77 protein-coding genes, 1 pseudogene and 2 riboswitches are annotated in these 87,293 nt (G+C 68.2%); of the genes and pseudogenes, 55 read left to right on the forward strand and 23 right to left on the reverse strand.

Features of this window, described 5'->3' with window-relative positions:
• Positions 1-66 precede the first annotated feature (66 nt).
• The 4 genes from VG502_RS00925 to VG502_RS00940 form a co-directional block, all read right to left on the reverse strand.
• Positions 67-291 carry a hypothetical protein gene (locus VG502_RS00925; protein WP_325547827.1) on the reverse strand — a complete coding sequence of 75 codons (225 nt, stop codon included), beginning with the start codon at positions 289-291 and terminating at the stop codon, positions 67-69.
• Positions 288-605, reverse strand: a complete 318-nt coding sequence (locus VG502_RS00930) for a hypothetical protein (protein ID WP_325547829.1) — start codon at positions 603-605, stop codon at positions 288-290. The genes VG502_RS00925 and VG502_RS00930 overlap by 4 nt, the downstream gene beginning before the upstream one ends.
• Positions 606-681: 76 nt before the next feature.
• Positions 682-891 (reverse strand): hypothetical protein, encoded by a 210-nt coding sequence (locus VG502_RS00935; RefSeq protein ID WP_325547831.1) that lies wholly within the window; start codon positions 889-891, stop codon positions 682-684.
• Entirely contained in the window at positions 888-1,190 is a 303-nt protein-coding gene (locus tag VG502_RS00940; RefSeq protein ID WP_325547833.1) for a hypothetical protein, read from the reverse strand. The genes VG502_RS00935 and VG502_RS00940 overlap by 4 nt, the downstream gene beginning before the upstream one ends.
• A 342-nt stretch (positions 1,191-1,532) precedes the next feature.
• Here VG502_RS00940 and VG502_RS00945 point away from each other — a divergent pair, with 342 nt between their 5' ends.
• The 5 genes from VG502_RS00945 to VG502_RS00965 all read left to right on the forward strand — a co-directional run bounded on the left by VG502_RS00945 (position 1,533) and on the right by VG502_RS00965 (position 4,130).
• Positions 1,533-2,006 (forward strand): hypothetical protein, encoded by a 474-nt coding sequence (locus tag VG502_RS00945; RefSeq protein WP_325547835.1) that lies wholly within the window; start codon positions 1,533-1,535, stop codon positions 2,004-2,006.
• A 46-nt stretch (positions 2,007-2,052) separates the two neighbouring features.
• Positions 2,053-2,946 (forward strand): LAPAL motif-containing putative phage structural protein, encoded by an 894-nt coding sequence (locus VG502_RS00950; protein WP_325547836.1) that lies wholly within the window; start codon positions 2,053-2,055, stop codon positions 2,944-2,946.
• A gap of 33 nt (positions 2,947-2,979) precedes the next feature.
• Positions 2,980-3,396, forward strand: coding sequence for an ImmA/IrrE family metallo-endopeptidase (locus VG502_RS00955; RefSeq protein WP_325547838.1), 417 nt, complete (start codon positions 2,980-2,982; stop codon positions 3,394-3,396).
• A gap of 126 nt (positions 3,397-3,522) precedes the next feature.
• A complete protein-coding gene (locus tag VG502_RS00960) occupies positions 3,523-3,888 on the forward strand; it encodes a hypothetical protein (protein ID WP_325547840.1) in 366 nt (121 codons plus the stop codon).
• On the forward strand, positions 3,885-4,130 hold the full coding sequence (locus tag VG502_RS00965) for a DUF3263 domain-containing protein (RefSeq protein WP_325547842.1): 246 nt from the start codon (positions 3,885-3,887) through the stop codon (positions 4,128-4,130). Before VG502_RS00960 ends, VG502_RS00965 begins: the two co-directional genes overlap by 4 nt.
• Here VG502_RS00965 and VG502_RS00970 read toward each other — a convergent pair.
• Positions 4,114-5,538 carry a recombinase family protein gene (locus VG502_RS00970; protein WP_325547844.1) on the reverse strand — a complete coding sequence of 475 codons (1,425 nt, stop codon included), beginning with the start codon at positions 5,536-5,538 and terminating at the stop codon, positions 4,114-4,116. The two genes, VG502_RS00965 and VG502_RS00970, sit on opposite strands and share 17 nt — an antisense overlap.
• A gap of 41 nt (positions 5,539-5,579) precedes the next feature.
• On the opposite strand from VG502_RS00970, the pseudogene VG502_RS00975 reads away from it, so the two are divergent.
• Positions 5,580-6,287: pseudogene (locus tag VG502_RS00975) on the forward strand (ComEC/Rec2 family competence protein); the annotation flags it as partial.
• Positions 6,288-6,341: 54 nt separating this feature from the next.
• The gene (locus VG502_RS00980; protein WP_325547961.1) at positions 6,342-7,181 is read left to right on the forward strand and encodes a ComEC/Rec2 family competence protein; all 840 of its coding nucleotides are present in this window, start codon (positions 6,342-6,344) and stop codon (positions 7,179-7,181) included.
• A gap of 47 nt (positions 7,182-7,228) precedes the next feature.
• Here VG502_RS00980 and VG502_RS00985 read toward each other — a convergent pair whose 3' ends face one another.
• Positions 7,229-8,149: a LysR family transcriptional regulator gene (locus tag VG502_RS00985; protein ID WP_325547846.1), complete on the reverse strand. Its 921-nt coding sequence runs from the start codon at positions 8,147-8,149 to the stop codon at positions 7,229-7,231.
• A 140-nt stretch (positions 8,150-8,289) separates the two neighbouring features.
• Here VG502_RS00985 and VG502_RS00990 point away from each other — a divergent pair, with 140 nt between their 5' ends.
• Positions 8,290-9,099 (forward strand): Sir2 family NAD-dependent protein deacetylase, encoded by an 810-nt coding sequence (locus tag VG502_RS00990; RefSeq protein WP_325547963.1) that lies wholly within the window; start codon positions 8,290-8,292, stop codon positions 9,097-9,099.
• Here VG502_RS00990 and lexA read toward each other — a convergent pair whose 3' ends face one another.
• Complete coding sequence (gene lexA, locus VG502_RS00995) at positions 9,100-9,816, reverse strand: transcriptional repressor LexA (protein WP_325547848.1); 717 nt, start codon at positions 9,814-9,816, stop codon at positions 9,100-9,102. It lies immediately after the preceding gene.
• A 284-nt stretch (positions 9,817-10,100) separates the two neighbouring features.
• On the opposite strand from lexA, the gene VG502_RS01000 reads away from it, so the two are divergent.
• From VG502_RS01000 to serA, 5 genes are all read left to right on the forward strand, one after another.
• Complete coding sequence (locus VG502_RS01000; protein WP_325547850.1) at positions 10,101-10,502, forward strand: LysM peptidoglycan-binding domain-containing protein; 402 nt, start codon at positions 10,101-10,103, stop codon at positions 10,500-10,502.
• Between the two features lie 260 nt (positions 10,503-10,762).
• Positions 10,763-11,251, forward strand: coding sequence for a transcriptional regulator NrdR (gene nrdR / locus VG502_RS01005; RefSeq protein WP_325547852.1), 489 nt, complete (start codon positions 10,763-10,765; stop codon positions 11,249-11,251).
• A gap of 83 nt (positions 11,252-11,334) precedes the next feature.
• A complete protein-coding gene (locus VG502_RS01010) occupies positions 11,335-14,238 on the forward strand; it encodes a vitamin B12-dependent ribonucleotide reductase (protein ID WP_325547854.1) in 2,904 nt (967 codons plus the stop codon).
• A 225-nt stretch (positions 14,239-14,463) separates the two neighbouring features.
• Positions 14,464-15,933, forward strand: coding sequence for an FGGY-family carbohydrate kinase (locus VG502_RS01015; RefSeq protein WP_325547855.1), 1,470 nt, complete (start codon positions 14,464-14,466; stop codon positions 15,931-15,933).
• Positions 15,934-16,008: 75 nt separating this feature from the next.
• On the forward strand, positions 16,009-17,205 hold the full coding sequence (gene serA, locus VG502_RS01020) for a phosphoglycerate dehydrogenase (RefSeq protein WP_325547857.1): 1,197 nt from the start codon (positions 16,009-16,011) through the stop codon (positions 17,203-17,205).
• Here serA and VG502_RS01025 read toward each other — a convergent pair.
• On the reverse strand, positions 17,185-18,354 hold the full coding sequence (locus VG502_RS01025) for a MalY/PatB family protein (protein ID WP_325547859.1): 1,170 nt from the start codon (positions 18,352-18,354) through the stop codon (positions 17,185-17,187). The genes serA and VG502_RS01025 overlap by 21 nt on opposite strands.
• Positions 18,355-18,386: 32 nt before the next feature.
• A complete protein-coding gene (locus VG502_RS01030; RefSeq protein ID WP_325547861.1) occupies positions 18,387-19,019 on the reverse strand; it encodes a DUF6891 domain-containing protein in 633 nt (210 codons plus the stop codon).
• A 132-nt stretch (positions 19,020-19,151) separates the two neighbouring features.
• Here VG502_RS01030 and VG502_RS01035 point away from each other — a divergent pair, with 132 nt between their 5' ends.
• The 6 genes from VG502_RS01035 to VG502_RS01060 all read left to right on the forward strand — a co-directional run bounded on the left by VG502_RS01035 (position 19,152) and on the right by VG502_RS01060 (position 28,267).
• Positions 19,152-22,250 (forward strand): McrB family protein, encoded by a 3,099-nt coding sequence (locus VG502_RS01035; RefSeq protein WP_325547863.1) that lies wholly within the window; start codon positions 19,152-19,154, stop codon positions 22,248-22,250.
• Positions 22,247-23,449 (forward strand): McrC family protein, encoded by a 1,203-nt coding sequence (locus VG502_RS01040; protein WP_325547865.1) that lies wholly within the window; start codon positions 22,247-22,249, stop codon positions 23,447-23,449. Before VG502_RS01035 ends, VG502_RS01040 begins: the two co-directional genes overlap by 4 nt.
• A gap of 48 nt (positions 23,450-23,497) precedes the next feature.
• Entirely contained in the window at positions 23,498-24,034 is a 537-nt protein-coding gene (locus VG502_RS01045) for a hypothetical protein (protein ID WP_325547867.1), read from the forward strand.
• A 133-nt stretch (positions 24,035-24,167) separates the two neighbouring features.
• Positions 24,168-24,926 (forward strand): DUF4352 domain-containing protein, encoded by a 759-nt coding sequence (locus VG502_RS01050; RefSeq protein WP_325547868.1) that lies wholly within the window; start codon positions 24,168-24,170, stop codon positions 24,924-24,926.
• 86 nt (positions 24,927-25,012) lie between these two features.
• On the forward strand, positions 25,013-26,251 hold the full coding sequence (locus VG502_RS01055; RefSeq protein WP_325547869.1) for a DUF445 domain-containing protein: 1,239 nt from the start codon (positions 25,013-25,015) through the stop codon (positions 26,249-26,251).
• Between the two features lie 186 nt (positions 26,252-26,437).
• Positions 26,438-28,267 carry a class I SAM-dependent methyltransferase gene (locus tag VG502_RS01060; protein WP_325547871.1) on the forward strand — a complete coding sequence of 610 codons (1,830 nt, stop codon included), beginning with the start codon at positions 26,438-26,440 and terminating at the stop codon, positions 28,265-28,267.
• A 205-nt stretch (positions 28,268-28,472) separates the two neighbouring features.
• On the opposite strand, the gene VG502_RS01065 is transcribed toward VG502_RS01060, so the two are convergent.
• From VG502_RS01065 to VG502_RS01080, 4 genes are all read right to left on the reverse strand, one after another.
• A complete protein-coding gene (locus VG502_RS01065; RefSeq protein WP_325547873.1) occupies positions 28,473-30,080 on the reverse strand; it encodes an HNH endonuclease signature motif containing protein in 1,608 nt (535 codons plus the stop codon).
• A 90-nt stretch (positions 30,081-30,170) separates the two neighbouring features.
• Positions 30,171-30,941 (reverse strand): hypothetical protein, encoded by a 771-nt coding sequence (locus VG502_RS01070; protein ID WP_325547874.1) that lies wholly within the window; start codon positions 30,939-30,941, stop codon positions 30,171-30,173.
• Complete coding sequence (locus tag VG502_RS01075) at positions 30,938-31,102, reverse strand: ribbon-helix-helix domain-containing protein (RefSeq protein ID WP_325547876.1); 165 nt, start codon at positions 31,100-31,102, stop codon at positions 30,938-30,940. Before VG502_RS01075 ends, VG502_RS01070 begins: the two co-directional genes overlap by 4 nt.
• Before the next feature lie 56 nt (positions 31,103-31,158).
• Positions 31,159-31,692 (reverse strand): GNAT family N-acetyltransferase, encoded by a 534-nt coding sequence (locus VG502_RS01080; protein WP_325547878.1) that lies wholly within the window; start codon positions 31,690-31,692, stop codon positions 31,159-31,161.
• 164 nt (positions 31,693-31,856) lie between these two features.
• Positions 31,857-31,974: riboswitch (SAM riboswitch) on the forward strand.
• Positions 31,975-32,060: 86 nt separating this feature from the next.
• Between VG502_RS01080 and VG502_RS01085 the strand changes: the two genes are divergently transcribed.
• The 4 genes from VG502_RS01085 to VG502_RS01100 all read left to right on the forward strand — a co-directional run bounded on the left by VG502_RS01085 (position 32,061) and on the right by VG502_RS01100 (position 39,502).
• Positions 32,061-33,383, forward strand: coding sequence for a bifunctional o-acetylhomoserine/o-acetylserine sulfhydrylase (locus tag VG502_RS01085; RefSeq protein ID WP_325547879.1), 1,323 nt, complete (start codon positions 32,061-32,063; stop codon positions 33,381-33,383).
• Positions 33,384-33,630: 247 nt separating this feature from the next.
• Positions 33,631-34,488 (forward strand): serine protein kinase RIO, encoded by an 858-nt coding sequence (locus tag VG502_RS01090; RefSeq protein WP_325547881.1) that lies wholly within the window; start codon positions 33,631-33,633, stop codon positions 34,486-34,488.
• Between the two features lie 71 nt (positions 34,489-34,559).
• Positions 34,560-38,462, forward strand: a complete 3,903-nt coding sequence (gene hrpA / locus VG502_RS01095) for an ATP-dependent RNA helicase HrpA (protein WP_325547883.1) — start codon at positions 34,560-34,562, stop codon at positions 38,460-38,462.
• A gap of 86 nt (positions 38,463-38,548) precedes the next feature.
• Entirely contained in the window at positions 38,549-39,502 is a 954-nt protein-coding gene (locus VG502_RS01100) for a PAC2 family protein (RefSeq protein WP_325547885.1), read from the forward strand.
• On the opposite strand, the gene VG502_RS01105 is transcribed toward VG502_RS01100, so the two are convergent.
• The 4 genes from VG502_RS01105 to VG502_RS01120 all read right to left on the reverse strand — a co-directional run bounded on the left by VG502_RS01105 (position 39,499) and on the right by VG502_RS01120 (position 44,411).
• Positions 39,499-41,154 (reverse strand): DNA polymerase, encoded by a 1,656-nt coding sequence (locus VG502_RS01105; RefSeq protein WP_325547887.1) that lies wholly within the window; start codon positions 41,152-41,154, stop codon positions 39,499-39,501. The genes VG502_RS01100 and VG502_RS01105 overlap by 4 nt on opposite strands.
• Before the next feature lie 131 nt (positions 41,155-41,285).
• On the reverse strand, positions 41,286-42,995 hold the full coding sequence (locus VG502_RS01110) for a hypothetical protein (protein ID WP_325547889.1): 1,710 nt from the start codon (positions 42,993-42,995) through the stop codon (positions 41,286-41,288).
• A 55-nt stretch (positions 42,996-43,050) separates the two neighbouring features.
• Entirely contained in the window at positions 43,051-43,524 is a 474-nt protein-coding gene (locus tag VG502_RS01115; RefSeq protein ID WP_325547890.1) for a SufE family protein, read from the reverse strand.
• Positions 43,521-44,411, reverse strand: a complete 891-nt coding sequence (locus VG502_RS01120) for a sulfurtransferase (RefSeq protein ID WP_325547892.1) — start codon at positions 44,409-44,411, stop codon at positions 43,521-43,523. The genes VG502_RS01115 and VG502_RS01120 overlap by 4 nt, the downstream gene beginning before the upstream one ends.
• A gap of 74 nt (positions 44,412-44,485) precedes the next feature.
• On the opposite strand from VG502_RS01120, the gene VG502_RS01125 reads away from it, so the two are divergent.
• The 6 genes from VG502_RS01125 to VG502_RS01150 all read left to right on the forward strand — a co-directional run bounded on the left by VG502_RS01125 (position 44,486) and on the right by VG502_RS01150 (position 50,379).
• Positions 44,486-45,181, forward strand: coding sequence for an EcsC family protein (locus tag VG502_RS01125; RefSeq protein ID WP_325547893.1), 696 nt, complete (start codon positions 44,486-44,488; stop codon positions 45,179-45,181).
• Positions 45,182-45,192: 11 nt separating this feature from the next.
• Positions 45,193-45,552, forward strand: a complete 360-nt coding sequence (locus VG502_RS01130) for a YkvA family protein (RefSeq protein WP_325547895.1) — start codon at positions 45,193-45,195, stop codon at positions 45,550-45,552.
• A gap of 89 nt (positions 45,553-45,641) precedes the next feature.
• The gene (locus VG502_RS01135; RefSeq protein ID WP_325547897.1) at positions 45,642-46,685 is read left to right on the forward strand and encodes a DUF4192 domain-containing protein; all 1,044 of its coding nucleotides are present in this window, start codon (positions 45,642-45,644) and stop codon (positions 46,683-46,685) included.
• A gap of 78 nt (positions 46,686-46,763) precedes the next feature.
• A riboswitch (SAM riboswitch) is annotated at positions 46,764-46,923 on the forward strand.
• A gap of 36 nt (positions 46,924-46,959) precedes the next feature.
• Positions 46,960-48,126, forward strand: a complete 1,167-nt coding sequence (metX, locus tag VG502_RS01140; protein WP_325547899.1) for a homoserine O-acetyltransferase MetX — start codon at positions 46,960-46,962, stop codon at positions 48,124-48,126.
• A gap of 99 nt (positions 48,127-48,225) precedes the next feature.
• A complete protein-coding gene (locus tag VG502_RS01145; protein WP_325547901.1) occupies positions 48,226-48,606 on the forward strand; it encodes a universal stress protein in 381 nt (126 codons plus the stop codon).
• A 264-nt stretch (positions 48,607-48,870) separates the two neighbouring features.
• Complete coding sequence (locus VG502_RS01150) at positions 48,871-50,379, forward strand: RNA polymerase sigma factor (RefSeq protein WP_325547903.1); 1,509 nt, start codon at positions 48,871-48,873, stop codon at positions 50,377-50,379.
• 168 nt (positions 50,380-50,547) lie between these two features.
• Here the strand turns inward: VG502_RS01150 and VG502_RS01155 are convergent, their stop codons facing one another.
• From VG502_RS01155 to VG502_RS01165, 3 genes are read right to left on the reverse strand one after another with little or no spacing between them, the layout of a single operon-like run.
• A complete protein-coding gene (locus VG502_RS01155; protein WP_325547904.1) occupies positions 50,548-52,851 on the reverse strand; it encodes a transglutaminase TgpA family protein in 2,304 nt (767 codons plus the stop codon).
• Positions 52,848-54,116, reverse strand: coding sequence for a DUF58 domain-containing protein (locus VG502_RS01160; RefSeq protein WP_325547906.1), 1,269 nt, complete (start codon positions 54,114-54,116; stop codon positions 52,848-52,850). The genes VG502_RS01155 and VG502_RS01160 overlap by 4 nt, the downstream gene beginning before the upstream one ends.
• The gene (locus tag VG502_RS01165) at positions 54,116-55,129 is read right to left on the reverse strand and encodes an AAA family ATPase (RefSeq protein ID WP_325547908.1); all 1,014 of its coding nucleotides are present in this window, start codon (positions 55,127-55,129) and stop codon (positions 54,116-54,118) included. The genes VG502_RS01160 and VG502_RS01165 overlap by 1 nt, the downstream gene beginning before the upstream one ends.
• Positions 55,130-55,511: 382 nt before the next feature.
• Between VG502_RS01165 and mraZ the strand changes: the two genes are divergently transcribed.
• The 10 genes from mraZ (at position 55,512) to murC (ending at position 67,843) form a co-directional block, all read left to right on the forward strand.
• Positions 55,512-55,946, forward strand: a complete 435-nt coding sequence (mraZ, locus tag VG502_RS01170) for a division/cell wall cluster transcriptional repressor MraZ (protein ID WP_325547909.1) — start codon at positions 55,512-55,514, stop codon at positions 55,944-55,946.
• 165 nt (positions 55,947-56,111) lie between these two features.
• Positions 56,112-57,140: a 16S rRNA (cytosine(1402)-N(4))-methyltransferase RsmH gene (gene rsmH / locus VG502_RS01175; RefSeq protein WP_325547911.1), complete on the forward strand. Its 1,029-nt coding sequence runs from the start codon at positions 56,112-56,114 to the stop codon at positions 57,138-57,140.
• Positions 57,137-57,850, forward strand: coding sequence for a cell division protein FtsL (gene ftsL, locus VG502_RS01180; RefSeq protein WP_325547912.1), 714 nt, complete (start codon positions 57,137-57,139; stop codon positions 57,848-57,850). Before rsmH ends, ftsL begins: the two co-directional genes overlap by 4 nt.
• 291 nt (positions 57,851-58,141) lie before the next feature.
• A complete protein-coding gene (locus VG502_RS01185) occupies positions 58,142-59,932 on the forward strand; it encodes a peptidoglycan D,D-transpeptidase FtsI family protein (protein ID WP_325547914.1) in 1,791 nt (596 codons plus the stop codon).
• 8 nt (positions 59,933-59,940) lie between these two features.
• On the forward strand, positions 59,941-61,350 hold the full coding sequence (locus VG502_RS01190; RefSeq protein ID WP_325547916.1) for a UDP-N-acetylmuramoyl-tripeptide--D-alanyl-D-alanine ligase: 1,410 nt from the start codon (positions 59,941-59,943) through the stop codon (positions 61,348-61,350).
• 21 nt (positions 61,351-61,371) lie between these two features.
• The gene (mraY, locus tag VG502_RS01195; protein WP_325547918.1) at positions 61,372-62,451 is read left to right on the forward strand and encodes a phospho-N-acetylmuramoyl-pentapeptide-transferase; all 1,080 of its coding nucleotides are present in this window, start codon (positions 61,372-61,374) and stop codon (positions 62,449-62,451) included.
• A complete protein-coding gene (gene murD / locus VG502_RS01200) occupies positions 62,444-63,925 on the forward strand; it encodes a UDP-N-acetylmuramoyl-L-alanine--D-glutamate ligase (RefSeq protein WP_325547920.1) in 1,482 nt (493 codons plus the stop codon). The genes mraY and murD overlap by 8 nt, the downstream gene beginning before the upstream one ends.
• On the forward strand, positions 63,922-65,163 hold the full coding sequence (gene ftsW, locus VG502_RS01205; RefSeq protein ID WP_325547922.1) for a putative lipid II flippase FtsW: 1,242 nt from the start codon (positions 63,922-63,924) through the stop codon (positions 65,161-65,163). The genes murD and ftsW overlap by 4 nt, the downstream gene beginning before the upstream one ends.
• Positions 65,164-65,185: 22 nt before the next feature.
• A complete protein-coding gene (gene murG / locus VG502_RS01210; protein ID WP_325547924.1) occupies positions 65,186-66,298 on the forward strand; it encodes an undecaprenyldiphospho-muramoylpentapeptide beta-N-acetylglucosaminyltransferase in 1,113 nt (370 codons plus the stop codon).
• An 81-nt stretch (positions 66,299-66,379) separates the two neighbouring features.
• Positions 66,380-67,843, forward strand: a complete 1,464-nt coding sequence (gene murC / locus VG502_RS01215) for a UDP-N-acetylmuramate--L-alanine ligase (protein WP_325547926.1) — start codon at positions 66,380-66,382, stop codon at positions 67,841-67,843.
• A gap of 43 nt (positions 67,844-67,886) precedes the next feature.
• Here the strand turns inward: murC and VG502_RS01220 are convergent, their stop codons facing one another.
• A complete protein-coding gene (locus VG502_RS01220; RefSeq protein WP_325547928.1) occupies positions 67,887-68,462 on the reverse strand; it encodes a helix-turn-helix transcriptional regulator in 576 nt (191 codons plus the stop codon).
• Between the two features lie 169 nt (positions 68,463-68,631).
• Here VG502_RS01220 and VG502_RS01225 point away from each other — a divergent pair, with 169 nt between their 5' ends.
• The 3 genes from VG502_RS01225 (at position 68,632) to VG502_RS01235 (ending at position 70,961) form a co-directional block, all read left to right on the forward strand.
• Entirely contained in the window at positions 68,632-69,189 is a 558-nt protein-coding gene (locus VG502_RS01225; RefSeq protein ID WP_325547930.1) for a LuxR C-terminal-related transcriptional regulator, read from the forward strand.
• 321 nt (positions 69,190-69,510) lie between these two features.
• Entirely contained in the window at positions 69,511-70,122 is a 612-nt protein-coding gene (locus VG502_RS01230; protein WP_325547932.1) for a hypothetical protein, read from the forward strand.
• A gap of 167 nt (positions 70,123-70,289) precedes the next feature.
• On the forward strand, positions 70,290-70,961 hold the full coding sequence (locus VG502_RS01235; RefSeq protein WP_325547934.1) for a hypothetical protein: 672 nt from the start codon (positions 70,290-70,292) through the stop codon (positions 70,959-70,961).
• 96 nt (positions 70,962-71,057) lie between these two features.
• Here VG502_RS01235 and VG502_RS01240 read toward each other — a convergent pair whose 3' ends face one another.
• The gene (locus tag VG502_RS01240) at positions 71,058-72,029 is read right to left on the reverse strand and encodes a TlpA family protein disulfide reductase (protein WP_325547935.1); all 972 of its coding nucleotides are present in this window, start codon (positions 72,027-72,029) and stop codon (positions 71,058-71,060) included.
• Positions 72,030-72,356: 327 nt separating this feature from the next.
• On the opposite strand from VG502_RS01240, the gene ftsZ reads away from it, so the two are divergent.
• The 6 genes from ftsZ (at position 72,357) to VG502_RS01270 (ending at position 77,430) form a co-directional block, all read left to right on the forward strand.
• Positions 72,357-73,718 carry a cell division protein FtsZ gene (gene ftsZ / locus VG502_RS01245; RefSeq protein ID WP_325547937.1) on the forward strand — a complete coding sequence of 454 codons (1,362 nt, stop codon included), beginning with the start codon at positions 72,357-72,359 and terminating at the stop codon, positions 73,716-73,718.
• A gap of 80 nt (positions 73,719-73,798) precedes the next feature.
• On the forward strand, positions 73,799-74,539 hold the full coding sequence (gene pgeF / locus VG502_RS01250; protein ID WP_325547939.1) for a peptidoglycan editing factor PgeF: 741 nt from the start codon (positions 73,799-73,801) through the stop codon (positions 74,537-74,539).
• Positions 74,532-75,242 carry a YggS family pyridoxal phosphate-dependent enzyme gene (locus tag VG502_RS01255; RefSeq protein WP_325547941.1) on the forward strand — a complete coding sequence of 237 codons (711 nt, stop codon included), beginning with the start codon at positions 74,532-74,534 and terminating at the stop codon, positions 75,240-75,242. Before pgeF ends, VG502_RS01255 begins: the two co-directional genes overlap by 8 nt.
• 64 nt (positions 75,243-75,306) lie before the next feature.
• A complete protein-coding gene (locus VG502_RS01260; protein WP_325547943.1) occupies positions 75,307-75,810 on the forward strand; it encodes a cell division protein SepF in 504 nt (167 codons plus the stop codon).
• A gap of 71 nt (positions 75,811-75,881) precedes the next feature.
• Entirely contained in the window at positions 75,882-76,160 is a 279-nt protein-coding gene (locus VG502_RS01265) for a YggT family protein (RefSeq protein WP_325547945.1), read from the forward strand.
• Positions 76,161-76,251: 91 nt separating this feature from the next.
• The gene (locus VG502_RS01270) at positions 76,252-77,430 is read left to right on the forward strand and encodes a DivIVA domain-containing protein (protein ID WP_325547947.1); all 1,179 of its coding nucleotides are present in this window, start codon (positions 76,252-76,254) and stop codon (positions 77,428-77,430) included.
• Positions 77,431-77,690: 260 nt separating this feature from the next.
• Here the strand turns inward: VG502_RS01270 and VG502_RS01275 are convergent, their stop codons facing one another.
• Positions 77,691-78,329 (reverse strand): hypothetical protein, encoded by a 639-nt coding sequence (locus tag VG502_RS01275; protein ID WP_325547949.1) that lies wholly within the window; start codon positions 78,327-78,329, stop codon positions 77,691-77,693.
• On the opposite strand from VG502_RS01275, the gene VG502_RS01280 reads away from it, so the two are divergent.
• From VG502_RS01280 to VG502_RS01310, 7 genes are all read left to right on the forward strand, one after another.
• Positions 78,313-78,756 carry a TraR/DksA family transcriptional regulator gene (locus VG502_RS01280; RefSeq protein WP_325547951.1) on the forward strand — a complete coding sequence of 148 codons (444 nt, stop codon included), beginning with the start codon at positions 78,313-78,315 and terminating at the stop codon, positions 78,754-78,756. The genes VG502_RS01275 and VG502_RS01280 overlap by 17 nt on opposite strands.
• Positions 78,720-79,328: a signal peptidase II gene (gene lspA, locus VG502_RS01285; RefSeq protein ID WP_325547952.1), complete on the forward strand. Its 609-nt coding sequence runs from the start codon at positions 78,720-78,722 to the stop codon at positions 79,326-79,328. The genes VG502_RS01280 and lspA overlap by 37 nt, the downstream gene beginning before the upstream one ends.
• Positions 79,321-80,253 carry an RluA family pseudouridine synthase gene (locus VG502_RS01290; RefSeq protein WP_325547953.1) on the forward strand — a complete coding sequence of 311 codons (933 nt, stop codon included), beginning with the start codon at positions 79,321-79,323 and terminating at the stop codon, positions 80,251-80,253. The genes lspA and VG502_RS01290 overlap by 8 nt, the downstream gene beginning before the upstream one ends.
• A 268-nt stretch (positions 80,254-80,521) precedes the next feature.
• The gene (dnaE, locus tag VG502_RS01295) at positions 80,522-84,088 is read left to right on the forward strand and encodes a DNA polymerase III subunit alpha (protein ID WP_325547955.1); all 3,567 of its coding nucleotides are present in this window, start codon (positions 80,522-80,524) and stop codon (positions 84,086-84,088) included.
• 47 nt (positions 84,089-84,135) lie between these two features.
• Positions 84,136-85,437 (forward strand): ABC transporter substrate-binding protein, encoded by a 1,302-nt coding sequence (locus VG502_RS01300; RefSeq protein ID WP_325547956.1) that lies wholly within the window; start codon positions 84,136-84,138, stop codon positions 85,435-85,437.
• Positions 85,430-86,389 (forward strand): carbohydrate ABC transporter permease, encoded by a 960-nt coding sequence (locus tag VG502_RS01305; protein WP_325547957.1) that lies wholly within the window; start codon positions 85,430-85,432, stop codon positions 86,387-86,389. Before VG502_RS01300 ends, VG502_RS01305 begins: the two co-directional genes overlap by 8 nt.
• Positions 86,386-87,219, forward strand: coding sequence for a carbohydrate ABC transporter permease (locus VG502_RS01310; RefSeq protein ID WP_325547959.1), 834 nt, complete (start codon positions 86,386-86,388; stop codon positions 87,217-87,219). Before VG502_RS01305 ends, VG502_RS01310 begins: the two co-directional genes overlap by 4 nt.
• Positions 87,220-87,293: the final 74 nt, after the last annotated feature.

Below are 87,293 nucleotides of genomic sequence, written 5' to 3' on the forward strand. Positions count from 1 at the left end.
AGGCCGGTGCCGTCGAGCATCCGGGTGATCGTCATGTCGACGGCCTTCTGCAGGTCGATGCTCATGTCAGTTCTCCTGCTCGACACGGAACGATGCGGTGCAGTCGGCGATGCCGGTGTCGGGGTCGACGTTGACGTCGTCCGCGTAGAGGACGCCGTCGACGACGGAGACCTTCAGGCCGGCTGCTTCGAGGACGGCGGCGATGCACCGCATGGGTTCGGTGAGGGCGGGGCTGTCGGTGGCGGCAGCGAGTGCCTGCCACGCTTCGGTGATCTCGGCGGGGTGAGTCATGACTGCACCGCCTCGTCCTGCGTGGCGGGCGTGACGAGCACCAGCTCGACGCGGACCCCGACGTTGCCGGTGATGGTGGTGTAGGTGTCACCGCTGTCGGAGTTGATGCGCTTGCGGACGACCTTCGCGTCGGGGTCGAGGTCGTGCAGGGCGAGGATGGTGTCGAGCATGTCCGTCATGCGGCCCTGGATCTTGACCTCGTTCTCGTAGACGCTGACGGCGTAGGCGCCGTCGAGGAGCTCGGGGTGGGTCGCGAGGAATGCGACACCTCGCGTGGTCGGCGCGGCGGTTGTGTTCTGGGTGGTGGTCTCCATGAGACGATTCCTTTGTTCGTGGCGCTCGGTCTGTCTTTGGTGGATGGCCGGGCGCCCGGCTTATGTCTGGGGTGGTTCAGGCGGGGTGCCGCTTGGACCGGTAGGCCCGCATTGCCGCGGTGGCCTCGACGAGCGCGGGCCGGATGACCTCGCGCAGGACCTGTTCAGGGATCGGGCCGCGCTCTGCGACGAGCTCCCGTGCCTTCGCGGCGCCGGCTTCCCGGATCCGTTGCCGTTCCGCGTCCTCGCGTGCCTGCTTGCGCTGCGCGCGCTGCTCCGGAGTCATGCCACTCGCCCAGTTTCGCGCTGGACGGTAGACAACTTGTCGATGAAGAGAGAGCCCTGCGGGGCGTCGAGCAGCCTCTCGATCGTCTTGCCGACGGCCGGCGGGCAGGTGTCCCGCTTGCCGGAGCGAAGATGCCCGAGCGACTGGTAGCTGAATGTGGCGTTCTTGTCCTTCTTCTGCAGCTCGCGTTCAACGGCTGCAGCGAGGGGGCGGACCGCCCATCCGCGGTGCTTCATGTAGGTGGCGAGCGCCTGGTGGCTGATGCACTTCACGTCGAGTCTCACCTCCGTAGTGATCATGTTGTTTCCCTCCCGTTGATGGTAGACGTCTTGTCGTTCGTCTGTCTAGACGGTAGACGAGTTAGACGCCTTTGTCTACACATCGATGAGAATTTTTCGGGGGAGATTCGGCGGAACCGCAAGTTACACGCGTGGAAGTTGTAGACGGCTTGTCTACGATGCGACTAGACAACTCCCCGCTGTGTCACGGAAGGATCTGTAGACGTGAGGCGAGAACCGAGGGAACCGTGGGCGTCTGCCATGGTCGAGCGAGGGTTCGTGTATGGCGGTCGTCCGTCGTTCTCGCGGCTCGCCGCTGAGGCGCAGACGGTTACGGGCACGACGTCGCCGACGACGCAGACCGTGATCGACATCGTCCTTGGCGGCACGGAGACGCCGTCGGATGCGATCGTCAGCGCGCTGGCGAAGGCCCTGCGGTTGCCGGTGAAGCTGGTGGCCAGTTGGGTTGGGCAGTCGCGGGAGCTCGAGGAGCCCTACGACCCGCCGGAGGGTTCGGATCGCCTCACGCGCAAGCAGCGCGAAGCGCTGGATCAACTCATCCGAGTGATGATCGACAGTGAGGAGAACGACCGTGGCAACACCGCCCCCATAGCTGACGCAATTGAGCAACCTGGAACACGCACTAATGCCCGTAGCGCCGCGCCGGATGGCAACGATGCACCAACGGTCGAGGGTGCGCCGTTGCGTAAGGACGACTACGCGAAGGCGGCGCAGTCGAACACGCCGCGCACTCGGGCGAACCGTGCGCGCCGGCGCGAGGAGAAGAACCGGATCCCGGGGGAGGACCAGGGCGAAGGGCCGGAGGTCGGAGCGTAATGAACGCGCTGACACCGTTCGGTGCCAGACTTGAAGGGTGCCGCGCATGACCACCACAGAATTCGTCGTGAAATATGACGGTCCTGCGCTGGAGTATCACGAGATTGATGTCGAGGTATTCGCTCCCGCGATGATGTCGCTCGCCCGGTCGCTCGGGCGAACTCAGCAAGTGCTCACGCCAGGAGCTGACCCAGTGAAGCTGCGCGTCAAGGCGACCAATCAGGGTTCGTTCGCAGTGACGCTGCTAGCCGAAGTGCCAACCCTGGCGGAGCGGCTCGTCGACCTGGTCACCAGCAAAGGCGCTGAGGCTGCTCTGAATGCAGCCGGACTGTATGCGATCGTGACTGGCGCGTGGAAGGTCTTGAAGCGGCTTGGCGGGCGGTCGATAACCGACGAGCGAGCAGTCGGCGAGCAGGTTACGTGGACACTCTCCGACGGTGAAGAGATCACGATCGATGCGGTGACTGCGCGCGTCCTGAATGACCTGCAATTTCGCCAGGCGACAGAGCAGTTCACCGCGCCGCTTGAAGCGCCCGGAATCAGCGAGGTCTCTGTCACGAGCAGCAGCGAAGGATCGAACTCCGTTGTGATCACGGCGGACGAGACTCGGGCCTTCCAGACGCCACCGTCAACCACCATTGACGCCCCATCAGAGATCGTTAACGAGTTCATGCTGCAGCCGTTGGGCGTCGAGTTCGATTGGCGGCAGTGGCGGGTCACTGATGGGGGATCGAAGTTCTCGGTCACGATGGCGGACGAGGATTTTCGTCACCGTGTAGACGAGGATGGCTTGCGGATCGGGGCCAATGATCTCTTCAAGGTGCGGATGCGGATCGTTCAAGAGCCCAAGGCTGATGGCACTCTGCGGATCAAGCGGACTGTGGAGAAGGTGCTGCAGCAATATCCCGGCGGCACGCAAGGGCGGATGGATCTGCCGTAACGGGGTGTCAGACCCGCCGCTTAGCCTCACGGCGTGATTCACCCGTGGAGGATTCTTCGAGGTCGCGAGCACCTGACGCTCAGGTTCGTCGACATGGGTCTCGAGCAGAACGCGACGATCGACACGGCTGGTGTCGTCCAGATCGCGAACGACCTTGACTACGCCGAACGCAGGTGCGCGCTGATGCACGAGCTCGTGCATGACGAGCGCGGCGTACCGCACAAGCATGACCCCGCCGAGGAGCTCGCCGTGGAGCGGGAAGCAGCGCGCCGGCTGATCTCGGTGGATGACCTGATCGACGTCGCACGGTGGGCGCTGTCCACGGAGGAAGCTGCCTACGAGCTCGGCGTCACCGAAGACATGCTGCTGTGCCGGTTGTCGTCGATGACGCACCCGGTCGAGCGGGCGAAATGGCGGGCGTTCGTCGAAGAGATGGCGACAGACCGGTGACCAGGTCGTGCAATTACGCCGCGCCCGGGGAGGCCGCGGATGTATGACTTGGGGACGTCGGCCCGTCACGGTCGGCAACGGAGGAAGGGACCAGGGGCTATGAACAAGCGTTGGGGAGCGGCTGCGATGGCTGTCGCAGCATTGGCGCTGAGCGGGTGCGCGTCCAGCGGAGGCGGCGTCGGCGGAGATGACGGCGGCTACTACTCGATCGACCCGTCCGACATCATCAGTGGATACACCTACAGACTCACGGGATCGGCCGATTCGGTCGACATCACGATGAGCACCGCCGGAGGTACGTCGCAGGAGTCCGACGTGTCGTTGCCGTTCGAAAAGGACATCGACGACACCGACTTCCTCTACATCTCAGCGCAGATCACAGATGAGTCCGGCGGCGACGTCACGTGCGAGATCGTCGCGTCAAACGGTGACGTGGTGGCGACCAATACTGCATCCGGATTTCCGTCGATCGTGACGTGCGACAACACATGAGTGGCGGTGACCGGCCGGCGGACCTGCTGGCATTCGAAGCGGAATGGTTGAACCGGCCGCACGACGGCCGCTACGAGCGAGACGTTCGTGAACGTTTCGGCACGTCCGTAACCCGGCATCTGCAGCGCGTCAACGCCATCATCAACACTGCGGGTGCGAACGAAGCCGATCCGGTGATGTGCCGGATCCTCCGCGAGCGGCGCGACGCCAAGATGCGGCAGCGTCCTACCAGAGGGGCTTGATCCGGACCGAGTCCGGGTCGAATGTGCGTTTCCCGCGGCCGACAGGGTCGACGCGGATGTCGAGCAGGGTGCCGACCACAAGTCGTTTCTTCGTCAATGTCATGCCCTCGACTGCCGCCTCGGGGTCAGTCAGGTCGACGTCGTCGAGGACAGACGGCAACAACAGTGCGCGGACGCGGCGGTTTGCTGCCTGGATCTGTGGGGTCAGCTTCGCCTCGATACGCGCGAGTGCGGCGGGGGAGAGGGCGCCAGGCCCACCGTCGGCGGCTTGGTCGACGAACCCGTCGAGCCGTTTCTGTAGCGCTTCCGCGTCGGCGCGCGCCTGAGTGAGCTCAGCACTGTCGGCCCGGTCGTGGGCGGTCAGGTCGGTGGCGTGCGTGCCCAGCAGACCGACCAGCGTGCCGAGGACATGCCCGTCGATCTTTGTCACGAGCCGGGCCACCTTGAAGCAGCCCGCAGTCATGCACTGGTAGGTGGGCCGGCCACGGTTCGACAACACATACAAGGGGTGGGTGCACACACCGCAGCGGGCTATCCCGGACAAGAGGTGCTTGGCCTTCTTGCTCTCGTGGTGGGCGAACCGTGCCGGGTCGGCGAGGATCGCGACTGCCCGGTCGTGGGTGTCGGGGTCGACGAGCGGCTCCCAAGCGGCGTCGCCGATCACTGCGCCTTGGTGGACGCGGCGGCCGGCATGCGCGGGGTTCGTCGCGATCCGCTTCACCGTCGACGGCAACCACCCCGGCTCCCGGTCGGTGCGCGCCGGCCGCGGGGGAGTGACACCCCGTGCGGTCAGGTCTGCAGCGATGGTCCGCAGGCTGTCGCCTCGGATGACCCGCTGGTAGATCTCCCGCACTACCGGCGCCGTGGTCTCGTCGGGGACCTGGCGCAGCAGAGCACCCGTGGCGGGGTCGTACTCGCGGCGGTACCCGTACGGGGTTTTCCCGTGGGGTGTGCCCGCGACCGCCCGGGCTCGGACGGCGCGACGGACCCGCTCGGAGGTGCGGGCGGCTTCGTCTTCGGCCATGAGGGCATCGAGGCCGGTGCGGAACCGGTCACTGCGGGCGTCCAGGTCGTAGAGGGTGCCGGAGTATCCCCACTTCACGGAGTGCTTCGCGCACAGGTCGCGCAGGTCTGCGTAGTCGGCGAGGTCGCGGGTCGCACGGGACGATTCCCAGGTGAGGAGTGCGTCGTATTTGCCGGAGGTGATCTCGGTCGAGACTTCGTCCCAGCGGGAGCGTGCACCGGTGGATCGGGCGTACCGTGAGGCGGACCCTGTTTCGTCGATGACGTCGACGATGACCCAGTTCTCGCGTTCGGCCCAGGCCCGGAGCTCGGTGAGCTGCTCTGTGACAGAACGGGATTCGCCTCGTTGGTCGCGGGAGACGCGGGCGTAGATCAGGCAGCGCATGATCCGGAAACTACAACCATGGACCGACAGCGGTCTCCGGTTCCAACGTAACCATGGTGCTGCTCGCCACGATGTGGGTCGCGGGCTGGTTGCGCATCCGCGGCAGATGGCGACTGCTGGTCGCTGGGGTGGCCCTCGGCATGTTCGTGCTGCTGTGCCGTCCGGAGCCATCGGTGATCCGTGCCGCCGTCATGGGCGTCGTGGGTCTCGTGGGCCTATCCGTGTCACGCCGGGCGGCCGGACCACCCGTGCTCGCGGCTGCGGTGCTGCTGCTGCTCGTGATCGATCCGTGGCTGGCCGCGTCCTACGGCTTCGCCTTGTCGACCTTGGCCACGGCGGGGCTGCTCTTCTTCGCCCGACCGTGGGCGGACCGGATCGCGCGGTTCCTGCCGCCACGGCTGTCGCCGGTCGCGGAGGCGGTTGCCATACCCATGGCGGCGCAGGCGATGTGTGCCCCGGTGATCGTGCTGCTGCAGGGCTCGGTCAGCCTCATCGGCATACCGGCCAACGTGCTGGCTGCGCCGCTGGTGGCTCCGGCGACGATGTGCGGCGTCCTCACCGTCCTGCTCGCACCCGTCAGCGTCGAGCTGGCGCGTCTGCCGGCATGGCTGGCCGCGCTGCCGACCCAGGGCATTGCGTGGATCGCGCACACCTGTGCACGCGTGCCGCTCGGCACGCTCCCATGGCCCGACGGAACGTTCGGTGCGGTGCTGCTCGCGGCGCTGACCGTACTGCTGTTGTTCGCCGGCGTATGGCTGCTGCGGACCCTCTGGGTGCGTCCCTACCTGGCCGGTGCGGGCGCAGTGCTCGCTGCTGCCGCCTGGGCACCGACGCCGATCAGTGGGTGGCCACCGCCCGGCTGGGTCTACGTCGCATGCGACGTCGGGCAGGGGGACGGCGGCGTGCTCGAGACGGCCCCGGGACACGCGTTGGTCGTCGACACCGGCCCGGAGCCCGGCGCGATGGACAGCTGTCTCGACCGATTGCAGGTCCGGGTCGTCGATGCCGTGGTGCTGACCCACTTCCACGCGGATCACGTCGGTGGGCTCGCGGCGGTGTTCGACGGACGACAGGTGCGTGCCCTCTACGTCACGCCGGTCGAATCGACCGGTGCTTCCGGCGCCCGGGACGAACCCAGTGAGGAGCCCTTGGTGCGGTCACTCGCCGCCCGACACCATCTCGCGCTGCAGACCCTCGCGAGCGGCGACGAGTTGAATATCGGGGCGGTCCACGCACTGGTCCTCGGACCGACCCGGCTCATCCGGGCCGGTTCGGTCCAGAACAACGCGAGCATCGTGCTGGACGTGCGCTCGCACGGCCTGCGCCTGCTGATGACCGGTGACATCGAGAAGGAAGCTGCGGCATCGGTGGTCGCCCAGTTGCGACAGTTGCCGGACGCGCCACCTGTCGACGTGCTCAAGGTGCCGCACCACGGCTCGGCGAACCAGGATCCGCAACTGGAGCACACGGTGCGTGCGCCGATCGCAGTGATCAGCGTCGGCGCACACAACGACTACGGACATCCGGCTCCGCGGACGCTCGACCTGCTGGCGCAGAGTGATTCCACCGTGTTGCGCACGGACCGCGGCGGCGACATTGTGATCATCGCGAAGAACGGTGCGCCGCTGGTCGCCAGGCCGTGAGGCGGCCTATGCCGCGTCGCTCCTCAGGAGCAGATGCTCGTCGCTCCTCAGGAGCAGATGTTCTTGGTGCGAGCAGCCTCGCACAGCGCGTCGAGGGTCGCCGAAACGGCCGGAACGCGTTGCAGGTCAGGAGTGGTGACGGCATACACCGAGCGCCGGGAGGCAGGGTCCATCGGCACGGTGACGACGCCGGGGTTGCCGGCCGAGCGCCGGATCAGATCCGGGATCAACGCGACGCCCAGGCCCTCCGACACCAAGCCGAGAACCGCGACGTAGTCCTCCGTCTCGAAGGCCACGTCGGGGTTAAAACCGGATCGCTCTGCGAGCGACAAGAGGTGACCTCGGCAACGCGGACACCCGGCGATCCAGGGCTCGCTCGCCAGATCGGCGAGCTTGACCTTCTTGGACTTCGCCTTCGGATGATCCAGCGGAAGCGCGAGCCGGACCTCGTCGTCGAGCAGCTTGCGGGTCACGAACGACTCGATGTCCTCCTCACCCCGCGCGAGGTCGGTGCCTTCATAGGCGAACGCAACGGCCACGTCGCATTCACCCGAGCGCAGGGCGGCGAGCGACTCCGGTGGCTCGGCTTCGGTGAAGCTCACGTGGACGTCGGGGAAGCGCTTCTTGACCAGCGCGAGCGCACGCGGCACCAGTGTGGATGACGACGACGGGAAGGCCATCAGTCGGACCCGACCGGCCCGCAGGCCCGCGATCGCGGCCACTTCGGACTCGGCGGCGTCGAGTGCGGCGAGCACCGGGTTGGCATGGCGGGCCAGGACCTGGCCGGCCTCGGTGAGGCGGACGCTGCGGCCGAGGCGCTCGACCAGGACGGTCCCGGTGCGGTCCTCCAGGCGCCGCACCATCTGCGAGATCGCCGGTTGCGAGTAACCCAGCGACGTGGCCGCAGCGGTGAAACTGCCGTGGTCGCTGATCGCCTTGATAACCCTGAGCCCAGCTGCGTCGATCATGGTATAGAGAATAACATTTCGTTATTATTTGTGGCCAATTCTCCGGTATTGCTAATCAATGTGTCGGTGCAGCCATCGTCCCGCGGATGTGAGACCTTGGCACTGTGGTGACAACGGATCCGGCTGCGCTGACCGAGTTGGTGAGTCGTGGGGGAGTCTTGGCCCTGACCGGGGCCGGCCTCTCCACCGAATCGGGGATCCCCGACTATAGGGGTGCCGACGGGCACCGGCGTTTCGCGCCGATGACTGCCCAGCAGCTGCTTGCGGATTCCGCTGCGCGCCAACGGTATTGGGCGCGCTCGTTTGTCGGCTGGCCGCGCTTCGCCGCGGCCGAACCCAACTCCGGGCACATCGCCGTCGCGGCGTTGCAACAAGCGGGTCTGATCGGGCCGATCATCACCCAGAATGTCGACGGCCTGCACCAGGCGGCCGGCGCCTACCGAGTCGCCGAGTTGCACGGCAGCCTGACGCACGTCGTGTGCATGCACTGCGGGGAGCGGTATGAGCGCTCGATGGTCGACGAATGGCTCCGGCTCGCCAACCCCGACTTCGACCGTTCGGCCGACGGGCCATTGCGGCCGGACGGCGATGTCGCCATCGCCGAGTCCCTGATCGACGGATTCCGGCTGGTGCACTGCATCATCTGCGGTTCGGACCTGTTGAAACCGGACGTGGTGATGTTCGGGGAGTCCGTGCCCAAACCCCTGGTCGAGCGCTGTTTCGCTCAGGTGCACGCAGCTCGAGCGATCCTGGTGCTCGGCTCATCGCTCGCGGTGATGTCGGGTTACCGATTCATCCGCCGCGCGGTGCGGGAGGGGATCCCGGTCGCGGTCGTGACCCACGGCTGGACCCGAGCGACCGACGAGGAGGTGTCGGTGCGCATCGACGCACCGCTCGGGCTGACACTGCGGTCCCTGGCGAAGGACCTCACCGAGCGCCGCGCCTCCTGATCACACGCGGCGCAGAACCGCCGTGACCTTGCCGAGGATCGTCGCGTCGTCACCGTCGATGGGATCGTAGGCGTCGTTGTGCGGCATCAACCAGACCTTCCCGCGGGCGCGCTTGAACGTCTTCACGGTCGCCTCGTTGTCGAGCATGGCCGCAACGATGTCGCCGTTCGTCGCGGTCGGCTGCTGGCGCACGACCACCCAGTCGCCGTCGCAGATCGCCGCATCGACCATCGAATCGCCGACCACCTTGAGGAGGAAGAGGTCGCCCTCGCCGACGATCTGCTTCGGCAGCGGGAAGATGTCCTCGACGACCTGCTCGGCCAGGATCGGGCCGCCGGCCGCGATCCGTCCGACAACCGGAATGTATGACGCCTCGGGCCGTGCGTCGCCCAAGCCGGTCTCGTCCACGCCCGACTCCTGCGCACCGCGCACGCTCGAGCCACCCCGGTAGCCGCGGGTGTCGGTGGCGTCCGGATCGATGACCTCCATCGCCCGTGGCCGGTTGGGGTCACGGCGCAGGTAACCCTTGCGCTCGAGCATCGTCAGTTGGTGCGCGACGGAGCTCGGACTGGTCAGCCCGACGGCATCGCCGATCTCGCGCAGGCTAGGCGGATATCCGCGCCTGTCAACGGAATTGCGGATCACCTGCAGCACCTTGCGCTGCCGCGTCGTCAGGCTCTCACCGGCGCGGTCGGGAAGTTCGTGCACCTGTGCCATCGCTGTCATCTCCTCCTCGGCGAACAGTTCGCGGGAAGCGGTCGGCGAGCGGCCTGCGTGGCCTGTGATCCGAACGGTTGTCGGTGGTCGGTGCTTGCCTTGGCTTCGTGAAAACAGCGTATGGGTTTCGGACACAGTTTCCAAACATCTGTACGACGCGTGTCTCGACGCGATCGAACGTTCGTGCTATACATCCGACAGGTGTGCGATCGCACGCGTGTTCGGATGGCGCCGGCCGTCCCGGCGGGCTGCACCAGTTCGCACCGGAGTTTCAGGAGGAAGAGATGAGTGCAGTTGCGCGATGGGATGCGCCGGCCGACCTGCGTCAGGGTCGCCGGCACCTGCGAGCGGTCCCGACGGGTCCGTCCGCATCCGGTGGCGGCCCGCGGGTAGGGGTTCGAGTCGAGCCCGGTGGGCTGCGATTGACGGCGCGCGGGCGCCGGTTGGCGGGCATAGTTGCGGCGCTCGCCTTGTTGATCGGTGGGGGAGCGGCGGCGCGTGCGTGGGCCTCCACACCGCCCTCGGCGGGCCATTCGGTCACTGTCCGCAGCGGCGAGACCTTGTCCGGCGTGGCGCACCGCGCCTACCCCACGATGCCGATCTCGAATGCTGTCACGAAGGTGGCGCTGGCCAATGATCTCAACGGCCTGCAGGTGGTTGCGGGGCAGCAGTTGAGGCTGCCCTGACCGGGCTGCGACACGCGGTGTTCGAGGCGGCTGACCAGCGGTTTTCCGGGTGACACCGACTGCTCTTGCGATTGTGGTGGGATCGGCCTAACATCCCTATATCTAGTAGTTACACGGATGGGATTCATCCACATCTAGTCCACATGTAGAGCCCGGTAGTCCCCAGCTCATCCACCACTTACCCACAACTTCGTCCACAGGCGACGTCGTTCCGGGGGCGGTGGCGACGGGGGCCCGGATCGAGCGGAGAGGAGTCGTTCGTGCATTGTCCGTTCTGCCGTCACGACGACAGTCGCGTGGTCGACAGCCGCACGAGTGAGGACGGCACCTGCATCAAGCGACGCAGGCAGTGCCCCAGCTGTGGCAAGCGATTCTCCACGATGGAGACCGCGAGCCTCACGGTCGTGAAGCGTTCCGGGGCCAGCGAACCCTTCAGCCGGCAGAAGGTCCTGTTGGGGGTGCGCAAGGCGTGCCAGGGCCGGCCGGTCAGTGAGGACGACCTGGCACTGCTCGCCCAGGAGGTGGAGGAGTCGATCCGGGCTCAGGGCGCGGCGGAGATCGACGCGCACGACGTCGGCCTGGCGATCCTCGGTCCGCTGCGCAGCCTCGACGAGGTCGCCTATCTCCGGTTCGCCTCCGTCTACCAGGCCTTCGACGACCTCGAGGATTTCGAGTCGGCCATCGCCCTGTTGCGCGCCGAGCGGCCCGCTACGGGTGTTGAGCCGGATCCTCAACGTGCCGACGACTGAGTCATCCCACCCGCATCACCTGCACCGTCACAGAACACATCTCGCAGCACAGTTGACCACCTGAGGTGGAAAGGAAGTTGGACATGACCGACACTGCAGACGCCGGCTCCAAGACGAAGCGCGGCACCCGCGCAGGCAAGGGGTTGACCGTCGAGCGAATCTTCACCACCCCCGGCGTGCACCCCTATGACGAGGTCACCTGGGAACGTCGCGACGTCGTCCAGCAGAACTGGAAGACCGGTGAGACGATCTTCGAGCAGCGCGGGGTCGAGTTCCCCGACAGCTGGTCGCTCAACGCTTCCACGATCGTCACCACCAAGTACTTCCGCGGTGCTGTCGGCACCCCCGAACGCGAGAGCAGCCTCAAGCAGCTCATCGACCGCGTCGTCCTCACCTACGTGCGCGCCGGCAAGGAGAACGGCTACTTCGCCGGTGACCAGGACGCCGAGATCTTCGAGCACGAGCTGACCTGGTCCCTGCTGCACCAGGTCTTCAGCTTCAACTCGCCGGTGTGGTTCAACGTGGGCACCAAGTCGCCGCAACAGGTTTCGGCCTGCTTCATCCTCTCGGTCGACGACTCGATGGACTCGATCCTCAACTGGTACAAGGAAGAGGGCTTCATCTTCAAGGGCGGCTCCGGTGCCGGCCTGAACCTCTCGCGCATCCGCTCCTCCAAGGAGCTCCTGTCCTCCGGCGGCACCGCCTCCGGCCCGGTGTCATTCATGCGCGGCGCCGACGCGTCCGCGGGCACGATCAAGTCGGGCGGCGCGACCCGGCGGGCGGCCAAGATGGTCGTTCTGGACGTCGACCACCCCGACATCGTGGAGTTCGTCGAGACCAAGGCGCGCGAGGAGGACAAGATCCGTGCGCTGCGCGACGCCGGATTCGACATGGACCTCGGCGGCAAGGACATCACCTCGGTCCAGTACCAGAACGCCAACAACTCGGTCCGGGTCACCGACGAGTTCATGCGTGCGGTCGAGGACGGCACGTCCTTCGGGCTGCGTGCCCGTCACTCCGGTGAGGTCATCGAGGAGGTCGACGCGCGCACCCTCTTCGACAAGATCAACAAGGCCGCCTGGGAGTGCGCCGACCCGGGCCTGCAGTACGACGACACGATCAACGACTGGCACACCAACCCCGAGAGTGGTCGGATCACCGCGTCCAACCCGTGCTCGGAGTACATGTCCCTGGACAACAGCTCCTGCAACCTGGCGAGTCTCAACCTGCTGAAGTTCCTGCGCGAGGACGACACGTTCGACGCCGCGACCTTCCAGAAGGTCGCGGAGCTGGTCATCACCGCGATGGACATCTCGATCTGCTTCGCGGACTTCCCGACCGAGTCGATCGGCCAGACGACGCGTGACTACCGCCAGCTGGGCATCGGCTACGCCAACCTCGGCGCGTTGCTCATGGCGACCGGTCACGGCTACGACTCCGAGGGCGGCCGTTCGCTGGCCGCGGCGATCACCTCGCTGCTCACCGGAGCCTCCTACAAGCGCTCCGCCGAGCTTGCCGGCATCGTCGGCCCCTACAACGGCTATGCCCGCAACGCCGAGGCCCACCAGCGCGTGATGCGCAAGCACCAGGCCGCCAACGACGCCGTTCGCACGCTCGACGCGATGGACTCCGAGGTGCACCGTTACGCGACGAAGGCATGGGCCGATGTCGTCGAGATCGGCACCGAGAACGGCTACCGCAACGCGCAGGCCTCGGTGCTCGCACCGACCGGCACCATCGGCTTCATGATGGACTGCGACACGACGGGCATCGAGCCGGACTTCTCGCTGGTCAAGTTCAAGAAGCTGGTCGGCGGCGGCTCCATGCAGATCGTCAACCAGACGATCCCGCGGGCGCTGAAGAAGCTCGGCTACCAGAACGAGCAGATCGAGGCGATCGTCGAGCACATCGCCGAGCACGGCCACGTCATCGACGCACCGGGCCTGAAGCCGGAGCACTACGAGGTCTTCGACTGCGCCATGGGTGAGCGCGCGATCGCGCCGATGGGACACGTCCGGATGATGGCGGCGACCCAGCCGTTCCTGTCCGGAGCCATCTCCAAGACCGTCAACCTCCCCGAGGACGCGACGATCGAGGACATCGCCGAAGTGCACCTCGAGGGCTGGAAGCTCGGTCTGAAGGCGCTGGCGGTCTACCGCGACAACTGCAAGGTCGGCCAGCCACTGTCCGACGGCCGCAAGAAGGCTGCACCAGTGGAGGAGACCGAACCGGAGAAGGTCGTCGAGTACCGCCCGGTCCGCCGTCGGCTGCCCAAGCGTCGCAAGAGCGAGACCACGTCGTTCGCGGTCGCCGGTGCAGAGGGCTACCTGACTGCGGGCACCTACGAGGACGGCAAGCTCGGTGAGCTCTTCCTCAAGCTGGGCAAGCAGGGTTCGACGCTCGCCGGCATGATGGACGCCTTCTCGATCGCGATCTCGGTCGGCCTGCAGTACGGCGTGCCGCTCGAGACGTATGTCGAGAAGTTCACCAACCTGCGCTTCGACCCGGCGGGCATGACCGACGACCCGGACGTCCGGATGGCGCAGTCGATCATGGACTACGTCTTCCGCCGGTTGGCGCTGGATCACCTCGACTTCGAGACCCGGTCGTTCATGGGGATCCACACCGCCGAGGAACGTGCCCGTCAGCTCGAAACTGGTTCCTACGCACCGGAACCCACCGACGACGACGTCTCCGACGAGCTGGAGTCCTACTCCCAGTCCGTCGGCGCGACGACGCGCCGGGAGGACGAGGCGGCCGAAGCAGCGTCGTCCGACGACACCGCGGTCGCGGACATCCGGTCCGGCTCGGGTGCTGCCGACACGAGGGCGGTGTCCGGTGAGATCCACTCGTCGGCCGAGCTGATGGAGCGCTTCCAGGGCAAGGCCGCCGATGCGCCGATGTGCATGACCTGCGGGACCAAGATGCGTCCGGCCGGCTCCTGCTACGTCTGCGAGGGTTGCGGCTCGACCAGCGGTTGCAGCTGACCGGAAGATCCATTCGAGTCGACGAACCCGCCCCGACGGCATCACGCCGTCCGGGGCGGGTTCGCTCGTCGTGGCGGGACGTTCAGGTGCGGGTGGCTGCCACACGCCGACCGGTGATCGCGGCACACTGCTGGGCATGCTGACCATCACCGCTGAAGTTGCGAGGTACCGGCCGCACGATCCCCGGCTGTCCGTCCCGGCACAGCCGGCCGAGCAGGAGGCGAAATGACGCAGGTCTTCCTCGGTGTGGACATCGGCACCTCGAGCACGAAGGGCGTTCTCGTCGACCGATCCGGAGAGGTTCTCGCGCAGGCGACCCGCGAGCACGGCGTCGACCGTCCCGCAGTGGGGCACGTCGAGATGGACGGTCGCGTCTGGTGGGACGAATTCCGTTCGCTGGCACGGGAATTGGTGGGCCACACACGCGACGAGGTGGCCGCCGTCGGCGTGAGCGGGATGGGTCCCTGTGTGCTGCTGACCGACGAGCAGGACGAGCCGGTGCGCTCGGCCATCCTGTACGGCGTCGACACCCGAGCCCAGGTCCAGCAGGATGCGTGCGACCGCAGGTACGGCTCGGCGGAGATTCTGCGCCGGTGCGGGTCGGCGATGTCGAGTCAGGCAGCCGGCAGCAAGATCACCTGGGTCGCCGAGAACGAACCGGACGCCTATGCGCGCGCCCGGCGACTCTTCATGGCGTCCTCCTGGTTGGCGCGCAAGCTCACCGGCGAATACGTCCTCGATCATCACTCGGCGAGCCAGTCCACGCCGATGTATGACGTGCAGGCGCAGGACTGGCTGCAGCCGTGGGCCGGTGAGGTCGCGCCGGGCATCGAGCTTCCGCCGTTGCGGTGGGCCGACGAGACCGCGGGCCAGGTGACGCCCGCCGCAGCCGCCGAAACCGGGCTACCGCAAGGGATCCCGGTCACAACGGGCACGATCGACGCGTGGTCGGAAGCGATCAGCGTGGGCGCTCACAACACGGGTGACCTGATGCTGATGTACGGCACCACGATGTTCCTGATCAACACCGTCGCAACGCCGGTGCGGGTGCCCGCCCTGTGGGGTCCGGTCGGTGCCCTGCGCGGCACCTTCAGCCTGGCCGGGGGTATGGCGACCTCCGGCGCGATCACCGGCTGGCTGCGCGATCTCTACGGCGGCGTCGATTACGGGCAACTGACCCGCGAAGCGGCGGGCGTTCCCGCCGGATCCGACGGCCTGCTGATGCTGCCCTACTTCGCCGGCGAGCGCACACCGATCATGGACCCGCGCGCACGAGGTGTCATCGCCGGACTCACGCTGTCGCACGGCAGGGCGCACATCTACCGGGCCGCATTGGAAGCGATCGCTTTCGGCGTCCGGCACAACATCGAGACGATGCTCGAAGCGGGTGGGTCGGTCGAGCGAGTGGTCGCGGTCGGTGGCGGCGTGACCGGTGCGCTGTGGCCGCAGATCGTCACCGATGTCACCGGGGTCGAGCAGGTCATTCCGCACCGCACCCTCGGGGCGTCATACGGCGCGGCATACCTGGCGGCGAGGCAGGTCACCGACGTCGACATCGACGACTGGAACCCACCGCGCACGGTCTGCCGGCCGCACGCCGGCAACCGGAAGCTGTACGACGAGCGCTACCGCCTCTATCGACGGCTCTACGAGAGCACGCGTGACATCGCTCACGCACTCGCCGGACAACCCTGACGAACACGTGCTTCCGGCGCCCGCATTCCGGACGCGCTGTGAGTCCGGTCAGGTCACGATGGGAGACTGCGCCCTGTGAAGGCGCTGCTCCTGGAAAGCATCCACCCGTTTGCCGAGTCGATCCTGCGCGAAGCGGGATTCGAGGTCGAGACCCGCACCGGGGCCCTCGACGAGCCCGAGCTGGTCGAGGCCCTGCAGGGCGTCGACCTGGTCGGCATCCGCTCCAAGACCGAGATCACCCCGGCCGTGCTCGAGAAGTCGGCCGGGCTGACCGCGATCGGTGCATTCTGCATCGGCACCAACCAGATCGCGCTGGACGAGGCGGCTGCCCGCGGCATCGCGACGTTCAACGCGCCGTTCTCCAACACGCGCAGCGTGGTCGAGCTGGCGATCGCCGAGATCATCGCGATGGCGCGACGGCTCACCGAGAAGGACAGTTCGCTGCACGACGGAGTGTGGGACAAGAACTCCAAGGGCTCCCACGAGATCCGCGGCCGCAAGCTCGGCATCGTCGGCTACGGCAACATCGGCTCCCAGCTGTCGGTGGTCGCCGAGATGCTCGGTCTGCAGGTCTTCTTCTACGACACCGACGACAAGCTCGCGATGGGCAACGCGCACCGGTGCGACAGCCTGGAGGAGTTGCTGGAGACCGCCGAGGTCATCACGCTGCACGTCGACGGCCGGTCGGGCAACGCCGGGTTCTTCGGCGCCGAGCAGTTCGCCAAGATGCGTGAGCGCGCGTTGTTCCTGAACCTCTCCCGTGGCTTCGTCGTCGACTACGAGGCGCTGCGCGAGAACCTCCTGTCGGGCCACATCGCCGGCGCGGCCGTCGACGTCTTCCCGACCGAGCCGAAGAAGCGCGGGGATGCGTTCCACTCCCCGCTGCAGGGCATCCCCAACGTCATCCTCACCCCGCACATCGGCGGGTCCACCGAGGAGGCGCAGGAGGACATCGGTCGCTTCGTCGCCAGCAAGTTGCGCGACTACGTCCAGCGGGGCACCACGACGCTCAGCGTCAACCTCCCCTCCCTCACGCTGGAAGAACGCCCGGGCGGCCGGCGCATCACCCACCTGCACCGCAACACCCCCGGCGTGCTCGCCAAGGTCAACAGCATCCTGGCCGAGCACGGCGTCAACATCGAGGGCCAGCTGCTCAACACGCGCGGCGAGAACGGCTACGTCGTCACCGACGTCCCGCAGCTGCCGGACGCGGCCGTCGCAGACCTGCAGGCGATGCCGGAGACGATCCAGCTACGCGTCATCGGCGGTTAACGACACCAGCCGGTCGGCGACCTCACCCACCACCGCGTGCGAGGTCGCCAGCGTCAGACGCAGGAATCCCGCTGTGCCACAAGCGGTTCCGTTGGTGCCGATAACTCCGGTGCGTTCGGCGACCCTGCCGGGATCGACTCCGGCGTCCCGCAGGTCCAGCCAGTGGATGTATGTCGCAGCGGGTGGCGTGTAACCGATCGTGGGGGCGTGCGCCATACGCGCTGCGAACAGGTCACGGCCGCGTTGCAGGTGGTCGACCAAGGCGTCCAGGTGCGCCACCCCGTCCACCCCGTATGCCGCTGTCGCCGCGACCGCTCCGAGCGGTGAGGTGCCGTGTCGCACCACGAAGGGTGACGCCGACCAGCGTCGCCGGTGCGCGGCCGAGGTCATGATCAGTTGCGCGCACGCCAGGCCGGGCAGGTTCCAGCCCTTGGACGCCGACACGGCGGTGACGGTGTGCGCCGCAGTGCGCTCGTCGAGGGACGCGTAGGGGATGTGCTGGCCGCCCGAATAGACCAGGGGAGAGTGGATCTCGTCGGCGAAGACGGTGGCGCCGGTGCGCTCGACGACATCGGCGATGGCGAGGAGTTCCTCGCGTGTCGCGACCTGTCCGGTCGGGTTGTGCGGGTTGATGAGCACCAGCAGCCCGCCGCCCTCCAGCGCTGTGGCCAGACGCCGTGGGTCGATCACGAAGCGGCCGTCGACCAGGTCCATCGGCAGCTTCCGCAACTCGTGACCGACGGCTCCGGGCAGTTCCAGGAACGGCATGTAGGCGGGGGTCGGCAGCACCACCGGAGTCCCGGGCTCGACCAGATGGCCGAGCGTGAACGTGAACGCGCCCAGGACGTCCGGGAGCAACTCGATGTGCGCCGGGTCCACGTCCCATCCGAATCGCTTGTGCTGGAACGTCGCACACGCGGCTGCTGTGTCCCGTGCAAGGGGTGTGGGCAGGTAGCCGGTGAGACCGCGCCCGATCGCGTCAGCGAGGGCCCGCTGGATCGACGGCGCGAGCGGCAGATCCGACTCCGCGATGAACGCCCCCAGTTGGCGCCCGCTGGTGACCGACCACTTGACCGACCCGCGAGACCGAAGCTGCTCGACGTCGACCTGCGCCATGACTCGTTCGATGTTGACCGGCTCGACACCCATGCGTTCGAGACTAATGCCAGCCGCCGAAGCGGCTACTCGGGCAGGTCGACGTAGGGCACGGCATAGCTGCCGATGACCTGGATGCGCTGCTCCTCGGTGCCGTTCCAGTCGACCTGCAGGTCATGACGAGCGAACGCCTCGGTGATGCGCTCGCCGATCCGGACGGCTCCCTCCCCGGTTTCGTCGAAGACGCCGAACGCGACGAACAGCTCTCCGTCGAAGATCATCCGCTCCACGTCGGCAGCGGTGCAGAAGCAGTATCCGTCGATCGAATGCCCTTCCTGGGCAAGGATGTTCGCGGCATTCGAGACCGCGGTCAGCGACTGCATCACGTCGCGGCCCTCGCCGAATCCGAAGACGATGCCCTCTGCGGTCAGCTCCTCGAACGCCGTGATCAGACCGAGTGCGGTCTGACTCGGGAAGGGAACCTGCGTGTTGTGGTCCTGGATGAGCCAGTCGACGACCTCGGGCACCGATTCCTGGGTGATGTCGGCGTCGCGCAGCGGACCGTCGCCGATCATCTCCCAGCGCAGCCGGTTCTCCAGTTCCTCCCGGCTGTCGGTGCCGATGCAGATGCGCAACACGAGACGGCCGATCGCGGTGTCTGGATCGGGGACGAAGGCACCGGTGAAGTTGACGTCGGAGCGGAGGGCTTGGGAATGCACGGACTCCATGGTGCCAAACTCGTGTGGTTCACCGGCGGGTTCCCCATTGCCCGCCGCCCGAGACCGGGCATCCCGTAATCTGGACGTTCGGTCCCTCCTCCCACCACCCACGATTCCGGAGCTTCAACCACCGTGGCCCTTGCCGATATCACCCGAGACGATGTGCTCGCAGCACTGCAGGAATGGCAATCCCAAGGACGAGAGTCCTTCCTCTCGGCATACGGGTTCGAACCCGATCTCGAGCATGTCGTGCACTTCGACGGCGTCGTCTATGACGCACCGGCCATCGCGGCCGCCGCACACGGTTTCGCGCGCGCGGACTTCGGTCCGCTGACGCCCGTGTCGTTGCCCACACCCGACGAGATCGGCGCACACCTCGCGGGCCTCGGCTTCGAGGTCAAGCGGGCCCAGCGCTCGAGCAGCGTCAGTCCCGGCCGGCAGAGGGACCTGCGGCGTTGGAAGGCGACCTACGAGCTGATCAAGGTCGCGGCCAACAACGACCCTGCGGCGCAAGCGCTGTGGCACCAAGTGGATTCGCTGCGCGAGGAGCGGGTGGCGGAAGCCCGCGAGCTGATCCGGACGCTGGCCGTCGGGCGCGACCTGCATGCGTTCGTCGAGGGATTCGCGGTCTGGTCGCGCCGTCCCGGCCCGTTCGCCCAGCACGCCTCGAGCCTGCCCACCTGGCTGGGCCAGTTGCGCGGCACCGCAGGCGGTTACGAGCGCGACCTGGCCGACCTGCTGGTCGAGACGACCCAGACGCCGCGCGACGACGAAGAGGCTGCGACGCGCATCCGCGCGCTGGAGGAATACACCGAGAACAAGCTCGACGCCTCTCGCGTGCCGACCGTGCTGTCGATCTTCTGGGCGACGGATGCGCCCACCGACTGGCCGACGCTGTGGCCGGGCGGCTCCGAGCCGTTCCAGACGCTGGGCTGGATGGGCCGGCACCTGAGCCACTCGGAGCGGTACCTGGCCTTCGCCGACCTGTGCCGCAGTTTCGAGCCCGACGACCCGAGCCTGGCCGAGCGCCTGGTCGGCTACCTCGGCAGCAAGCAGTGCTTCGTCGGGCTGGGCACCTCGCTGCCGGACATCTGCGAGGAGGCGGCCGACCTGATCGCGGGCTTCAAGCCGGGTCTCGGCTACGCGTCCGCCGACGCGGATGCTCGCGCCGCCGGCCTGGCACTGCAGTTGCGTGGCGTCGCCACGCTCACCGTGCGGTCCCTGCACAAACCGCTGCGGCAGGCCACCGGCCTGCGCCTGCAGGAGACCAACCTGCAGACCCGGACCGGCCAGTCCAAGGACGCGCCATACCGCGTCGACGCACACGCGACGTGGACGCTACCCGGCGGCACCGGTGCGCCGGGTTTCCGGCTCTGGCTCACCCGGTCCGGCGTCGCGGTCGGGCTGCACTCCGGCTGGGACGGCCCGGGATCGGGCGCGCGCCACGAGGAGATCGGCGGCGTCGTCCAGGAGCACCTACCCGAAGGCATGCGCTTCTTCCACCTGCGCACCACGAGCAGCCCCGACCGGGTCGAGCCGGTGGAGCGCGAATACCCCGGTGGTGAGGTGTATGTCGGCCGCTGGTGGCCGCATCCGGAGTCGCTCGGCCGGGCTGACTTCGCCGACGAGATCGTCGACACGGTCCGGCGGCTCGCCCCGCTCGTGGAGGTCATGTCCGGGAAGGAGCCGACTCCGACCGGGCCCGTCGACCTGGACCTGCTCGCCCAACTCGAACGGTTCGTGGCCGAGCGCCCCTATCCGGGCGATCGCGACAACTGGCACCAGGAGCAGCGCCGTGCCCTCGCGCAGGCGCTGGAGCCGGCCGGGCTCGACGCCTTCGACATGGCCGCGTTCCGCCGGTTGCTCAGCGGCCGTGCCTACGGTCACCCCGGCACCCACTCGGTGCTGCAGGCGAGCCTGGCGACCATGGACGCTGCCGGGCTGGACGCATTCGCCCGGGCGATCAAGGAGTTGCTGTGGGGCGACGGCGACGATGTCGCCCGCATCGAGCACATCCTGGGCGACGGTATGCCGGCCCCCGGCCTGGGCGAAGCAGTCGTGATGAAGCTGATGGCCGTCGCACATCCGGCCCGGTACCTGCCGATCCACGCGCTCGGCGGAGCGGACGGGAAGATCGCGGTGGCGCGTGCCGTCGGTGTCCAACTGCCGAAGATCGACTCCCCGAATCGCGCCCGCCTGCATGTCGTGATCAACGACCGCTTGCGTGCCCGTCTCGAACCTCTGCTGCCCGGAGACCCTTGGGGCCAGGTGCAATTCGCGCTCTGGATGCTGCACAAGAGCGAGTCCGTCGCCGACCCGGAGCGCGACCTGATCGCCGAGGCCGCCGCCGAACTACTGGTCGACGAGGACTTCCTGCGGGAGATCCATGGGCTGCTGGAGGACAAGAAGCAGCTGATCTTCTACGGCCCGCCCGGCACCGGCAAGACCTACCTCGCGCAGCGGCTGGCTGCCGCGCTGCAACCGGACTCGACCAAGCGGCAGGTCGTGCAGTTCCACCCGTCGACGTCGTACGAGGACTTCTTCGAGGGCTTCCGGCCACGCCTGGACGCCGAGGGCCAGATGGTCTACGAGCTGCGCAAGGGGCCGCTGGCCATGTTGGCCGAGGCCGCCGAGGCCGACCCGACCACGCCGCACATCATGCTCATCGACGAGATCAACCGCGCGAACCTGCCGCGGGTGTTCGGCGAACTGCTGTACCTGCTCGAATACCGCTCGCAGTCGGTCATGACGTCATACCGGCCGGACGAGGGTTTCGAGTTGCCGCCGAACCTCTATTTCATCGGCACCATGAACACCGCCGACCGGTCCATCGCCCTGGTTGACGCAGCACTGCGGCGCCGGTTCCACTTCGTGCCGTTCATGCCGCACGAAGGTCCGATGGAGGGGCTGCTGCGGCGCTGGCTGCAGGCGCACAACGGGCCGGTCTGGGTTGCCGGGATCGTCGACCGGGTCAACGACGAGTTGCGTCGCGCGTTGCGCGGCCCACACCTGCAGATCGGGCACAGCCATTTCATGGCCGACGGGCTGAGTGACGCTGCGCTGCAACGGATCTGGACCTACAGCATCTATCCGTTCATCGAGGACCAGTTCTATGGTCGCGAGGATGTGCTGAAGACGTTCACCTGGCAGAGCGTGCTGGAGCGCCACGGCCCGGGAGCACGTGCCGCTGCCGGTGAGGAGCCGCCGCCCGCCGCGACTCTCGCCACATGAGCGACGTCATACTCCGCGAGCACGGCGAAAGCGCACCGATGCGGCTCGCGCCCGCAGCGCGGACGGCGCTCCTGGAGGCCGCCAGCGACAAGATCACGGTCGTCGCAACCGCCGACCCGGAGCGGGTGATCCTGCGCACCGGCTCATGGGTGGGCGCGCTTGCCGTACCCGGTTGCACCATCCGTGTCGAGCCGCGTGCGCCGATGGAGAACCTCTTCACCATGTTCTCCGCGGGCCTGCCGTCGGACGCGTGGGGGAGCGACGCGGTCGGCTGGGCCGGTGACACCGAACTCGTCGACGGTGTGGCGGCCTTCCTGCTGCGCGCGATCGACACGGCGACCCGCCGCGGCCTGCTGCACGGTTACGTGACGCTCGAGGAGGACACCAGCACGATTCGCGGGCGGCTGCTGGTCGATCAGCTCGCGACCCGTCCGTGGGCCACCGCGTCACCGCCGTGCCGGTATGACGAATTCACCCCGGACATCGCCGAGAACCGCCTGTTGCTGTGCGCCGTGCGTCAGGTGCTGACCTGGCCGGACCTGCCGCCGCTCGTACGCCGCGACGGACTGCGACTGATCCAGCGGTTCGAGGGCGTGGAGGTCACCAGTCCCGATCAGCACCACGGCGACCTGCCGATCACCCGACTGAACGAGCACTACGCACCCGCCCTCGATCTCGCGCGAAAAGCGTTGGACGGCATCACGATTCGGCATCTGGAGGGTTCGCAGACCGCGCACGCGTTCATGGTCGACATGGACGACCTCTTCCGCCGGTGGATCACCGTCGAGATGAGCAACCGGCTCTGGCCGGACATCTCCCTGGAGGAACGCCCGCAGTACGCGCTCGACGTCCAGGACCAGTGGCATTTCACGCCCGACCTGCTGTTGCGCCGTGACCAGCGGCCGGTGCTGGTCGGCAACGTCGCCTACCATCTGGAAGCCGATCGCCGTGATGGCTCGGACTTCTACCCGCTGCTGGCCTACGCCTCCGCGCTCGGTCTCGAAGCAGGACTGCTGATCTATGCGCACGCCGATCAGGCACCTGCCCCCGAGGTCGTCGTGCGCAGCATCGGCACCCGCCTGTTGTGCGTGCCGTTGCGACTCAACGTGCCCGCCGCACGCCTGGCCGGGTCGCTGGACACGCTCGCGGAACTCGTGCGGGTGGTGTCCTATCCGCGCCGGGCGGCCTTCGCCCGCTGAGCGACCGCGGGGCGGAGCACGGGCCCGTGTGGCAGGCATACTGGGGCCGTGATCGCCAAACTCTTCCTGGTGGTGCTCGTCATCATCATCGGCTCGTTCGTCTGGTACTTCGTCAAGGGCAAGGTCTCCAACACCCATCAGCAGGTGCGCGATCGCGCGATCGAGGGAAACTTCGGCCGGGCGCTCGCGGCCGGCCCGGCGACCAAGCACCTGTCGATGATGGGCCGCACCCTCACCCTCGGTGCTGACCCGACTCGGGCGGGCGAACTCATCGCCCATGTCGCCTCCTCCGACGACCGGGTCACCGACGTGCATTCCGAAGCGGGCGCGATCGTCATACAGATCGACGGCTCCTTCCCGCGGGCCCGCGCGCACCTGATGGCGGACCGCACCGTCATCGGCGTCGAGGCGATGACCTGGGAGATGGGCTTCCCGCAGGGAGCGGCGGTGTGGGATCGCATCGCGACCGCGATCTCCCAGGCGGCGACCCACCAGGGGATCCCGGTGGGCGAGGGCAACCGGGAGTTCGTCAAGGACGAAAGTGCCTCCGGCAGGCCGGAGATCTGGACGGTTCGAACGGCCTGACCGACGGCCTGACCGTCGGCACCGGGGGCCGCCCGGTGTCGCGTAACCTGTTGCATCTGTGTGTGTCGGCGCGGGCCGGGAGCATCATCGAGAGAGGTTCAAGGGGACCATGACGGGGACTATGACGGGGACTATGACCACCACCGCATTCCGCAGGATTGCGCTCGGCGCGACTCCGGCCATGCTGATCGCCGGTGCACTCGCCGGCTGCGGCAACGAGGGGGCACCGTCGGTGCAGGCGCCGGCCACGTCGGCGAATTCCGCGGCCGCGGCCGCAACCGACTCCGGCGTGCCGACAGCGCCGTCGACCGATCAGAGCACCGACGACACGGTGCCCACCGACACCGGCGTGCCCACGGTGTCCGCCGCGCCGTCTGGGTCGTCCTCCACCGGCGACCCGGCGAAGGTGTGCAACGACAACGACACCTTCCTCACGCCCGGTGCGGTCGCGCCGAGCACCAAGAAGGCCAAGTGGGGCAAGCCGCTGGACCTGACCCAGAAGTATGGCGGCACCGTGACGATCACACCGCAGCTGCCCACGGTGAAGAAGCCGTCGGGCGACGACGTCTTCGGCCCGGAGAAGGGTCAGGTCAGCCTGCTGATCAAGGTGACCGTGAAGTACAAGTCCGGTGACAAGAGCAGCATCGCCGGCATCTACTTCACGTTGCGCGACACACAGAAGAACGTCTGCAACTATGCGTCCCTGAGTGAGGCCGTTCCGAAGCAGGAGCAGTTCGACGACGGTGACGTGAGCAAGACGACCAGGACCTACAGCGGGACGCTGGTCTACGAGGTGCCCGCGAATCAGGACTACAAGAAGTACACGTTGCTCTACCGGGCGGACGACTTCGACAACAAGACCACGGACGCGCCGGTCGCGTGGACGAACTGAACGATCACCTGCGTCCGCCCGTTGGCAGTGCATGAGCGGCGGTACGACGTGATCCACGTGAGCTACACCGCATGCTGAGCGCGGGTATGACGCTGAGCGCCGCGGACCTCGAACGCCGCAGCCGGCTGCGCAAGATGCGACTGGTCGCGACGTCGTTGCTGGTCGTGGCGGCGATCATCTTCGTCGTCACGCACGGACACCACGGCGCGTGGGGGTATCTGAACGCCGCCGCGGAGGCCGCGATGGTGGGTGCGGTTGCCGACTGGTTCGCGGTGACGGCGCTCTTCCGCCATCCGCTCGGGCTGAAGGTTCCGCACACGGCGATCATTCCGGAGCGCAAGGACAGCATCGGGCACAGCCTCGAGGATTTCGTCACCGACAACTTCCTCACCGCCGAGAACGTCCAGCAGCGCCTGGCGACGGCTCAGGTACCGATGCGGGTCGGCCGCTGGCTCGCCGAACCCGCGAACGCCCGCCGGGTTGTCACCGAGTCGGCGCCCTCCCTCGCGAAGGGCATCGACTCGATCAGTGACGCCGAGGTGGGGGACTTCCTCGGTCGGGTGTTGTTGCCCCGGCTCGCGCGCGAGCCCGTGTCGCCGATCCTGGGCACGCTGCTCGAAGGCGTGGTCAAGGACGGCTCGCATCGACAGGTGGTCGACCTGGTCGTGCGGGAGCTGCACGACTGGGTCCGCGACAACGAGGCCACGGTGACGTCGCTGATCGGCAGCCGCGCGCCGTGGTGGTCGCCGCGCTGGCTGGACGACACGGTCGCCGCTCGGCTGCACGTCGAGCTGGTCCGGTGGCTGGCCGACATACGGGACACCCCGGACCACCAGGTGCGGCAGGCGGTCGACGACCTGCTCGCCAAACTCGCCGACAACCTGCAGAACGACCCGACCACGATGGAGCGCACCGAGCAGCTGAAGGTGCGTGTGCTGTCCCATCCGTCGGTCGGCGACTCGCTCGTCGGCATGTGGCAGTCGGTCAAGCGCGTGGTGGTCGAGTCACTGGAGGACCCCGAGAGCGATCTGCGCGAGCGGCTGGTGCGCGCGCTCACTGACCTCGGCGGACGGATCGTGACCGACGACAACCTGCGTGCCTCGCTCGATCGCCGGCTCGGTGAGATCTCCGGGCACGTCGTGACGACATACGGGCATGAGATCTCGACCGTCATCTCGCAGACCATCGAGCGGTGGGACGGCGATGAGGCGTCCAAGCGGATCGAGCTGCATGTGGGCCGGGACCTGCAGTTCATCCGGATCAACGGCACCGTCGTCGGTGGGCTGGTCGGACTGCTGATCTACACGCTCGCGCAGCTGCTCTGACCGGGTCGACGGAACCCGGATAATCCGACACGCCACGTTGGGCATGTTCACCTGTGGTTTACCGGTATGTTGGCTGGACTTTGCCGTAAAGATTCGCAAAGCGCGCATCGGCCTGCCCACCCGAGGATCGCTCCCGTAGGACGTGGGCCGAGGCGACGACGCTTTGCCAGGAGAGGTGGCTACCGGATGGCTTCGTTGCGACGACGCGTGATCGACAAGATTCCCGAGGATTCTCGCAAGAGGTTGGTGGGGGCGCGGCAGGTCGTGCGCGAGCTCCGCGGACAGGTGACGCGCCCGGCCAAGGGCGCTCCCGTCGTCGGGATGGTCGAGCGCATCGCGGAGACGCAGATCTCGGGGTGGGTGATGGTGCCGGTCAGGACCCCTCCGCTGCCGGTGACCTTGCACCTCGGCTCGGTCCAACTCTCCACCACCTATCCGACCGCGGCGGGTGCGCTGTCCGCGATGGTGGTGACCAAGGAGGACCAGGGGCCGCCGACCGCGCAGGACGCCGCCACGCACAAGCGCGTCGTGGGTGGCGGGGTGACCGCTGGACGTTCCGATGGTGGTCGCAACGTGCGCAGCGGTTACGAGGCGCGAGCATTCACCTTCCAGGTCCGCGAGATCTGGCAGTACCTGAGCTCGGGCGACCACGTCACCGTGAAGTTCGACGGCCAGCCGGTGCCGATCGCCGGGCACGGGCTCTTCCTGCGTGCATCCAAGAACGGCAAGTCGAACCTGAAGACGCTGCAGCAGCGGCTGGATCAGGGCTACATCCTGACGCAGACCGGACGGGTGATGTTGTCCAAGCGGCTTGACGAGGAATGGCAGCGGCGGGTCGCCGGCATCTACTCGAAGGTGCGGGACGTCGTCGACGCCGAATTCGGCCACGACGTGTTCGTCGTCTACGGGACGCTGCTCGGATCGGTCCGCGAGGGCGGCTACATCGGTCACGACGCGGACTTCGATTCCGCGTTCATCTCCAAGTTCACCACCGGGCCGGAAGCTGCCGACGAACTGGTGCGGATCGCGCTGGCGCTGCTGGAGGCCGGCCTGGAGGTCGACATGCGGCAGCGGGTGCTGCACGTGCACGACCCGGAGGACCGCAACTACCGCATCGACCTGTTCCACCTCTACTTCGACCCCGAGGGCCGACTGCGGTTCCCCTGGGGTGTCGCCGGATCGCGCACGTACACCACCGCGGACTACCAGGGGACCGAGCTCGTGGACTTCCCGGGCGGGAAGGTCCTGCGGCCGAAGAATCCCGAGCCGCTGGTGGCGCACATCTACGGCGACGACTGGCGGCTGCCCAAGCCGGGCTTCCACTGGTCGCACGCGCGCACCGACGTTGCCGACGACGGCGTGCTCACCATCCCGCAGCGGGACCGCGTCTACTGGTCCAACTTCTATGCGCACCACACCAACACCGAGGGCTCGACCTTCTTCGACGAGGTCAGCAAGCTCGAGGGACTGCCCGAGGCGGTCATCGACATCGGCTGCGGCGACGGTCGTGACTCCTGCGCCTTCGCGCAGATCGGTCGGAACGTCGTCGGCATCGACCAGTCGGGTGTGGCCGTCGAGGGCGCGTCCGCGCGGGCAAAGCAGCTGGGTGTGGGCGATCACGCCCGGTTCGAGGTGTGCGACGTGTCGGACTCCGAAGCGCTGGGCAAGGCGCTCCAGCAGTTCCGGGCCGAGCACGAGGGTGCCGCGCTCTTCTACCTCCGGTTCTTCCTCCACTCGATCAAGGCGGATGTGCAGGAGAACCTCCTGTCGCACATCCAGTCCGTCGCTCGTGAGGGTGACCTCTTCGCCGCCGAGTTCCGCACCGATGAGGACGAGAAGCGCAAGAAGACCTTCGGCAACCACTACCGGCGTTTCCAGAACGCCGCGGAGTTCCGGGAGTCGCTGGAGGGTCGCTTCGGCTTCGACGTGCTCACCGATCAGGAGTCGGACGGCCTGTCCCCGTATGGCGACGAGGACCCGATCCTCTATCGCGTGATCGGTCGCTTCCGAGGCTGACGATCATCCCAGCTGCTCCGTCCAACGCCGAGCAACGCCTGCCGACGGCGCCGGTCACAGTCGTACTGTGGCCGGCGCCGTCGTGTCGCCGCTGGGGGACCGGACCCCGGCGGGTGCAGTGGCATCGGGCGGCCGTATGGCGCCTCCGGTCGCCGCGCAGTGGCGTGATCGGGGTTAATAACTGTCTGGGGCCAGCTGTCGGGCGTCAGCTGTCGACCGGCGGCTTCGGGCCGAAGCGCACGAGGGAAAGGTGAAGCGTCTCGTTCACCGGCCCGGCGTATGGCGCGAACGGCGGCTGCTTCGATCCCGAATCTCGTGAGGGCGCAGGCCTTTTCGCGCCGTGCCGGCCGTCGGTCGGTGATAGGTCGTCGCCCGGTGGGCCGGGTGCGTCATACGGCAGGAACTCCGGACGCACTCTGGTCCCGTCGCGTGCGGTGAACACGACTCCGGCCGGCTTGGACGGGTCGCCGACCATCACGAACGCGCCCCGGTGGTGCTCGTCGTGGTGGAAGGGGCAGAGCATGATCATCCGGTCCGCGTCGGTGCGTCCGCCGTTGATCCAGTGGTCGAGGTGATGGCACTCGAGGTGGTGCATCGCCAGGCATCCGGGGAACCGGCAGCCGCGGTCACGGTCCTCGAGCAACCGCCGGGTGCGGGCGGGCACGATGCGTTGTGCGCGGCCGACATTGATCGGTTTGCCCTCGGTCTCCCAGATCGGCTGGATGACGCCGTCGCACAGGACGCGGTCGCGCAGTGACTGCGGGAGTGAGCAACCCTTGTTGAGCCAGCCGTGTCCGAGGGTGTCCAGGTGCAGGTAGATGCGATAACGGCTGGCACGGGAGTGACCCAACGGTGCGCCGTCGTCGAGGGAGCGCTGCGCCATGAGGCTCATGGCCTCACCGAACGACGCGCCGCGGTGCGATTTCGAAGCGTCACCGCGGTTGTCACCGCAGTCGGCGGCGCCGGGTCGGGACGGTCGGGCCTGGGAAGCCGCGCCGGATCGCCCGCCGCCGTTGGCACTCGGCTCCTCGGGTGGCTCCGTGCGGAGGCGGAAGAGCGTGTCCTTGGCCTCGAGCAGAGCTTGCTCGACGAGCGCACCGAGGTCGGCCGGCGCGTCATACACCAGCCGGAAGCGGCCGTTGACGTAGCGCATGTCGAGCCTGGGCGGGGCGGCCGCTGGGTCGAACTCGCCGGGAGCGCGGTCTTGGGCCGCATCCGACGCGGCATCCACCTGCTGCTCGTTGTCAGAGTCGTCGCCGGGTAGGACGACGCTGTCGTCGTCGTCTCCACCGGCGCCCGTCTCGTCGGGGTTCTCCGTGGCGGAGTTGTCACCGTCTGAGCCATCCGCGGCATCGGCGCGAAAGTTGTAGCGGCACAACGCCCTCCGCAGCTGCGTCACGGTCGTGTATGACGCGAACTCGGCCACGTCGGCGTCATACGCGCTCGGCGTGTATTTGGCGACGACCGCAGCCTGCCCGAGTGTGAGCTTGCCGTCGTCGATCAGAGCCTGCATGGTCGGCAGGTCGGCCGACCGCTCGGCGATCCGCACGATGTCGTGCGCAGACGACCAGGTCAGCCCGGCGTATGCCGTCAGCCAGTGCTCCGGCGACTTGAACCCGGCGCCGCACCACAGCTCCTCGGCCAGCACCCGACGCATCAGCGTCACGAGCCGGGCGTGCCCGTCATTGAGCTGGGCGCTGATTTTGGCCAGCTCGTGGCGCGCCGCGGACATGGCCAGATCGGAGGCAGACGACTCCCAACGAGGGCTGTCGGTGACAGCCGCCGCAGACTCGTCGTGCCTCATTTCGATCATGTGTTCAGTGAAGCACTCGGCACCGACAACCTCTCCCGGTCGAGGCGCCGGCCGTTCGTGCCGCCTCCGGTGAGGCGTTTCAGCCGGCCGTCATACCGACGCCGCGTGCACCTGCAGCTGTTGGCCATCGGCATCCGTGATCGTGATGAAGTCGCCGAACTCGGACTCGTTCAAAGTCGCCGCGGCGCCGGCCGACTGCGCACGCTGCACGATCTCGGGCAACGGAGTCGCAGTCTCAAACGTGAGCTGTATGGCGAAAGGCCCTGGCACGACGGGGAGTTCGTCGGTGTAGATGTGGTGCAGACCGACGGCACCGCCCGGGTCGGGGAGCGCCATCTGGGTGAAATCCGGACTGGCTTCGCCCACCACGGAGAAGCCGAGAGCCTCCAGCAGGCGCCGGTCGGCGGTCTGGTCGTCCACGAACCGGATCGGCGTGACCCGCAGGTCGCCGGCGTCCGGTCCGGGCGCGACGCCGGTGGCGCTGTAGCCGTAGAGGTCGTCCGACCGGCCGTTGATGATCAGCTCGTCCTCGCCCGAGGTGATGGTGATCGCGCGGCCGTAGGCCTCGTCATAGACGATCGACTCGTCGGGGTGATCGGCGTTGCCGAAGCCACTCGCGGTCAGTTGCTGGGCGAGTTGGTCGAGGGTATCGGTCTCGAACGACAGGCTGGTCTGGCCCTCGCGTGCGCCGCCGGCGGAGTCGGCAGCACTGTGCAGCGCCACGGTCCCGGTGCGGCCGGCGAGCACGACCCAACCGCCCTTGTCGCCGGTGATGCTGACCGACAGGCCGAGTGCGACGAGCAGTCGCGACATCTCCTCGACGTTGTCGGTGAAGCGGATCGGTTGCACAGTCAGGCTCATCGGGTCGCTCCTTCGCCGAGGTAGCCGCGCAGCGCCTGCTCGACGAGCGCGGAGAGGCTGAGGCCGTCGTCGATCGCGCGGTGCTTGACCTCGCGGATCAGGTCGGCCGGCAGGTAGACGTTGAACTGTGCCTTCGCCGACGGTTTATCATTTGCTGGCATGCTAGCAATATAGAAAGCAGGTATGACGGCCGTCAACCCCGTGCGGGGGCCGGTGTCTAGCGCCGCAGGTCGAGCACCTGGAAAACCTTGTCGAACCGGCGATCGGCATCGGGGGCGACGAAGTCAGGTAGCCGGCCGTATTCGGTGAACCCTTCGGACAGATAGAGCTGCTCGGCCCGGTGGTTGTCGCCGCGGAAGTCGATCGTCAGTTGTTCGCAGCCCGCGGCCCGTGCGGTGCCGATCAGCCGGCGAAGCAGCGATCGTCCGATGCCATGGCCGTCGAATTCTGTTGCCACTGCGAGGCGTTCGAGGTCGGCATTGTTGCGCAGGGTGGGGCGCGCGTAACGCCGCCAGTACCCGAAGCCCACGATGCGCAGAGCGGGGTCCCGAGCGACCAACACCGAGGCGTTCTCCGGCCCGGCCACCACGAGCGACGTCAACAGCTCGTGCACTTCCTGCTCGACCGGCGGGTCGGTCCAGCCGATCGCGGCGTCGCCGCGGACCAATGTGTCGAGTATGGCGGTGAGTGCGACCACATCCGCGGCGTCGACGCGGGTGAGGTCCTCGATCGTGCTGGCTGCGTCGGTCATGGCTTCATTGTGTCGGGGCATTGTGTCGTGCGCTGTGTCGTCGCCGCTGTGTCGTGGGCTCTGTGTCGTGGGCGTGCCGCGATCCGCCATGCATAACGTCGTGAGGCGTCCAAAGTTAGAGACGGTTATGTATCAGGGCGCGGGCGGCGCTAAAATCGCGACCAGGTCATGAGTGTCAGCGCCAAGCCCCGGCTCGCTGACCGGCAACCCTCCTCTCGCGGTGGGGTGCCCCGGGTGAGGACCTGGCCACCGGTGCAGATCGCCGCGTGGCAAGCGCGGGCATCACGAACGTGGGTCCGCCGCCGAATGCGGCGCGCGTGCCGTGTTCGGCGATTCGCAAGTCATCGCCAAGAGCACGGAAGGTCATCATGAGCGACGCAACACCCAACTGGTCCTTCGAGACGCGGCAGATCCACGCCGGGCAGACCGCCGACCCGGCGACGGGTGCGCTCGCGCTGCCCATCTACCAGACCACGTCATACCAGTTCAACGACACCGACCACGCGGCAAACCTCTTCGGGCTCAAGGAATTCGGGAACATCTACACCCGACTGATGAACCCGACCACCGACGTCGCCGAGAAGCGCATCGCCGACCTCGAGGGCGGCGTGGGCGCGCTGCTGGTCTCCTCGGGGCAGGCCGCTGAGACGCTGACGTTCCTCAACATCGTCCAGGCCGGTGACCACATCGTCGCCAGCCCGAGCCTGTATGGCGGCACGTTCAACCTGCTCAAGCACACGCTGCCCAAGCTCGGCATCGAGACGACCTTCGTGGAGAACACCTCCGACCCGGAGAGCTGGAAGGCCGCCCTGCGCCCGAACACCAAGCTGGTCTTCGGTGAGACGGTCTCCAACCCGAAGTCCGAGGTCCTGGACATCGAGGCCATCGCCAAGGTCGCGCACGACCATGGTGTGCCGCTGGTCGTGGACAACACGATCGCGACGCCGTTCCTGCTGCGCCCGATCGAGCACGGTGCGGACATCGTCATCCACTCGGCGACGAAATACCTTGGCGGACACGGAAACTCGATCGCCGGCGTCATCGTCGACAGCGGCAACTTCGACTTCGCCAAGGACCCGGAGAAGTTCCCCTCCTTCAACACCCCGGACGAGTCCTACCACGGTCTGGTCTACGCGCGGGACCTCGGCGTCGGCAGTGCACTGGGTGCCAACCTGGCCTTCATCCTCAAGGCCCGCGTGCAGTTGCTGCGCGACCTCGGCTCCGCGGTGTCGCCGTTCAACGCGTTCCTCATCGAGCAGGGCATCGAGACGCTGAGCCTGCGCGTCGAGCGGCACGTCCAGAACGCCCGCAAGGTCGCCGAGTGGCTGCAGGAGCAGGACCAGGTCGAGTCGGTCCGCTGGGCCTCGCTGCCGGGCAACGAGTACTACGAGCTGGCGCAGAAATACACGCCGCTCGGCGCCGGCGCCGTGCTGGCCTTCGAGATCGCCGGTGGTGTCGAGGCGGGCAAGAAGTTCGTCGAGGCGCTGACGCTGCACTCGCACGTCGCCAACATCGGTGACGTCCGGTCGCTGGCCATCCACCCGGCGTCGACCACGCACTCGCAGGGCCCCGACGAGGACCGCCTGGCCGCGGGTGTGACCCCGGGCCTGGTGCGACTGTCCGTCGGCATCGAGCACGTCGACGACATCATCGCCGACCTCGAGCAGGGCTTCCGCGCGGCGAAGGGCTGATACCCAGCCTGATTGACCGGCATACCACCGCATTGAGCGGCATACGAATTCGGCCTGAATTCGTATGCCGCTCAATCAGTTTGTCCGCCGGTCGATGAAAAAATCGGTTGACGGCATCCCGCGCTGCCGGTGAGGGTTGTCGCACACGCATGGCGGCATACGTCGCCCCGAGGGAAGGAGTCAGTGATGGCAGAAGGACAGGGCACTGTGCCCGCTTTCAGACTCTTCCTCGATCGGAGCACCACGTATGACGCAACACCCGGAGGCAGCCGCCTCCTCCCTTGATTCCCGTTTCACCTTCGACTACCAGCAGATCGGTGCGCTGGGCGACGACCAGCGCTGGTCGACCTGGGGGAGTTGCCAGCCGCTGAGCCGCGGCCCGCAGCCCTGGCCGGACTGGATCATCACCGACGACGCCGCCGTCGACACCGAGCTCGGGATCCTCAAGACCGGCAAGGAAGCCGACGTTTTCCTGCTGGAACGCTCGGCACCGCTGGACGACCGCGCCGTCGTCCTGGCCGCGAAGCGCTACCGGGACTCGGCGCACCGCACGTTCCACCGCAACACCGACTACACCGACGGTCGCAAGCTGGCCAAGAAGGGTGGGCGCGAGGCCCGCGCGATGGCCAAGAGCACGTCCTTCGGCAAGTCGGTCGCGGCCGGCATGTGGGCGTGGGCCGAGTGGGAGTCACTCGTGCGTTTCCACCGCGCCGGGCTACCGGTGCCGTACCCCGTGCAGATCGACGGCACGGAGATCCTGATGGAGCTGGTGCTCGGCGACGACGGCTCGCCCGCGCCGCGACTCGCCGCCACCCGACCGGATCGAAACCTGTTGGCATCATTGTGGTCCCAGCTGACGGACGCCATCGGCGGGCTCGCCTCGCTCGGCTGCGTCCATGGCGACCTGTCGGCATACAACCTGCTGGTGTCGGGGGAGCGGCTGGTGCTGATCGACCTGCCGCAGACGGTCGACCTCTTCGGCAACCCGCACGGAATGGAGATGCTGCAGCGCGACTGCACCAACGTCGCCACCTGGTTCCGGGCGCGTGGCCTGCAGGTCGACGGTGAGGAGCTCTTCGGCGAGGTGGTGGCGCGCGCCGTCTAGGCCGGGCGGGCCGCTGGGTGAAATGCGTGCGACGTATGCCGCGCGGGTTTGCGACAATGAACCCGATCACCATGACCTCACCTGACTCCTCCGCGCCCACCAACCGCCGGTCCCGTGGCCGTGGCGGGCGCGGCAGGCGACCCGACGCTCGTCGCGGGAACCGCCCGCCGCGCGAGACACCGGAGCAGCAGGAGGCGCGTCGCGAGCACCGGCGCACCCTCGTGCCGGCCATCACCTACCCGGAGCAGCTGCCGGTCAGCGCGGCCAAGGACGAGATCGCGGCCGCCATACGCGATCATCAGGTGGTCGTCATCGCCGGCGAGACGGGTTCGGGCAAGACCACCCAGCTGCCGAAGATCTGCCTGGAGCTGGGGCGCGGCCTCGACGGGCTGATCGGGCACACCCAGCCGCGGCGCATCGCGGCCCGTTCGGTGGCCGAGCGCGTCGCCGAGGAACTGGACGTCACGCTCGGCGAAACCGTCGGCTACCAAATGCGATTCGCCGATCACACGAGCAACGACTCGCTGATCAAGGTGATGACCGACGGTGTCCTGCTGTCGGAGCTGCAGCGCGACCGAGACCTGCGCCGCTACGACACGCTGATCATCGACGAGGCGCACGAGCGGTCGCTCAACATCGACTTCATCCTCGGCTACCTGCGCCAGTTGCTGCCGCGGCGACCCGACCTCAAGGTCATCATCACCTCGGCCACCATCGACCCGCAGCGCTTCGCCGATCACTTCACGCTCGACGGACACCCGCCGGTGCCTGTCATCGAGGTGTCCGGCCGCACCTACCCGGTGGAGATGCGCTACCGCCCGCTGGTCCGCCTCGAGGGCGAGCAAGAGGTCGATGTCGATCAAGTGACCGGCATCACCGACGCCGTCACCGAGCTCTGGACCGAGGCGCGGGGCGACGGGGGACCGCAGGATGTGTTGGTGTTCTGCTCCGGGGAGCGGGAGATCCGTGACGCAGCCGACGCGCTGACGGCCCTCGACCTGCCAGCCACCGAGGTGCTGCCGCTCTTCGCGCGACTGTCGGCTGCCGAGCAGCACCGCGTCTTCAAGCGATCCGGCAAACGCCGAATCGTGTTGGCCACCAACGTCGCCGAGACCTCATTGACCGTCCCCGGCATCCGGTATGTCGTCGACACCGGCACCGCCCGCATCTCCCGCTACAGCCAGCGCACCAAGGTGCAGCGGCTGCCGATCGAGCCGATCTCCAAGGCGTCCGCACGGCAGCGGTCCGGTCGCTGTGGTCGCGTCGCCGACGGCGTCTGCATCCGGCTGTATGCCGAGGACGACTTCGTCGCGCGGCCGGACTTCACCGAGCCGGAGATCCTGCGCACCAACCTGGCCTCGGTCATCCTGCAGATGACCTCGCTCGGCCTCGGCGACGTCGCGCGTTTCCCGTTCCTCGAGCCGCCGGATTCCCGCCAGGTCACCGACGGTGTGCGGTTGCTGGAGGAGCTCGGCGCGATCGAGGTGCGGGGGACCGGGCAGCGTCGCCGGCTCACGCCATACGGGCGGACGATCGCGGCGCTGCCGATCGACCCTCGGCTGGCGCGGATGCTGATCGCCGCCGCCGAGAACGGCTCGCTGCGTGAGGTGCTGGTCATCGTCGCCGCCCTGTCGATCCAGGATCCGCGTGAGCGTCCGGCCGATGCACAGGCGCAGGCGGACCAGTCGCATGCACGGTTCAAGCACGAGACCAGCGACTTCCTCAGCCTGCTCAACCTGTGGCGTTATCTGAAGGAACAGCGGAATTCGTTGTCCAGCAGCGCATTCCGGCGCATGTGCAAGCGCGAATACCTGCACTACCTGCGCATCCGCGAGTGGCAGGACCTGCACTCGCAGCTCAAGCGGATCGCGAAGCAGCACGACCTCACGCCGAGCGACAACCCGGCGGGGGAGGACGCCATACATCAGGCGTTGCTGGCGGGTCTGCTCTCGCAGATCGGGCTGCGGGACCCCGACAAGCGCGACTACCAGGGGTCCCGCGGTGCGCGCTTCTCGATCCAGCCCGGCTCGACGCTCTTCCGGCGGCAGCCCGACTACGTCATGTCCGCCGAACTGGTCGAGACCACCCGGCTGTGGGCGCGCACCAATGCACGGATCGACCCGGCCTGGGCCGAGCGGCTCGCCATACACCTGGTGAAACGGCAGTACGCAGAACCACATTGGTCCCGCAAACGGGGCAGCGTCATGGCCGCCGAGCGCGTCACCCTGTATGGCGTCACCCTCGTCGCCGGCCGGCAGGTGTCCTACGCCAAGGTCGACCCGCAGCTGTGTCGCGAGCTGTTCATCCGCAACGCGCTCGTGGAGGGCGACTGGGAGACCCGCCACCAGTTCTTCAAGGACAACCGGGCGCTCGTCGCACGCATCGCCGACCTCGAAGCACGCGCCCGGCGCCGAGACCTGCTGGTCGGCGACGAGGAGCTCTTCGACTTCTACGACGCGCGCATCCCCGAATCCGTCGTGTCGGCAACGCATTTCGACACCTGGTGGAAGACCGAGCACCGCACGAACCCGCAGTTGCTCACCCTCACCGAGGAGGTCCTGCTGCGGGACGACGCCGACGCCGTCGACGCGACCGACTATCCGAAGACCTGGCGGCAGGGCGACCTGAAGCTGCGGCTGACCTACCAGTTCGAGCCCGGCTCCGACGCGGACGGCGTGACCGTGCACCTGCCCCTGGAGCAGCTCAACCAGGTCGTCGACGACGGCTTCGACTGGCTGGTGCCGGGCGTGCGCGAGGAGCTGGTGACCGCGCTGATCCGCGCGCTGCCCAAGGCGATTCGCCGGAACTTCGTGCCCGCGCCTGACCACGCCCGCAAGGTTCTCCCGTCGCTGGACCCGGACGCCGGCCCTATCACCGACGAGCTCGGCGCTGCGCTGCGCGCACAGACCGGCATCGCCATACCACCGCAGGACTGGGACTGGTCCCGGGTGCCCGACCACCTGCGGATCACCTTCCGGGTCGAGGACTCGCGCGGACGGCGGCTCGACGAGGGCAAGGACCTCGCCGCCTTGCAGGAGAAGCTGGCCGGCAAGGTGCGCGGTGCCGTCTCGAAGGCGGCCGCAGACATCGAGCGGACCGGCCTGACCACCTGGGATCTCGGCGAGCTCCCGGCGACCTACGAGCAGCGGACCGGCCGGCGCACGATCCAGGGCTTCCCGTCCCTGGTCGACCACGGTGGGAGCGTCGCCCTCGAAGTGCTGCCCACCGCGTCCGAGCAGGCGCACGCCACGCACGCCGGCATCCGCCGCCTGGTGCTGCTCAACGTCGACGTGCCGTGGAAGCGCATCGAGAGCCTGTTCACCACCCGCCAGCGGCTGGCGCTCGGCAACAACCCGCACGGCAGTACCCGCGCGCTGATGGACGACGTGCTCGCCGCCGCCGTCGACGACATCATCGCCCGCGACCTGCCCGACGGCCGGGTTCGCGACAAGGACCAGTTCGACGAGGCACTTCGCGTCGTACGCCAGCAGATCGCCCCGCGCGTGGTGTCCGTCGTCGAGGCGCTCGCGCCCGCGCTCGACCACGCCCGTGAGGTGCGGCTCGCGCTCGACGCGATGACCCAGCCGTCGGTCACGGAGTTGCGCGCCGAGCTGGAACAGCAGCTGACCGCGCTCATCCACCCCGGGTTCGTCGCCGACACCGGCGCCGCACGGCTGCGTGACCTCGACCGTTACCTGCGTGGCATGCTCGAGCGGATCGCCAAGGCGCCGTCCGACCTGGCGCGTGACCGTCAGCGCGCCGAGGAGGTCGCCGTGGTCGAGGACGAGCGCCGGAAACTGCTCGCGACGCTGCCGCGGGCCCGCCATACCGACCCTGATGTCGTCGACCTGCGCTGGCAGCTGGAGGAGCTGCGGGTCAGCCTGTTCGCGCAACGCCTCGGCACCGCCAGACCGGTCTCACCCAAGCGCATCTACCTGGCCATGGACGCCGTCGAGGATGCCGCGGCGAAGTGACCCTGACGTGACCTCCACAGCACGGGGAATCCTGCGGCACCACCTGGCGTTGCCTTTTGGGAAGCCATCAACTCCAGGAGTATGTCGTGCAAGACCCGCGTGAGCTCTACCAGCTCGAGACCGACACCCACGCCAGCGCGCTGGGTGCGCACACCATGGTGGTGTCGCTCGGCGGATTGATCGACGCCGGCAACACCCAGCAACTGCTGACCGCCCACCTGCTCGGCACGCTCGAGCACACCGTGGTCGCGTCGTTCGACATCGACCAGTTGCTCGACTACCGCGGCCGGCGCCCGGTGATGACGTTCGACCGTGACCGGTTCACCGAATACGCCGACCCGTCGCTGCTGCTCTACCGGATGATCGACGCCGAGGGCACGCCCTTCTACCTGCTGGCCGGTCCCGAGCCGGACTACCAGTGGGAGCGGATGATCGAGGCGATCCGGCAGTTGATCCGCCGTCTCGGCGTACAGCTGGTGGTCAGCGCCCAGGGCATCCCGATGGGGGTGCCGCACACCCGCCCGGTCGGTATGACGCGCTTCGCGAGCAAGTCCTCCCTCATCCCGGACAACGAAGCGCTCTTCGGCTCCGTCCAGGTGCCCGGTTCGCTGGACAGCCTGATGCATCTGCGTCTCGGCGAATCCGGTGTGGACACGGTCGGTTTCGCCATACACGTTCCGCACTACCTGGCGCAGATGGACTTCGGCGACGCCGCCGTCGAGGCCCTCAACGCGATCACCGGGCTCACCGGCCTGGACATCCCGGTGCACGAGTTAGCCGCGCTCGCCGGGCTGCACCGGGCGGAGATCGGCAAGCAGGTCGACGAGAACGAAGAGGTCGGCGACGTGGTGCATGGCCTGGAGGAGCAGTACGACGCCTTCACCGAGGGCCTGAAGCGCCAGAACCTGCTGGCCACCGAGATGGCCGAGCTGCCCAGCGCCGACGAGATCGGTGCCGAGCTGGAGAAGTTCCTGCGCGAGGAGGAGCCGGCCGACGAGGACCACAAGAAGGGCCCCGACGGCCCCGACTTCCTGCGTTAATCCTTCGCCTCCGACCAGCGGTGTATGACGCGGGTGTCGGCGACGAACCGGACGGGCGCACCGCCGGACCAGCGCCGCGCAGCGGCCTGCAACGCGTCATCGACGGCCCGAGCGGCCTCCTGCGCATGGACACTCGGCGCGTGCACCAGCAGTTCGTCGTGCAGGCACAGCACGATCCGGCCGCCCAGCGGACGCAATGCGTCCCGCACGGTCAGCGCCCACGCCTTGAAGAACTCCGCGGCTGCGCCCTGCACGACGGCGTTGCGGGTGAAGCGCCCGACAGCTCTCCGCCCGGTCTGATCACCGGCCTCCCGGCCGCGCACGAAGCGGCCGCCGTAGGTCAGCACCGGGTCGCCGCGCTCACCCTGGTCGGCGGCCTCGCGGAGGTATTGCAGGGCCCGCGGATAGGTCCGCTCCATCCGGCGGAGTGCATCGGCGGCGGGGCCCGATGTCTGGCCGTACATCGCCGCGAGCACCGCGATCTTGGCTGCCGGTCGGTCGAGGTTCAGTTGGGCTGCCACCGTCGCGTAGAGGTCGTCCTCGGCGGTCGCCGCAGCGAAGTCGGGATCGGCGGAAACGACTGCCAGCACACGGGGTTCGACCTGGCCGAGGTCGGCGCGGACGAGCACGTGGTCCGGCGCGGCCGCGATGCCGGGACGCAGGGGAGTGGGCAGGCTGTGCAACCCCGCGCCGGCGGTCATCCGGCCGGCACCGCCGTCGCAGGCCGTCCAGGTGCCGCGCAACCGGTCGTCCGGGCCGACGAAGCGGTCGAGCCACGTCCAGCCGTAGGTCGTGGCGATGCGTTCGGCCTTGCGCCAGTCGAGCAGCGCGTCCACGACCGGATGGACGTCACGATAGGGCTCCAGATGCCATGCACGTGTGTCATCGACGCGAACACCCAGTGATTGCAACAACTCCCGCACGTGTGAGGGGTTGCGCAGGTCGGTCGTACCACGACCGGGAACGTGCCGCAACACCAACTCGTCGCGCTCCGCCCGGATCCGCGCGGCGTGCGCCTCGTCGCGAGGTCGCGGTCCGGCTACCGCCTCGATCAGCCGCTCCAGCACCGCCCGATCGACGGGCAGGCCCTGCTCACCCAGCTCCACACACAGCAGCGCCGCGCCCGATTCACTGGCAGCGGTGCTGACCGCGTGTGACCGCCGGCCCAGCAGGTGCTGTTGACGGGCCGCAACGGTGAGCGCCAGCCGGGCAAGGTCGGTGAGGTGCTCCGAACGCCAATCCGCCTGCGAACACGATGGATTGAGATAGCCGTCGGGTCGCACCGCGGCGTCGTCGTCACCCACGACGTCGAAGAGGTCGCCCATCACGGGCGCGGGCCGGCCATCGGGATCGAGCCCGGCTGCCACGGCCCAGATCTCCTGGTCATCGGTGTCGAACCCGCCGACGAGGAGCCGGTGTGCCTCGGTCAGGTCCCAGCAGCGCCGCAGCGCGACGCCGGCCCGCACCAGGGGAGTCGCGGCCTCGGCGGCGGACCACCAGACCCACCGCGGCGGGTCCGGCATACGGGCTGCTTCACGGTCGCGCACGAACCGGACGAGATCGTCCACCGTGCCGTTGACGTGCAGGGTGTCCGAGGAGGCGCAGGCCGCCCGGTCGCCCTGCACCGCAACGGCATACAGGGAACCCTGCACGGTGCGTCTCCTGTCCGGCGCCCAACACGCCCCTCGGTTCGAACACGATCTTGGCCGCAGGCACTGACAGCGACCTACGAAACCCCGCACCGAAGGGCGGTGCGGGGTTCGTGGAGAGCGGTTCGAAGCGGCTAGCGCTGCTCGCCGTTCTGGCCGTCGGAGCCGTCGCCGGCGTTCTTCTCCGCATCGTGCTGCGGCTGCTGCAGCACCCATGGGTTGCGGTCACCCTGCTGCTGCTCGCCATCCACCGCGGGAACGGCCGTGGTCGCCTGGTCGTGGAGGTCGCCGCCATCGGTGCCGTCGGTTCCGCCCGCTCGCGGAGCCGACTCCTGCCCGGACTGGCCGTACGGCCGGCCGCCGGTGGACAGCGGCAGCCCCGAGATCGCCTGGGTGGGCTCCTCGGAGCGGTCATCGCTGCCGTAGCTCGGCCGGTCGTCCTGCGCCGGACGGCTGCCTTGCTGCGGTGTGCCCTGTGTGCCCTGTGTGCCTTGGTACCCGGGCTGCTCGTAGGCGGGCGTCGATGCCTGGCCGTAGGACAGGCGGTTGACCTCGTCGCTCGACACCGTCTCGGTGGCGGCCTCGGAGTTGTCCTGGCCGGCGCCGTACGACGGCTGCTGCTGGGACGACTGGCCCTGCTGGGCACCCGACTGCTGGGCACCCGACTGCTGCTCGGAGCCGCTGCCGCGCTTCACGTCGTCGGACGAAACCGCTTGCGTGGGAGCGCTGTTGAAGTCCTGCTGCCCCTGCTGGTCACCGTACGGCGAGGCCGGCCGGTCCTGCGGTTGCCCGCCCTGACCGTAAGCGGGCTGCTGCCCCTGCTGCGGCTGCTGGCCGTAACCCGGCTGGCTGTGCTGGCCGTAACCCGGCTGTCCGTACGGCGACTGCTGCTGGCCCGGCTGCTGACCGTATGGCGACTGACCGGACTGCTGGCCCGGCTGCGCCTGCTGGCCGTAGGGGGAGTGCTGACCCGGCTGCGACTGCTGACCATAACCCGGCTGGCCGCCCGGGTACTGGCCCTGCTGGCCGTACGGCGTCTGACCGGCGCCCTGCTGACCCTGTGCGTGCTGACCCTGTGCCGGCTGACCGTAGGGCGACTGGCCCTGCTGCCCCTGGCCGTAACCCGGCTGGCCCGGCTGCTGGTAACCCTGCTGGCCATAACCCTGCTGCTGATAACCCTGCTGCGGCGTCGCCGGCTGGCCGTGCGACGGGGTGTTCGAGTGGTTCTGGCCCTGCGGCTGGCCGTAAACGCCCTGCGGCTGCCCCGGCTGCCCCTGCGGCTGCCCGTAACCCTGGTAGCCGCCCTGCTGGCCGTAACCCTGCTGCTGTCCGTAACCGCCCTGACCGAACCCCTGCGGGCCGGAGGCGTCGGAGCCGGCAGCGCCCTTCTTCCGGCCGAGCAGGAAGAGCACGATCAGGCCGATGATGCCGAGCGCCAGCAGAATGCCGCCGAGCACGATCCCGAGGGTGTGGAAGCCACCGCCGATCTTGTCGGCGCGCTCACCGGCATACAGCTTGCCGGAATTCCCCGAGCAGGTGACCGTGCCCTTGTCCTGCGAGCTGCGCGCGATCTCGTAGTACTTGGTGCCGTCGGCGCTGACCGAGAAGTCCTTGGTCGGCCGGCCCAGCGTGTCCGAGCCCACCTTGCAGGTGGTCGCCTGACGGTCCGCGGACTCGGGGCTGTAGACCGAGAAGCCGCCGCTCATGGACAGATTGCTGCCGCTGGTGAACTGCGTGAGCTTCACGGTGGATCCGCTCAGCAGCCCGATGATCAGGAGCACGAGGCCGATGACCGCGACGATCGCGGGCACGGCAAGGAGCTTCTTATTCCCCAAGGAGTTCATATGGCGCAACCTAACGCATGTCGATTTCATGTCCTGGGTGCGCGCACCGACGGAATCAGTCCGACAGCAGCACCCGCGTCTGCCGTTTGATCCTAGAGAGCATTGCGACCATTCCGCGCATTCGCAACGGGGAAACCGCTTCGGCGAGTCCGAACTTGAACGGCACGTCGTCCGGAACGTCCAGCACCGCCTGTGCGGGCTGACCGTCCAGGCCGGTGTGCAGGATCCCCGCGAAGCCCCTCGTGGTCGGAGCTTCACGGGGTGCATCGAAGAACAGATGTATGACGCCGTCGGTCAACTCCACCGCCAGGAACAGCGGCGACTGGCACTCGTGCACCTGCTCCAGCTTGTCGGGCTGATCGGCATACCGGGCAGGCAGCTCGGGCAGGTCCTCACTCAGCTCGAGCAGCAGCTGCAAACGGTCCTTCGGGCCGACGGCCTCGAAATCGTCGATCAGCTCGGCGAGCGGCGCGGGCAGGGCCGCGTCGGTCGTCTCGTCAGTCGTCTCGTCGGTCGTTTCCTCGGTCATCGGGCCGGCTCACCCTGCTCCACGGGCACGCGCACAGCGTTGCCCCACTCGGTCCACGACCCGTCGTAGTTGCGGACGTTGCCGAAGCCGAGCAGGTGCGTCAGCACGAACCAGGTGTGCGACGAGCGCTCGCCGATCCGGCAGTAGACGACGACGTCCTCGCCGGCGTCGAGCTCCTGCTGGTTGAGGTAGAGGTCCTCGAGGTCCTTGCGGCTCTTGAACCGGCCGTCCTCGCGCGCCGCCTTGCCCCACGGCACCGAGCGTGCGCCGGGGATGTGGCCACCACGCATCGCGCCCTCCTGCGGGTAATCGGGCATATGCAGCAGCTCGCCGGTGAACTCGCCGGGGGAGCGCACGTCGACCAGTGCCTTGCCCAGGTGGGCGAGGACGTCGTCCTTGTAGGCGCGCACCGGTGCGTCGTTGCGTTCGACCACCGGGTAGTCGGCCGGTTGCGCGGTCGGCACCTCGCGGGTCATCTCGCGGTCCTCGGCGAGCCACGCGGAGCGGCCGCCGTCCAGCAGCCGGACGTCCTCGTGCCCGAAGAGCGTCATGACCCACAGCGCGTATGCCGCCCACCAGTTGGACTTGTCGCCGTAGATCACCACGGTGGTGTCGCGGCCGATGCCGCGCTCCGACATGACCTTCGCGAAGCCGGCGCCGTCGACGAAGTCGCGCGTCACGGCGTCGTTGAGATCGGTGTGCCAGTCGAGCTTGAAGCTGCCCGGGATGTGACCGGTGTCGTAGAGGAGCACATCCTCATCGGACTCCAGCACCACCAGATCGGGATGGTCGCCGGCGAGCTGGTCGGCCAGCCATCCGGTGGTGACCAGGCGCTCGGGATGCGCGTAGTCGGCGAGTTCGGGGCTTTGATCAGTGGGGTACGCCATAACGCCACGTTACGCGCTCGGGTATGGCGCGCCGACAGTGCGTATGGCGTGCAGGCGGCTGGCAGGATGGGCGCATGTTCGACAGGAAGAAGAAGAGCGCGAAGCCGGTCCCACTCGACAAGGGACCGCTCGGCAGCACCGCGCTGACCCTCTCGCAGCGCCTCATGTCGGTCGGCATCGACGGCAAGGCGGGTTTCGACAGCGCTCGTGAGGTCGCACAGGCGGCGCTGCACGACTATCCCGCCGACCCCGAGCGCGCGATCGACCACATCATCAGCCAGCACCGCAGGCTGGCAGCGAGCGCCGGCTTCGTCACCAGCTTGGGCGGATTCGCCACGATGGCGGTCGCGTTGCCGGTCAACCTGGTGGGCTTCTACCTGCTCAACACGCGGATGGTCGCGGCCATCGCACACGTGCGTGGTTACGACCTGACCGACCAGGGCACGCGCACCGCCATACTCCTGACGCTCGTGGGTGGCGACGCCGACGACCTGCTCAAGAAGGCCGGCGTCGTCAGCACCGGCCGGTTGGCCAACCTGGCGGCGAGCCAGTTGCCGCCGCCCGCCGTCATGGTCGTCAACAAGGCGGTCGGCTTCCGGCTGGTCAGCCAGCTCGGCGACAAGCTGCTCACCAAACTCGGCAAGGGCATCCCGGTCGCCGGCGGTGTGATCGGCGCGGGGCTCGACGCGTTCCTGCTCAGCCGGATCGCCAAGGGCGCCAAGAAGGAGTTCCCGCCGACGGACCGCGCACTGCGCGCAGGGCGACGCTGACCATGCCACGGGTGCCGAGCCTGCGCTGGTCGGCGATGCGGCGCGTCTCGCAGGCGTTGCAGGACGTGAGCGAACCCGGTGGCCCGGCCGTCGCGGTGCGGATCGCCTGCCTGCCCCGGATGACCAAGGCCGTCGCGCGCGGCGAATACACCGCGGTCAGCGCCGGGCACCTCGGCCTGCTCGCCGCGGCCGCCGCGTATGTCGTCTCGCCGGTCGACCTGCTTCCGGAAGCGCTGGTCGGCGTCATCGGACTGGCCGACGACGCTGTGGTGCTGGCCTGGCTGGCCAAGACGCTGGCCCATGACACCGATCAGTTCCTGGAGTGGGAGAAGCGCCGCGGGAGCACGATCAGGGGCGAACGACTGTCCTGATCCACATCCTTCGCGTCCGGTCGGTGCTGTCCACAGCCGGCGTTCGAAGGGGTATGCCGAGCAGGGTCCCGCCCCACACGCTGCGATGCATGACATCCCAGGTGAGCGGCATCGGCGAGATCATCGCCCTCCTGCCCTACGAGCTCGGTTTCGTGCCCGCCGACTCGCTGGCGCTGGTGGGCATCCACGACGGACAGCTGGCGGTCACCGCCCGCCTGAACCGCCCCGATCCGCTCGAGGTGGTCGAGGCGGCGCGGCAGATGGCCGCCGGTGTCGCACGCTCGCACCCCGATGAGCTGATCGTGCTGTGTTACGGCGGCTATCTGCCGGGGGACGGCGATTTCGTCGACGTGTTGCGCTGGGAGCTGGACACCTTCGGTGTCGAGGTCTCGCACGTCGCGAGCGTCCACGGCACGCAGTGGCGCGCGGACCAGTGCACGTGCGGTTGCTGTCCGCGCGAGCTCGTCGCGCTGCCGGCCGCGTCCAGTGTCGCCCCGGTCGCCGAGCACGTGCTGCGTGGCGTGGTGCCCGCACCCAGCCGTGACGAGCTGCGGCATCGCTTCGACCTGCGCCATCCGCTGGTCGCCCACGCCGTGGGGAGGGCATTGTCCGGCAGGTCGGGGCGGTGTGCCGCCGGAGGACCCGATCGCGCGGGCGCGGACGCGCTGCGGCGCATCCTGTGCGAGACGGAGCCGGAGGTGCACCGCCTGCCCGTGGAGGTGTTGGCCGCCGCCACCTCGGCGGTCGCGCGGGTCGGCGTGCGTGACTACGTGCTGGCCTGGCTGATGCCGGACTTCCTCTCGCAGGAGCAGGTGCTGCCCGACGGTCTCGGCAAGCATGCCGATTTCGGGCCGCCGCCGTTGCACGCCCGGGACGAGGCCACGTTCAGCGACCCGGCCGCGGATGTGGCGGCACGTCTGGGGGAGTGGGTGGCCTGCATCCCGCGGGAGCACAGCGTGCCCGTGCTGATGCTGGTCGCCGGCATCCAGTGGACGACCGGCAGTGGCGTGCTCGCCACGTTCGCAGTCGAGCGTGCGCTCGACATCGACCCGGACTGCCGGTTGGCCCAGTTGTTCGCCGCTGCACTGCACGGCGGGCTGCGCCCGCACCGTGGGGAGCAGCGTTCGGCATGACCGGCCCAGCACCTGATCGGTGCTCCGCAGAGTGGACCACGACTTTTTGCGGACGGCCGATTTTGCTACCGTCATACCTGTCATGAGTCCCAGCGTTCGCTGGAAGTGGCCATCCCCAGGGACGGTCAACTCCACGGCGGACACAGCCCCGGCTGGCTGGGCGGCAACCCTCCACCGCGGTGGGGTGCCCCGGGTGAGGACAGGGTCGACCGCGCACGCCGGTCGGCAAGCGCGGGGCCGGCGAGCCCCAAAGGGCACGCAAGGAGTGGGCCGGATGACCGCCATACACACCGCGAGAGCGACGACGCAGTGGTGCGCGCCCCCACAGGACGCCAACCCCGACGCGCGCGCCATCCGGCTGACCGACGTGGCGCTCGAGAACGGCGATCACCTGCCCGAGGTCATCGTCAGCTTCCAGACGTGGGGCCGGCTGTCCCCGAACGCCGACAACGCCGTACTCGTCGAACACGCCCTCACCGGCGACTCGCACGTCGACGGAGAGGCGGGCCCCGGCCAGCCCACCGCCGGTTGGTGGCCCGATCTGATCGGTCCGGGCTGCCCGCTGGACACCGACGAGCTGTATGTCGTGGCGATCAACGTCCTCGGCGGTTGCCGCGGCACGACCGGGCCCGGCTCGCCCGCACCGGACGGTGCGCCCTGGGGCTCCCGCTTCCCGCGTACGACGATTCGCGACCAGGTCGCGGTCGAGGCGGCCGTCGCGGACGCGCTGGGCATCGACGCATGGTTCCTCGTGCTCGGTGGCTCGATGGGCGGCATGCGGGCCATCGAGTGGGCCACCGGTTTCCCGGACCGCACGCACGCCGCACTGGTCATCGCCAGCGCCGCCCAGGCCACCGGCGACCAGATCGCCTGGGGCCAGGCGCAGACGCTCGCGATCACCTCCGACCCCGCGTATGCCGGGGGCGACTACTACGACACGGGCGTCATACCGGCCGCCGGGCTGGGCATCGCCCGCCGGATCGCACACGCGACCTACCGCAGCGCCGACGAGTTCAACACCCGGTTCGGCATCCGTCCGCAGGATGACGAGAACCCGCTCGCGGACGGGCGATTCGCGGTGGAGAGCTACCTCGACCATCAGGCCGGCAAACTCGTGGCGCGGTTCGACGCAGGGTCCTACGTGCACCTCACCGCAGCGATGGCGACGCACGACGTGACGCGCGGGCGGGGCAGCCTGACCGATGTCCTCGGCAGCTACCCCGGCCTGTTGCGCGTCGCCGCGGTCGACTCCGACCGGCTCTTCCCGGTCGCACTGTCCGAGCAGATCGTGGCCGCGCACGGCCATGGCAGGGTGCGGCTCATGCGTTCCCGGCACGGCCACGACGGCTTCCTGATCGAGACGGACCAGATCGCCGCCATCGTCTCCGAGACGGTCGCGGACGCCCGCCGGCACCGACTGGCGGTGCCGGTCGCCGGGTGACGTGATCCGGGTCACGTCGCCGACCGCCCGCCCGCGGCGCCGGTCCGGTAGCGTCGGGAGTAGCTCCGAGGTGTTCCTGACAGAAGAGGTGAGCGCGCAGTGGCTGTCGTGGTGGGATACGTGCCGACCAAGGAAGGCGCTGCCGCATTGCGGCGAGCAGCCGCCGAAGCCGCCGTACGGCAGACGCCGCTGATCGTGCTCGACTCGGCACACAGCGACGGGCAGGACCAGACCCCGGACGCCCGCGCCCAGTTGGAGGAACTCGCCGACCAGGACGTCAGCTATGAGGTACGCACCCTGGGACCCAGTGAGGACGCCACCGACGAGCTGCTGCGCATCGCCGAGGACGAGTCGGCGGACCTGCTGGTGATCGGGCTGCGCCGGCGCTCACCGGTCGGCAAGCTGATTCTGGGCGCCAATGCCCAGCGCATTCTGCTCGACGCAGCGTGTCCCGTGCTCGCGGTGAAACCTGCCGAGTGACCCATTCTCGTCCGATTCTCTTGTGCGCCAACGACTTTCATGGCCGGGAGAGACGTGGTCGGCCTGCCGATCGGGGGCCGATGGAATGTTCTGCGCCCCGAATCGTTTTATAATGGTGTGGAAGCGCTCGTGACCGGGCCGGACCAGCCCGGGAAAACGGTCGCTTCGAAACCCCAACCTCGGTCAGCCGTCATCCCCGGACGGCAACGTAGTGGTGTCCATGCACCACTGGCCGACAGTTTCGGAAGGTAGTTGGTGGACCCCGTGTCGAAGACCCCCGGAGCGCCGGCATTGCCGGCGGAGTTCGCGCATCCGGCTCTGCAGCAGTTGATGGCAGCCGGCCAGGCGAGCGGCTCGATCGACAGCTCGCAGCTCAAGGCTGCGCTGGAAGCCAGTGAGATCGCGCCCAACCGGATGAAGACCGTGTTGCGGGCGCTGGACGAGCACGGCATCGCCGTGACCCTCGACTCCGAGCACGCCGTCCGTGCGGTGGCGACCACCACGACCCGCCGCGGCACCAGCCAGAAGGCGGCGGCGAAGAAGACCGCGGCCAAGAAGGCCGACGAGGGCGACGCCCCGTCGGCCAAGAAGGCGGCGGCGAAGAAGACCACTGCCCAGAAGGCCGACGACGAGGTCGTCGAGGACGAGACGTCGCCCGTCAAGAAGACCGCGGCCAAGAAGACGGCGACCAAGAAGGCCGCCGGGCGTCGCAAGGCCGGTGAGGTCATCCTCGAACCCACCGCGGAGGACGCGAAGGACGTCGAGGAGCCCAAGCAGGAGGAGAAGACGAGCGCGTCCGGCGCGTTCGTCATCCGGCAGGACGACGAGGACGACGCACCCGCGCAGCAGGTCGTCACCGCCGGCGCGACGGCCGACCCGGTCAAGGACTACCTCAAGCAGATCGGCAAGGTCGCCCTCCTCAACGCCGAACAGGAGGTCGAGCTCGCCAAGCGCATCGAGGCCGGCCTGTTCGCCGAGGAGCAGCTCAACTCCGGCGGCAAGATCGACATGAAGCTCAAGCGCGAGCTGTGGTGGATCGCCCAGGACGGCAAGAAGGCCAAGAACCACCTGCTCGAGGCCAACCTGCGGCTGGTCGTGTCACTGGCCAAGCGCTACACCGGTCGCGGCATGCTCTTCCTCGACCTCATCCAGGAGGGCAACCTCGGTCTGATCCGTGCGGTCGAGAAGTTCGACTACACCAAGGGTTACAAGTTCTCGACCTACGCCACCTGGTGGATCCGCCAGGCCATCACCCGCGCGATGGCCGACCAGGCGCGCACCATCCGCATCCCGGTGCACATGGTCGAGGTCATCAACAAGCTGGCCCGCGTCCAGCGCCAGATGCTGCAGGACCTGGGCCGCGAGCCCACCCCGGAGGAGCTCGCCAAGGAGCTCGACATGACCCCGGAGAAGGTCGTCGAGGTCCAGAAGTACGGTCGCGAGCCGATCTCCCTGCACACCCCGCTCGGCGAGGACGGCGACAGCGAGTTCGGTGACCTCATCGAGGACTCCGAGGCCGTCGTGCCCGCTGACGCCGTCAGCTTCACGCTGCTGCAGGAGCAGTTGCACTCGGTCCTCGACACGCTCTCGGAGCGCGAGGCGGGCGTCGTCTCGATGCGCTTCGGCCTGACCGACGGCCAGCCGAAGACCCTCGACGAGATCGGCAAGGTCTACGGCGTGACCCGCGAGCGGATCCGCCAGATCGAGTCCAAGACGATGAGCAAGCTGCGGCACCCGTCGCGCTCGCAGGTCCTGCGCGACTACCTCGACTGAGTTCGTTGCTGAGCCTTTGGCTCCGACTCCTCGCGGCATACAGGAAGGTCCCCGGCGAACGAGTTCGCCGGGGACCTTCTTGTATGCCGGTCGTCGTCTCCGCTCGCCGTCCGCGGGTCGTTCGCGTGCGTGATCTGGGCTGTTACGTCAGTTGTCTTCGTTCGACTCCTACCGGCGCCGACGTCGTATGCCGAGCACCCGTGCCGGCCACTCGATGACACGCCCGACACCTCGGCGCAGGACCGCACGTCCGGACGCCGGCAGGATCGTCGAGCCGAGCCGCTGCGTCCAGGACTGCTGGCGGCGCACGCCATCGAGGACCTCCCGCGCCTGCGGGTCGATCGAGGTCGCTGCCGTGCCGGGAGCGGCATACCGTTCCTGCTCGAGCGTCTGCATCGCACTGTGCAACGCCTCCAGGCCGGACGGGGGCAACGCCGCCCGCGAGCGGTAGTAGCGCTCGGTCGCGCGCGGCGACGACTCCGCCTCCGGCGGCGGTATGCCGAGATCGCCGAGCCGCGTCTGCAGCACCTGCCACTGCGCTTCGACCGGCCGGTGCTCGCGCAACCGGGCACTGATCGACTCACGGTGCCGGCGGGCGAGCAACGGCACCACGAGCGCACCGAGCAGACCGACGACCAGCACCAGCAGCACCACGAGAAGGTCCCCACCCCAGTCGGTATGACGCCCGCCGGTGGACGACTGCGGTGCTGTCGAGGCGGTCCGGGACGGTGTCGCGGACGGCGCCGCCGAGGACGACGTCGGTGCGCTCGTCGCCTGCGACGGTGCGTGACCGGCGGCACCGCCATTCGTGATCTGGGTCGTGTATGTCGGAGGGGCGCCCGTGTGACTGCCGGGCGTCGGCTCGAAGCGGGTCCAGCCCATACCGCGCAGGTAGAGCTCCGGCCAGGCGTGTGCGTTGGACTGGACCACCGTGTAGGTGTCGTTGGCCGACGGGGTACCCGGCAGGAAGCCCAGCGCCATCCGCGCCGGGATGCCATCGGCACGCGCGAGCATGATCATCGCGGTCGCGAACTGCGTGCAATAGCCCTTCTTGGTCACCAGGAAGTTCGACAACGGATCCAGCTTCTTGCCGTCCACCGTCTGGGTCGGCGCCAGCTTCAGCGAATAGGTGAATTCGCCCGACCGCAGGTAGTCCTGGATGCGCACCGCCTGGTCGAACGTGTCCTTGCCGCCGAGACTCGTGGCCAGGGCGCGCACCCGTGCGGCCGACTTCGGGTCGAGCCGCAACGTGTCGCTGAACTTCTGCGGGTCCGCCCTGCCCACCTTGTAGGCATCACGCTGCGGGATCAGGTAGTCCAGCTCGTAGGACTTGACGGCCCTGGTGACGTAGGGCTGTTGCGTGGTGGGCGAGTAACCCCATTGCGTCGGGCCGAAGTCGCCGGACTCCAGCGGGAACGGCACCGGCACACTCGGCGCGGACATCGTGTTGTCGCTCACCTGCATGTGCTCGACATACGACGTGTCGCTCTTGGTCGCGCCCTCCGGTGGTGGCAATGGCTTGCCGTTGGGGCTGATCACCAGCCCGGTCGCCTTGGGGAAGTCGTGCCATTCGCCATCGCTGTAGGTGCCGCCGGCGGTCACCCGCAACGGCGGCGGAGCCAGGTCGGTGGTCTTGAAGGTGAGGACCGGCGAGCCGTCGGTCCTGCGCAGGTCCCTGGCCAGGTTGACGGTCGTGCTGAACGCCACGACGCCCTCGCCGCCGCCGTTGCCGCCGCGGCCGAGGCCGTTGGCGAAGTAATGCGGCCCGGAGCTGGGCAACACGGCCGGCACGATCAGCGCCAGGAGGATCGTCACGATGCCGAGCGTCCTGGCCGCGGAGGCCAATCCGGCCAGTCCGAGCTGATCCTCGTGCAGCGTCGGCGTCAAGGCCCGCGCGCGCACCGAGGACCAGCCGCGGACGAGTAGGCCGCTGCCGTGCGCGAGCATCGTCAGCCACGCGGCGGCCAGCATGATGAAGAAGATCGGGTTGAGCGCCGAGCCCGTGTTGGACGTCGAGAGCATGTAGATGACCATCATCGGCACACCGGCCAGCGCCGGCTGGCGGCTGGTAACCGCGAGGAAATCGATGCCGATGGCGAGCCCGGGAACGATCAGCTCCAGCATCATCTGCAGGCCCGGTGTCACCGGTGCCGGCACCGACGAGTGCCGCACCGTGTCGTCGGCCTCCCGCACCAGGTCCTGTATGGCGGACGCGAACGTCGTGTCCAGATGGTCGTGGACGTTCAGCAGCGCCACGACCGCGAGCAGGGCCACCACCTGCACGAGGAGTATGGCGCCCGCGGGCGCCCGGGTCGTGCGCATCCCGGCACCGACCAGCCCGACGAACGCACACAACACCACCAGCAACGACAGCCACGAACCGCCCTGCAACAGCGTGGTCAGCGGCCAGAGCGCGACGACCGCGCCCAGCAGTGCGAGCCCGGTTTCGCTGAGTCGTGCCCTCGCGATCACAGCGAGCCCACCTGCACGAGTGCCTTGTTGGTGACCGTCGTCCAGCCTTCCAGGATCGACAGTTTCGGGTCGACGATCACGACGCGCCACCCGGCAGCGGCCAACTGGTCGCGAACGCGCAGCGCGTCCTCGCTCGGCCCGTCGGCGTGGTTGTTCTCGAAGGCGGCGCTGTCGAGGACGAAGCCCAACGCGGCGGCGCCGGGCTGGCGCAATCCGGCCAGTTCGGTGCCGGTGTCGTCCACGCCCGCAGCCACGACGGCAGCGATGAGCCGGCCGGCAGTGGTGCGTTCCTGGCCCGCCGACAGCACCCGCGTGAAGTCCTGATCGGTGCCGAGGGCGGCCGACGCGAGGTCCTCGACCATCTCCGGTGTGGTCCGCTCGATGAGGTCGACATTGGTGGCGTGCAGTGACTCCCGCGTCACCAGTTGCGTGCGGTAGCCCAGCTCGTCCAGCCGCACCAGCACCGAGGCGACGGCACTGACCGCCCACTCGAAGGAGCTCGCAGCGCCCGCGCCGCCGTGCGCCGACTCACGTGAATCCAGCAGCACCAGGGCCGACCGGCGGGCCGGCCGGTCCTCCTGCCGGACCATCAGCTCGCCACGGTGCGCGGTCGCCGGCCAGTGGACCTTCCGCAGGTCGTCGCCGTCGTGATAGTTCCGGATGCTGACGTCCTCCTCGCCGTGCAACGCCACCATCTGCGGGGTCTCGCCGTCATTGCCGACGCCGGATCCCGGTGGATGCGCCGCACCGAGCGGGACGATCCGGGGGAGGACGAGCAACTCGTCGGTGCGTTCCACCGACCGCGTCACGAACGTCAGCCCGAAGGGGTCGCGCTGGGTCAGCGTGACGGGGCCGAGCGTGTAGCGGCCACGCAGGTGACTGCGCACGACATACGTCACTTCGCGCGTCGCGCCCGGCTCGAGCCTGGCGACCACGAAGCGCGGCCGGTCGCCGAGGACGTAATCGATGCGTTCCTCGGCGAGATAGAGCCGGCTGGAGCGGCGGTCGATGTTGGTGAAGGTCACCCGCACCTCCGCACGCTCATCGGGTATGGCGGTCGGTGGTGTCACCTCGCGATGAACCTCGATGCGTGGCGCGGGCCGGCGGGCGAAGAGGAGCGCGAGCACGGCGAGCACGACCAGCAGCACGCCGACGCGCACGATGTCCTCGAAACCGAGGACGAGCCCGGCGACGCCGAGCACGATGCCGGCCGTGACGAATCCCCGGCCCAGGCCGGTGAAGGTGTGCCGTCGCGACCGGGACATCAGCGGGCGCCGGAGGGAACCGCCACGCGTCGCACGATCTCGGTCAGCACACCGCCGACCCCGCGATGCAGATGCTGGTTGTCGCTGGTCAGGATCACGCGGTGCGCCAGCACCGGTCCGACGAGTCGCTGCACGTCCTCGGGTATCACGTGGTCGCGGCCGGCCAGAGCGGCGACGGCACGTGCGGCCCGCAACAGCTGCAGCGAGGCTCGCGGCGAGGCACCCAGCCGCAGCGCGCTGCTGTCGCGGGTAGCACCGGCGATGTCGACGATGTACTGCCGTAGCGCGGGGCTGGCGTGGACCTGGGTCACCCGGCGCGCCATCCGCTGGACCGTGGCGCCGTCGGTGACCGGTGTCAGTTGTTCGAGGGGCGACGGGCCGCCGTGCACGTCGAGCATCTCGAGCTCGGCGGCGGCCGTCGGGTAACCCATCGAGATGCGTGCCATGAAGCGGTCCCGCTGGGCTTCCGGCAACGGGTAGGTGCCCTCCATCTCGATGGGGTTCTGGGTCGCCATCACCATGAACGGCTCGCGCAGCTGGTAGGTGTCACCGTCGACGGTGACCTGCCCTTCCTCCATGCACTCCAGCAGCGCCGACTGCGTCTTGGGCGATGCGCGGTTGATCTCGTCGCCCACCACGATGTTGGCGAAGATCGCGCCGCGCCGGAACTCGAACGTGCGGCTGTCCTGGTTGAAGACGCTGACGCCGGTCACGTCACTGGGCAGCAGGTCCGGGGTGAACTGGATGCGGCGCATCGGTGAGTCGATCGATCGCGCGAGTGCCTTGGCCAGCATCGTCTTGCCGGTGCCGGGCACGTCCTCGAGCAACAGGTGACCGCCGGCCAGCAACACCACGACCGCCGTCTCGATGACGTCCGACTTGCCCTCGATCACCGAGGACACGGCGCGGTGTATGGCGCTCGCCACCTGCCGGACGTCGTCGATCGAGGCGGGCGGGCCGGGGGTGGCTCCGGACTCCGAGGTGACGGACTCCGTATGGGTTGTGGCGGGCATGTCTCGATCCTGCCCGATGGGCGGCCGGTGGTCACCTCATTCGGCCAACGACGCGGCCCCAATCGTGACCGGCCGACGCGCGCGCGGTCGGTTCCAGCACTCCCCACTCCTCCCCACGGGATGCGGAAATCCGCCGTCGCGAGGTGCAGCGGTCGGACGAATTGTTGCAATTCCGCGGATCGCGTGGCCCTCGTCGGACGACAGCGGGGAACTGCGCGGCGCATCGTCGACATTTCCTCCCCACTGCACCCCACCCACGCTGACCTGCGTAAACACTCGATATCGCGGGTCGGAAGGCGTGTGGAGGGGCGACAGGTGGGGGGAAGTGGAGTAAGGTGGGGCGCGTTGGTGAGCACGCGGTAACGGGAGGGAGGTGCGGGCAATGTTTCTCGGCACGTACACCCCTCGGCTGGACGAGAAGGGGCGCCTGGCACTGCCCGCGAAGTTCCGCGACAAGCTGGCCGGGGGGCTGGTCATCACGCGTGGTCAGGAGCACTGCCTCTACGTCTTCGCCATGACCGACTTCGAGCAACTGACGGCACAGATGAGCAACACCCCGGTCACCAACCGCGCGGTCCGCAACTTCCAGCGCGTGCTGCTGTCCGCGGCGTCGGACGAGATTCCCGACAAGCAGGGGCGCGTGACCATTCCGGCGGTGCTGCGCGAATACGCCGGGCTCTCCAAGGAGTGCACGGTGATCGGCACCGGCAACCGGGTCGAGGTGTGGGACACCGCGGCCTGGAACGACTTCCTCGCAGCGACCGAGGACGACTTCGCCGACCAGGGCGAGGAGGTGATTCCTGGCGGGCTGTTCTGATTCTCGGCCTCCATCCGCTTCTCGGGCGGGCGATTCCGGCACACCTTCCCCGGTGCCGGACTCACCGATCCGAACGTTCGAGCGGCTGGGGACCAAGGCTCAGAAACGACCGTCAGGAATCACCGCAGACACCAACGACCGCAGACACGAACCACCACACACCAGATGACGACCACGCAGAGGGAGATGGGCGTGACCGCACGAGGCGCAGCCGACCGGCATACGCCGGTGCTCGCCGCGCGGATCACCGAGCTGCTCGCACCGGCCCTCGACCACCCGGGCGCCGTCTTCCTCGACGGCACGCTCGGCATGGGCGGCCACACCGAGGCGATCCTGCAGGCGTGCCCGCACGCCACCGCGTACGGCGTCGACCGTGACACCGACGCGCTCCGCCTGGCGGGGGAGCGGCTCGCGTCATACGGCGACCGCTTCCAGCCGGTGCACTCGGTGTATGACGAGGCGATCGACGCGCTCGCCGAGCGTGGCGTCAGCTCGGTCGACGCCGTCCTCTTCGACCTCGGCGTCTCGTCACTGCAACTGGACGAGACCGACCGCGGCTTCGCCTACAGCGTCGACGCGCCGCTCGACATGCGGATGGACCAGACCACGGGCCCGACCGCGGCCGACGTGCTCAACACCTACTCAGCAGCCGACCTCACCCGGATCCTGCGGGTGTATGGCGAGGAGCGTTTCGCGCGCAAGATCGCCGCGGCGATCGTGCGCGAGCGCGAACAGGAACCGTTCACCGACTCCGCGCGACTCGTGGAGCTGCTGCGCCGCGTCATCCCGGGTGCATCGCAGCGGACCAGTGGCCACCCGGGCAAGCGCACCTTCCAGGCGCTGCGGATCGAGGTCAACGGCGAACTCGCCTCGTGGGAGGCGGCATTGCCGGCCGCGATCGATGCGCTCGCGGTGGGCGGACGGATCGCGGTGCTGTCCTACCACTCGCTGGAGGACCGCATCACCAAACGTGCGCTGGCGGCCGGTGCCACGAGCACGGCGCCGCCCGACCTGCCGGTCGAACTGCCCGAACACGCGCCCTACCTGAAATTGCTCACCCGGGGCGGCGAGCAGCCCACTGAGCAGGAAATTGCCGACAACGCGCGCGCGGCGTCCGCCCGGTTGCGCGCTGCCGAACGTATTCTCCCCACAACCCGTGGGGTCCAATCAAGGACGAAGGGACTCCGGCGATGAGCCAACTGACCGCGCTCCCACGGCCTACCGCGAGGGCCGCCCGAACGGCACAGCCTGCTCGCCGTGCGAAGGCGAACACCCCGCGACTGCGCGTGGTCCAGACCCAGGACGCCGCCGAACACACCGGCGTCGGCTTCGTCCTCCTGTGCGTTTTCCTCCTGGTCGGCGGCCTGCTGGCGCTGTTGCTGCTCAACACCAACCGCGCTCAGGAGTCCTTCGCGATCGAGAAGCTGCAGGCGAAGTCGGCCGCCCTCACCGACCAGCAGCAACAGCTCGCCGGTGAGATCGACGCCCAGTCCGCGCCACAGCAACTCGCGCTGCGGGCGCAGAAGATGGGTCTGGAGCCGGCGAGCAAGGTCCGCTATGTGCGCAAGGCGGATGGCACCGTGGTCGGCGTGGCGAAACGGTCCGGTAAGGACTCCGCGATTACGGTGGGCACACTGCCGTCGACACCCGCTTCGCGGGCTGCGGGCACGGCTGTCAGCGCGGCCTCCTCGGGCCTGCTGGTGACCAAGCCCAAGACCTTGAAGGTGGAGAAGGCCAAGCCGGAGAAGTCCACGCCGGACAAGTCCACGAAACCTGCCAAATCCACGCCGCCCGCCAAGAACGCGAAGAAGCCCGCCGCCAAGGACAACCCGGCACAGTCCGGATCGTCCGGCACACCCGCCAAGGCGGGCGCGTCCGACACCGCAGCAAAGCCCAAGCAGTAGCCGATCATCGCGAGGTAGACAGTGACCACGTCCCGACGCCCCGGAGCGCGTCCCGCGCGCTCCAGCGGATCGGCTCGGGGGAGCGGCGCCAACACATCCGGCAACACACCCGGCAGGACATCCGGCAGGACTTCCCGCACGTCGGGTGAGAGCAGGCCCACGAGAAAGCGCCCGGCAGCCAACCGCACGACCCACGCCCGGGCCGAGCAGCACTCGCCGCGCCGCCACGAGCCGCCGCGCGTCCACGCAGCGACTCCTCCGGCCGGACCACGTCGTCCGGTCGGCCTCGGTGTGGGACACCCACGGCGCCGGGCCCGGTTCCTGATGGTCGCGACGCTGATCGTCTTCAGTCTCTTCGCGGCGCAACTGCTGCGCATCCAGGGGCTCGATGCCAAGGGCGTCTCCCAGCGGGCGCTCGACTCGCGACTGCGCTCCACCGTGCTGCCCGCGCAGCGCGGCTCGATCGTCGACTCCAACGGTGTCGTGCTCGCCTCGAGCGTCGACCGGGTCAACGTCACCGACGACCCGACCGCGACGCAGACCTACCGCAAGCGCATCGACGGGCAGGTGGTCAAGGTCGGCCTTCCGGGCGCGGCCATCGACATCGCCGACGCCATCGGGGTGGAGCCGCAGCCCATCCTGACCGCGATGCAGCGGGCGCTGAAGAAGAACTCACGGTTCACCTACCTCGCCAAGAAGGTCACGCCGCGCCAGTGGACGCGGATCGCCGAGCTCGGCATACCGGGTGTGCTGCCCGAGACCAGCACGCAGCGTGACTACCCGCAGGGCACCTCGGTGGCGCCCCTGATCGGCTGGGTCGATGGCAGCGGCCAGGGCGGTGGCGGCGTCGAGCAGATGAAGCAGAAGGTGCTCAACGGCACACCCGGCAAGCACGTCTACGAGCAGTCGCCCAACGGTGTCGTCATCGCGACCGGGGACAACCAGGACACCCCGGCGCAGAACGGCGAGAACGTCAAGCTGACGATCGACAACGACCTGCAGTGGTACGCCCAGAACGCCATCGCCGACGCCGTCAAGAAGTCCGGCTCGCTGTCCGGTGAGGTGGTCATCATGGACACCAAGCAGAACCTCAAGGCGGTCGCGAGCTACCCGAGCTTCGACAACAACAACGTCGGCGCAGCGACCTCCAGCGAGTTGCAGTCGGCACCGTTCAACCAGGCCTACGAGCCGGGTTCGACCAGCAAGGTCATCACGATGGCGGCGCTGCTGGATCAGCACAAGGCCACGCCGACCACGCACGTGACGGTGCCCCCGACGCTGACCCGGGCCGGCACGACGTTCCACGACGCGGAGGTGCACGGCACCGAGCCGCTCACCTTGTCCGGTGTGCTCTCCCAGTCGTCCAACATCGGCACCATGCTCGCCGGCAGCAGGCTGCCCAAGGGCACGCTCTACCACTACCTGCGCGCCTTCGGCCTCGGGCAGACCTCGGGCCTGGGCTACCCCGGCGAGTCGCAGGGCGTGCTCTCGCCATACAAGGACTGGAGCGCCACGCAGCGCTTCACGGTGATGTTCGGCCAGGGCCTGGCAAGCACCGCGGTCCAGGAGGCCTCGGTCTTCGCGACGGTCGCCAACGGCGGTGTCAAGGAGCCGGTCAAGCTGATCGAGGGCATCGGCGCGAATACCGTCGCCGGCACCGACTACACCGCCCCGAAGGACAACCGTAAGTCCCGGAGGGTGATCGCGAAGTCGACCGCGAGCCAGCTGACCAAGATGATGGAGGGCGTGATCTCCAAGACCGGCACCGCGAAGGCCGCCGGGGTCAACGGCTACTCCATCGCGGGCAAGACCGGCACCGCCGACCGCTACGACCCCAAGCTCGGCCGGTACAACGGTGTCACGGCATCATTCATCGGTTTCGCGCCGGCCGACAATCCGCGCTACATCGTCGCCGTGACGCTGCAGCACCCGACCAAGGGCAGCCAATTCGGTGGTGACGTGGCCGGCCCGGTCTTCTCGAAGGTGATGCGCTACGCGCTGCAGAAGGCAGGCATCCCGCCCACCGGCAGGCAGGCCGCCCCCTACCCGCTGACCTTCGACGCGAGCAGTCGCAAGCCCTGAGAAAGACCATGATCGCGTTCACACTCGAAAACATCGCCACAGTCACCGGCGGCACGCTGCACGGTGACGACCAGCTGGTCGACGGGCCCGTCGTCACCGACTCGCGGGAAGCCGCCCCCGGCAGCCTGTATGTCGCCCGCGTCGGCGAGCACGCCGACGGTCACGACTTCGCGCCCTCGGCCATCGACAACGGCGCGGTCGGCGTGCTCGGCTCGCGCGCGCTGCCCGGCATACCCACCGTGGTGGTGGCCGACGTGCAGCAGGCCTTCGCCGACCTGGCCCGCGCCGTGGTCGACAAGGCGCCGCGGTTGCGGATCGTCGGCATCACCGGCAGCTCCGGCAAGACCTCCACCAAGGACCTGCTGGCCCAGGTGCTGGCACCCGTGGGGGAGACGGTCGCTCCGGTCGGCTCCTACAACTCCGAGGTCGGTGTGCCGTTGACCGTATGCCGGGTCACCTCCGACACGCGCTTCCTGGTCGCCGAGATGGGCGCCACCAACATCGGCAACATCACCTACCTCACCCGGATCGCACCACCGTCGATCGGCATCGTGCTCAACGTCGGCACGGCGCACGTCGGTGAGTTCGGCTCCGTCGAGGCGATCGCGCAGACCAAGGGCGAGCTCGTCGAGGCGTTGCCGACCGCCGGGCTGGCCGTGCTCAACGCCGACGACCCGCGGGTCGTCGCGATGGCCGGCCGCAGTGTCGCCCGGGTGGTCACGGTGGGCCGTGGCGACGATGCGCAGGTTCGTGCGGTCGATGTCGTGCTCGACGAGCAGGACCGTCCCTCCTTCGTGATCACCGGACTCGACGGCGTCGACCGCTTGCCGGTGCACCTCGGCCTGCACGGCGAGCACCAGATCGGCAACGCCCTGGCGGTCGCCGTCGCGGCTCGTGAGCTCGGCATCGCGCCGGAGCAGATCGCGGCGGGTCTTGCCGGCGCGCGACCGGTCAGCCGGTGGCGGATGGAAGTGCATCAGCTGGACCGCGGCGTGACCCTGGTCAACGACGCCTACAACGCCAACCCCGACTCGATGCGCGCTGCGCTGGCGGCGCTGCAGCGGATGGGGCAGGGGCGCCGCACGATCGCGGTGCTGGGGGAGATGCGCGAGCTCGGCGAGCTGAGCCGGCAGGCGCACCACGACGTGGGCGCGACGGCCGCGGAATTCGACATCGGGGTCGTCATGGCCGTCGGTGCGGGTGCGGAGCCGATCGCCGCGGCGGCGGAGGCCGCAGGCGTCCACGTCGAGCGTGCCGACGACGTGGAGGAGGCACACCGGATGGTGATGCAACTGTTGGCGCCGGGAGACGTCATACTTCTCAAGTCCAGTCGTGATTCGGGTCTGCGTTACCTCGGGGATCGGATCACTGTCGAACAAGGTGGGTTTTTGTCTGAGGATGGATCGAAGCATGCGTAGGCCCGGCCAGAGGACGCTTCGGTGAAACTCGTTCTGATCGGAGCGCTCGTGGCGCTCATCGTCGGGCTGGTCGGCACCCGGGCCTTCATCGACTTCGTGATCCGCAAGGGTTACGGCCAATTCGTCCGCGATGACGGACCGACCAGTCACCACACCAAACGCGGCACCCCGACGATGGGCGGTGCCGTGATCATTGCCGGCACGGTCCTCGGTTACGGCCTCGCGCACCTGCTCACCTGGGATGCTCCGACCGCATCGGGGTTGCTGGTGGTCTTCCTGATGGTCGGCCTGGGCCTGGTCGGCTTCCTCGACGACTGGATCAAGATCTCCCGGCAGCGGTCCCTCGGGCTGCGGTCGGCGGAGAAGCTGATCGGCCAGACCCTGATCGCGGTGCTCTTCGCGGTGCTGGCGACGAAGTTCTCGCGCGGCGGCATCACACCGGCGAGCTACCACATCTCGTTCGTGCGCGACACGTGGTTCAACCTCGCCGCCGGCGGCACGGCACTCGGCGTCGTCCTCTTCGTGATCTGGGCCAACCTGATGATCGCCGGCACCAGCAACGGCGTGAACCTCACCGACGGCCTCGACGGTCTGGCCACCGGCGCCTGCGTGATGGTCTTCGGCGCCTACACGCTGATCAGCGTCTGGCAGTTCAACCAGAACTGCCAGTTCGTCACCTCGTCCAAGTGCTACAACGTGCGCGACCCGCTCGATCTCGCGGTCGTCGCCGCGTGTGTCATGGGTGCCTGCTTCGGCTTCCTGTGGTGGAACGCCTCACCGGCGAAGATCTTCATGGGCGACACCGGTTCGCTCGCTCTCGGTGGCGCGCTGGCCGGCCTGGCGATCACCACCCGCACCGAGCTGCTGGTCGTCATCATCGGTGGCCTCTTCGTCATCGAGACCCTGTCGGTCATCCTGCAGGTCGGGTCGTTCAAGCTGCGGCACAAGCGGATCTTCCGCATCGCCCCGGTCCATCACCACTTCGAGATGCTCGGCTGGAACGAAGTCACCGTGACGATCCGCTTCTGGATCATCTGCGGGCTGTGTGTCGCGGGTGGCCTCGGCCTGTTCTACGCCGAGTGGGTCGTCGGCGGTGTCTGACACCGCAGACTCGTACGAGCCGGACGGTGGACGGCGCAACCTGACCCATCGGGATGCCGACTGGGCCGGCCTGCGGGTCCTCGTGGTCGGCCTCGGCCTGTCCGGCTTCGCCGCCGCGGACGCGCTGATGCAGCGCGACGCCGCCGTCACCGTGGTCAGCCGCGATCGCAACGACACGATGGACAAGCGGGCACAGATCCTGCAGACCCTCGGTGTCACAGTGCTTTTCGGCGACGACGTGCCGGCCGCTCCGCCGGAGGGCACCCAGCTGGTGGTGACCTCCCCGGGTGTTCCGCCGTCGAATCCCTTCCTGCTGGCCGCCGCCGAGGCCGGCATCCCGGTCTGGGGCGAGGTCGAGCTGGCCTGGCGGATGCGTCCTGCCGAGGGCGCCGCGCCCTGGCTGACCATCACCGGCACCAACGGCAAGACCACTGCGGTGACGATGCTCGAGTCGATCCTGCAGGCGGCCGGCATCCGCGCCGTGGCCGCCGGCAACGTCGGCACCCCGATCCTGGAGGCGGTGCTGCACCCGGAGCCGTTCGAGGTGCTCGCGGTCGAGCTGTCCAGCTTCCAGATCCACTGGTCGAGGAGCCTGTCGCCATACGCCTCGTGCCTGCTGAACGTCGCGCCCGACCACCTCGATTGGCACGGGTCGTATGACGAATACCGGCGCATCAAGGGCCGCGTGTTCGAGCAGACCCAGGTGGCCGCGGTCTACAACGCGCAGGACCCGGCCACCGAGCAGCTGCTGATGGACGCCGACGTCGTGGAGGGTTGTCGCGCCATCGGATTCACGACCGGCACACCGGAGATCTCGATGGTCGGCGTCGTCGACGAGGTGCTCGCCGACCGGGCGTTCGTCGACGACCGCCGCAACAGCGCCGCCGAGCTCGCGACCATCGAGGACCTGACGATCGACGGTGTCCCACCGGCGCCGCACTACATCGCCGACGCCCTCGCCGCGGCCGCCCTGGCGCGCGCCTACGGCGTCACACCGGCCGGCGTGCGGGCCGGGCTGCGCGCCTACCGTCCGCAACCGCACCGGGTGCAGAGCGTCGGCCGGGTCGGCGACGTCGCCTACATCGACGACTCCAAGGCCACCAACACCGACGCCGCGCTGGCCTCGGTCACCGCCTACGACCACATCGTGTGGATCGCCGGCGGCCTGCTCAAGGGCGCCGAGGTCGACGAGCTGGTGCGGGCGGCGGCGCCCCGGCTGCGCGGGGCAGTACTGCTGGGCCGCGATCGGGAGCAGCTCGCCGACGCATTGCGCCGACACGCGCCGGATGTCCCGGTCGTCGACATCGCCAGCACCGACACTGGGGCCATGGCCCAGGTAGTCCGCGCCGCCCAGTCGCTCGCCCGACCCGGTGACGTGGTGCTGCTGGCACCGGCGGCCGCCTCCATGGACATGTTCGCCAACTACGGCGCGCGCGGCGACGCCTTCGCCGCTGCGGTGCAGGACCTGTCATGAGTTCGACGAGCTCGACCGACTCCTCGTTCGACCTGTCCCGTTTCCAGCCCAAGAGCCTGATGCGGCGGCTGGAGTCGCCGGTCGCCCCCTATTACCTGCTGCTCGGCTCCACCGGCATGCTGTTGCTCTTCGGCCTGGTGATGGTGCTGTCGGCGTCGAGCGTCACGTCATACCAGGCGAGCGGTTCGTCATACACCGTCTTCAAGAACCAGGCGATGTATGCCGCCATCGGTGTCGTCGCCGCGCTCGTCGCCAGCCGGGTGCCGGTGCGGGTGTGGAAATGGCTGGCACTGCCGGCCTTCACCGGCGCGGTGCTGCTGCAGCTGGCGGTCTTCTCGCCGCTCGGACGCACCGTTCAGGGCAACCGCAACTGGATCGGATTCGGCAGCTTCAGCGTGCAGCCGTCCGAGGCGGGCAAGATCGCGATCATCCTGGTCGCCGCGATGATCCTGACCCGCAAGCGCAAGGTGCTCGCGGAGTGGCGGCACGTGATGATCCCGCTCGTGCCGATGTCGCTGCTCCTGCTGGGTCTCGTCCTGCTCGGCCACGACCTCGGTACCACGATGGTGCTCGCCTCGATCGTCGGCGCGGTCCTCTTCGTCGCCGGTGTCCGGATGCGGCTCTTCGCGATCGTCGGTGGCTTCGCGGCGGCGGTCACCCTCGCGTTCGTGGCGACCAACAGCAACCGCACCGGCCGGCTCGACGCCTGGCTCGGCACCTGCATCAACGCACAGACCGAGGGCTGCTACCAGAAGGTCCACGGCCTCTACGCGATGGCCGACGGCGGCTGGTGGGGCGTCGGCCTCGGCGCGAGCCGCGAGAAGTGGTCCTGGCTGCCGGAGGCGCACAACGACTTCATCTTCGCGATCATCGGCGAGGAGCTCGGCCTGCCCGGCACGCTGGCCGTCGTCGCCCTGTATGTCGCACTCGGCTACGCCTGCTACCGGCTGATCGTGACCAGCAAGGACTTCTTCGTCCGGCTGGCCACCGCCGGCATCATGGCCTGGATCCTCGTGCAGGCGATGATCAACATCGGCTCGGTGACCGGCCTGCTGCCGATCATCGGTGTGCCGCTGCCGCTGGTCTCCTCGGGTGGATCGGCCCTGGTGACAACACTTCTCGCCCTCGGCATCCTGATCTCGTTCGCCCGCAACGAACCCACCTGCAAGTCGGCACTCGCGGCCCGGCCCAACGCCGTCAAGCGCACCCTGGCGGTGCTGCCGCTGGGTCGTCGATGACGCGGCCGGGCACAATACGTCCATGACCTCATCCGCAAGCCCGCTGACGTCTGTCCTGCTCGCCGGTGGCGGCACCGCCGGCCACATCTCGCCGCTGCTCGCGACGGCGGATGCGCTGCGGCGACGCTACCCGGATGTGCGCATCACCGTGCTCGGTTCGTATGGCGGCCTGGAGGAGACGCTGGTTCCGGAGCGTGGCTACGACCTGCGACTGATCGACAAGGCCGCGTTCCCGCGCCGGCCCAATGCCGACGCAGTGCGTTTCCCGGCCAAGTTCCTGGGCGCCCGCAAGGCCGCCGCCGCCATCGCGCAGGAGGTCGGCGCGCAGGTCGTCGTCGGCTTCGGTGGCTACGTCAGCCCGCCGGCCTTCCTGGCCGCCCGCAAGCTCGGTGTTCCGATCGTCGTGCACGACGGCAACGCGCTGGCGGGGCTGGCCACCAAACTCGGCTCGCGCTTCAGCACGCACGTCGCCACGGCGTTCTCGGTGACCAAGCTGCCCCACGCGCAGGTGACCGGTATGCCGCTGCGACGCGAGATCACCACCCTGGATCGCGCCGCACTGCGCCCGGAGGCGCTGGACACCTTCGGACTGCGCGGCGACCGGCCGACGCTGCTGGTGACCGGCGGATCCAGCGGTGCCGTCCGGGTCAACGAGCCGGTTGCCGCGGCCGCCGCCGCGTTCCGTGAGGCGGGCGTGCAGGTGCTGCACGTCACCGGTAAGGGCAAGGAGGTCACGGTGCCGACCGCCGGCCCGAATGACCCGGCATACGTGGTGCTCCCGTATGCCGACCGCATGGACCTCGCCTACGCGGCCGCCGACCTGGTCGTGACCCGCTCCGGCGGCAACATGGTGTGCGAGACCTCGACGATCGGCCTGCCGGCGGTCTTCGTGCCGCTTCCGGTCGGCAACGGCGAGCAGCGGCTGAACGCCGCCGACGTGGTCGCGGCCGGTGGTGCGCTGCTCGTCGACAATGACGATTTCACCGTCGATTACCTTGGGCGGCAGGTGATTCCGCTGGTCCAGGACGGCCAGAAGCTGGCCCGCATGTCCGAAGCCGCTCGCGGCCAGGGCCACGGTGACGCCGACGAACGTCTGGTCGACATGATCGAAGAGGCAGCGCACGACGGTGGTTGAAGAGCGCATACGGGTCGAGTAGCGGGGAAGCGCATCGAAACCCAGCGCCGCACAGTTGTTTTCGAGCATAGGACCTTGACCATGAACGCCCACGCACCCGACGGCACGAACCATCGCTTCGACTTCGCCGCGCCGTTGCCGGCCCTCGCGGACATCCGTGCCGCGCACCTGGTCGCGATCGGCGGGTCGGGTATGTCGGGCGTCGCTCGCCTCCTGCTGGACGCGGGCGTGACGGTCAGCGGCTCGGACCGCAACGACAGCCCGGTGCTGGACGAGTTGCGCGCAGCCGGTGCCGACGTCCGCGTCGGGCAGACCGCGGAGGGTGGCGCCCTGGTGCCGGACGACGCGGTCGTCGTGGTGTCCTCGGCCATCGCGGAGGACAACCCGGAGCTCGCCGCGGTCCGTGCGCGCGGCTTGCAGGTGCTGCACCGGGCCCAGGCCCTCGGCGTGCTGATGGCGGGCCGCGCCGCCCTGGCCGTTGCCGGTGCCAACGGCAAGACCACGACCAGCGCCATGGCGGTCGTCGCCCTGCGCGCGGCAGGGGCGGACCCGTCGTTCGCGATGGGCGCACCGATCGCCGGCATCGGGGCCAACTCCGGTGTCGGACAAGGGGATTCGTTCGTCGTCGAAGCGGACGAGAGTGACGGTTCGTTCGTCGTCTATCGCCCGCAGGTCGCCATCGTCACGAGTGTGCGCGACGATCACTTGGACTTCTACGGCACCTCCGAGCGCCTCCAGCAGGCGTATGCCGAGTTCGCCGACACCATCCGTGACGGTGGCCTGCTCGTGGCGTGCGCCGATGACCCGGGCGCTGCTGCCCTGGCGGTGCGGCACCGGGAGCTCGGCCGGCGCGTCGTCACCTACGGGCGCACAGCCGACGCCGATCTGCGGTTGGCCGACGAGTCCGGGTCCGGGTTCGACTGGAGCGCAACGCTGCTGCCGGCGTCCGGTGGGAGCGTGCCGTTGCGGCTGAAGGTGCCGGGTGCGCACAACCTGCAGAACGCCACGGGCGTCGCGCTCGCCATGACCGAGGGGTTCGGCATACCGCTGGAGCAGGCGGTGGCCGGCCTCGGTGAGTTCACCGGGTCCGCACGCCGTCTCGAGCCACGCGGTGAGGCAGGGGGAGTGCGGGTCATCGACGACTACGCGCACAACCCCGACAAGCTCGACGCGGCGGTCCGCGCCGGACTCGGGCTGCGGGACGGCGGCCGGCTCATCACGGTGTTCCAGCCGCACCTCTACTCGCGCACCCAGCACGCCGCCACCGGCCTCGCGGCTGCGCTGTCCTTGTCCGATGTGGCGATTGTGCTGGATGTCTATCCGGCCCGTGAGGCGCCGGTGCCGGGCGTGACCGGTGCGCTCATCGCCGACCGGGTGACCGGTGCCGACGTGGTCTACGCGCCCGCGCTCGACGAGGCGCTGGAAGCCGTGCTCGACCGGGTCCGGCCCGGCGATCTGGTCATCACCGCCGGCGCGGGCGACATCACGACCCTCGGACCGCGGCTCCTGACCGCGCTCGAGCTGGTTGGGCGCAGGCCTGAGTAGCCCGGAGTCTGCGGAGCGCGTATCGAAACCCGCGCCCCGCGACTCACCACCTGGCCAGTGCCGACCACCGGTCGACGTCCACCATGTAGCCGTCGCCGATCAGGGCCTGCTGCAGCCGCTTGCGGGAGCCGACCTCGACACCGGCGTTCTCGTACTTGCGGCGTCCGGCACGCAGGTGGCTGCGGGCGGTGTCGATGCTGATGCCGAGGCTGCGCGCGAGCGCCTTCGCGGTCGGCGCCCGGCGGCTGGCGTAGGCCGTCATGATCTGCAGCTCGCGGTCGGTGAAATGCGGTCCGGTGGCAACGCTGTCCGGTCGCGGGGTGCGCTCACCGTCCGCGATCTCGCAGATCTGCCGGGCGATGTCGGCGGCGCCTGTGTCGGGACGGATCCATTGCTGACAGCCCTCGAGCTGGGCGCGATGACGCAGCCGGTCGTCCGGCTCACCGATCACGATGGCGCTGCTGCCGACGTCATACAGCGCACGGACCTTGAGCGAGAGGGGAACGTGATCATCCAGATAGGCGTCCACGACCACCACCGCCGAGGAGAAGTCCCATTTGGTGATGAACTGAATCCACGAGTAATCGGAGTGGCTGACCGGACGTCCAGCGATTTGCAAAGATTTCTCGATGGCATGTGCCACTATCGGGCTACTGTGCACGATGTAGATGCTGCTGCGTGGGGCCATGCGACCAGTTTCCCCGATCGCGAGGAGGCCCGAGGTGAATAGCCGAGAAAATTCCCACCCTGCCGGTGCGCACGGTGACCCGGGTGGACCATCCATCGAAGTGATCAGTCCGCTCGCGCTGCATCGCGACGCACTCGCCGCCACCCTGCGCGACTCGGGGGCGTTCGGGGTCGTGGAGGCGCACGCCACTGCGTCGGTCGTGGGCGCGTATCACGTGACGGTCATCGACCTGCCCGCGCTCGACGATGCGACCGTGCGCGAGATCGTGCGGAGCCGGCCGACGGTGGCATGGGGTGGTTACCTGCACACCGGGACGGTGGCCGGTTTGGTCGACGCGGGGATGCGCGGCTACGTCTCGGTCATCGGCGCACGGCGTGACCTGGTGTCCGCGGTTATTCGCGTCGCGTCGGGGGAGTTGTCGTTGCCGCAGATCGACCCGACGGTCGTGCGGCTGACGCCGGCGGAGCGTCGGGTGTGTCAGGCATACCTGGTGGATCTGGCCGATTCGTCGCGCGCGTCCGTGGCGGCCGAGCTCGGCATCAGCGAGCGAACGCTCAAGGTGCACCTGGCGAACGTCCGCGCCAAGATCAACAGCTCCGCCGCGAACCGCGTCGAGCTGGCGCGGCACCTGCGGGCCCGCGGCATGCTCGACGGCTGAGCCCTTTCACGTCGTCGCCGATCCGGGCTGTCGCGCGTCGTTTCGGTGGTTACCGCAGTCCGCGGCCAGGTTCCCGGCCGCCCTCTAGTCCCTTGTGACTATACCAACGCTTTACCGGTAAAGGACTGGTAAAGTCCGTTGGTTACGAATGGGTAATACTCGCCATAGTGCGTTGTTCGACCGTATTTGGGAATGCATAGTCCTTCATGATCAACCGGCGGAATTCGTCACGCGCATATCCGTAATCTCCTGCTGTGGCCGCCACGATATGCGCGGCGAGCGCCAGTGTTTGGCGTGTCTTCCTCAAAGGGGTTCTTGATTGTGAGTACGGAGAACAAAACGGTCAGTCGTCGCTCGGTCGCGAAGGGGGCGGCCTGGTCGCTGCCGGTCATCGCGACGGCTGCCGCAGCACCCGCGGCCTCGGCCAGCACCAATCCGACGTGTCCGCAGTGTGGCGTCCCGATCCTGAATGTGGTGACCGCAACTGCGGCGGTGAAGAAGAACGTCGGAAGCCTGGTCATCCCGGTGGGTGCGTTCGTCGCGAACATGGTCGGTTGCACGGGGCTGATCAACGCCTCGGTCCTCACCGCGAACTCGGCGACGCTCACGATGAAGTACTCGAACGGCTCCACGAAGACCTATTCCACGACCGTTGGCCTGGCGGTCGGGGCGAGTGCGACGGTTGCGACCGCGCTTGCAACGGCTGCACTCACCTTCTCGGGGATCGACTTCCCGAACTCCAGTCTCACGAACCCTGTGCCGGTGAAGCCGAGCTCGGTCTCCTTTGACGTCGTGATCCTGCTGGACATCCTCGGCAAGCAGTTGCAGTGCCCGCAGACGATCACCTTCAACTTCGATCTCGGATTATCGCTCTACGCGGTCGGCGGCGGAGGCAACGGATCGGGCTCGTACGTCTTGGCGGGGTTGCTCTGACACCGGCCTGATCGGCCCCGGTGTCTCACGTTTATATAGTCCTTTTTGATTAGTCCGCATGAGTGAGTGCCCGGCTGCCCCTACTGTCGGTGACGCACAGGGACGGTCGCGCTTCTCGGGGCGATGGGTTCCCGCCCTCATCGAAAAATTGAAAGGCATTTCATCACATGACAAGCCAGCAGAAGATCTCGCGTCGCACCATCGCAAAGGGTGCCGCTTGGTCCGTGCCCGTTGTTGCGGTCGCCGCAGCAGCGCCTGCCAGCGCCGCCAGCACCCCCGCCTGCCCGGGTGCCAGCTGCCCCAAGCCCGTGCTGTCGGCGGTCACGCTGAGCACGGGTGTGTTCGCGGCAAACACCAACACCGCAGACCTGAACATCACCGCCGGCACCGAGGTCGCCAACTTCCTGACGCCGGAGTGCAGCGGCGGCGGCCTCCTGCAGGCGTCCCTGGTGACGGTCGGCGACGCAACGTTGACCATGAAGGAGACCGCGACCGGCAAGACGACCGCCTACACCGGCACGACCGGTGTCTCGGCCGGCGCGACGGCCGCGAGCGCCGCATTCGCGATGGCGACGATCGGTGCGTCGTTCCCGAGCGTCAACTTCCCCGACGGCGACCTCCTCTCGGGTCTCACCAACGCGCCGGTCGTTCCGCAGAGCCTCTGCATCAGCTACACGGTTGTGCTCGACGTCCTGGGCAGCACCCCCGGCACGACGGTCACCTGCCCCGGCCAGGTCTGCTTCGGCTTCAACCTGCTCACCGGCAGCCTCTACTCGGTCAACCAGGGAGTCGTGCCCAACACGGTCTCCTACCTGACCAGCGGTCTGCTGCTTCCCTGATCACATCCGGTTGAAACGACGGGCGACCCCGAATGGGGTCGCCCGTCGTCGTTTGTTCTGGTGGCCCGTCCTGGTGGCCCGCGGCGCGAGCGGCGGTCAGCCGGCGGTCTGATCGGCCGATTCGCTCGGCAGCTCGTCGCGCCAGCCCGTCCGCAGTACGAGCTCCTGGATCGCGCCATGTCCGCTGGTCGCCAGATGCCCGAGCGGGTGCTCTGCGTCGACCGCGGCAACACCCGGCGTCCCAGCGACCTGCATCGCGCCGGCCAATGAACGGTCGGCATACCAGGCGTGTTCGACGAGCGGTGCGAATGCCTCCTGGCTCCTGAATTCCTCCGGCCTACCGAGGAAGACGGGTTGCAGGTCCCAGCCGTCCTTCAGCAGGTTCGGCCACCAGCGGAAATGTTCCACCACGGAGTGACAACTCCCGCACCCTGACGAGAAGAAGACCAGGAACGTCGGCGGGTCCTGGAACTCGGTGATCGGCATCTCGTTGCCGTCGACGTCCTGCACGGTGAGGGTGCGGACCAGGTGCGCTCGACGGCGTCGGGTGGCGACCGTGCGGCATACGACCAGTGCCCCGGCGACCGCCAGGGCGAGTAGGGCGGGGAGCGGGTAGCACCAGCCGGCGAGGCGGTCGGACCCGACCGATGCGGGGGAGCGGTGCGCCGCGACCGCGGCGAGGGCAAGCGCGACGAGCACGGCATTGCGCACGATGGTGCGCGTGCCGACCGTGTCGTCGCCGAGGCCGCCGAAACAGTTGCACGAGACGGTCGACGGGCGTCGACTCACCTGGATCACCAGGACGAGGAAACCGATGAAGAGCGCGAGGATCCCGATGGAGGGGACCACCTGCCACGGGCTGGGCAGGAGTATGGCGCCCAGGCCGAGGACCAGCTCGATCCACGGGAAGGCCCGCGCGAAACGCTCGTCCTTCCAGGTCCACCGGGGAAGACCGAACTGTGAGAGCGTGAGCTGGAATGACGCCGCGGTCCCGAACTTCAGCACGCCGCTCGTGACAAGCACAGCAGCTGCGAGCCAGGTGAGTAGTGAGCCGATCCAGTCGATCATCGTTCCGTTCCCAGTCCGTTCATGTCACGAAGCCTAATGAGCGGGATGTGAATTCGTCCCACTGCTGGTGCGCACCTGCGGGTGACCGCGACGTATTTCACCGTCAAGTACAGGTCGATACTCGCCGCGCGCACAGGATGACGCGTAGCATTCCGCGAATGCTGCGTATGTGAGACGCCGGTCGACGCCACACGGTGTGTCGATTAGGGCAGCGCCGCCATCAACGTCATCATCATGGTGACTGTATGGCAGCCGCGTTCCGGCGCGGTGCTTGCAGTCGGCATACTTGCTTGCTCACATCGTCTACCGCTGGAAAGGCCGTTCCTCGTGGCAACTCCGCAGAACTACTTGGCCGTCATCAAGGTCGTCGGCATCGGCGGCGGTGGCGTCAACGCAATCAATCGGATGATCGAGGTCGGTCTGAAGGGTGTCGAGTTCATCGCCATCAACACCGACGCGCAGGCGCTTCTGATGTGTGACGCTGACGTCAAGCTTGAGGTCGGCCGCGACCTGACCCGCGGCCTCGGCGCCGGCGCCGACCCGGAGGTCGGCAAGAAGGCAGCCGAGGACCACGCCGAGGACATCGAAGAAGTCCTCAAGGGCGCCGACATGGTCTTCGTCACCGCCGGTGAGGGCGGCGGAACGGGCACCGGTGGCGCACCGGTCGTGGCCAAGATCGCCAAGAGCCTCGGCGCACTGACCATCGGTGTCGTCACCCGACCGTTCACCTTCGAGGGCCGCCGTCGCGCCAACCAGGCGGACCTCGGTATCAACGCGCTGCGCGAAGAGGTCGACACCCTCATCGTCATCCCGAACGACCGGCTGCTGTCGATCAGCGACCGCAACGTGTCGATGCTGGACGCGTTCCACAGCGCCGACCAGGTGCTGCTCTCCGGTGTGCAGGGCATCACCGACCTGATCACGACCCCGGGTCTGATCAACCTCGACTTCGCCGACGTCAAGTCGGTCATGCAGGGCGCCGGCTCCGCGCTCATGGGCATCGGCTCGGCCCGAGGCGAGGACCGCGCCGTGCAGGCCGCGGAGTTCGCCATCTCCTCGCCACTGCTCGAAGCCAGCATCGACGGCGCGCAGGGCGTGCTGCTGTCCGTCCAGGGTGGCAGCGACCTCGGTCTCTTCGAGATCAACGAGGCTGCGCGCCTGGTCCAGGAGGCCGCCCACCCGGAGGCCAACATCATCTTCGGTGCCGTCATCGACGACGCTCTCGGCGACGAGGTGCGTGTCACGGTCATCGCTGCCGGCTTCGAGGGCGGGGCGCCCAACAAGCGCACCGACGAGCGTGCGCTCGGTCAGATCCAGGGTGCTCCGACGCCCGCCCGGCGCGAGCAGTCGCAGCAGCAGACTCCGGCCGCGCAGCAGCAGGGCGCCGGCCAGGCCCAGCAGGGCGGCCCGCAGCAGAGTGGTCAGCCGGCTGCTCAGCAGTCCGCGCCGCAGGCTGGCCAGTCGCAGCAGAGTGGCCAACAGAGTGGCCAGCAGGGCGCACCCCAGGGCGGCAACGGTCAGCAGCCGAAGCAGGGCACGGCGCCGCAGGGCGGTCAGCAGGGCGAGGGTGAGCAGGCGCAGCCGCCGGCCAACCCGGGTGAGGTCAAGCAGACCCCGAGCAACCGCCCGCCGCGCGAGGTCACCTTCGACGACGGCCAGGACCTCGACGTCCCCGACTTCCTGAAGTGACCGGGCGTCCGGTTTCCGCACGCCCCACCGCTTCGCTCGCGCCCCACTCAACCCGCCAGCGGGCGTAGTCAGGTCCGACGATGTGGTGGTGGCGTGATCAGCTGACCGGCCCCGGTGGCCGCGTCGTCGATGTGGGCTTCACCGACACTGCCGGCGGGGTCAGTCCCGCGGGTCCGATCGCGTCGCTCAATCTCGGTGGCAATGTCGGCGACGACCCGTCGAACGTCGTGCGCAACCGTGGTGCCGTGGCCGCTGCCGTGGACGTCTCGCCGGAGGACCTGGTCTTCATGCGCCAGACGCACAGCGACCGCGTCGTCTCGCTCGAGGACGGCCACCGTGATCCCGAGGGCGATGGCATCGTCACCTCCTCGTCCGGTGTCGCCCTCGCCGTACTCGTGGCCGACTGCACGCCGGTGCTGCTGGCCGACCCGGCCGCAGGCGTCATCGGCGCCGTTCACGCGGGACGCCCGGGCATGATGGCGCGCATCGTCGACCGCGCCCTCGACCGGATGAGCGAGCACGGAGCGACGAATCCCGTTGCGATCATTGGGCCTTCGGTCTGTGGCCGCTGTTACGAAGTTCCGCTCGAGCTGCGCGAGGAGGCGGCCGCGATCACCCCGGAGAGCCGCACTGTGAGCTGGACCGGCACCCCTGCGATCGATGTCGCGGGCGGTGTCGTCGCGCAACTGCATGCGCGCGGCGTCGACACCACATGGGTGCCGGGTTGCACCCGGGAGTCGGATCGGCTCTTCTCCCACCGGCGCGACCACCGGTCCGGGCGATTCGCCGGAGTCATCGTCCAACGAGGCGCCGATGTATGACGTCAACCGTCGCGACCAGCTCGCGGCGAGTCTCGCCCGGGTGCATGCCCGCATCGACCGTGCCTGCGCCGCCGCCGGCCGCGCCCGCGACGATGTCACGCTGATCGCGGTCACCAAGTTCTTCCCGGCCTCCGACGTGGAGCACCTCGCCGCGCTCGGAGTGACCGACATGGGGGAGAACCGCGACCAGGAGGCCGGCGCGAAGTTCGACGAACTGCCCGCCGAGATCCGTGGTGATCTCACGGTGCACTTCATCGGTCAGCTGCAGTCCAACAAGGCCGCCCACGTCGTGCGCTACGCCGACGTCGTGCAGTCGGTGGATCGCGCCAAGATCGCCCGTGCTCTCGACAAGGCGGCCGCCGCACGCGACCGCACGCTCGAGGTGCTCGTCCAGGTCGACCTGTCCGGTGCGACCGGTCGCGGCGGGGTTGCCCCGGACGCCGCGCGGGCCCTCGCGGACGAGGTCGCCGGCTGCCGTGCGCTCCGGCTGCGTGGCGTGATGGCCGTGGCGCCGCTGGACGCCGATCCGGCCGAGGCCTTCGATCGGCTGGCGAGTGTGGCGGACGTCATACGCGGCGATCATCCGGACGCCCGATGGTTGTCCGCCGGCATGAGCGGCGACCTGGAGCAGGCCGTGGCGGCCGGCGCGACACACCTGCGTGTCGGTAGCGCAATCCTCGGTTCTCGGCCCACTCCCCGGTAGCGTCGTCCGCGACCGACGAAACGCCTCAGAGGTTGGCCCCTCGCGGTGAGAAGGAGTGCAATTCATGGCTGGCAAGCTGCGCGCGACGATGGAATATCTCGGCTTGGCCGAGGCCGACCCGCACTACCGTGACGATGATTACACCGGTGAATGGTCCGAGGAGTACGACGAGGCGCAGGACAGCGGATACCCCGTTGAGGAGACCCACCGCGAGCCGGCGCCGGTCACCCAGTTGCACACCTCGCCGGCTGCCCCGGCACAGCATCGGCAGGAGGCCGGCGACATGAGCCGCATCAACACGATCCACCCGCGGACCTACAACGAGGCGAAGGAGATCGGCGAGAGCTTCCGCAGCGGCGTCCCGGTCATCATGAACCTCTCCGACATGGACGACACCGACGCCAAGCGCCTGGTCGACTTCGCCGCCGGTCTGGTGTTCGGGCTGCACGGCACGATCGAGCGCGTCACGAGCAAGGTCTTCCTCCTGTCGCCGCACGGCATCGAGGTCGCCACGAGCGGCCCCGAAGCGGCGCGCCCCACCGGCCGCGGCCTGTTCAACCAGAGCTGATCGACGCTCCCACGGCGTCCGCTCACGGGCTGGTGGTCGGTCCCAGCTCGTTGATGACGCACAATTGAGTCATGTCAGCCGTCCTCACCGTGGTCTCGCTGCTGCTCTACGTCTTCTTCATCCTGCTGCTGGGGCGGCTGGTGCTGGACTGGGTGCAGGTCTTCGCCCGGAGCTGGCGGCCGCGTGGCCCTGTGCTCGTCGTCGCCGAAACCATTTACAGCACAACGGATCCGCCGCTGAAGGCGTTGCGCAAGGTCGTTCCGCCCCTGCGATTGGGGCAGGTTCGCCTGGACCTGGCGTTCCTGATTTTGATCCTGGCTGTCTCTTTGCTGCTCAGTATCATAAAGTGAGCACGATATTTATCCGATTGTTGCGGCGAGCGCCGCGTGTCCTCCTGGACATGCATGCTCTCCGTCCTGATGTACTGACTGAGGTGCACATATGGCGTTGACGCCAGAAGATGTGGTCAAGAAGGAGTTCACCAAGCCCAAGGGGTTCGGTCGTAGCGGTTACGACGAGATCCAGGTGGACGACTTCCTCGACGAGATCGTGGTCGAGCTGCGTCGGCTGAACGCTGAGAACGAGGACATCACCGGCAAGCTCGAGGACTGCCGTCGTTCCAAGGGCGTTCCCGGTCGCAGCGAAGCCGATTCCGGTCAGGGCTCGTCCCGGGCCGCGGCGGTGCCGGCACTCACGCCGGTCAACCGGCGCAACGATGACGCGGACAAGACCCAGGTGGTCCCCAGCGCCAAGGACGCCGAGGCCGCCAAGGCTGCCAAGGCCGAGTTGGAGAAGGCCCAGGGCGAGCTGAAGGCCGCGCAGGGTGAGCTGCGGACCACGCAGGCCAACCTCAAGTCCGCCAAGGACGAGTTGACCCGCACCAAGGCAGAGCTCGACCAGGCGCAGAGCGCACTGGCTGCTGCCAAGAAGGAGCAGGCACAGCTGCAGGAGCAGCACCAGGCGCGGCTGAGCGAGCAGCAGGCTGCTGCGGCGAGCACCGGCAACCAGCAGGCCCAGACCAAGCCGGGCGAGCTGAAGCCCGCCAACAACTCCGACGTTGCCGCGATCGCCTCCACCGAGGGCGCCGCCGGCGTCATCGCGCTGGCGCAGCGGTTGCACGACGAGCACGTGCACGAGGGCGAGACCAAGCGCGACCGCCTGATCAGCGACGCGCAGGCGCACCACGACAAGGTCATCGGTGAGGCCAACACCAAGCGTGACCGCCTGGTCACCGAGGCGCAGGCGCACCACGACAAGGTCATCGGTGAGGCCAACGCCAAGCGTGACGAGCTGATCGGTTCCGCACACATCAAGCACGACGAGCTGATCAGCTCGGCACAGAGCCGTCATGACGAGCTGCTGTCGACCGGGCAGAGCAAGCACGACGAGCTGGTCCGCACCGGCACCGAGAAGTCGGAGAAGATGGTGCGCGAGGCCGAGGACCGCAAGAACCGCATCCTGGGCGAGCTCAACTCCGAGCGCGAGAAGGTCAGCAGCCACATCGAGCAGCTGCGTTCCTTCGAGGGCGACTACCGCAACAAGCTGCGCGGCTACATCGAGGATCACCTCACGCAGCTGGATCACACCGCGGTCGACGACAAGCCGAAGACCAAGAGCTGATCACGGCCTGACACGCCGTACCACGAGCCGCCGGACACGGAGCTCATCCTGGACAGGCACGGGAAGCTTGGGATGCGTTGGCGTTACGAGGAGCTTGCGACTCGCAACGCCAACGCAGAACAAGCCTCCACGGCTGCCGATCCGTTAGGGTGAGGCACCCGTGTCCGGCGGCTTCGTCGTCGGACACCTGCCTTCGTTCGGTGGTCGGGCATACCGGAGTGGGAGCTTGCGTTGACCTGCGGTATTCGCGGGTCGTGACGTCAAGGGCCAAATTCGTTGTATGTCGGCTGTGTGTCGCTTATCCTGCCCGCAGTCACATCGGGGGCAGGAGCCCGGCGCATCCATCGGATGAACCGGTCTGCTGCGACAGGAAGGTATGCGATGCCAGCCAAGAAGACGGCCTCCGGCTCGTCCAGTTCTGCGTCCGCCACTGCGTCCTCCGGACGGAGCCGCTCCCGGGTGACTGCCGCTTTGCGCAAGGCCACCGGGGTCGTCGCCAAGGCAGCGGGGCGCGGCGACGACTCGTCCAGGACCACTGCGAAGAAGGCAGCCGCCAGGACCGCGAAGAAGGCCCCGGCGAAGAAGACCGCCGCCACGAAGGCGACGACGAAGAAGGCAACGGCCACCAGAGCGGCGGCCAAGGCGCCCGCGAAGAAAACGACCCCCAGCAAGGCGGCACCGGCGACGAAGACAGCCGCGAAGAAACCGGTCGCGAAGAAGGCGCCGGCGAAGAAGACTGCCGCCAAGAAATCCGCACCAGCCAAGAAATCGGCCGCGCCCGCGAAGCAGGCAGCGGCCCCCACGACCCGGGTGGCCAAGAAGACGACGGCAACCCGTAGCAAGACCCCGAAGACGACCGCCGCCGCCACGAAGGCGGCACCGATGAAGAAGGCCGCCACGAAAACCACCACTGCCAATAAGCCCGCGACCCCTCGCAAGCTCAAGGTCCGCGACGACGAATCCCCTTGGACGCCCGAGGAACTCGCCGATGTGCGCGCCGAGCTCGAGGGTGACGTCGAGCGCCTGACAACCGAGCTCAACGGCTTCGAGAACGACATCGCGGGTCTGATCAAGGACAGCGGCGACGGAGCCGGTGACGACGAGGCCGATGCGGGCGCGAAGACCTTCGAGCGCGAGCACGAGTACTCCCTCGCGCAGAACTCTCGGGACCTGCTGGAACAATCGGTGCATGCGCTCGAACGCATCGACGACGGCACCTACGGAGTTTGTGAAAATTGTGGCAACGCGATCGGCAAGCTTCGGCTGCAGGCATTCCCGAGGGCGACGCTGTGCCTGACGTGCAAGGCACAGCAGGAGCGGCGCTGACCTCCGAGAAATCCGCCGACGCGCACGACCCCGCACCGACGACACAGAAGCGCCCTTCCGCCCAGCTGATCGCACTGCTGGTGGGCGTCGCCGTCGTTGGTTACGGTCTCGACCAGGCGACCAAGGCCTGGGCGTCGAACTCCCTGGACCCGGCGCAGCCGAAACAACTCGTCGGCAGCGTGCTGCAGCTGCGGCTGACGCACAATCCGGGTGCGGCCTTCTCGATCGCGACGAACGCGACCTGGGTGCTGACCATCGTCGCGGCCGTCGTCATCGTGGTGACGATCTTCATCGCTCGCCGGTTGCGCAGCAGGCCCTGGGCGTGCGCGCTCGGCCTGCTGATCGGCGGCGCGCTGGGCAATCTCACCGACCGCTTCGTGCGCGCTCCCGGCGGCGGCAAGGGTCACGTGGTCGACTTCCTGGAGTTGCCGCACTGGCCGATCTTCAATGTCGCGGACTGTTGCGTCGTGACCGCCGCGTGCCTGATCGCGCTGCTGGCGTTCCTCGGGATCGGCATCGACGGCCGGCGTGCGTCCACGGACCAGGCGAAGGGCGACGAGACCGATGAGTGAGGTGAAGGCCCTCGGCATACCCGATGGGCTCGAGGGTGAGCGGGTGGACACCGCGCTCGCCCGGGTCCTCGGCTTCTCGCGTACCCAGGCGGCCCAGCTGGCCGCCGACGGCGAGGTGACGGTCGACGGCAAGGTCGTCGGTAAGTCCGATCGGGTGAGCGCCGGCCAGTGGCTCGAGGTCCGTATGCCGGAGCGCGTCGGCCCGCGGGTCGCCGAGGTGAGGCCACAGGCCGTCGAGGGCCTGCGGATCGTGCACGACGACACCGAGATCGTCGTGATCGACAAGCCCGCCGGGGTCGCCGCGCACCCCAGCGTCGGCTGGAACGGCCCGGACGTCGTGAGCGGGCTGGCCGCGGCCGGCTACCGCATCTCGACCTCGGGTGCCGCCGAGCGGCAGGGCATCGTGCAGCGCCTCGACGTCGGCACGAGTGGCCTGATGGTGGTGGCCAAGAGCGAACGCGCCTACACGGTGCTCAAGCAGGCCTTCCGCGACCGCTCCGTCGACAAGACCTACCACGCCCTCGTCCAGGGCCTGCCCGACCCGGTGGTCGGCACCATCGAGGCGCCGATCGGCCGGCACCCGGGGCACGACTACAAGTTCGCGGTGATGCAGACCGGCCGGCACAGCGTGACGCACTACGAGCTGCTCGAGGCGTTCCGGTCGATGAGCCTGCTGACGATCCATCTGGAGACCGGCCGCACCCATCAGATCCGGGTGCACTTCTCCGCGCTGCACCGCCCGCTGGTCGGTGATCCGCTCTACGGTTCGGACCCGACCGTCGCCAAGCGGCTCGGCCTGTCGCGGCAGTGGTTGCACGCCACCGAGCTCGGCTTCACGCACCCCGGTTCGGGGGAGTGGGTCACCTTCGCCAGCCCCTATCCGGCCGACCTCGAGCGCGCCCTGGAGATCGCCCGCAACGGCTGAGTGAGCCGCGTCGGTGGCGGAGCCCGTTCCTAACTGACAACGGTTGCCGGTTGCGCACGCTGATTGGCTGGAAACCCGTTCGTAAGTGGCAACGGTTGCTGGTTGCGCACGCTGATTGGCTGGAAACCCGTTCCTAACTGACAACGGTTGCCGGTAGAGGTGTGGGCGAGCGTATGCCGAGACGGAGCCCGCCATACCACCAGCCTCATCCGTCACAGATCCGCGTGCCCTGACCGACCTGTCCGACCCCGGACTTAGACTCATCGCGATGTCCGATCCCGCCGCCTCCGCAGACTTCGTGCACCTGCATGTGCACACCGAATACTCCATGCTCGACGGCGCCGCAAACGTCGGGCGAATGTTCGAGGAGGTGGAGCGACTCGGCATGCCGGCGATCGCGATGAGCGATCACGGCAACATGTTCGGAGCCTACGAATTCTTCGGCGCCGCAAAGGGATCCCCGGTCAAGCCGATCATCGGCATCGAGGCCTACGTCGCTCCCAGCACCCGCCATTCGCGCAAGCAGGAGTTCTGGGCGCCGGGCGGAAAGCGCGACGCCAACGTCGACGGCGAGGGCGGCAAGGACGTCTCGGGCGGCGGGCGCTACACCCACATGACGATGTGGGCCAAGGACGCCCCGGGCCTGCGCAACCTCTTCAAGCTCAGCTCGCTGGCCAGCTTCGAGGGCTACTACATGAAGCCCCGCATGGACCGCGAGCTGCTGGCCGAGCACGGCAAGGGCATCATCGCCACGACCGGCTGCCCGTCCGGTGAGGTGCAGACCCGACTGCGGCTCGGGCAGTTCGACGAGGCCGTCGAGGCGGCGGCGGCATACCAGGACATCTTCGGCAAGGAGAACTACTTCCTGGAGCTGATGGACCACGGCCTCGACATCGAGCGGTCCGTGCGGTCCGGTCTGCTGGACATCGCCAAGAAGCTCGGCATACCGCTGCTGGCCACCAACGACAGCCACTACGTCACCGAGGACCAGGCCGACAGCCACGACGACCTGCTGTGCATCGGCGTCGGCAAGAACAAGGACGACCCGGGCCGGTTCAAGTTCAACGGCAGCGGCTACTACCTGAAGTCCGCCGACGAGATGCGCGAGCTGTTCCGCGAGCTGCCCGAGGCGTGCGACAACACCATGCGGGTCGCCGAGATGATCGGCGACTACAGCGAGGTCTTCGAGTATGTCGACCGGATGCCGCAGTTCCCGGACGTCCCGGAGGGTCAGACCCAGGCGTCGTTCCTGCGCGAGCAGATCCAGGTCGGCCTGCAGGAGCGCTACGACGGCAAGCCGAGCCAGGAGGTGCTCGACCGGATCGAGACCGAGATGAAGGTCATCGAGCCGATGGGCTTCTCGTCATACTTCCTCGTCGTCGCCGACATCTGTAAGTACGCGCGCGACAACGGCGTGCCGGTCGGCCCCGGTCGTGGCTCGGCGACCGGCTCGATGGTCGCCTACCTGACCCGCATCACCGAGCTCGACCCGCTGGAGCACCAGTTGCTGTTCGAGCGGTTCCTCAACCCCGAGCGCATCAACCCGCCGGACGTCGACCTCGACTTCGACGACCGCCAGCGCGACAAGATGGTGCAATACGTCACCGCCAAGTACGGCGCCGAATACACCGCGCAGGTCAACACCTTCTCCACCATCAAGGCGAAGGCCGCGATCAAGGACGCCAACCGCATCCTGGGCTTCCCGTTCAGCCTCGGGGACCAGATCTCCAAGGCGATGCCACCGGATGTCCAGGGCAAGGGTGTGCCGCTGGCAGCCACCTACGACGAGAAGCACCCCCGGTATGCCGAGGGCGTCGACTTCCGCGCGATGATCGCCGCCCAGCCCGAGGTGAAGAAGGTCTTCGACACCGCCCGGGGCCTGGAGGGCAAGATCCGCGGCACCGGTGTGCACGCGGCCGCCGTCATCCTCTCGTCCGCGCCGCTGCTGGACCTGATCCCGATGCACCGCCGGGACAAGGACGGCACGATCATCACCGGCTTCTCGTACCCGCAGTGCGAGGACATGGGCCTGATCAAGATGGACTTCCTGGGGTTGCGCAACCTCGGCATCATCGATCACGCCCTGAAGAACATCGAGAGCAACCGTGGCGAGACCGTCACCACCGAGGGCATTCCGCTCGACGACGAGAAGACCTACAAGCTGCTCGCCAGCGGCGAGACCCTGGGTGTCTTCCAGCTCGACGGCGGCGCGATGCGCAGCCTCCTGCGGCTGATGGTGCCGACCCGATTCGAGGACATCGCGGCCGTGCTCGCGCTCTACCGGCCGGGTCCGATGGCCGCCAACGCGCACGTCAACTACGCCGAGCGCAAGAACGGCCGGCAGGAGATCACCCCGATCCACCCGGAGCTGAAGGAAGCGCTCGACCCGATCCTCGGCACCACCTACCACCTGCTGGTCTACCAGGAGCAGATCATGGCGATCGCCCGCGAGCTCGCGGGTTACACCCTGGGTGGCGCCGACCTGCTGCGCCGCGCCATGGGTAAGAAGAAGCCGGAGGTGCTGGCCAAGGAGTGGGACAACTTCTCCGCCGGCATGATCAAGAACGGCTTCTCCCCGGAGGCGACCCAGGCGCTGTGGGACGTCATGCTGCCGTTCTCCGGTTACGCGTTCAACAAGTCGCACACCGCCGGTTACGGACTGGTGAGCTACTGGACGGCATACCTCAAGGCCAACTACCCGGCCGAATACGCCGCCGCACTGCTGACCTCGGTCGGTGACGACAAGACCAAGATGGCGATCTACCTGGCCGACACGCGCAAGCAGGGCATCCAGGTGCTGCCGCCGTCGGTCAACGAGTCGTCGCACGACTTCACCGCCGTCGGCAAGGACATCCGCTTCGGCCTGGGTGCGGTCCGCAACGTCGGTGCCAACGTCGTCGACGCGACGGTCCGGGCGCGTGAGTCGAAGGGCAAGTTCTCCTCGTTCGACGACTTCCTGCGCAAGGGCGGCACCGCGGTCTGCAACAAGCGCACGGTCGAATCCCTCATCAAGGCAGGCGCTTTCGACGATCTCGAGCACACCCGGCAGGGCCTTGTCGCCATACACGAGACGTATGTCGACTCGCTCGCCGACGAGGCCAAGAAGAGTGAGCAGGGTCAGGAGAGCCTCTTCGCCGGCTTCGGCGACGACGAGGGTGTGAGCCTGGCCGCGCTGCCGCCGATCCCTGACATGGAGTGGGACAAGCAGACCAAGCTGGCGTTCGAGCGGGACATGCTCGGGCTCTACGTCTCCGACCACCCGCTCTTCGGCATCGAGCACATGCTCGCGCAGCACGCCGACGTCTCGATCGCCAAGCTGCACGGTGACGACGCGCCCAAGGAGGGCTCGATGATCACCATCGCGGGTCTGATCACCGGGTTGCAGCTCAAGCGCAACAAGCGCGGTGAGCTGTGGGCGATCGCGACCGTCGAGGACCTCGAGGGCAGCGTGGAGGTGCTGTTCTTCGCCAAGACCTACATGACGGTCTCGACGATGCTCAGTCCCGACACGGTGTGCGTCGTCAAGGGCCGGGTGCTCGAGCGCGATGACACGATCTCGCTGTCCGCGCAGGAGCTGACGATCCCGGAGCTCAAGGGTGACGTGCGCGGACCGGTCGTGCTGACGCTGCCGCTGGTGCGCGCCAACAACGGCCTCGCGCACCGGCTCAAGGGCGTCCTCGGCGAGCACCCCGGCGCGACCGAGGTGCACCTGAAGCTGACCCAGCCCGGTCGTTCGGTGACCGTTCGCCTCGAGGACGGCCTGCGGGTCACCGCGTCGCCCGCGCTGTTCGGCGACCTCAAGGCGCTGCTCGGGCCGTCCTGTCTCGTCGGCTAGGCGCTCCTTCCGGCCGGAATACCCTTCGGAACGGTATGTTTTCGATCATGAAGCGTTATTCGGGTACGCCGTCACGGCGTCAACTGCTGGCCGCCGGTGGCGGGATCCTGGTCTCGGGCGCGCTGGCGGCGTGCGGTGGCAACACCGGTCGCTCGTCCGGCTCCAGCGGGGGTGGCACGAGCGGCGGCAGTGGTGGCGGCGGGGGAGCGATCTCGCAGTGGTACCACCAGTACGGCGAGCAGGGCACCGAGCAGGCCGTCAAGCGCTACGCCGCGGCATACAAGAAGGCCAAGGTCAACGTCCAGTGGATCCCGGGCAACTACGACCAGAAGTCCGCGGCGGCGCTGCTGACCACGTCGGGGCCGGACGTCTTCGAATACGGCAACGGCCCGACGATCGACATGATCACCGGCAAGCAGGTGGTCGACCTGACCGACGTCTTCGGCGACGCCAAGGACGACTTCACGCCGTCCCTGCTGGAGCATATGACGTGGAAGGGCAAGATCTACGGCGTCCCGCAGGTCGTCGACATGCAGCTGTTCGTCTATCGCAAGTCGATGCTGAAGAAGGCCGGCGTCAAGCCGCCGGAGACGCTCGACGACCTGGTCGCCGCTGCGGCGAAGCTCACCACGGGCAAGGTGAAGGGACTCTTCCTCGGCAACGACGGTGGCGCCGGGATCCTGGCCGGACCGGTGCTGTGGAGCAGCGGTCACGACTACCTCAAAGACGGCAAGCCGGACTTCGCCAACGCCGACGTGGCCGGGGCGCTCAGCAAGTTCCACGACCTCTTCACGTCCGGGCACCTGCTGCTCGGTGCGCCGACCGACTGGTCCGACCCGGGCGCAATCACCAGTGGTCTCACCGCGATTCAGTGGACCGGCCTCTGGAACTTCCCGATGCTCAAGGACAAGCTGGGCGACGACTTCGGCGTGCTGCCGTTCCCGGCGATCGGCTCGTCCGGGAAGCCGTCGGTGCCCGTCGGTGCCTACGCGTCGTGCGTGAGCGCCAAGGCCAAGGACGTCGAGGCCGCCAAGGCGTTCGTGAAGTGGCTCTGGGTCGATCAGACCGCCGACCAGCTCGACTTCGCGCAGAGCTACGGCTTCCACGTGCCCTCGCGCACGAGCCTGATCGGCAAGGCCACCAAGCTGCAGTCGGGTGAAGCCAAGACCGCGGCCGGCTACCTCAAGACCTACGGCCACCCGCAGACGCCGTTGCTGTGGTCGCCGAAGTCGGCGACCGCGATGACCGACGCGGTCGACAAGATCGTCCGCTCCGGTGCCAACGCGACGTCGAGCCTCGCCGCGGTGGAGAAGACGGTGACGGCGGAGCTGAAGCGGATCGGTGGCTGAACAGGCCGTCGAGCGTGCCGGCTCCGCGCCGGCGCGGCCGGCGAGTCCGCGCCGCAAGTGGACCGACAGCCCGCACCTGTGGTTCTGGATCTTCGTCGGTCCGTTCGTCGCGGGACTGCTGGTCTTCGTCGTCATACCCATCCTGTGGAGTGTGTGGCTGAGCTTCTACGACGCCCGAAACACAGTGACACCAACCCATTTCGTCGGATTCGACAACTACCGGCGGATGCTGGGCGACTCGGCGTTCCGGTCCAGTCTGGTCACCTTCGTCCTCTTCGCGGTGTTCATCGTGCCGACGACGTTCGTGCTGTCGCTCGGCCTCGCGGTGCTCGTCAATGGCGTGCGCCGCGGCAAGGCGTTCTTCCGGTCGGTGTTCTTCCTGCCGACAGCCTGCAGCTACGTCGTCGCGGCGATGATCTGGCGGCATTCACTCTTCGGCGGCACCGCCGCCGGGATGGTCAACACCGTGCTGGGCTGGGTCGGCGGTGCGCCGATCGCGTGGCTGTCGGTGGTGCATCCGCCGTGGTACTGGCTGGTGCTGGTCACCGTCCGACTCTGGCTGCAGGTCGGCTTCTTCATGGTGCTCTTCCTCGCCGCACTGCAACGGGTGCCACAGCAGCTCTACGAAGCGGCCGCGCTCGATGGTGCCACCGGATGGAAGGCGTTCCGCTACATCACCTTCCCGCAGTTGCGTGCGACCTCGACGGCGGTGCTGATGCTGTTGCTGGTCAATGCTTTTCAGGCGTTCGACGAGTTCTACAACGTCCTGTCGACGACGGGCGGTTACCCGCCGTACGCCCGGCCGCCGTTGGTCTATTTGTTCAACGTGGCACTCGGCAACGGCCAGGACTTCGGTGACGGCAGCGCCGGTGCCGTCATCCTCACGCTGATCATCGCGATCTTCGCGCTGCTGCAGGGCCGGTTCACCGGCATCGGGAGGCGGGAACGATGAACGGCGCGTTGAGTGCCCGCGCCGCGCGCTATGTCGTGCTGTCCGTGGCCGCCCTGATCTTCCTGGTGCCGTTCTACCTGCTGCTGCGCGGTGCCCTGTCGACCGAGCAACAGTTGGTCGGCATCGATCACTGGACGTGGTTCCCGGGGAGTCCGCAGTGGTCCAATTTCGCTGACACGTTCAACAATTCGACGGTGCCGCTCGCCCGCAGCATGTTCAATTCGCTGGCCATGGCGGTCACGCAGACCGTGCTGGTCCTGGTCATCTCGGGTATGGCGGGCTACGGCCTCGCACGCTCGACCGTGCGTTACGCGAACGCGGTGTTCTACCTGATCGTGGCGACGTTGCTGATCCCCGCGGCGGTGACGTTCGTCCCGTCCTTCGTGATGGTGTCCTCGCTCGGCTGGGTGTCGACGTTGCGCGGCCTGATCATCCCGGGGCTCTTCCAGTCGCTCGCGACATTCCTCTTCCGGCAGTACTTCCTCGGCTTCCCCAAGGAGTTGGAGGAGGCCGCGCGGATCGACGGCGCCGGCCCGATGCGGACCTTCCTGTCGATCGTGGTGCCCAACTCGTGGGGCTTCACCGCCGCGATCGCCACCATCACGTTCATCGGCAGCTGGAACTCGTTCCTGTGGCCGCTGGTCATCGGCCAGGACCAGTCGGCGTGGACCGTGCAGGTGTCGCTGTCGACATACATCACGGCGCAGTCGGTCGACCTGTCCGGCATGTTCACCGCCGCGCTGGTGTCGATGGTGCCGCTGCTCGTGATGTTCCTCTTCCTGCAGCGCTGGATCGTCGCCGGCGTGGAACAGACCGGCATCAACGAATAGCCCTCCTTGCCGAGAGGACACACAAACATCGAGAGGACAGGCGATTCGGGCCGAATTCGGCCCGCATCGCCTGT

It is taken from the genome of Flexivirga sp., assembly GCF_035551235.1.
In the GTDB taxonomy this organism is placed as follows: domain Bacteria; phylum Actinomycetota; class Actinomycetes; order Actinomycetales; family Dermatophilaceae; genus Flexivirga.

Bases quoted from the DNA above. Each gene is read 5' to 3' on its own strand.
- VG502_RS00925 (WP_325547827.1), bottom strand. From the start codon at position 291: ATGACTCACCCCGCCGAGATCACCGAAGCGTGGCAGGCACTCGCTGCC.
- VG502_RS00930 (WP_325547829.1), bottom strand. From the start codon at position 605: ATGGAGACCACCACCCAGAACACAACCGCCGCGCCGACCACGCGAGGT.
- VG502_RS00935 (WP_325547831.1), bottom strand. From the start codon at position 891: ATGACTCCGGAGCAGCGCGCGCAGCGCAAGCAGGCACGCGAGGACGCG.
- VG502_RS00940 (WP_325547833.1), bottom strand. From the start codon at position 1,190: ATGATCACTACGGAGGTGAGACTCGACGTGAAGTGCATCAGCCACCAG.
- VG502_RS00950 (WP_325547836.1), top strand. From the start codon at position 2,053: ATGACCACCACAGAATTCGTCGTGAAATATGACGGTCCTGCGCTGGAG.
- VG502_RS00960 (WP_325547840.1), top strand. From the start codon at position 3,523: ATGGCTGTCGCAGCATTGGCGCTGAGCGGGTGCGCGTCCAGCGGAGGC.
- VG502_RS00965 (WP_325547842.1), top strand. From the start codon at position 3,885: ATGAGTGGCGGTGACCGGCCGGCGGACCTGCTGGCATTCGAAGCGGAA.
- VG502_RS00970 (WP_325547844.1), bottom strand. From the start codon at position 5,538: ATGCGCTGCCTGATCTACGCCCGCGTCTCCCGCGACCAACGAGGCGAA.
- VG502_RS00985 (WP_325547846.1), bottom strand. From the start codon at position 8,149: ATGATCGACGCAGCTGGGCTCAGGGTTATCAAGGCGATCAGCGACCAC.
- lexA (WP_325547848.1), bottom strand. From the start codon at position 9,816: ATGGCACAGGTGCACGAACTTCCCGACCGCGCCGGTGAGAGCCTGACG.
- VG502_RS01000 (WP_325547850.1), top strand. From the start codon at position 10,101: ATGAGTGCAGTTGCGCGATGGGATGCGCCGGCCGACCTGCGTCAGGGT.
- VG502_RS01010 (WP_325547854.1), top strand. From the start codon at position 11,335: ATGACCGACACTGCAGACGCCGGCTCCAAGACGAAGCGCGGCACCCGC.
- VG502_RS01015 (WP_325547855.1), top strand. From the start codon at position 14,464: ATGACGCAGGTCTTCCTCGGTGTGGACATCGGCACCTCGAGCACGAAG.
- VG502_RS01025 (WP_325547859.1), bottom strand. From the start codon at position 18,354: ATGGGTGTCGAGCCGGTCAACATCGAACGAGTCATGGCGCAGGTCGAC.
- VG502_RS01040 (WP_325547865.1), top strand. From the start codon at position 22,247: ATGAGCGACGTCATACTCCGCGAGCACGGCGAAAGCGCACCGATGCGG.
- VG502_RS01050 (WP_325547868.1), top strand. From the start codon at position 24,168: ATGACCACCACCGCATTCCGCAGGATTGCGCTCGGCGCGACTCCGGCC.
- VG502_RS01055 (WP_325547869.1), top strand. From the start codon at position 25,013: ATGACGCTGAGCGCCGCGGACCTCGAACGCCGCAGCCGGCTGCGCAAG.
- VG502_RS01060 (WP_325547871.1), top strand. From the start codon at position 26,438: ATGGCTTCGTTGCGACGACGCGTGATCGACAAGATTCCCGAGGATTCT.
- VG502_RS01065 (WP_325547873.1), bottom strand. From the start codon at position 30,080: ATGATCGAAATGAGGCACGACGAGTCTGCGGCGGCTGTCACCGACAGC.
- VG502_RS01070 (WP_325547874.1), bottom strand. From the start codon at position 30,941: ATGAGCCTGACTGTGCAACCGATCCGCTTCACCGACAACGTCGAGGAG.
- VG502_RS01075 (WP_325547876.1), bottom strand. From the start codon at position 31,102: ATGCCAGCAAATGATAAACCGTCGGCGAAGGCACAGTTCAACGTCTAC.
- VG502_RS01080 (WP_325547878.1), bottom strand. From the start codon at position 31,692: ATGACCGACGCAGCCAGCACGATCGAGGACCTCACCCGCGTCGACGCC.
- VG502_RS01085 (WP_325547879.1), top strand. From the start codon at position 32,061: ATGAGCGACGCAACACCCAACTGGTCCTTCGAGACGCGGCAGATCCAC.
- VG502_RS01090 (WP_325547881.1), top strand. From the start codon at position 33,631: ATGACGCAACACCCGGAGGCAGCCGCCTCCTCCCTTGATTCCCGTTTC.
- hrpA (WP_325547883.1), top strand. From the start codon at position 34,560: ATGACCTCACCTGACTCCTCCGCGCCCACCAACCGCCGGTCCCGTGGC.
- VG502_RS01110 (WP_325547889.1), bottom strand. From the start codon at position 42,995: ATGAACTCCTTGGGGAATAAGAAGCTCCTTGCCGTGCCCGCGATCGTC.
- VG502_RS01115 (WP_325547890.1), bottom strand. From the start codon at position 43,524: ATGACCGAGGAAACGACCGACGAGACGACTGACGAGACGACCGACGCG.
- VG502_RS01120 (WP_325547892.1), bottom strand. From the start codon at position 44,411: ATGGCGTACCCCACTGATCAAAGCCCCGAACTCGCCGACTACGCGCAT.
- VG502_RS01125 (WP_325547893.1), top strand. From the start codon at position 44,486: ATGTTCGACAGGAAGAAGAAGAGCGCGAAGCCGGTCCCACTCGACAAG.
- VG502_RS01135 (WP_325547897.1), top strand. From the start codon at position 45,642: ATGACATCCCAGGTGAGCGGCATCGGCGAGATCATCGCCCTCCTGCCC.
- metX (WP_325547899.1), top strand. From the start codon at position 46,960: ATGACCGCCATACACACCGCGAGAGCGACGACGCAGTGGTGCGCGCCC.
- VG502_RS01160 (WP_325547906.1), bottom strand. From the start codon at position 54,116: ATGTCCCGGTCGCGACGGCACACCTTCACCGGCCTGGGCCGGGGATTC.
- VG502_RS01165 (WP_325547908.1), bottom strand. From the start codon at position 55,129: ATGCCCGCCACAACCCATACGGAGTCCGTCACCTCGGAGTCCGGAGCC.
- mraZ (WP_325547909.1), top strand. From the start codon at position 55,512: ATGTTTCTCGGCACGTACACCCCTCGGCTGGACGAGAAGGGGCGCCTG.
- rsmH (WP_325547911.1), top strand. From the start codon at position 56,112: ATGACGACCACGCAGAGGGAGATGGGCGTGACCGCACGAGGCGCAGCC.
- ftsL (WP_325547912.1), top strand. From the start codon at position 57,137: ATGAGCCAACTGACCGCGCTCCCACGGCCTACCGCGAGGGCCGCCCGA.
- VG502_RS01190 (WP_325547916.1), top strand. From the start codon at position 59,941: ATGATCGCGTTCACACTCGAAAACATCGCCACAGTCACCGGCGGCACG.
- ftsW (WP_325547922.1), top strand. From the start codon at position 63,922: ATGAGTTCGACGAGCTCGACCGACTCCTCGTTCGACCTGTCCCGTTTC.
- murG (WP_325547924.1), top strand. From the start codon at position 65,186: ATGACCTCATCCGCAAGCCCGCTGACGTCTGTCCTGCTCGCCGGTGGC.
- murC (WP_325547926.1), top strand. From the start codon at position 66,380: ATGAACGCCCACGCACCCGACGGCACGAACCATCGCTTCGACTTCGCC.
- VG502_RS01235 (WP_325547934.1), top strand. From the start codon at position 70,290: ATGACAAGCCAGCAGAAGATCTCGCGTCGCACCATCGCAAAGGGTGCC.
- VG502_RS01240 (WP_325547935.1), bottom strand. From the start codon at position 72,029: ATGATCGACTGGATCGGCTCACTACTCACCTGGCTCGCAGCTGCTGTG.
- pgeF (WP_325547939.1), top strand. From the start codon at position 73,799: ATGTGGTGGTGGCGTGATCAGCTGACCGGCCCCGGTGGCCGCGTCGTC.
- VG502_RS01255 (WP_325547941.1), top strand. From the start codon at position 74,532: ATGTATGACGTCAACCGTCGCGACCAGCTCGCGGCGAGTCTCGCCCGG.
- VG502_RS01260 (WP_325547943.1), top strand. From the start codon at position 75,307: ATGGCTGGCAAGCTGCGCGCGACGATGGAATATCTCGGCTTGGCCGAG.
- VG502_RS01265 (WP_325547945.1), top strand. From the start codon at position 75,882: ATGTCAGCCGTCCTCACCGTGGTCTCGCTGCTGCTCTACGTCTTCTTC.
- VG502_RS01270 (WP_325547947.1), top strand. From the start codon at position 76,252: ATGGCGTTGACGCCAGAAGATGTGGTCAAGAAGGAGTTCACCAAGCCC.
- VG502_RS01280 (WP_325547951.1), top strand. From the start codon at position 78,313: ATGAAGAAGGCCGCCACGAAAACCACCACTGCCAATAAGCCCGCGACC.
- VG502_RS01290 (WP_325547953.1), top strand. From the start codon at position 79,321: ATGAGTGAGGTGAAGGCCCTCGGCATACCCGATGGGCTCGAGGGTGAG.
- dnaE (WP_325547955.1), top strand. From the start codon at position 80,522: ATGTCCGATCCCGCCGCCTCCGCAGACTTCGTGCACCTGCATGTGCAC.
- VG502_RS01300 (WP_325547956.1), top strand. From the start codon at position 84,136: ATGAAGCGTTATTCGGGTACGCCGTCACGGCGTCAACTGCTGGCCGCC.
- VG502_RS01310 (WP_325547959.1), top strand. From the start codon at position 86,386: ATGAACGGCGCGTTGAGTGCCCGCGCCGCGCGCTATGTCGTGCTGTCC.